At 64.9% G+C, this 110,921-nt stretch carries 113 protein-coding genes (1 of these 113 running past the window's edge); 53 read left to right on the top strand and 60 right to left on the bottom strand.

Features of this window, described 5'->3' with window-relative positions:
- The 3 genes from GM909_RS14020 to GM909_RS14010 all read left to right on the top strand — a co-directional run.
- Positions 1-372 carry the 3' portion of a tRNA (cytidine(34)-2'-O)-methyltransferase gene (locus GM909_RS14020; protein ID WP_157017012.1) on the top strand. The gene continues 87 nt to the left of window position 1, outside the view, so 372 of the gene's 459 nt are visible here — the last part of the coding sequence; its start codon lies beyond the left edge, outside the window; the stop codon is at positions 370-372.
- Between the two features lie 80 nt (positions 373-452).
- Complete coding sequence (locus GM909_RS14015; protein WP_157017011.1) at positions 453-1,916, top strand: NfeD family protein; 1,464 nt, start codon at positions 453-455, stop codon at positions 1,914-1,916.
- 67 nt (positions 1,917-1,983) lie between these two features.
- Positions 1,984-2,766 carry a slipin family protein gene (locus GM909_RS14010; protein WP_157017010.1) on the top strand — a complete coding sequence of 261 codons (783 nt, stop codon included), beginning with the start codon at positions 1,984-1,986 and terminating at the stop codon, positions 2,764-2,766.
- Between the two features lie 36 nt (positions 2,767-2,802).
- Here GM909_RS14010 and GM909_RS14005 read toward each other — a convergent pair whose 3' ends face one another.
- Positions 2,803-3,060, bottom strand: a complete 258-nt coding sequence (locus GM909_RS14005) for a hypothetical protein (protein ID WP_157017009.1) — start codon at positions 3,058-3,060, stop codon at positions 2,803-2,805.
- Between the two features lie 176 nt (positions 3,061-3,236).
- Between GM909_RS14005 and hemF the strand changes: the two genes are divergently transcribed.
- Positions 3,237-4,151 (top strand): oxygen-dependent coproporphyrinogen oxidase, encoded by a 915-nt coding sequence (hemF, locus tag GM909_RS14000; RefSeq protein WP_157017008.1) that lies wholly within the window; start codon positions 3,237-3,239, stop codon positions 4,149-4,151.
- Between the two features lie 114 nt (positions 4,152-4,265).
- Here the strand turns inward: hemF and GM909_RS13995 are convergent, their stop codons facing one another.
- From GM909_RS13995 to GM909_RS13985, 3 genes are all read right to left on the bottom strand, one after another.
- On the bottom strand, positions 4,266-4,508 hold the full coding sequence (locus GM909_RS13995) for a hypothetical protein (RefSeq protein ID WP_157017007.1): 243 nt from the start codon (positions 4,506-4,508) through the stop codon (positions 4,266-4,268).
- 216 nt (positions 4,509-4,724) lie between these two features.
- Entirely contained in the window at positions 4,725-4,973 is a 249-nt protein-coding gene (locus GM909_RS13990) for a hypothetical protein (protein WP_157017006.1), read from the bottom strand.
- Positions 4,974-5,089: 116 nt separating this feature from the next.
- Positions 5,090-5,299 (bottom strand): cold-shock protein, encoded by a 210-nt coding sequence (locus GM909_RS13985; RefSeq protein ID WP_157017005.1) that lies wholly within the window; start codon positions 5,297-5,299, stop codon positions 5,090-5,092.
- Positions 5,300-5,765: 466 nt separating this feature from the next.
- Here GM909_RS13985 and GM909_RS13980 point away from each other — a divergent pair, with 466 nt between their 5' ends.
- A complete protein-coding gene (locus GM909_RS13980) occupies positions 5,766-5,951 on the top strand; it encodes a DUF1059 domain-containing protein (RefSeq protein WP_157017004.1) in 186 nt (61 codons plus the stop codon).
- A 42-nt stretch (positions 5,952-5,993) separates the two neighbouring features.
- Here the strand turns inward: GM909_RS13980 and GM909_RS13975 are convergent, their stop codons facing one another.
- From GM909_RS13975 to GM909_RS13965, 3 genes are read right to left on the bottom strand one after another with little or no spacing between them, the layout of a single operon-like run.
- Positions 5,994-7,265: a CCA tRNA nucleotidyltransferase gene (locus GM909_RS13975; RefSeq protein ID WP_157017003.1), complete on the bottom strand. Its 1,272-nt coding sequence runs from the start codon at positions 7,263-7,265 to the stop codon at positions 5,994-5,996.
- Entirely contained in the window at positions 7,262-7,897 is a 636-nt protein-coding gene (locus GM909_RS13970; RefSeq protein ID WP_407941298.1) for a CoA pyrophosphatase, read from the bottom strand. Before GM909_RS13970 ends, GM909_RS13975 begins: the two co-directional genes overlap by 4 nt.
- Positions 7,894-8,523 (bottom strand): DUF1285 domain-containing protein, encoded by a 630-nt coding sequence (locus tag GM909_RS13965; protein WP_157017078.1) that lies wholly within the window; start codon positions 8,521-8,523, stop codon positions 7,894-7,896. The genes GM909_RS13970 and GM909_RS13965 overlap by 4 nt, the downstream gene beginning before the upstream one ends.
- Before the next feature lie 140 nt (positions 8,524-8,663).
- Between GM909_RS13965 and GM909_RS13960 the strand changes: the two genes are divergently transcribed.
- The 4 genes from GM909_RS13960 to GM909_RS13945 are packed head-to-tail and all read left to right on the top strand — an operon-like array spanning position 8,664 to position 15,486.
- Positions 8,664-9,677, top strand: coding sequence for an AAA family ATPase (locus tag GM909_RS13960; RefSeq protein ID WP_157017001.1), 1,014 nt, complete (start codon positions 8,664-8,666; stop codon positions 9,675-9,677).
- The gene (locus tag GM909_RS13955; RefSeq protein WP_157017000.1) at positions 9,677-10,594 is read left to right on the top strand and encodes a DUF58 domain-containing protein; all 918 of its coding nucleotides are present in this window, start codon (positions 9,677-9,679) and stop codon (positions 10,592-10,594) included. The genes GM909_RS13960 and GM909_RS13955 overlap by 1 nt, the downstream gene beginning before the upstream one ends.
- Positions 10,594-13,407 carry a DUF4159 domain-containing protein gene (locus GM909_RS13950; protein WP_157016999.1) on the top strand — a complete coding sequence of 938 codons (2,814 nt, stop codon included), beginning with the start codon at positions 10,594-10,596 and terminating at the stop codon, positions 13,405-13,407. Before GM909_RS13955 ends, GM909_RS13950 begins: the two co-directional genes overlap by 1 nt.
- Positions 13,408-13,416: 9 nt before the next feature.
- Positions 13,417-15,486, top strand: a complete 2,070-nt coding sequence (locus GM909_RS13945; protein ID WP_157016998.1) for a glutamine amidotransferase — start codon at positions 13,417-13,419, stop codon at positions 15,484-15,486.
- Here the strand turns inward: GM909_RS13945 and GM909_RS13940 are convergent.
- Positions 15,412-16,002, bottom strand: a complete 591-nt coding sequence (locus GM909_RS13940) for a GNAT family N-acetyltransferase (protein ID WP_157016997.1) — start codon at positions 16,000-16,002, stop codon at positions 15,412-15,414. The two genes, GM909_RS13945 and GM909_RS13940, sit on opposite strands and share 75 nt — an antisense overlap.
- A gap of 291 nt (positions 16,003-16,293) precedes the next feature.
- On the opposite strand from GM909_RS13940, the gene GM909_RS13935 reads away from it, so the two are divergent.
- A complete protein-coding gene (locus GM909_RS13935) occupies positions 16,294-17,289 on the top strand; it encodes a glutathione S-transferase family protein (protein ID WP_157016996.1) in 996 nt (331 codons plus the stop codon).
- On the opposite strand, the gene GM909_RS13930 is transcribed toward GM909_RS13935, so the two are convergent.
- On the bottom strand, positions 17,275-17,775 hold the full coding sequence (locus GM909_RS13930; RefSeq protein WP_157016995.1) for an NUDIX domain-containing protein: 501 nt from the start codon (positions 17,773-17,775) through the stop codon (positions 17,275-17,277). The two genes, GM909_RS13935 and GM909_RS13930, sit on opposite strands and share 15 nt — an antisense overlap.
- A gap of 34 nt (positions 17,776-17,809) precedes the next feature.
- Positions 17,810-18,064: a hypothetical protein gene (locus tag GM909_RS13925; RefSeq protein ID WP_157016994.1), complete on the bottom strand. Its 255-nt coding sequence runs from the start codon at positions 18,062-18,064 to the stop codon at positions 17,810-17,812.
- Here GM909_RS13925 and GM909_RS13920 point away from each other — a divergent pair.
- Complete coding sequence (locus GM909_RS13920; RefSeq protein ID WP_157016993.1) at positions 18,047-18,970, top strand: metallophosphoesterase family protein; 924 nt, start codon at positions 18,047-18,049, stop codon at positions 18,968-18,970. The genes GM909_RS13925 and GM909_RS13920 overlap by 18 nt on opposite strands.
- Positions 18,971-18,979: 9 nt before the next feature.
- Here GM909_RS13920 and GM909_RS13915 read toward each other — a convergent pair whose 3' ends face one another.
- Positions 18,980-19,582 carry a hypothetical protein gene (locus GM909_RS13915; protein ID WP_235911895.1) on the bottom strand — a complete coding sequence of 201 codons (603 nt, stop codon included), beginning with the start codon at positions 19,580-19,582 and terminating at the stop codon, positions 18,980-18,982.
- A gap of 198 nt (positions 19,583-19,780) precedes the next feature.
- Here GM909_RS13915 and GM909_RS13910 point away from each other — a divergent pair, with 198 nt between their 5' ends.
- Positions 19,781-21,220, top strand: a complete 1,440-nt coding sequence (locus tag GM909_RS13910) for an adenylate/guanylate cyclase domain-containing protein (RefSeq protein WP_157016992.1) — start codon at positions 19,781-19,783, stop codon at positions 21,218-21,220.
- Between the two features lie 9 nt (positions 21,221-21,229).
- On the opposite strand, the gene GM909_RS13905 is transcribed toward GM909_RS13910, so the two are convergent.
- Positions 21,230-21,994: an alpha/beta fold hydrolase gene (locus GM909_RS13905; RefSeq protein WP_157016991.1), complete on the bottom strand. Its 765-nt coding sequence runs from the start codon at positions 21,992-21,994 to the stop codon at positions 21,230-21,232.
- Positions 21,991-23,718, bottom strand: a complete 1,728-nt coding sequence (gene leuA / locus GM909_RS13900; RefSeq protein ID WP_157016990.1) for a 2-isopropylmalate synthase — start codon at positions 23,716-23,718, stop codon at positions 21,991-21,993. Before leuA ends, GM909_RS13905 begins: the two co-directional genes overlap by 4 nt.
- A gap of 720 nt (positions 23,719-24,438) precedes the next feature.
- On the opposite strand from leuA, the gene pcaD reads away from it, so the two are divergent.
- The 6 genes from pcaD to GM909_RS13870 all read left to right on the top strand — a co-directional run bounded on the left by pcaD (position 24,439) and on the right by GM909_RS13870 (position 32,889).
- Positions 24,439-25,233, top strand: coding sequence for a 3-oxoadipate enol-lactonase (pcaD, locus tag GM909_RS13895; protein ID WP_157016989.1), 795 nt, complete (start codon positions 24,439-24,441; stop codon positions 25,231-25,233).
- A gap of 48 nt (positions 25,234-25,281) precedes the next feature.
- Positions 25,282-27,384 (top strand): 3-hydroxyacyl-CoA dehydrogenase NAD-binding domain-containing protein, encoded by a 2,103-nt coding sequence (locus GM909_RS13890; protein WP_157016988.1) that lies wholly within the window; start codon positions 25,282-25,284, stop codon positions 27,382-27,384.
- 2 nt (positions 27,385-27,386) lie between these two features.
- Entirely contained in the window at positions 27,387-29,060 is a 1,674-nt protein-coding gene (locus GM909_RS13885; RefSeq protein WP_157016987.1) for an AMP-binding protein, read from the top strand.
- A 12-nt stretch (positions 29,061-29,072) separates the two neighbouring features.
- Positions 29,073-30,254, top strand: a complete 1,182-nt coding sequence (locus tag GM909_RS13880; RefSeq protein ID WP_157016986.1) for an acetyl-CoA C-acyltransferase — start codon at positions 29,073-29,075, stop codon at positions 30,252-30,254.
- A gap of 133 nt (positions 30,255-30,387) precedes the next feature.
- The gene (pimC, locus tag GM909_RS13875; protein WP_157016985.1) at positions 30,388-31,590 is read left to right on the top strand and encodes a pimeloyl-CoA dehydrogenase large subunit; all 1,203 of its coding nucleotides are present in this window, start codon (positions 30,388-30,390) and stop codon (positions 31,588-31,590) included.
- Between the two features lie 141 nt (positions 31,591-31,731).
- Complete coding sequence (locus tag GM909_RS13870) at positions 31,732-32,889, top strand: acyl-CoA dehydrogenase family protein (RefSeq protein WP_157016984.1); 1,158 nt, start codon at positions 31,732-31,734, stop codon at positions 32,887-32,889.
- A gap of 28 nt (positions 32,890-32,917) precedes the next feature.
- Here GM909_RS13870 and GM909_RS13865 read toward each other — a convergent pair whose 3' ends face one another.
- Entirely contained in the window at positions 32,918-33,265 is a 348-nt protein-coding gene (locus GM909_RS13865) for an ArsR/SmtB family transcription factor (protein ID WP_235911894.1), read from the bottom strand.
- An 80-nt stretch (positions 33,266-33,345) separates the two neighbouring features.
- Here GM909_RS13865 and GM909_RS13860 point away from each other — a divergent pair, with 80 nt between their 5' ends.
- Genes GM909_RS13860 through GM909_RS13845 form a run of 4 tightly spaced genes read left to right on the top strand, consistent with a single transcriptional unit; the run spans position 33,346 to position 35,529 of the window.
- A complete protein-coding gene (locus GM909_RS13860) occupies positions 33,346-33,768 on the top strand; it encodes a YeeE/YedE family protein (protein ID WP_157016982.1) in 423 nt (140 codons plus the stop codon).
- Between the two features lie 4 nt (positions 33,769-33,772).
- Positions 33,773-34,210, top strand: a complete 438-nt coding sequence (locus tag GM909_RS13855) for a DUF6691 family protein (protein WP_157016981.1) — start codon at positions 33,773-33,775, stop codon at positions 34,208-34,210.
- Between the two features lie 36 nt (positions 34,211-34,246).
- Complete coding sequence (locus GM909_RS13850) at positions 34,247-35,143, top strand: MBL fold metallo-hydrolase (RefSeq protein ID WP_157016980.1); 897 nt, start codon at positions 34,247-34,249, stop codon at positions 35,141-35,143.
- 50 nt (positions 35,144-35,193) lie between these two features.
- Positions 35,194-35,529, top strand: coding sequence for a TIGR01244 family sulfur transferase (locus GM909_RS13845; RefSeq protein ID WP_157016979.1), 336 nt, complete (start codon positions 35,194-35,196; stop codon positions 35,527-35,529).
- 224 nt (positions 35,530-35,753) lie between these two features.
- On the opposite strand, the gene GM909_RS13840 is transcribed toward GM909_RS13845, so the two are convergent.
- The 4 genes from GM909_RS13840 to GM909_RS13825 form a co-directional block, all read right to left on the bottom strand.
- Entirely contained in the window at positions 35,754-37,076 is a 1,323-nt protein-coding gene (locus GM909_RS13840; RefSeq protein ID WP_157016978.1) for a TRAP transporter large permease, read from the bottom strand.
- Complete coding sequence (locus GM909_RS13835) at positions 37,073-37,603, bottom strand: TRAP transporter small permease (RefSeq protein ID WP_157016977.1); 531 nt, start codon at positions 37,601-37,603, stop codon at positions 37,073-37,075. The genes GM909_RS13840 and GM909_RS13835 overlap by 4 nt, the downstream gene beginning before the upstream one ends.
- A gap of 247 nt (positions 37,604-37,850) precedes the next feature.
- The gene (locus tag GM909_RS13830) at positions 37,851-38,900 is read right to left on the bottom strand and encodes a TRAP transporter substrate-binding protein (protein ID WP_198174247.1); all 1,050 of its coding nucleotides are present in this window, start codon (positions 38,898-38,900) and stop codon (positions 37,851-37,853) included.
- A 203-nt stretch (positions 38,901-39,103) separates the two neighbouring features.
- The gene (locus tag GM909_RS13825) at positions 39,104-39,556 is read right to left on the bottom strand and encodes an Lrp/AsnC family transcriptional regulator (RefSeq protein ID WP_157016976.1); all 453 of its coding nucleotides are present in this window, start codon (positions 39,554-39,556) and stop codon (positions 39,104-39,106) included.
- 140 nt (positions 39,557-39,696) lie between these two features.
- Between GM909_RS13825 and hppD the strand changes: the two genes are divergently transcribed.
- Positions 39,697-40,809: a 4-hydroxyphenylpyruvate dioxygenase gene (hppD, locus tag GM909_RS13820; protein ID WP_157016975.1), complete on the top strand. Its 1,113-nt coding sequence runs from the start codon at positions 39,697-39,699 to the stop codon at positions 40,807-40,809.
- A 290-nt stretch (positions 40,810-41,099) separates the two neighbouring features.
- Positions 41,100-41,591 (top strand): RidA family protein, encoded by a 492-nt coding sequence (locus GM909_RS13815; RefSeq protein WP_157016974.1) that lies wholly within the window; start codon positions 41,100-41,102, stop codon positions 41,589-41,591.
- Between the two features lie 55 nt (positions 41,592-41,646).
- Here GM909_RS13815 and GM909_RS13810 read toward each other — a convergent pair whose 3' ends face one another.
- Positions 41,647-42,660, bottom strand: coding sequence for a fumarylacetoacetate hydrolase family protein (locus tag GM909_RS13810; RefSeq protein ID WP_157016973.1), 1,014 nt, complete (start codon positions 42,658-42,660; stop codon positions 41,647-41,649).
- The gene (locus tag GM909_RS13805) at positions 42,657-43,541 is read right to left on the bottom strand and encodes an MBL fold metallo-hydrolase (RefSeq protein WP_157016972.1); all 885 of its coding nucleotides are present in this window, start codon (positions 43,539-43,541) and stop codon (positions 42,657-42,659) included. Before GM909_RS13805 ends, GM909_RS13810 begins: the two co-directional genes overlap by 4 nt.
- Before the next feature lie 91 nt (positions 43,542-43,632).
- Here GM909_RS13805 and GM909_RS13800 point away from each other — a divergent pair, with 91 nt between their 5' ends.
- From GM909_RS13800 to GM909_RS13790, 3 genes are read left to right on the top strand one after another with little or no spacing between them, the layout of a single operon-like run.
- On the top strand, positions 43,633-44,103 hold the full coding sequence (locus tag GM909_RS13800; protein WP_157016971.1) for a MarR family winged helix-turn-helix transcriptional regulator: 471 nt from the start codon (positions 43,633-43,635) through the stop codon (positions 44,101-44,103).
- Between the two features lie 53 nt (positions 44,104-44,156).
- Positions 44,157-44,411 carry a type II toxin-antitoxin system Phd/YefM family antitoxin gene (locus GM909_RS13795; protein WP_157016970.1) on the top strand — a complete coding sequence of 85 codons (255 nt, stop codon included), beginning with the start codon at positions 44,157-44,159 and terminating at the stop codon, positions 44,409-44,411.
- Positions 44,412-44,825, top strand: a complete 414-nt coding sequence (locus GM909_RS13790; protein WP_157016969.1) for a type II toxin-antitoxin system VapC family toxin — start codon at positions 44,412-44,414, stop codon at positions 44,823-44,825. It abuts the gene before it with no gap.
- 58 nt (positions 44,826-44,883) lie between these two features.
- On the opposite strand, the gene tdh is transcribed toward GM909_RS13790, so the two are convergent.
- Both tdh and GM909_RS13780 read right to left on the bottom strand, forming a co-directional pair.
- Positions 44,884-45,918 carry an L-threonine 3-dehydrogenase gene (tdh, locus tag GM909_RS13785; RefSeq protein WP_157016968.1) on the bottom strand — a complete coding sequence of 345 codons (1,035 nt, stop codon included), beginning with the start codon at positions 45,916-45,918 and terminating at the stop codon, positions 44,884-44,886.
- 73 nt (positions 45,919-45,991) lie between these two features.
- A complete protein-coding gene (locus tag GM909_RS13780) occupies positions 45,992-47,182 on the bottom strand; it encodes a glycine C-acetyltransferase (RefSeq protein WP_157016967.1) in 1,191 nt (396 codons plus the stop codon).
- Between the two features lie 162 nt (positions 47,183-47,344).
- Here GM909_RS13780 and queF point away from each other — a divergent pair, with 162 nt between their 5' ends.
- The 3 genes from queF to GM909_RS13765 all read left to right on the top strand — a co-directional run bounded on the left by queF (position 47,345) and on the right by GM909_RS13765 (position 50,021).
- Positions 47,345-47,806, top strand: coding sequence for a preQ(1) synthase (gene queF, locus GM909_RS13775; protein ID WP_157016966.1), 462 nt, complete (start codon positions 47,345-47,347; stop codon positions 47,804-47,806).
- An 80-nt stretch (positions 47,807-47,886) separates the two neighbouring features.
- A complete protein-coding gene (gene mutL, locus GM909_RS13770; protein ID WP_157017075.1) occupies positions 47,887-49,716 on the top strand; it encodes a DNA mismatch repair endonuclease MutL in 1,830 nt (609 codons plus the stop codon).
- A gap of 74 nt (positions 49,717-49,790) precedes the next feature.
- The gene (locus GM909_RS13765) at positions 49,791-50,021 is read left to right on the top strand and encodes a DUF2093 domain-containing protein (RefSeq protein ID WP_157016965.1); all 231 of its coding nucleotides are present in this window, start codon (positions 49,791-49,793) and stop codon (positions 50,019-50,021) included.
- 8 nt (positions 50,022-50,029) lie between these two features.
- Here GM909_RS13765 and lpxK read toward each other — a convergent pair whose 3' ends face one another.
- The 6 genes from lpxK to GM909_RS13735 form a co-directional block, all read right to left on the bottom strand.
- Positions 50,030-51,073, bottom strand: coding sequence for a tetraacyldisaccharide 4'-kinase (gene lpxK, locus GM909_RS13760; protein ID WP_157016964.1), 1,044 nt, complete (start codon positions 51,071-51,073; stop codon positions 50,030-50,032).
- A complete protein-coding gene (gene waaA / locus GM909_RS13755; protein WP_157016963.1) occupies positions 51,070-52,401 on the bottom strand; it encodes a lipid IV(A) 3-deoxy-D-manno-octulosonic acid transferase in 1,332 nt (443 codons plus the stop codon). The genes lpxK and waaA overlap by 4 nt, the downstream gene beginning before the upstream one ends.
- Positions 52,398-53,189, bottom strand: coding sequence for a lysophospholipid acyltransferase family protein (locus tag GM909_RS13750; RefSeq protein ID WP_407941296.1), 792 nt, complete (start codon positions 53,187-53,189; stop codon positions 52,398-52,400). Before GM909_RS13750 ends, waaA begins: the two co-directional genes overlap by 4 nt.
- A 16-nt stretch (positions 53,190-53,205) precedes the next feature.
- Positions 53,206-53,457 carry a DUF4170 domain-containing protein gene (locus tag GM909_RS13745; RefSeq protein WP_157016962.1) on the bottom strand — a complete coding sequence of 84 codons (252 nt, stop codon included), beginning with the start codon at positions 53,455-53,457 and terminating at the stop codon, positions 53,206-53,208.
- 78 nt (positions 53,458-53,535) lie between these two features.
- Complete coding sequence (locus GM909_RS13740; RefSeq protein WP_157016961.1) at positions 53,536-54,330, bottom strand: 3'(2'),5'-bisphosphate nucleotidase CysQ; 795 nt, start codon at positions 54,328-54,330, stop codon at positions 53,536-53,538.
- Positions 54,317-55,660 (bottom strand): TldD/PmbA family protein, encoded by a 1,344-nt coding sequence (locus GM909_RS13735; protein WP_157016960.1) that lies wholly within the window; start codon positions 55,658-55,660, stop codon positions 54,317-54,319. The genes GM909_RS13740 and GM909_RS13735 overlap by 14 nt, the downstream gene beginning before the upstream one ends.
- A 154-nt stretch (positions 55,661-55,814) precedes the next feature.
- On the opposite strand from GM909_RS13735, the gene GM909_RS13730 reads away from it, so the two are divergent.
- The 3 genes from GM909_RS13730 (at position 55,815) to GM909_RS13720 (ending at position 59,565) form a co-directional block, all read left to right on the top strand.
- Positions 55,815-57,626, top strand: coding sequence for a monovalent cation:proton antiporter-2 (CPA2) family protein (locus GM909_RS13730; protein ID WP_157016959.1), 1,812 nt, complete (start codon positions 55,815-55,817; stop codon positions 57,624-57,626).
- A 22-nt stretch (positions 57,627-57,648) separates the two neighbouring features.
- Entirely contained in the window at positions 57,649-58,065 is a 417-nt protein-coding gene (locus GM909_RS13725; RefSeq protein ID WP_157017073.1) for a VOC family protein, read from the top strand.
- 72 nt (positions 58,066-58,137) lie between these two features.
- Positions 58,138-59,565 (top strand): MATE family efflux transporter, encoded by a 1,428-nt coding sequence (locus tag GM909_RS13720; protein ID WP_235911893.1) that lies wholly within the window; start codon positions 58,138-58,140, stop codon positions 59,563-59,565.
- 28 nt (positions 59,566-59,593) lie between these two features.
- On the opposite strand, the gene GM909_RS13715 is transcribed toward GM909_RS13720, so the two are convergent.
- The 5 genes from GM909_RS13715 to GM909_RS13695 all read right to left on the bottom strand — a co-directional run bounded on the left by GM909_RS13715 (position 59,594) and on the right by GM909_RS13695 (position 65,568).
- A complete protein-coding gene (locus GM909_RS13715; protein ID WP_157016958.1) occupies positions 59,594-60,475 on the bottom strand; it encodes a patatin-like phospholipase family protein in 882 nt (293 codons plus the stop codon).
- A 17-nt stretch (positions 60,476-60,492) separates the two neighbouring features.
- On the bottom strand, positions 60,493-61,827 hold the full coding sequence (locus tag GM909_RS13710; RefSeq protein WP_157016957.1) for a M16 family metallopeptidase: 1,335 nt from the start codon (positions 61,825-61,827) through the stop codon (positions 60,493-60,495).
- Positions 61,824-63,212 (bottom strand): M16 family metallopeptidase, encoded by a 1,389-nt coding sequence (locus tag GM909_RS13705; protein WP_157016956.1) that lies wholly within the window; start codon positions 63,210-63,212, stop codon positions 61,824-61,826. Before GM909_RS13705 ends, GM909_RS13710 begins: the two co-directional genes overlap by 4 nt.
- Positions 63,213-63,335: 123 nt before the next feature.
- Positions 63,336-63,890 carry a 16S rRNA (guanine(966)-N(2))-methyltransferase RsmD gene (gene rsmD / locus GM909_RS13700; RefSeq protein WP_157016955.1) on the bottom strand — a complete coding sequence of 185 codons (555 nt, stop codon included), beginning with the start codon at positions 63,888-63,890 and terminating at the stop codon, positions 63,336-63,338.
- On the bottom strand, positions 63,871-65,568 hold the full coding sequence (locus GM909_RS13695) for a pseudouridine synthase (protein ID WP_157016954.1): 1,698 nt from the start codon (positions 65,566-65,568) through the stop codon (positions 63,871-63,873). The genes rsmD and GM909_RS13695 overlap by 20 nt, the downstream gene beginning before the upstream one ends.
- A 69-nt stretch (positions 65,569-65,637) precedes the next feature.
- Here GM909_RS13695 and GM909_RS13690 point away from each other — a divergent pair, with 69 nt between their 5' ends.
- The gene (locus tag GM909_RS13690; RefSeq protein ID WP_235911892.1) at positions 65,638-66,096 is read left to right on the top strand and encodes a nucleoside deaminase; all 459 of its coding nucleotides are present in this window, start codon (positions 65,638-65,640) and stop codon (positions 66,094-66,096) included.
- A 24-nt stretch (positions 66,097-66,120) separates the two neighbouring features.
- Here the strand turns inward: GM909_RS13690 and GM909_RS13685 are convergent, their stop codons facing one another.
- The 3 genes from GM909_RS13685 to GM909_RS13675 all read right to left on the bottom strand — a co-directional run bounded on the left by GM909_RS13685 (position 66,121) and on the right by GM909_RS13675 (position 70,588).
- A complete protein-coding gene (locus GM909_RS13685) occupies positions 66,121-66,813 on the bottom strand; it encodes a hypothetical protein (RefSeq protein WP_235911891.1) in 693 nt (230 codons plus the stop codon).
- 345 nt (positions 66,814-67,158) lie between these two features.
- Entirely contained in the window at positions 67,159-70,155 is a 2,997-nt protein-coding gene (gene ileS, locus GM909_RS13680) for an isoleucine--tRNA ligase (RefSeq protein WP_157016953.1), read from the bottom strand.
- Between the two features lie 193 nt (positions 70,156-70,348).
- The gene (locus GM909_RS13675) at positions 70,349-70,588 is read right to left on the bottom strand and encodes a hypothetical protein (protein ID WP_157016952.1); all 240 of its coding nucleotides are present in this window, start codon (positions 70,586-70,588) and stop codon (positions 70,349-70,351) included.
- A 129-nt stretch (positions 70,589-70,717) separates the two neighbouring features.
- Between GM909_RS13675 and GM909_RS13670 the strand changes: the two genes are divergently transcribed.
- Complete coding sequence (locus tag GM909_RS13670; RefSeq protein WP_157016951.1) at positions 70,718-71,284, top strand: HdeD family acid-resistance protein; 567 nt, start codon at positions 70,718-70,720, stop codon at positions 71,282-71,284.
- Between the two features lie 79 nt (positions 71,285-71,363).
- On the opposite strand, the gene GM909_RS13665 is transcribed toward GM909_RS13670, so the two are convergent.
- The 3 genes from GM909_RS13665 to GM909_RS13655 all read right to left on the bottom strand — a co-directional run bounded on the left by GM909_RS13665 (position 71,364) and on the right by GM909_RS13655 (position 73,813).
- On the bottom strand, positions 71,364-71,831 hold the full coding sequence (locus tag GM909_RS13665) for a hypothetical protein (RefSeq protein WP_235911890.1): 468 nt from the start codon (positions 71,829-71,831) through the stop codon (positions 71,364-71,366).
- Positions 71,832-71,927: 96 nt separating this feature from the next.
- Positions 71,928-72,923 carry a bifunctional riboflavin kinase/FAD synthetase gene (locus GM909_RS13660; RefSeq protein WP_157016950.1) on the bottom strand — a complete coding sequence of 332 codons (996 nt, stop codon included), beginning with the start codon at positions 72,921-72,923 and terminating at the stop codon, positions 71,928-71,930.
- Positions 72,924-72,952: 29 nt separating this feature from the next.
- Positions 72,953-73,813 carry a TIGR01459 family HAD-type hydrolase gene (locus tag GM909_RS13655; protein WP_157016949.1) on the bottom strand — a complete coding sequence of 287 codons (861 nt, stop codon included), beginning with the start codon at positions 73,811-73,813 and terminating at the stop codon, positions 72,953-72,955.
- 416 nt (positions 73,814-74,229) lie between these two features.
- Here GM909_RS13655 and groES point away from each other — a divergent pair, with 416 nt between their 5' ends.
- Both groES and groL read left to right on the top strand, forming a co-directional pair.
- The gene (gene groES, locus GM909_RS13650; protein ID WP_157016948.1) at positions 74,230-74,526 is read left to right on the top strand and encodes a co-chaperone GroES; all 297 of its coding nucleotides are present in this window, start codon (positions 74,230-74,232) and stop codon (positions 74,524-74,526) included.
- Positions 74,527-74,602: 76 nt separating this feature from the next.
- Positions 74,603-76,252: a chaperonin GroEL gene (gene groL / locus GM909_RS13645; protein ID WP_157016947.1), complete on the top strand. Its 1,650-nt coding sequence runs from the start codon at positions 74,603-74,605 to the stop codon at positions 76,250-76,252.
- A gap of 177 nt (positions 76,253-76,429) precedes the next feature.
- Here the strand turns inward: groL and GM909_RS13640 are convergent, their stop codons facing one another.
- Positions 76,430-77,707, bottom strand: a complete 1,278-nt coding sequence (locus GM909_RS13640; RefSeq protein WP_157016946.1) for a hemolysin family protein — start codon at positions 77,705-77,707, stop codon at positions 76,430-76,432.
- Positions 77,708-77,893: 186 nt separating this feature from the next.
- On the opposite strand from GM909_RS13640, the gene fumC reads away from it, so the two are divergent.
- Both fumC and GM909_RS13630 read left to right on the top strand, forming a co-directional pair.
- Positions 77,894-79,285, top strand: a complete 1,392-nt coding sequence (gene fumC, locus GM909_RS13635; RefSeq protein WP_157016945.1) for a class II fumarate hydratase — start codon at positions 77,894-77,896, stop codon at positions 79,283-79,285.
- 227 nt (positions 79,286-79,512) lie between these two features.
- The gene (locus GM909_RS13630; RefSeq protein WP_157016944.1) at positions 79,513-79,932 is read left to right on the top strand and encodes a DoxX family protein; all 420 of its coding nucleotides are present in this window, start codon (positions 79,513-79,515) and stop codon (positions 79,930-79,932) included.
- A 66-nt stretch (positions 79,933-79,998) separates the two neighbouring features.
- Here GM909_RS13630 and hisG read toward each other — a convergent pair whose 3' ends face one another.
- The 5 genes from hisG to GM909_RS13605 form a co-directional block, all read right to left on the bottom strand.
- Complete coding sequence (gene hisG, locus GM909_RS13625; RefSeq protein ID WP_157016943.1) at positions 79,999-80,706, bottom strand: ATP phosphoribosyltransferase; 708 nt, start codon at positions 80,704-80,706, stop codon at positions 79,999-80,001.
- Complete coding sequence (locus tag GM909_RS13620; RefSeq protein WP_157016942.1) at positions 80,703-81,824, bottom strand: ATP phosphoribosyltransferase regulatory subunit; 1,122 nt, start codon at positions 81,822-81,824, stop codon at positions 80,703-80,705. Before GM909_RS13620 ends, hisG begins: the two co-directional genes overlap by 4 nt.
- Before the next feature lie 196 nt (positions 81,825-82,020).
- Complete coding sequence (hisS, locus tag GM909_RS13615) at positions 82,021-83,646, bottom strand: histidine--tRNA ligase (RefSeq protein ID WP_157016941.1); 1,626 nt, start codon at positions 83,644-83,646, stop codon at positions 82,021-82,023.
- Between the two features lie 125 nt (positions 83,647-83,771).
- Complete coding sequence (locus GM909_RS13610) at positions 83,772-84,194, bottom strand: DUF1801 domain-containing protein (RefSeq protein WP_235911889.1); 423 nt, start codon at positions 84,192-84,194, stop codon at positions 83,772-83,774.
- Positions 84,175-84,810 (bottom strand): DNA-3-methyladenine glycosylase I, encoded by a 636-nt coding sequence (locus tag GM909_RS13605; protein WP_157016940.1) that lies wholly within the window; start codon positions 84,808-84,810, stop codon positions 84,175-84,177. The genes GM909_RS13610 and GM909_RS13605 overlap by 20 nt, the downstream gene beginning before the upstream one ends.
- 211 nt (positions 84,811-85,021) lie before the next feature.
- Here GM909_RS13605 and GM909_RS13600 point away from each other — a divergent pair, with 211 nt between their 5' ends.
- The 3 genes from GM909_RS13600 to GM909_RS13590 all read left to right on the top strand — a co-directional run bounded on the left by GM909_RS13600 (position 85,022) and on the right by GM909_RS13590 (position 86,659).
- A complete protein-coding gene (locus tag GM909_RS13600) occupies positions 85,022-85,828 on the top strand; it encodes a L,D-transpeptidase (protein WP_157016939.1) in 807 nt (268 codons plus the stop codon).
- Between the two features lie 182 nt (positions 85,829-86,010).
- The gene (locus tag GM909_RS13595) at positions 86,011-86,322 is read left to right on the top strand and encodes a toxin-antitoxin system TumE family protein (RefSeq protein ID WP_157016938.1); all 312 of its coding nucleotides are present in this window, start codon (positions 86,011-86,013) and stop codon (positions 86,320-86,322) included.
- Positions 86,297-86,659: an HVO_A0114 family putative DNA-binding protein gene (locus GM909_RS13590; RefSeq protein WP_157016937.1), complete on the top strand. Its 363-nt coding sequence runs from the start codon at positions 86,297-86,299 to the stop codon at positions 86,657-86,659. The genes GM909_RS13595 and GM909_RS13590 overlap by 26 nt, the downstream gene beginning before the upstream one ends.
- 21 nt (positions 86,660-86,680) lie before the next feature.
- On the opposite strand, the gene glcF is transcribed toward GM909_RS13590, so the two are convergent.
- From glcF to GM909_RS13550, 8 genes are all read right to left on the bottom strand, one after another.
- Positions 86,681-88,006, bottom strand: a complete 1,326-nt coding sequence (glcF, locus tag GM909_RS13585) for a glycolate oxidase subunit GlcF (RefSeq protein ID WP_157016936.1) — start codon at positions 88,004-88,006, stop codon at positions 86,681-86,683.
- Positions 88,007-88,023: 17 nt separating this feature from the next.
- Positions 88,024-88,368, bottom strand: coding sequence for a hypothetical protein (locus GM909_RS13580; RefSeq protein ID WP_157016935.1), 345 nt, complete (start codon positions 88,366-88,368; stop codon positions 88,024-88,026).
- Positions 88,365-88,592, bottom strand: a complete 228-nt coding sequence (locus tag GM909_RS13575; protein WP_157016934.1) for a DUF433 domain-containing protein — start codon at positions 88,590-88,592, stop codon at positions 88,365-88,367. Before GM909_RS13575 ends, GM909_RS13580 begins: the two co-directional genes overlap by 4 nt.
- A 78-nt stretch (positions 88,593-88,670) precedes the next feature.
- Positions 88,671-89,051 carry a DUF4870 family protein gene (locus tag GM909_RS13570; RefSeq protein WP_157016933.1) on the bottom strand — a complete coding sequence of 127 codons (381 nt, stop codon included), beginning with the start codon at positions 89,049-89,051 and terminating at the stop codon, positions 88,671-88,673.
- A complete protein-coding gene (gene glcE / locus GM909_RS13565; protein WP_157016932.1) occupies positions 89,048-90,295 on the bottom strand; it encodes a glycolate oxidase subunit GlcE in 1,248 nt (415 codons plus the stop codon). Before glcE ends, GM909_RS13570 begins: the two co-directional genes overlap by 4 nt.
- Complete coding sequence (locus GM909_RS13560; RefSeq protein WP_157016931.1) at positions 90,295-90,699, bottom strand: type II toxin-antitoxin system VapC family toxin; 405 nt, start codon at positions 90,697-90,699, stop codon at positions 90,295-90,297. Before GM909_RS13560 ends, glcE begins: the two co-directional genes overlap by 1 nt.
- Positions 90,696-90,947: an AbrB/MazE/SpoVT family DNA-binding domain-containing protein gene (locus tag GM909_RS13555; RefSeq protein WP_157016930.1), complete on the bottom strand. Its 252-nt coding sequence runs from the start codon at positions 90,945-90,947 to the stop codon at positions 90,696-90,698. The genes GM909_RS13560 and GM909_RS13555 overlap by 4 nt, the downstream gene beginning before the upstream one ends.
- A 66-nt stretch (positions 90,948-91,013) precedes the next feature.
- Entirely contained in the window at positions 91,014-92,510 is a 1,497-nt protein-coding gene (locus GM909_RS13550) for an FAD-linked oxidase C-terminal domain-containing protein (RefSeq protein WP_157016929.1), read from the bottom strand.
- 144 nt (positions 92,511-92,654) lie between these two features.
- On the opposite strand from GM909_RS13550, the gene GM909_RS13545 reads away from it, so the two are divergent.
- Entirely contained in the window at positions 92,655-93,554 is a 900-nt protein-coding gene (locus tag GM909_RS13545; RefSeq protein ID WP_157017068.1) for a LysR family transcriptional regulator, read from the top strand.
- Positions 93,555-93,578: 24 nt separating this feature from the next.
- Here GM909_RS13545 and GM909_RS13540 read toward each other — a convergent pair whose 3' ends face one another.
- Positions 93,579-94,907 (bottom strand): DUF3422 family protein, encoded by a 1,329-nt coding sequence (locus GM909_RS13540; protein ID WP_235911887.1) that lies wholly within the window; start codon positions 94,905-94,907, stop codon positions 93,579-93,581.
- Positions 94,908-95,070: 163 nt separating this feature from the next.
- On the opposite strand from GM909_RS13540, the gene GM909_RS13535 reads away from it, so the two are divergent.
- The 5 genes from GM909_RS13535 to GM909_RS13515 all read left to right on the top strand — a co-directional run bounded on the left by GM909_RS13535 (position 95,071) and on the right by GM909_RS13515 (position 99,696).
- Positions 95,071-95,886, top strand: coding sequence for an FCD domain-containing protein (locus GM909_RS13535; protein WP_157016928.1), 816 nt, complete (start codon positions 95,071-95,073; stop codon positions 95,884-95,886).
- A complete protein-coding gene (locus GM909_RS13530) occupies positions 95,883-96,662 on the top strand; it encodes a (Fe-S)-binding protein (protein ID WP_157016927.1) in 780 nt (259 codons plus the stop codon). Before GM909_RS13535 ends, GM909_RS13530 begins: the two co-directional genes overlap by 4 nt.
- Positions 96,663-96,738: 76 nt before the next feature.
- The gene (locus GM909_RS13525; RefSeq protein ID WP_157016926.1) at positions 96,739-97,980 is read left to right on the top strand and encodes an alpha-hydroxy acid oxidase; all 1,242 of its coding nucleotides are present in this window, start codon (positions 96,739-96,741) and stop codon (positions 97,978-97,980) included.
- A gap of 93 nt (positions 97,981-98,073) precedes the next feature.
- Entirely contained in the window at positions 98,074-98,820 is a 747-nt protein-coding gene (locus GM909_RS13520; RefSeq protein ID WP_157016925.1) for a metallophosphoesterase, read from the top strand.
- A 255-nt stretch (positions 98,821-99,075) separates the two neighbouring features.
- A complete protein-coding gene (locus tag GM909_RS13515) occupies positions 99,076-99,696 on the top strand; it encodes a class I SAM-dependent DNA methyltransferase (protein ID WP_198174246.1) in 621 nt (206 codons plus the stop codon).
- Positions 99,697-99,912: 216 nt separating this feature from the next.
- Here GM909_RS13515 and GM909_RS25785 read toward each other — a convergent pair whose 3' ends face one another.
- Complete coding sequence (locus GM909_RS25785) at positions 99,913-100,053, bottom strand: hypothetical protein (RefSeq protein WP_198174245.1); 141 nt, start codon at positions 100,051-100,053, stop codon at positions 99,913-99,915.
- A 279-nt stretch (positions 100,054-100,332) separates the two neighbouring features.
- On the opposite strand from GM909_RS25785, the gene GM909_RS13510 reads away from it, so the two are divergent.
- From GM909_RS13510 to GM909_RS13495, 4 genes are all read left to right on the top strand, one after another.
- Positions 100,333-100,980, top strand: coding sequence for a hypothetical protein (locus tag GM909_RS13510; RefSeq protein ID WP_157016923.1), 648 nt, complete (start codon positions 100,333-100,335; stop codon positions 100,978-100,980).
- Positions 100,981-101,012: 32 nt separating this feature from the next.
- Positions 101,013-101,750, top strand: coding sequence for a 16S rRNA (uracil(1498)-N(3))-methyltransferase (locus GM909_RS13505; RefSeq protein WP_157016922.1), 738 nt, complete (start codon positions 101,013-101,015; stop codon positions 101,748-101,750).
- Positions 101,751-101,857: 107 nt separating this feature from the next.
- The gene (locus tag GM909_RS13500; protein WP_157016921.1) at positions 101,858-103,231 is read left to right on the top strand and encodes a glutamate--cysteine ligase; all 1,374 of its coding nucleotides are present in this window, start codon (positions 101,858-101,860) and stop codon (positions 103,229-103,231) included.
- Between the two features lie 98 nt (positions 103,232-103,329).
- On the top strand, positions 103,330-104,229 hold the full coding sequence (locus tag GM909_RS13495; RefSeq protein WP_157016920.1) for a DUF937 domain-containing protein: 900 nt from the start codon (positions 103,330-103,332) through the stop codon (positions 104,227-104,229).
- An 82-nt stretch (positions 104,230-104,311) separates the two neighbouring features.
- On the opposite strand, the gene GM909_RS13490 is transcribed toward GM909_RS13495, so the two are convergent.
- The 4 genes from GM909_RS13490 to GM909_RS13475 all read right to left on the bottom strand — a co-directional run bounded on the left by GM909_RS13490 (position 104,312) and on the right by GM909_RS13475 (position 108,076).
- Positions 104,312-104,791: an SRPBCC family protein gene (locus tag GM909_RS13490; protein ID WP_157016919.1), complete on the bottom strand. Its 480-nt coding sequence runs from the start codon at positions 104,789-104,791 to the stop codon at positions 104,312-104,314.
- A gap of 124 nt (positions 104,792-104,915) precedes the next feature.
- A complete protein-coding gene (locus GM909_RS13485) occupies positions 104,916-105,764 on the bottom strand; it encodes a universal stress protein (RefSeq protein WP_157016918.1) in 849 nt (282 codons plus the stop codon).
- Positions 105,765-105,775: 11 nt separating this feature from the next.
- On the bottom strand, positions 105,776-107,257 hold the full coding sequence (locus GM909_RS13480) for a SulP family inorganic anion transporter (protein WP_157016917.1): 1,482 nt from the start codon (positions 107,255-107,257) through the stop codon (positions 105,776-105,778).
- A gap of 528 nt (positions 107,258-107,785) precedes the next feature.
- Complete coding sequence (locus tag GM909_RS13475; protein WP_157016916.1) at positions 107,786-108,076, bottom strand: DUF1127 domain-containing protein; 291 nt, start codon at positions 108,074-108,076, stop codon at positions 107,786-107,788.
- Between the two features lie 174 nt (positions 108,077-108,250).
- On the opposite strand from GM909_RS13475, the gene GM909_RS13470 reads away from it, so the two are divergent.
- Positions 108,251-109,204, top strand: a complete 954-nt coding sequence (locus tag GM909_RS13470; RefSeq protein WP_157016915.1) for a LysR substrate-binding domain-containing protein — start codon at positions 108,251-108,253, stop codon at positions 109,202-109,204.
- A gap of 18 nt (positions 109,205-109,222) precedes the next feature.
- On the opposite strand, the gene GM909_RS13465 is transcribed toward GM909_RS13470, so the two are convergent.
- Positions 109,223-110,641 carry an amidase family protein gene (locus tag GM909_RS13465; RefSeq protein WP_157016914.1) on the bottom strand — a complete coding sequence of 473 codons (1,419 nt, stop codon included), beginning with the start codon at positions 110,639-110,641 and terminating at the stop codon, positions 109,223-109,225.
- Positions 110,642-110,921: the final 280 nt, after the last annotated feature.

Raw genomic sequence — 110,921 nt, 5'->3', positions numbered from 1 at the left:
CTGGCCGTCGACGTGATCGAGCCGGCGGGCTTCGACCTGTCCGACCGGGCGCTCAAGCGCGCCGGGATGGACTATCTGGCAATGGCCGCCCTTTCCCGGCATGCCGACTGGACCGCCTTCGAAGCCTGGCGCAAATCCGAGGGCCGACGCCTCTTGCTCTTCTCCACCAGGGCCGCCCTGCCCTATACCGCCTTCGCATTCGAGCCGGGCGACATCCTCCTGTTCGGACGCGAATCCGCCGGGGCTCCGGAGGTCGTCCATAGCGCGGCGGATGCGCGTCTTGTCATCCCGATGCCCGGCGGCGGACGCAGTCTCAACCTGGCGATGTCGGCCGCGATGGCGGCGGGAGAGGCGGTGCGACAACTGGGCTGAACGAGCGTGCCGGCAGCAAAACCGGCCCCTCGACTTTTGCCTGACTTACAAAAACCGAGCTTTTTCCTATATTTTCAGGCATGACCCTGTGGCAGCGCATCACGCGCGCCGGAGGTGTTGTCCGGCGCGTGACGGGAATCCTGGCCTCGGTGCTGACCGTGATCGCCGGCGCTGTCGCCCTCGCCGCGCCGCAGGACGCCGCAACCGCGGTCATCCTCAAGCTCGAAGGCGCGGTCAGTCCGGCGACCGCCGATTATGTGTCACGCGGCATCGAGACGGCGGCTGAACGCAACGCACCGCTCGTCATCCTGCAGATGGACACGCCGGGCGGTCTCGACACCTCGATGCGCGAGATCATCCGCGCCATTCTCGCCTCCCCCGTGCCGGTTGCGAGCTATGTCGCGCCGAGCGGCGCGCGCGCGGCGAGCGCCGGCACCTACATCATGTATGCAAGCCATGTCGCGGCCATGGCGCCGGGAACCAATCTCGGCGCGGCGACGCCGATCCAGATCGGCGGCGGCGGTCTGCCTTTCGGCGGCGACGAGGAACAGCAGCCGGATGGTGACGGCGATGCCGAGAAGAAGGAGGAGCCCGCCGCCCCGAGCAATGCGGCCGAGGCCAAGGCGGTCAACGACGCCGTTGCCTTCATACGCGGTCTGGCGGAGCTGCGCGGGCGCAACATCGACTGGGCCGAAAGCGCCGTGCGCCAGGCCGCCAGCATGACCGCCACCGACGCGGCGCGGGAAAACGTCATCGACTTCACCGCCGCGACCATCGATCAATTGCTGCAAAAGGCCGATGGCATGACCGTCAAGGTCGGCCAGGAGGACCGCACGCTCAAGACGGCCGATCTGGCGACGCAGGAGATCACCCCGGATTGGCGCAACCGGCTTCTGGCCACCATCACCAACCCGAACGTCGCGCTCATCCTGATGATGATCGGCATCTACGGGCTGATCTTCGAGTTCATCAATCCAGGCGCGCTCGTTCCGGGCACGGTCGGCGGCATCAGCCTCCTGCTGGCGCTCTATGCACTGGCGGTGCTGCCGGTCAGTTATGCCGGGGCCGGACTGATATTGCTGGGCAGCGCGCTGATCGTCGCCGAGATATTCGCGCCGTCCTTCGGCATCATGGGCATCGGCGGCGCGGTGTCGTTCCTGTTGGGGGCGACCATCCTGCTCGACACGGACGTTCCCGGCTTCGAGATTTCCTGGGTGATCATCGCCGGTGTCGGCGTCACAAGCCTGACGCTGTCGCTTCTGGTTGCCGGTCTCGCCGTCACCTCGCACCGCCGCGGCGTCGCCACGGGGCGCGAAGAGATGATCGGCGCCGAGGCCGTGGTGCTGAACTGGTCGGGCGGCGCCGGACAGGTGCGTACGCATGGCGAGCAATGGAAGGCCGTCGGCGCGCAGACCTTTGCCGAAGGCGAGACGGTGCGCGTGGCGGGTCTGGACGGGCTCACGCTTCAGGTCACGGGCGAGGACGGCGCGCCCGAAGACAAGACGGCCGACGACGCCTCCAATGGAACGGCAGGCAAAGATTGAACGCCGACGGGCCCATCGCGCGGCCGCGGCGGCGGCCGGCCTTCGGCACCCATGACAGGAGTGACCAATGACCATTCCCTTCGATCTGATATTCTATGCCATTGTCATCGCCCTTCTGGCCCTCATTCTGTCCTGGGCCATCAAGATCCTGCGCGAATACGAGCGCGGCGTCATCTTCACCCTCGGCCGCTTCACCTCCGTCAGGGGCCCCGGCCTGATCATCATCATCCCGTTCGTCCAGCAGATGGTGCGTGTCGATCTGCGCGTGCGGGTCATGGACGTGCCCAGCCAGGACGTGATCAGCCGGGACAACGTCTCCGTCCGGGTCAACGCGGTCATCTATTTCCGCGTCATCGACCCCGAAAATGCGACGATCCAGGTCGAGGATTTCATGATGGCGACGAGCCAGCTCGCACAGACCACCTTGCGCTCGGTGCTCGGCAAGCACGATCTCGACGAGATGCTGTCGGAGCGCGACCGGCTCAACAGCGACATTCGCCAGATCCTCGACGAGCAGACCGACGCCTGGGGCATCAAGGTCGCAAATGTCGAGATCAAGCATGTCGACATCAACGAATCGATGATCCGCGCCATTGCCCGCCAGGCCGAGGCCGAGCGCGAGCGGCGCGCCAAGATCATCAATGCCGAAGGCGAGCAGCAGGCGGCGCAGAAACTTGTCGAGGCGGCCGAGATCCTGGCGCGCGAACCGCAGGCCATGCAGCTGCGCTATCTGAGTTCTCTGAATTTCATCGCCGGCGAGAAGAATTCCACCATCATCTTCCCCTTCCCGCTCGAATTCGCCTCGATGATGCCGAAGGCGGCGCAGGACAAGGACAAGGACAAGGCTTGAGACGATATACGATGTATAGATGCCCCGAAAACGGTGCTAATCCGCCGTCGGCAGGCGGCGCATGGTGAACTCGATCACGTCCTCGGGGCGCTCGCACCAGCTTTCGATCTCGGTCCAGTAGGCCTGTTTGGGCCAGCGCTCGAACCATTCGCGCGCCTTGGCGCGGGCGTCCAGGCGCGGCAACTGATAGGTTTCGCGGATGAACCCGTCGCGCGGCATGCGAGCGTTCTGCGACCGCTTCCGGTCGAGCGTCCGTTTCAGTCCATCGAGCGGCGGTCGACGTGGCGTACGCACTGACTTAACTCCCAAACTGCCCCGAAAGATTAGGCATGGCGGGGTGCAATTGCGAGTCTTTTCCCTGCGCCGGCGGGTCGCGGCGGCGGCGCCTTGCGGGGGCCCGGTTCCTGCGCTACTTGGCCGGTGTCCCTTGGCCATCGACCGCGGCGGGGCGACTGGCGCAAGGAGAAGAAATGCAACGCCCGGACATCCCCGCAGACATGCCAGCCGATCTGGAGACCAGGAAGGCGGAGGCGAAAGCCTGGTTCGAAACGCTGCGCGACACCATCTGCACCGGGTTCGAGCAGTTGGAGGACGCGCTTGCCGGTCCGCAGGCGGGCTGGGCCGCCGGCCGTTTCGAGCGCAAGGAATGGCTGCGCGAGGACGGCAAGGGCGGCGGCGGCGTCATGTCGATGATGCACGGCCGCGTCTTCGAAAAGGCCGGCGTCCACACCTCGACCGTTCATGGCCAGTTCTCCCCGGAATTCGCCAGGCAGATACCGGGCAGCGAGGACGATCCGCGCTTCTGGGCGTCCGGCATCTCGCTCATCGCGCATCCCTGGAACCCGAACGTTCCGGCCGTGCACATGAACACGCGCATGGTCGTCACCGCGCGCCAATGGTTCGGCGGCGGAGCCGACCTCACGCCGGTGCTGGATCGCCGCCGCACGCAGGACGATCCAGACTCGATCGCGTTTCACAAGGCGATGAAGCTCGTTTGCGACCGGCACGCCGGGGTCGCCGATCACGAACGGTTCAAGGCCTGGTGCGACGACTATTTCTACCTGCCGCACCGCAGCGAGCCGCGCGGCATCGGCGGCATCTTCTACGACTGGCTGCATTCGCCGGCCGAGAGCGGCGGCTTCGACGCCGACTTCGCCTTCACCCGGGATGTCGGACGGGCCTTCCTGATCGTCTACCAGCACATCGTGCGGCGCAACATGAACGCCAACTGGACCGAGGCCGACCGCGAGGAACAACTGCTGCGCCGCGGGCGCTATGTCGAGTTCAACCTTCTCTACGACCGCGGCACCACGTTCGGGCTGAAGACGGGCGGTAATGTCGAATCGATCCTGTCGAGCATGCCCCCGGCGGTGAGATGGCCCTGATGCGCGCGATCTGAGCGCGCTGTGGCCTATTGGGCGCGCAAGGGACGCTCCATCTATGGCCCACCCGTTACACTTCTGAAGCGCAGTATCGCATCTCCGGTCGTTGCGGCATTTTCACCGCAGGCGCTCCTGACTGAGCGCCTTTGCAACGCTATTCTGCTCCTCGCCACCATCATGGCGGTTCAGCGTTAGGGTGCACCGGATCAGCAGGTTCCAGTCCGGCCCATGCTCGACGATGAGGTGGAGATCCGAAATTTCTTCGAAATAATGCTCGACGCTCTTCGGGCCATCATCGCTTCGATACTCGATCACGGCCTTCCAACGCTTGCCTCCATGAAGGGAGACGACATTGGTCATTCGCTCGTCCTTGGAATCCAATACCGCAGGATCAGAAGGTAATGCTCGTCAGGGCGACATAGACGAACGTGGCGATGATGCCTCCGACCATGAGGATGAGCAGCCATGCTATCGGATCGACATTCAGTCTTGCAGGGGGTCTCATCTGAGCATCCTTGTTGATAGGCGGGCCACATCCCGCGCAAAGATTTTCTACCAGGAACGTGCTGCCCTGCGTTACGACGATGATCGGGCGCGCCTTGGCTGCGCGGGCTTCGCGCGGCGTTGCCCGGCGGATGTTTGAGCAACAGCCTGTTTTGCTTCGGCCTCCAGCCGCATTTGACGGAGTCTCGCGGTTTTTGCCTCACGGCGCTCGGCTTCAGCGCCGACGATGCTGCGCGCGGCAAGGTCGGTTATGTCGGCCTTCGTCTTGGCCTTGGAGGGCTTTGACTTGAATAGATTGTACTCGGAGATGATGCTGTTCATGCGGCCCACGTCCTCTGGTTCCGAAAAAGAAAAAGGCCGGGCGAACCCGACCTTCCTATGCGCCTCGATGATCAGTGCCAGTACATCCGTGGTCAAAGACCAGAGGCGCAATCCGGTTACGCAGCCTGAATGTTCTCGGCCGCGCTCTTGCCGCTACGATCGTCCTTGACGACGTCGAAGCTGATCTTCTGGCCCTCTACGAGCGAACGCATGCCTGCCCGTTCCACAGCGGAAATGTGAACAAAGACATCCGCCTGGCCCTCGCCCTGCTCGATGAAGCCGAAGCCCTTGGTGGCATTAAAGAACTTCACTGTTCCAATTGTCATGACGATTTCCTTTCAATCGGTCATTGAGAATTCCTTGCCGTGCAGGTGCACGACAAGCGGTCGAATCGATTTTGTGAGAGGAATATCGTCGAGGACGCGATGCGTCGGAAACAAAGTTCGACAAGCAAGATCGATAGATCCAATGTAGTCACAAACAGAAGCCGAAACAAGGCATATTTCAAATTATATTTTATTCTCAATAATATCAATCACTTAAGCGAAGCAAAGCCATATACAATATAAAATATGTAATACTGTATCAATTTAAGTATTACAATCTAGAATATAGTAATAATTGGATTTATTTTCCACATATTCATGATTTTCGGCACCGTTCACCGATGACGCTTGCGTTTGCAAGCCCCGACAGTCGACGTTTCCGGACACGGTGAAACCGTACGCAACTTCGTCGTCGCTTTTGTGTTATCCTTGAAGTCCATCCACGAAGGACACAGGAGGAAGAGCCATGAAGGAATATAATTGCGGTTCGCTCGTTCCCGGCTGTGAGTGGCACACCCGGCACGAGGACGAGGCCGAGATCATGCGCCGCGCGGTCGAGCACATGCGCGAGGTTCATGGCGAGACGATCATGCGCGAAACGATGATCGAGGCGATCCGCTCGCGTATCGAGAAGGCGCGCGACGCCGCCTGAGACCGATGGCCGGCGCGCCCTCCGTGCCACGTCGACCCGTATTTACAAGATCTGCAGTTTCATCCGTTCGGCGTGTTCCATCAGCGCCGAGCGGTCCATCGCAAAAGCCGAATCCACCCACATCTCCTCCAGATCGCGCAGCGCATTGCCCATTTTCGGCCCTGGCGGGATGCCGATCGCAATGAGGTCCGCGCCGGTCAGGGGAAATTGCGGCGCCTCCCAGTTTTCCAGGAACCGGTTGAGGCGATAGTAGCCGCCGGCCTCGACCATCGCCTGATCGTCGGCGGCAGCGCGTGCCCGCGCGCCGGCGAGCGCCAGGCGCAGCTTGTCCGAAAACCCCGACTGCCCGGCCCTGTAGGCGAGCTTGGCCAGTTCCGTTTCGCTCGTCGCCGGCTCGACCGCCGGCGTCGACGCCCAGGCGACCAGCCGGTCGCGATCGGCATTCGACATTTTGAGCCTCTGCGCCATGGCGGCGATGCGCACAGCGTCGGGCGGAATGATCGCGGCAAGCCGCATCAGGGGATCCGCCGGCCAGCCGAGATCGCGCTCGGCCTCGGCAAGCCCATGGATGGCGTCGATGCCCCATTTCTCGCTTTCCGGGAGAACCTGCGTCAGAACGCCGGACTGGCGCATCCACAACAGCGCGCGCGACGGATCGGGGGCTGAAAGCAGCTTTTTCAGTTCGCTCCACATCCGCTCCGCCGACAGGTCATCCAGCCCCTGCTTGAGCCGGGCGCAGGCCTTCAGCCCCTCGGCATCGGGCCGGCCCGAACCGTACCAGGCGAAGAAGCGGAAGAAGCGCAGGATGCGCAGATAGTCCTCGCGCACCCGCGCCTCAGCATCGCCGATGAAGCGGATGGTGCGGCTTTCGACGTCGGCCAGCCCGCCGACCAGGTCGATGACGGCACCATCGGCCTGCGCATAAAGCCCGTTGACGGTGAAGTCGCGCCGATCGGCATCCGCCTGCCAGTCGCGGCCGAACCTGACCCTGGCGCGCCGGCCGTCGGTCTCGATGTCGGCGCGCAACGTCGTCACCTCGTAGGGCACGCCGTCGGCGATGACGGTCACCGTGCCGTGCTCGACGCCGGTCGGCACCGTCTTGAAACCGGCCTTGCGGGCGCGTTCCACGGTCTCCTCCGGCAAGCAAGTCGTGGCGATGTCGACATCGCCGGCCGGCTCGCCCAGCAGCGTATTGCGCACCGCGCCGCCGGCAATGCGCGCTTCCTCGCCATCGGTTGATAGCGCGGCGAGCAGCTTTTGCAGGTCAGGTCTGGCGAGCCAGTCCGCCCTTTCGGCAATCGAGATTGCACTCACGCGTAAAGCCTCTCGTAAAGCATGTGTATCATTCCGGCCGTGATGCCCCAGATATAGCGCTCGCCATAGGGCATGGTGTGGAAAAAGCGCTCGCGGTCCTGCCAGATGCGGCTGTCGCGGCGATGATTGGCCGGATCCATCAGAAATTCGAGCGGCACCTCGAAGGCCTCGTCGACCTCGTCCGGATTGATGGTCAGCGAAAAGCCCGGCCGCACCGTGGCTAGGACCGGCGCGATGCGGTAGCCGCTGCCGGTTACATAGTCGGGCATGCGCCCGGCAAGGTTAATGAAACCGCGCTTTAGCCCGATTTCTTCATCCGTTTCGCGAAGTGCGGCATCTTCCGGACTGCCGTCGTCAGGATCGATCCGCCCGCCCGGAAAGGCGATCTGGCCGGAATGGTTGCGCATCGTGTCCGTGCGCCGGGTCAAAAGAAGCGTCGCGCCCTGTGGCCGGTCGACCACCGGCACGAGCACCGCCGCATCGCGCAGTTTCTGGCCCAGGATCAGATCCTTCAGGCCCGGATTGAGCGTGTGGTCGCCGAGTTCGACGCCATGCGGCGCCTGCTCGTGAACCGCACGCCGGCGAAAATCCTCCGCCGTGAAATTTTCAACGGGGCGCGTGTCCATCGTCAGGCGCTCAGCTTCTTCAGATCGCCCGCCGGCATGACGGGAAACACCGTGCCGTGCGAGCGCACGGCGAACATCATCCTGCCGTCGATCCCGATCTCCTCGCCATGCTCGACCAACTCGTACATCACCGGCCGGCCCAGCAAGGCTTCGAGACGGCCGCGCACCAGGAGATAGGGCTTCAGCCCGCCGGTTTCGGGCTCGACGACAAAGCGCAGCGGGTGGTCCGGCCCCGCCTCCACCACGTCGCCGACATTGGTGCGGAAGGTCATCACCTGGTCCTCGCCGTGGCCCGAGACATTCATCTCCACGGCGACGAAGGGCGCGTCCTCGACCCTGATGCCGACGCGTTCCACCGGCGTGACCAGATAGGTCCGGCCGTCCTCGTCCTTACGCAGCACCGAGGAAAAGAGCTGCACCAGCGCCGGCCGGCCGATCGGCGTGCCGAGATAGTACCACGTGCCGTCGGCCCGGATTTCCATGTCGAGATCGCCGCAGAATTGCGGATTCCAGCGCTCGACAGGCGCCGGCCCCTTGTCGGCCCGCGCCGCGCGGCCGATCAGTGCCGCCAGTCCGGCCGCGTCCGCGCTCTGTCGCAATACGGCTTTGCCTTCGCTTCGCGATTCGGTCATGGTCACGAAATAGTCACTGTGCGTCCGCTTGTCAGCCATTTTGGGTGATTTAAGTTGGGTCCGAGAGATACCACCAAGGTACGAATCGGGGGATCATGACGCCAGGGGCATGAGTTTGGGCCAACAGAGGATCGAGCGGCATGAGCGTGATGATCAAGGAAAAGGCGATCAGCGAAAAGGAGATGATCGCCGCGGCCGAAAAAGCCCTGGCTGACATATCCGAAGTCCGCGACGGCGTCGGCAAGGTCATCTTCGGCCAGGAAGACGTGGTCGAGCGCACGCTGGTGGCCATACTGGCAGGTGGCCACGCACTTCTTGTCGGCGTGCCGGGGCTTGCCAAGACCAAGCTCGTGGAGACGCTCGGCACCGTGCTCGGTCTCGATTCGCAACGCATCCAGTTCACGCCCGACCTGATGCCCTCCGACATTCTGGGCTCGGAGGTGATGGAGCAGGATCAGGACAATGCCGGAAAGCGCTTCTTCCGCTTCATTCCGGGCCCGATCTTCGCCCAGCTCCTGATGGCCGACGAGATCAACCGGGCAAGCCCCCGCACCCAGTCGGCGCTGTTGCAGTCGATGCAGGAATATCACGTGACGGTCGCCGGCGCCCGGCACGACCTGCCCGCACCGTTTCACGTTCTGGCCACACAGAATCCGCTGGAGCAGGAGGGCACCTACCCGCTGCCCGAAGCCCAGCTCGACCGCTTCCTGATGCAGATCGACATTTCCTACCCGGAAATCGAGGCCGAGCGGCGCATTCTTCTGGAGACCACGGGCGTCGAGGACGCCAAGGCCAGGAACGTGCTGACACCGGAGCGCCTGCGCGACATCCAGGCCTTGATCCGGCGCATGCCGGTGCCCGAAAGCGTCGTCGAGGCGATCCTGCAGCTCGTGCGTTCGGCGCGCCCCGGCAACGGCAATGCCGACACCGACAAGCATGTCTCCTGGGGACCCGGCCCGCGGGCCAGCCAGGCCCTGACGCTGTGCGCGCGGGCGCGCGCCCTTTATGACGGCCGTCTGGCGCCCTCGGTCGACGACGTCCATGCGTTGGCCGAGCCGGTGCTGCAGCATCGCATGGCGCTTACCTTCGCCGCGCGCGCCGAAGGCATGAATGTGCGCGATGTCATCGCGCAACTGGTGAAAGCGGCGGGCTGATGAGCCCGATCGGTTCGGTTTCACCTCCCGTCGCAACCAACGACGCGCTGGCGCGGGGGCGCGTTCGCGCCTCCTACATCCCCGATCTGCTGATCGACGCGCGGCGCATCGCCAACAATGTGATCGCCGGCTGGCACGGCCGGCGCAAGCGCGGCATCGGCGAGAATTTCTGGCAGTTCCGGCCCTATGTCGAAGGCGAGGCGATGTCGCGCATCGACTGGCGCCGCTCGGCCCGTGACGACCACCAGCTCTATGTCCGCGACCGCGAATGGGAGGCGGCGCACACGGTGTGGCTGTGGGCCGACCCCTCGCCTTCCATGCTCTATCAGTCGACGCTCGCCGGCGTGTCGAAGGAATCGCGCGCCCTGGTGCTGATCCTGGCGGTCGCCGAGCTTCTGTCGCGCGGCGGCGAGCGCATCGCCTGGCCCGGCCTGACCGACCCCTTCACGGCGCGCAACGGCGCCGAACGCATCGCCGCCATCCTGACGCACGCAGCCGAGATCCCCGCCCGGCCGGATCTTGCCACGATCCGCCGGTTTTCCGATATCGTCATCGTCAGCGATTTCCTCGATCCTGTGGACGAAATGATAACCCGCCTCGACGTTCTGGCGCGCCACGGGGTGCGTGCGCATCTGATCGAAGTGGCCGATCCGGCCGAAGAGCGCTTCCCCTTCAGCGGCCGCACCGAATTCCGCGACCCGGAAAGCGACGCCAAGTATACCGCCGGTCGGGCCGAGCAGTTCGGCGAGGACTATCGCAATCTCTACCTCGCCCGCCGCGAGGAACTGGCCGGCTGGTGTCGGCGCATCGGTTGGAGCTACACTGTCAGCCATACCGACCGGCCTGCCTCCGAAGCGCTCGTCAAGGTGCATATGGCGATGACCATGGGGAGCGGCCGGGGTGCCGGAGTCCGCTGATGAGCCTGCTTTCCTTCGCACAGCCGCTGGTCCTGTTCGGGCTCCTGGCCCTGCCGGTGATCTGGTGGCTGCTGCGCCTCACCCCGCCGAAGCCGCAGACGGAGGTCTTTCCGCCCCTGCGCATCCTGCAGCGGGTGCTGAAGAAGGAGGAAACGCCGCACCAGAGCCCCTGGTGGCTGACGCTGCTGCGTCTCCTCATGGCTGCGTTCATCGTGCTCGCCCTGGCCGAGCCCGTGTTCAATCCGCGCGAGCGGCTGGCTGACGGCGGCGATCTCGTGGCGATCGTCATCGATAATGGCTGGGGGAGTGCGTCCGATTGGGACGAACGCGTGCAGGCGGCCGAGCAGCTGATCGACGATGCATCGGCGAACGGCGCACCGGTCGTGCTGGCGCTGACCGCCGAGAAGTCGAACTCCGAGATCGGTCCGTTCGACGCCGAACAGGCGCGCGACAGGCTGCGCGCCGCCGGCCCGCGGCCGCTGCCCGTCCAGCGCACGGCAGTCCATGCCCGGGTCGCCGACGTGGTGGCCGCCTCGCCCGGCGCCACCGTCGCCGTTCTGGGCGACGGGCTGGCCGCCGAAGGCGACGACCAGGCCTTTGCGACGCTCTTGGAGAATGCCGACCGCCTGATCTGGTTCGCCCCGGAGCGATTGCGGGCGACCGGCATCACCGCCGTGGACAACCGGCCCGACCACTTTAGGGCAACTGTGGCGCGTTCCACCGGCGATGCGGCGCCGCGCCAGGTGACGGCCGGCGCCTTCGATGACCAGGGACGACGCATCGCCGATGCCGTCGCCACGTTCGCGCCCGGCAATGCGACGGCGGCGGCCGAATTCCGCGTGCCGTTCGAGTTGCGCAACGATTTCGCCGCCATCCGCGTCGACGGCGAGAACCAGGCGGCGGCGGTGCGCCTGCTCGACGAGAACTCGCGCCGGCGCCGGGTCGGGCTCCTGTCGCAGGCCGAGGCCGACCGGGCGCAACCGCTCCTGTCGCCGCTCTACTACATACGACGTGCGCTGCAGCCCTTCGCCGACATCGTGGAGCCGGACACGCCGGACCTCGCCGAAGCCATCCCGCAGCTTCTCGAACAGCGCCCCGCCATCATCGTCATGGCCGATGTCGGCACCTTGCCCGACAGCGTGCGCGGTCCGCTGATCGAATGGCTGCACGGCGGCGGCACGCTGGTGCGCTTCGCCGGCTCGCGCCTGGCCGCCGCAGGCAATGACGAGGAATTGCTGCCGGTGGCGTTGCGCATCGGCGAGCGTTCGCTGGGCGGCACGCTTTCCTGGACCGAGCCGCAGCCGGTGGCCGAATTCCCCTCGACGGGCCCGTTCTCCGACCTGGCGCCGCCACGCGACGTTTCCGTCACCAGGCAGGTGCTGGCCGAGCCGACCAGCGACCTTTTCACCAAGACCTGGGCCGTGCTGGCCGACGGTACGCCACTGGTGACGGGCGACGATCGCGGCGACGGCACGTTGGTGCTCTTTCACGTCACGCCCGAAGCGACCTGGTCGAGCCTGCCGATCTCCGGCAGTTTCGTCGAAATGCTGCGCCGGATCGTGCAATTGTCGCGCAATCAGGGCAGCCTGGACAATCAGGCCGTGGAAAACGGCGGCTCGCTCGCGCCATACACCATGATCGCAGCCGACGGCACGCTCGTTCCGCCGGGCTCGGATGCCAGGCCCCTCGACACGGAAAACCGGGCCGTGACGATCGAGAACCCGCCGGGCCTTTACGGCACGGAGGAAGGCTATGTGGCCCACAACCTGCTTGATGGCGATGCCGTGCTCCAGCCATTGGCGCGCCCGCAGGTCGATCTGCCGGTCACCAATGCAAGCTATGCCGTCGAGCAATCGCGCAATCTCAAGGGCCCCCTCCTCGCTGCGGCCCTGACGCTGATGATCCTCGACACGCTCGCCGTCTTCTGGATGGGCGGCATGTTCGTCCGCCGGCGGGCACAGCGCCGCCCCGTCGCCCCGGTCTGGCTGGCCGCCGCGCTCTCGGGCGGGCTGCTGTTTGGCATCTCCGGCGATGCGCGGGCGCAGGACGCCCAGGTGGACGACGCCCAGGCGATCGCCGCCATCTCGACGACACGCATCGCCTATGTGTTGACCGGGGACGCATCGATCGACGCGGTGAGCCGCGCCGGCATGGCGGGGCTGAGCCGGTTCCTGACCGAAAAGACGGCCCTCGAACCGGGCGCGCCGGCCGGCGTCGACATCGCGCGCGACGAACTGGCCTTCTACCCGATCATCTATTGGCCGGTCGACGAGGCCGCGCCGATGCCCTCGGAGGCCGCGATCGCGCGCATCGACGCCTATATGCGCCAGGGCGGCACCGTGCTGTTCGACACCCGCGACCAGTTCTCGACCGATCTCAGCCTTTCGGGCTCGACCAGCGCCTCGACACGGCGCCTGCGCGATATTCTGGACAATCTCAACGTGCCGCCGCTCGAACCGGTCCCCGAGGATCACGTGCTGACCAAGGCGTTCTATATCCTGCAGACCTTTCCTGGCCGCTATTCCGGCAGCCCGCTATGGGTGGAGGCTTCGCTGGGTGCGGCCAACGAGCAGAACCGGCCGGTGCGCACCGGCGACGGCGTATCGCCAATCATGATCACCGCCAATGATTTCGCCGGTGCCTGGGCAATCGACGCCAACGGCGATCCGCTGCTGCCGACCGTCCCGTCGGATCCCATGCAGCGCGTCTATGCCTACCGGGCCGGCGTCAACATCATGATGTACATGCTGACCGGCAACTACAAATCCGACCAGGTGCATGTGCCGATCCTGCTCGAACGGCTGGGCCAATAGGAGCGGGCAATGAACTGGTCCATCGCATTCGAACCGCTTCTGTCCTGGCCGCTCATCGCCGCGATCCTCGTCCCGTTGGCGCTGTTGAGCGCGGTCGGCCTGTGGTTCGGCCAGCGCGGCTCGGTCCTTCGCAGCGCGGCGCTCGCCGCCCTGGCACTGGCGCTTATCAACCCAGTGTTCCTGGAAGAAGAGCGCGAGCCGCTCAAGAGCGTCGTCGCGCTGGTCGTCGACCGCAGCCAGAGCCAGGAGATCGGCGAGCGCGGGCAGACGACGGACGAGGCGGTGGAGGAACTGAAAGCCCAGCTCGGCCGTTTCGGGCAGTTTGACCTGCGCGAGGTGGAGGCCGGACAGGCCGGGGGCAGCGATGACGGCACCCAGACGCGCCTGTTCGGCGCGCTGGAAAATGCGCTGCGCGACGTGCCGCCCTCGCGCGTTGCCGGAGCCATTATGGTGACGGACGGCCAGGTGCACGACGTGCCGGCCAACATGAGCGGGTTGAACGCGCCGCTGCACGCGCTGATCACCGGCGAAGAGGGCGAGCGCGACCGGCGCATCCGCTTCCTCAACGCGCCGCGCTTCGGGATTGTCGACAAGCCGCTGTCGATGACCTACCAGGTGCTGAGCGCCGGCGAGGACATCGACAGCGTCGATGTGCGCGTCAGCGTCAATGGCGAGCAGGTGGCGCTCGAGCGCGCCACGGTCGGGGCGGAAATGCCGCTCGACATCATTATACCCTCGGCCGGACGCAACATCGTCGAACTGGCCATCGAGCGCGCCGACGGCGAGATCACCGATACCAACAACCGCGCCATCGCACTGGTCGACGGCATCCGCGAAAACCTGCGCGTGCTGCTGGTCTCGGGCGAGCCGCATGCCGGCGAGCGCACCTGGCGCAACCTCCTGAAATCGGACGCTTCGGTCGATCTCGTCCATTTCACCATCCTGCGTCCGCCGGAAAAGCAGGACGGGACGCCGATCAACGACCTGTCGCTCATCGCCTTTCCGACGCGCGAACTGTTCGTCGAGAAGATCGACGATTTCGATCTCATCATCTTCGATCGCTACCAGCACCGCGACGTGCTGCCGATCCTGTATTACGACTACATCGCCGAATATGTGGAAAATGGCGGCGCGCTGCTGATTGCCGCCGGGCCGGAATATGCCGGCCTGCAATCGATCTCGCGCACCCCCTTGATGTCGGCGTTGCCCGCGCTTCCGACCGGCGACGTCATCGAGGAAGGGTTCTATCCGCGCCTGACCGAGACCGGTGAGCGCCACCCGGTGACGCGCGGCTTGGAAGGGTCGGACGCCGAGCCGCCGGCCTGGAGCCGCTGGTTCCGCCTTGTCGGCATCCGTCCGCCGGAAGGGTCCGTGGTGATGCACGGCCCGCGCGACGAGCCGCTGCTGGTCCTCAATCGCAGGGGCGAAGGCCGTGTCGGCATGTTCCTGTCGGATCAGGGCTGGCTGTGGGCGCGCGGCTTCGAGGGCGGCGGTCCGCATGTCGCGCTCTACCGGCGCATCGCCCATTGGCTGATGAAGGAGCCGGAGCTCGAGGAAGAGCGCCTGACCGCCAACGGCCGCGGCATGACGCTCGAGATCCGCCGCCAGACGATGAAGGACGATCCGGGAACGGCGACCGTGATTACCCCGAACGGCGAGACGCGCGACGTCACGCTTGCCGCGGACACCCCCGGCATCTTTGCCGCCGAATTCCCGGTTGACCAGATCGGTCTTTACCAGATCGCCAATGGGGAACTGACCACGCTGGCCCATGTCGGACCGGTCAATGCGCCGGAATTCGCCGACACGGTGTCGACCGAGGAGGTGCTGCGCCCGGCGGTCGAGGCCACCGAGGGCAGCGTGCGTCGCCTCAACGGTTCTGCCGGCGCGATGAGCCTGCCCGGTCTCGTGCCCGTGCGCGCGACCAGCGAGGCGTCCGGCCGCGACTGGATCGGCCTGCGCACCACAAGCGACAGCATCTTGAAGTCGGTCGACCGGGTCCCGCTATTTGGCGGGTTCCTGGGCCTCGGCCTGCTCCTGCTGGCGCTCGGCTCCATGTGGTATCGCGAGGGCCGGTGAGGCCGGCTCGATGGATGGGACCAGGTCCGCATGGACCATGTCGCCGTTGAGATCGGCGAGCGCGCCGTCTTTTATTTCGTGGATGAGCAGGCGGTCATAGTCGACCGGACGCGGCATGACGATCTGCTTGTAGGGGATGCGGCGAAAGCCGAGCGGCCCGTAATAGGGTTCGTCGCCGACCAGGATGACCGAGTGCGCGCCGTCGGCCGCCGCCGCCTCCAGCGCCATCCTGACCAGCTTGCGCCCGATGCCGCGCTCCTTGTGGGAGGGCCGCACGGCCAGCGGGCCAAGCAGCAGGGAGCGCCCCTGCCCCACCGCCACGCGCGTCAGCCGGACGGTCGCCACGACCCTGTCGCCGTCCAAGGCGACGAAGGACAGGTGGCGCTCATGCGGCCCGCCCTCACGGATTTTGTAGGCCGCGCGGGTATGGCGGCCAGGCCCGAAGGCCTCTTCGTTGATCAGTTCGATTTCGGGGTCGTGGGCCGGACTCTCGGCCTGGTAGGCGATTGCGTTCATCTCGCGGGGCACCGTCTCGTAGCGATGGAATGATGCCGCACCAATGCGGCAGGCACAAAATGCGCGCCGGTTCAGGCGCGTGCGTTCATTCGTCGTCGTACGATGCGGTTGACAGTCATGACAAAATCCCTGCGGGTCCGCTCCGCTAGCACCAATTCCCGCCGCCGTCCATCAGATTGTTGCGATTATCGCAACGCCTTGCCGGCCGTTGACGATGCGTTCAGGCAGCCGCCTGTTGGGTTTTTGCCGCCGATCGCTTAAATGCGAGGCTTCGAAGCACGGAGAACTGCAATGGGCTTGCTCGTCGACGGAAAATGGCAGGACCGCTGGTATGACACGAAGTCCTCGGGCGGCCGTTTCGAACGCGCGCAATCGCAATGGCGCGATTTCGTGACCACCGACGGCGCCCCGGCGCCCGGACGCGAACGCGGCTTCAAGGCCGAGCCCGACCGCTACCATCTCTATGTTTCGCTTGCCTGCCCCTGGGCGCACCGCACGCTGATCCTGCGCAAGCTGAAGAAGCTCGACGACGTGATCTCGCTTTCCGTGGTCGACCATTTCATGGGTTCTGACGGCTGGACGTTCGTCAAGCGCGACGGCGCCACTGGCGACACGCTCTACGGGCTCGACTATCTGCACCAGATCTACACCCGCGCCGACCCGCACTATTCCGGCCGCGTCACCGTGCCGGTTCTGTGGGACAAGCGCGAGGAAACGATCGTCAGCAACGAATCGTCCGAGATCATCCGCATGTTCAACAGTGCCTTCGACGCCTTCGGCGACGCATCGCTGGACTTCTATCCCGAAGCGCTGCGCAAGGAGATCGACGCCTGGAACGCGCGCATCTATCCCTCGATCAACAACGGCGTCTACCGCTGCGGCTTCGCCACCACGCAGGATGCCTATGAGGAAGCGTTCCGGGATCTCTTCGCCGCGCTCGACGAGGTGGAGGCGCATCTCGGCACCCAGCGCTATCTCGCCGGCGGGCGGCTGACCGAGGCCGACTGGCGGCTGTTCACGACGCTGGTGCGCTTCGACCCGGTCTACGTCGGCCATTTCAAATGCAATCTGCGCCGCATCGCCGACTATCCGAACCTGTCGAACTATCTGCGCGAGCTCTACCAGGTGCCCGGCGTGGCCGAGACGGTCGATCTCTTTCACATCAAGCATCACTATTACGGCAGCCACAAGACGATCAATCCGACGGGCATCGTGCCCGCGGGACCGGAACTGGACTACGCCGCCCCGTACGACCGGGAAAGGCTTGCGGCCCTACCAGTAGGGTGACGGATCGGCACCGTTCAGCGTTTCATCGATCCGCCGCAACGTCGCACTCGTCGTTCCTTCGGGCAGATCCGCAAGACTGAAGAAGCCCGCCTCGGCGATTTCCCGGTCCGGCAGGCGCGGTTCAAACTGGCGGAACTGGGTCACGTGGTAGAACGCAACGTGATCGCGCCGGCTCGCCGCCCGGTTGTGATGCACGGACTTGAGCACTGGCGGCCCGGTCAGCTCGATGTTGCCCTCTTCAAGCAGCTCGTGGACCAGCGCTTCTTCCATCGTCTCGCCGGTCTCCACGCCGCCGCCGGGCATCTGCCAGCCGGGCACATAGGTATGGCGCACCAGGAAGATGGTCCCTGCTTCCACATCGTGGACGATCGCACGCACGCCGAGCGTCATCGGCCGGCGCAAGAGGAAATAGCTGTGGAAGATGCGCGAGCGCAGCCGCGCCCAGAGACTGCCCCGGCCCGGATCGCGCCCGTCTGCCGCACTCATTGCGAAACCGGTTCCCACCTTCGGGTCCGATGTTCTAGAACATGTCCCGCTCAAACGGAATCGTTTGAGCGAAAGGTACATGTTCCGGCATATTGATCTGGCGCGCATATCTTTGCTTCAAACGTTTCCGTTTGAAGCGAACGCGCCAGAACATGTCCCGCTCAAACGGAATCGTTTGAGCGAAAGGTACATGTTCCGGCATATTGATCTGGCGCGCATATCTTTGCTTCAAACGTTTCCGTTTGAAGCGAACGCGCGCTAGAAGGATGCAATGTTTCGCCTCGCGCATATTTCCGACGTCCATCTCGGGCCCCTGCCCGATGTAACCTATCGCGAACTCGCCTCCAAGCGCATCACCGGTTATGTGAACTGGCACCGGAACCGCCGCCGGCTGCTGACGGCCGGCGTCACCGAGGCGATCCTTGACGGCATCAAGGCGGACGGCGCCGACCACCTCGCCATCACCGGCGATCTGGTCAATCTGGCCCTCGACGCCGAGATCGAACTGGCCCGCATCTGGCTGGAAACACTGGGCGAGCCGCAAGACGTGTCCGTGGTGCCGGGCAACCACGATGCCTATGTGCCGGGCGCACTGGCCAAGGCCTGCCGCGCCTGGCAGCCCTGGATGACAGGCGACGAGGCCACCGGCCAGGCCAACAGGAACGGCTTTCCCTATCTGCGCATCCGCGGCGACGTGGCGCTCATCGGCGTGTCGTCGGCCCGGGCGACCGCCCCCTTCATGGCCATCGGCCAATTCAGCTCCGAACAGGCGCGGCGCCTTGCCGTTCTGCTTGATATGACGCGCCGGCGCGGCCTCTATCGCGTCATCATGATCCATCATCCGCCGGTTCGCGGGGCGACGGCCGCACATAAGCGGCTCTACGGCATATCGCTTTTTCAAAAGACAGTGCGCCGGCACGGCGCCGAACTGGTGCTGCACGGCCACACCCACCTGCCGACGCTGTTCTGGATCGACGGCATGCAGGGCAAGATTCCCGTCGTCGGCGTCACCGCGGCGGGGCAAAGCCCGGGCGGGCAAAGACCGGCGGCCCAGTACAATCTCATCGATATCGCCGGGACAGCCGGCAACTGGTCGGTCGAACTCACCCGGCGCGGCGTCACCGGCCAGTCGCTCTCCGTAGCGACGATCTCGAAATCCGATCTGACACGGGGACAGGCTGCCAGCACGGCGTAGCGGGCAGGACTAACCAGGCACCGAGAAATAGGCGGCGACGTGCTCCCAGAAGATCGCGGCGACGACGAGCGCGCCGACGGCCGCGCCGAACAGGATGACGGCAAACCCGGACAGGACCGCGCGCCATCGCCCCCCCTTCGGGGCCGCTTCGGCAATGCCTTCGCCCGGCGCATCGTGCATGACGGGGAATACCGGACCGTCGAGCTGGCGCTCGCGTTCGACCATGCGCTCGGCGATGTAGCGGGTGACGGCGTCTGCGACCTGCTTCAAGTCGCCCGATTCGGCCAGCACGACCCGGCCGTTGCGCGTGTCGCGCACGAAGCGGTAGAGACGACGGTCGCGCCCCATGGCGACATGGGCGACCGCATCGATCCACAGCCGCGGCTGCATACCCGACGAGATTGCGAAATCGAACTGCGTCACCTCCGCCGGCACGTCGGCGAAGACCGGTTCGAGCTCCTGCGCCAGGAGCTCCAGGCGCATGCGGCTCGCCTCGCGCATTTCGACGACGACGTCGTCGCGGTCGGCGGACATGTTCTTGACGTCGCGGATCGCATCGGAAAGACGGCGCTGCTGATCGACCGCTGCCGCACTCATGTCTTCACTGGTCATGGCCGCACTCCCACGCGCACCGAACTAAGAAAGTGTTAACACAGAGCATTGCGCGAACAAAAGGCGAATTTGCGTCGGCATTCGCACGTGCAAAGGCAACGGTGGATAAGCGCGGCCCGCAACACACTTTGCAATCGCCGATATGCAGCCTATGTAGCCGCGGGGGTGGCCGATTCATATCGCTGGGATATTGGCACGATGGCACTTGCGGAACGGTTCGGAACGGCACTCTCTGGCCTTTCCGGAATGCGTCAACCCCGGTTCTCGGCCCTGCTGGACGAAACATTCGAAAAGCATGAGCGCGAAAGCCGCAGGATGTATCTGCGCGGACGCACCTTGTCGCTTCTCGCCGTCATGGCGCTGGTGCTCCTCGTCGTCCCCTACCCGGCCTTTCTCTACTATCACCTGCTGATTGTGATCTTCATCGCCGACGGGTTCGTGCCCGTTGTGCTGGAGCGCTTCGGACTGCTGCGTCCCTGGCACTCCTACCTGTTCGTCACGATCGACTTCGCCTTGATCACCTTCGTCCTGTTGTCGCCCAACCCATGGTCGCCGGAACCGCTGCCGCCGCAAATGGCACTGAGCTTTCAGACTTCGGTCTATCTCTACCTGCTGCTTGCCGGAATGGCGTTCGCGGACCGACCGAAGCTGGTCATCTGGGGCGGGATCGTCGGCGCCTTGAGCTGGACGGTCGGCGTCCTGTGGCTGGCTTCGCTGCCCGACAGCGTCGTCATCATGCCGCGTATCGAGGTGCTTTCGCCAGGCGATGCTTCACGATATGTCGACCAGATCTCCGGCCCGACCACCGTCGACCTGTCGGTGCTCATTCAGACCGTCGTTATCCTCCTGATCATGTCCGCCATCCTCGCCGCGGGCGTCTCGCGCTCGCGCAGGCTGGTCTGGCGCCATGCGCAGATCGAACGCCAGCGAATGAACCTGGCGCGCTATTTTGCCCCGGCAACGGCCGATGTGCTGGCCAAGCAGGACGAACCACTGGCGCGCATCAAGGAATTCAACGCCGCCATCATGTTTGCCGATCTCGTCGGCTTCACCCGCTGGTCGGAGCGCCACAGCCCGGCCGAAGCGATCGGCCTTCTCAGGGAGGTCCATGCGATCCTGGAGGAAGCCGTCTTCCGTCACGGCGGCACCCTGGACAAGTTCATCGGCGACGGGGTCATGGCGACATTCGGCATGCCGACGCCCCTGCCGCGCGATTCGCTCAACGCACTTACCTGCACCCGGGCAATCATTGCCGATATCGCCGCCCTCAACCGGCGGCGCACGGCACGCGGCGACGAGCCGGTGCAGGTGGCGGTGGGACTTCACTATGGTCCGGTCGTCGTCGGCAATATCGGCACGGAACGGCGGCTCGAGCTGGGCGTGATCGGCGACACGGTCAATGTGGCGAGCCGGCTGGAGGAACTGACGCGGACGATCGGCCGCACGGCCGTGGTCAGCGACGGCCTTATCGCCGATATCCGCGCCCGCTATCCCGACACCGTGGAGGGAATGACCGAAGGGTTCGAGTTTCTCGGTCCCAACCAGCTCGAGGGCCGACGCCAGGGCATCGCGGTGTGGGCAAGCCACGCGACGATCGACGCCACCGAGAGCCGCGCCCTGCCGCGCCGGCGGCAATGAGCGGGCATTTCAGCGCATCATCTGACGGACGATGAACAAGACCTCGTCCGGCTGTTCCTCCGCCAGCATATGGCCGTCGCCATCAAATGTGTGGAGCGCGAAACGCGGCGGCAGGCCCCGTGTCTGCTTATACGGCAGGACGCTGTCCGCCGTGCCCCACAGAACGGCGACCGGCATGTCGAGCCCGGCCAGGCTTTCGCGCGGGATCGCCCCCTGCTTGCCGTCACGTGTGATCAGCCCGGCAATATGCGCAAGCATCTCCGTCTGGCCGGCAGCGGCGCGCGCTGCGGCAAGCTTGTTCACCACGTCGTCCGGAACGTCGTGCTGCGGGCCCGACATCGCGGCCAGGCACACACGGATGCTCGCATCGTCGGTCGCGCCCGCATAGCGCTTGAGCAGCGGCGCGTTGATTTCCTCGCCGAAACCGCCCGGCGCGATCAGGCTCAGCGAGGCAACGCGCTGCGGCTGCGACAGCGCCGTCAAAGTCGCAATCGCCCCGCCCATCGAGTGGCCGACCAGGTGCGCCCGCTCGATCCCGCGCGCGGCCAGATCGGCGAGCACCGCCTTGACGGCGATCTTGACCGGCCCGGCCTCGGGAAAGGAAAGCGATTGCCCATGGCCCGGCAGGTCATAGGCAAGTATGAAACGGTCGGATGCGACAGCCTCCTGAAGAGGCGCCCAGACGCCGCCGACACCGCCAAAGCCGTGCAGGAAGACGGCGGGCGTGCCGCCGCTTCCCATCTCCCGCGCAAACAGACGATCCACCCCGGTCATGCGGATTTGACGCCGATGATGCGGTTGGCCGCCGCCACCACGGCTTCCAGCGAGGCGGCGACGATGTTGGTGTTGATGCCGGCGCCGAAGGCGCGCCCGCCGGGATGCTCCATATCCATGTAGCAGATGGCGGCCGCATTGGAGCCGCGCTGGATGGAATGTTCGGAATAGTCGAGCACGGTCATCTCCACGCCGATATGGCGCGACAAGGCGTCGACGAACCCGTCGATCGGGCCATTGCCGGTGCCGGTGATCTTCACCTCCTTGCCGCTCTCGAGGATGGTCGCCTCGACCATGCGCCGCCCTTTGGCCTGCGTGTCGGGATATGTGTGGTGGTCAACGAATTGCAGCCGCGCGCCCGGCTGGTCCACATAAAGCTCGACAAAGCGCTCATGGATACGCTTCGACGACACCTCCTTGCCCTCGGCATCAGTGATCGCCTGGATGTCCTCGCGCAGCTCGATCTGCATGTCGCGCGGCAGGTTGAGGCCGTAATCGGCCTGCAGCACATAGGCGATGCCGCCCTTGCCGGATTGCGAGTTGATGCGGATGATGGCCTCGTAGCTGCGCCCCACGTCGCGCGGGTCGATCGGCAGGTAGGGCACCTCCCACACTTGCTTGTTCGACTTGGCGATCGCCTTCATGCCCTTGTTGATGGCGTCCTGGTGCGAGCCCGAAAAGGCCGTGTAGACCAGTTCGCCGACATAGGGATGCCGCTCGGGAATGACGAGCTGGTTGCAGTATTCGTAGACATCCTTCATGCGGCCGATGTCGGAACAGTCGAGTTGCGGGTCGGTGCCCTGCGTGAACATGTTGAGCGCCAGCGTGACGATGTCGACATTGCCCGTGCGCTCGCCATTGCCGAACAGCGTGCCTTCCACCCGGTCGGCGCCCGCCATCAGGCCGAGCTCGGTGGCGGCAATGCCGGTGCCGCGGTCATTGTGCGGATGCAGCGAGACGATCAGGCTCTCGCGATTGTCGAGGTTGCGGCACATCCATTCGATCTGGTCGGCATAGATGTTGGGCGTCGACATCTCGACCGTCGACGGCAGGTTGACGATCAGCTTGTTGTCGGGCGTCGGCTGCATGATCTCGATGACGGCGTTGCAGATATCCAGCGCCACCTCGAGCTCGGTGCCCGTGAAGCTTTCCGGCGAATACTGGAACCGGTAACCGCCGCCGGCCCTGGCTGCCATGTCCGTGATCATCTTGGCCGCGTCGGTGGCGATCCGCTTGATGCCGGCGACGTCCTTCTCGAAGACGACCCGGCGCTGCAGCTCGCTGGTCGAATTGTAGAAATGCACGATCGGGGTTTTGGCGCCCTCGAGCGCCTCGAAGGTCCGCGTGATCAGTTCCGGGCGGCACTGCACCAGCACCTGGAGATCGACGTCGTCCGGTACACCCGCCTCCTCGATGCACCAGCGCGCGAAATCGAAATCGGTCTGCGAGGCGGACGGAAAGCCGATCTCAATCTCCCTGAAACCCATCTCCATGAGCAGCGCGAACATGCGCGCCTTGCGCTCATGCCCCATCGGATCGATGAGCGCCTGGTTGCCGTCGCGCAGGTCGACCGAGCACCAGATCGGCGCCTGCTCGATGCGTTTCGACGGCCAGGTGCGGTCCTTGAGGTCGATGAGCGGATAGGGCTGGTATTTCCGCGCGGCGTCGGGCATGCCCTTGGCGGCAGAGGCACCCACGGGCTTGATCGGGGTCTGTTCGTTCATCTCGTCTTCTCCGGCGCGCGTGCCGTTCAATGCCACGACAGGCTGCGCACTTCCATCAGTTTCTGGCAAAGGGTTTGCGAGGAGCAGGCGCCAGACGGCATTTCGACCGCCGGGTGCTCCTTCAGCGGGCCCGACGATCGCCGATAAGGCCGAGCAGAAGAAGGGTCGAGGAGAAGGCGCGCAGCGTCTCGCCCGTCAGCGACGGACGCGAGGCATTCCTGCGATGGGCGCGCGAATTCGACATGGCGTGAGGTATAACGGTCCGATGCGAGGCTGGCAAGCCTTGTGGTCATCGATACCAGGGCAATCGTTTGCACGGCCTGAGCACTACGACGCCCCCCTCTGGCCTGCCGGCCATCTCCCCCACGAGGGGGGAGATTACGCCGGCCGCTTGCTTCAGCACCTCTTCTGGAACGCTGGAGATTGGCGAAAGCAGAGGCGATGGCCGATCTCCCCCCGTGTGGGGGAGATGGCCGGCAGGCCAGAGGGGGGCGCTAAGGAGCGAAACCCTAATGTGTAAGAACAATACAAAATAACTCATTTCCCAGGCGCACTGCAAAAAGGACCAGATACTGCGCCATTTTCCCTATGTGACCGACACGGCTCCCAAAACCGTTGACCGCTGCGCAGCCGCCCTTCAAAACATCGTCCGAGACCGATTGACCTGAACCAAGGTTTCCAACATACTCGGTAGTATGTTGGCCTAATGGGAGGAAGCATATGGCGTTCGTGCGCGCAAACGGAGTGGTCGTGCACTACGAGGATACGGGCGGCGGGGACAGGCCGACCCTCGTCTTTTCCAACTCGCTCGGCACCGATTTCCGCATCTGGGACGCTCTCATCGGGCAGCTTGGCGGAGACTATCGCATCGTCCGCTACGACAAGCGCGGCCACGGCCTGTCAGAGGCGACACCCGCCCCTTACCGCATGGACGACCATATCGGCGACATTGAATCGCTTCTTTCGCATCTCGGCGTAAGCTCTTGCGCTATAGTCGGTCTTTCGGTCGGCGGCGTGATCGCACAGGGCCTTGCCGCCAGGCGACCGGACCTCGTCAAGGCGCTCGTCCTGATGGACACCGCACACAGAATAGGCACGGCTGCGATGTGGAACCAGCGCATCGACGCCGTGATGACGAACGGCATCGCGCCGATTGCCGATGCAATCATGGAACGCTGGTTCACGCCCGCCTATCGCACGCCCGACAATCCCGACTATGTCGGCTATCTGGCCATGCTGACGCGCACCACGGCGGATGGCTATGCCGGCACCTGCGCCGCGCTGCGCGACGCCGACTTCACCGAGAGCACGCGCGCGCTCAAGCTGCCGGCGCTGTGCATTGCCGGCGACCAGGACGGCTCCACGCCGCCCGATCTCGTGCGTTCCACGAGCGAACTCATTGAGGGATCGCGGTTCGAGGTGATCGCGGATGCCGGGCACCTGCCCTGCATCGAGCAGCCGCGTGCCACCGCCGCTCTTGTCGCGGGTTTCCTCAAGGACGCGCGCAATTTCTGACACAACGACGCCGGTCGACCAAGACAGCCGGCGCAAGGGAGGTCATTCATGTCTGATTACGTCACCGTCGCCCGCGATGGCGAGATCGCGATCGTCACCATCGACAATCCGCCGGTCAATGCGCTGAGCTTTCATCTGCGCCAGCCGCTGCACGCGGCACTGGAGGAACTGCGCGATGACCCGTCCGTCGCCGGGCTGGTTCTCGCCTGCGCCGGACGCTCCTTCGTTTCGGGCGCCGACATCACCGAGTTCGGCACGCCGAAGGCGCTTGAGCGCCCGAGCCTGCCCGATCTGATCGCGACACTTGAAAGCTTCGAAAAACCGACCGTCGCCGCGATCCACGGCACTGCGCTCGGCGGCGGTCTGGAACTCTCGATGGGCTGCCATTACCGGGTTGCGGACGCCTCCGCCAGGTTCGGCCTGCCGGAGGTCAAGCTCGGCCTGCTGCCTGGCGCCGGCGGAACACAGCGGCTGCCGCGCCTAATCGGCCCGGCCAAGGCGCTGAAGATCATCGTTTCGGGCAATCCGGTGGGAACCAAGGAAGCCCTGGCCGACGGACTGCTGGATGCCGTCTTCGAAAGCGATCTCGTGGCCAATGCAACCGCATTTGTCCGCGCCAAGGCCAAGGCCGGCGAAAAGCCGCTTCCCATCAGCCAGCGCGAGGACAGGATCGAGGCCGCGCGCAACGATCTGAAACGTTTCGATGCCGAAGCCGCAACGCTCCTGAAGAAGAGCCGCGGCCTCGATGCGCCGGCGCGCTGCGTGCAGTCGGTGCGCAACGGCCTGACCATGCCGTTTGCCGAGGCGCTGGCCACGGAACGCGAATATTTCATTGAGCTCCTGCAGGGCGACCAGTCGAAGGCGCAGCGCCACCTCTTCTTCGCCCAGCGCGAGGCGGCCAAGGTCGAAGGCGTCGACAAGTCGGTCAAGCCGCGCCAGGTCAAGCGCGCCGGCATCATCGGCGCCGGGACGATGGGCGGCGGCATCGCCATGTCCTTCCTCAATGGCGGCATTCCGGTCACCATACTGGAGATGAGCCAGGAGGCGCTCGACCGCGGCATTGCCAGGATCGGCACGACCTATGACATCTCCGTCAAGCGCGGCTCGCTGAGCGAGGAGGCCAAACAAGAGCGCATGGCGCTTCTGGCGGGCACCACGGACTATGCCGATCTCGCCGATTGCGACATCGTCATCGAGGCGGTGTTCGAGGAAATGGCGGTGAAGAAGGACGTGTTCGGCACGCTCGACGGGATCGTCAAAAAGGGCGCGGTGCTTGCCTCCAACACGTCCTATCTCGACGTCAACGAGATCGCCGGCTTCACAGACCGGCCGCAGGATGTGGTCGGCATGCATTTCTTCTCGCCGGCCAATGTGATGAAGCTTTTGGAGATCGTGCGCGGCGAAAAGACCGCCCCCGACGTGCTGGCCACCGCGCTCGACGTTGCCCGGCGCATCGCCAAGGTGCCGGTCGTCGTTGGCGTGTGCCACGGCTTCGTCGGCAACCGCATGCTGGCGGCGCGCTCGGCCGAACTCGAGGACCTGCTTCTGGAAGGCGCCACGCCCGAGCAGGTCGACAAGGTCTTTACCGATTTCGGCTGGCCGATGGGTCCCTTTGCCATGGGCGACCTGGCCGGTCTCGACATCGGCTGGCGCACCCGCAAGTCGCTCGGCAAGACGGCGGCGATCGCCGATGCGCTGTGCGAACAGGGCCGCTTCGGCCAGAAGACGGGCAAGGGCTACTACATCTATGAAAGCGGCGCGCGCAAACCGGTGCCCGATCCGGAGGTCGCCGCCTTGATCGAGGAGAAGGCGCGCGAGCGCGGCATCAACCGGCGCGAAATCTCGGCCGAGGAGATCACCGAGCGCACGCTCTATCCGATGATCAACGAGGGCGCCAAGATCCTCCAGGAAGGCATTGCCGCACGCGCCGGCGACGTCGACATCGTCTGGGTCAACGGCTATGGCTTCCCCGTCGGCAAGGGCGGTCCGATGTTCTGGGCCGAGCAGGAAGGCCTGGCCGGAATCGTCGAGCGGCTCGAGCATTGGCACGGCAAGACCGGCAAGGATGTCTTCGAACCGGCGGCCCTGCTGCGCCAGGCTGCCTCGGGAGGGGGCAGGCTGAGCGGCGTAAAAACGTCCCGGGCGGCCTGACGATGAAGCTGGCCGAGGCACCCTGGAAAGCGGCTTACCCGCCGGGCCTTTCTCCAGACGTGTCCCTCGAGGCATTTCCGGTTCACGACATCGTCGACCGGGCGGCGGCTGCATATGGCGACAAGGAGGCGGTCGTTTTCCGCGACAGCCGGCTGAGCTTTGCCGAACTCAAGGCCGGGGTCGACCAGGCGGCACGCGGCTTTGCGGCGGCCGGTGTCGCCAAGGGCGTGCGCGTCGCGCTCCTGCTTCCCAACACGGTCTATCACCTGCTTGCCTTTTTCGGCGTGCTGAAGGCCGGCGGCACGGTGGTGCATCTCAGCCCGCTCGACAGCCCGCGCGTGTTGATGCACAAGCTCACAGACAGCGGCGCGCGCATTGTCGTGACGACCAATATCGGCGAGTTCGCCGTCAAATCCGCCGCACTCGTCGAAAACGGCGCCATCGACCGCCTGATCGTCGGCGAGGACGAGGCATTCGGCCCCTCCCCGCTCACCGGCGAAATGCCGAAAGGCATTGAATTCAACACCTTCGCCGGGCTCGTTGAATCGACGCGCGATGGAATTGAATCTCTGCCCGAGGTCGATGTCGACGACCTGGCGCTCTTGCAATATACCGGCGGCACGACCGGCCTGCCCAAGGGCGCCATGCTGACGCACCGCAACCTGTCGACCGCCGTGTCGAGCTACGATCTGTGGTTCACGGCATGGGAACTGATGCGCCCCGGCCGCGAACGCGTTCTGCTCTTCCTGCCGCTCTTCCACATCTACGCGCTCACCGCGGTGATGCTGCGCTGCTTGCGCAACGGCAACACGCTGCTCGTCCATACGCGTTTCGACGCCCAGACCGCACTCGACGAAATCGAGAACGGCGCCACCAGCCTTCCCGCCGTGCCGACCATGTGGATCGCGATCTGTGCCGTACCCGGCTTCGAAAAGCGCGATTTCTCGTCGCTGCATTACTGCGCTTCCGGCGGCGCGCCGCTGCCGGTGGAAATCGCCCGGCGGCTGAAGGCGTCGACCGGCCACGACATTCTCGGCGGCTGGGGCATGACGGAGACCTCGCCCGCCGGCACGAACATCCCGCTTACCCGGCCCGACAAGATCGGCACGATCGGCGTGCCGCTGCCCGGCATCCGGCTCGACGTGGTCGCCCTCGACGATCCCACGCGCGTCCTGCCGGCCGGCGAGACAGGCGAGTTGCGCGTCTTCGGACCCAACGTGACGGCCGGCTATCTCAATCGCGAGGCCGAGAACAGCGGCTTCTACTCGCAAGGCGGCTTTCTGAGCGGCGATATCGGCTTCATGGACGAGGAAGGCTTCTTCACTATCGTCGACCGCAAGAAGGACATGATCATTTCCGGCGGCTTCAACGTCTATCCGCAGCTCATCGAGCAAATGATCTACGAGCATCCGGATGTCGAGGAGGTGCTGGTGATCGGCGTGCCCGACGACTATCGCGGCGAGGCGGCGAAGGCTTTCGTCAAGCTGCGCGCGAGCGCACGGGAACTCACGCTTGATGCTCTGCGCACCTTTCTCAAGGGCCGCCTCGGACCGCACGAAATGCCCACGGCGCTGGAAATCCGCGAGGCCCTGCCGCGCACGCCGGTGGGCAAGTTGTCGAAACTCGAACTGAAACAGGAAGAACGCGTCAGGCGGCACGCCGCCGAAGCAACGTGAGGAGGAAAGAAAATGGCCGAAGCCGTCATCGTATCAACCGCCCGCACGCCGATTGGCAAGGCCTATCGCGGCGCGCTCAACGACACCACGGGTGCGACGCTCGGCGCCCATGCGATTGCCCATGCGCTCAAGCGTTCCGGGCTGGAGGGCGGCGAGATCGAGGATGTCGTCATGGGCTGTGCGATGGAGGAAGGCACGACCGGGCTCAATGTCGCGCGCCGGGCCCTGCTTGCCGCCGGTCTGCCGGTGACGACAGCCGGCACGACCATCGACCGGCAATGCTCCTCGGGCCTGCAGTCCATGGCGCTGCTCGCCAACGCCATCCGCAACGACGGGGTGAAGGCGGGCATTGCCGGCGGCATGGAATCGATCAGCCTGGTGCAGAACGACCACCGCAACACGTTCCGGCTGAAGGACGAGCAGTTGATGGAGATCAAGCCGGAGGTCTACATGCCGATGATCGACACGGCGGAAGTGGTGGCCAAGCGCTACGGCATCTCGCGCGAGGCGCAGGACGAATACGGCCTTTCCTCGCAAATACGCGTCGCCGCCGCCCGCGAGGCCGGCCGCTTCGACGCCGAGATCGTGCCGATCGACGTGCGCATGGCCGTCGTCGACAAGGAGACCAAGGAGGTCAACCATAAAGACGTGACGCTTGCCCATGACGAGGGCCCGCGGCCCGAATCCACCGCCGAGGGCCTGGCCGGACTGAAACCCGTGCGCGAGAACGGCGTGATCACCGCCGGCAACGCCAGCCAGCTTTCCGACGGCGCCTCGGCCTGCGTCATGATGGAGGCTAAGGAGGCGGAGCGGCGCGGGCTCACGCCGCTCGGCATCTTCCGCGGCTTCAACGTCGCCGGCTGCGAGCCCGACGAGATGGGCATCGGCCCGGTCTTCGCCGTGCCCAGGCTCCTGGAGCGCCACGGCCTGACGGTCGACGACATCGGGCTGTGGGAGTTAAACGAGGCCTTCGCCGTGCAGGTCATCTATTGCCGCGACAAGCTCGGCATCGACCCGGAAAAACTCAATGTCGATGGCGGCGCCATCGCGCTCGGCCACCCCTACGGCATGAGCGGCGCGCGGCTTGCCGGTCACGCGCTGATCGAGGGCAAGCGCCGCGGCGTCAAATATGCCGTCGTCACCATGTGCGTCGGCGGCGGCATGGGTGCTGCCGGGCTGTTGGAGATCGCTTGAGGACAGAGATGTAGAGAGGACGCCCCCTCCACCGCTTCCGGCGGTCCCCCTCCCCCGCGAACGGGGGAGGATCTAGCGGCGCCGACCATGCGAAGCATGGTGGAGGAGGCTCAGAAATCCTGGAGAACAACAAATGGATCTTCGCTTTACCGACGACGAAATCGCCTTTCGCGACGGGGTCCGCGCCTTCCTGCGCGAGAACCTGCCCGAGGAAATCCGCAAGCGGCTGGTCGACGGCGAGTATATGGTCAAGGACGACCTGGTTCGCTGGAGCCGCATTCTTAACGAGAAGGGCTGGGCGGTGCCGCACTGGCCCGCCGAATACGGCGGCACCGGATGGGATCCGATGCGCCAGTACATCTATCTGGAGGAAACGCAGAAATTCCCGGCCCCGCAGCCGCTCGCCTTCGGCGTCAACATGGTCGGCCCGGTGATCTACACCTTCGGCAATGACGAGCAGAAGAAGACGTTCCTGCCGCGCATCGCCAATCTGGACGACTGGTGGTGCCAGGGCTTTTCCGAGCCTGGCGCGGGTTCCGACCTCGCCTCGCTGAAGACGCGTGCGGTGCGTGACGGCGACCACTATATCGTCAACGGCCAGAAGACCTGGACGACGCTGGCACAATATGCCGACTGGATCTTCTGCCTTGTGCGCACGGACCCGGACGCCAAGAAGCAGGAGGGCATTTCCTTCCTCCTGATCGACATGAAGACGCCGGGCATCGAGGTGCGCCCGATCGTCACCATCGACGGCGGCCGCGAGGTCAACGAGGTCTTTTTCACCGACGTCAAGGTGCCGGCGGAAAACCTGGTCGGCCAGGAGAACAAGGGCTGGGACTATGCAAAGTTCCTGCTCGGCAATGAGCGCACCAACATTGCCCGCATCGGCATTTCCAAGCAGCGCGTGGCGCGCATCCGCGAGCTTGCGGCGAAGGAAATGTCGGGCGGCCGACCGCTGATCGAGGACGAGCGTTTTCGCGAGAAACTCGCCTCCATCGAGATCGAGCTGAAGGCGCTGGAACTCACCCAGCTGCGCGTCGTCGCCGCCGACGCCAAGCGCGGCAACACCGGCAAGCCTGACCCGGCCTCCTCGATCCTCAAGATCAAGGGGTCCGAAATCCAGCAGGCCACGACGCACCTGCTTATGGAGGTGATGGGACCCTACGCCCTGCCCTACCGAGCCGAAAACGGCGAAGGCTGGAACGAGCCGCCGGACGGCCCCGATTACGCCGCCTTTGCCGCACCCGGCTATTTCAACAACCGCAAGGTCTCGATCTATGGCGGATCGAACGAGATCCAGAAGAACATCATCGCCAAGGCGGTGCTGGGGCTTTGATTGCGATGGGTTTGCAGACCCCCTCCACCATGCTTCGCATGGAGGACCCGGCTCCGCAGCTTGATCCTCCCCCGTTCACGGGGGAGGGGGACCGCCGGAGGCGGTGGAGGGGGCAACCGAAACAACAGGTGGGAACACAGCATGGACTTTGACCTGACCGAAGAACAATCGATCCTCAAGGACTCGCTCGACCGGCTGCTGGCCGACAAGTACGGCTTCGAGGACCGCAACCGCTACGCCAAGGCTGCCGAGGGCTGGAGCGGCGAGATGTGGCAGCATTTCGCCGAAATGGGGCTGATGGCCCTGCCCTTCGCGGAAGAGGATGGCGGCATCGGCGGCGGGCCGGTGGAGACCATGATCGTCATGGAATCGCTCGGCAAGGCGCTGGCGCTGGAACCATACTTCGCGACCGTCGTGCTCGGCGGCGGCTTTTTGCGCCTCGGCGGCTCGCCCGCGCAAAAGGCCGACCTCGTGCCGCAGGTGGCCGAAGGCGCCCTGAAGCTCGCTTTCGCCCATCAGGAGCGCAACGCACGCTTCGACCTTGCCCATGTCGAGACGAGCGCGACGAAGGACGGCGACGGCTATGTGCTGAACGGCGCCAAGAGCGTGGTCACGCACGGCGACTGCGCCGACAAGCTCTTCGTCACCGCGCGGCTTTCGGGCGACAGCCGCGACGAGACAGGCGTCGGCGTCTTTCTCGTCGATGCCGGCGCCGACGGGCTCACCCGGCGCGGCTACCCGACACAGGACGGGCTGCGCGCCGCCGAGATCACGCTGGACAATGTCAAGGTCGGTGCCGACGCGCTCTTCGGCAAGCCCGGTAAGGGCATGACGCTGGTGCGCGCCGTCGTCGACCAGGCGATCGCCGCTCTTTCGGCCGAATCCCTCGGCGTCATGTCGGCCATGCACGAGCTGACCGTCGACTACATGAAGGTGCGCAAGCAGTTCGGCTTGCCGATCGGCGCCTTCCAGGCACTGCAGCACAAGGCGGTCGACATGTTCGTGGCGCTCGAGCAGGCGCGTTCCATCACCATGTTCGCCACCATGATGGCCGACAGCGCAAATGCCGACGAACGCGCCCGCGCCGTGCATGCGGCCAAGGCCGAGATCGGCCGCGGTGGGAGGCTGGTCGGCGAGAACGCCATCCAGATCCATGGCGGCGTCGGCATGACGATGGAATATGCCGTCGGGCACTATTTCAAGCGCATGACGATGATCGACGTCGCCTTCGGCAATGCGGACCATCACCTGCGCGCGCTGGCGGGCGCCGGTGGCCTGTTCGAGGAAAAGGCGGCCTGAGAGGGCGCTGCGAGGGGCAGGCTTCCTCTCAGGCAGCGGCGACCGCCGCTCGGACGTCGCCCGCCTCTTCTGCCGGTGCGCAGTAAATGGCGTAGAGCGTCTCCAGGATGGTACGCGTCTCCTGCGAGGCGACGCTGTAATAGATTTCGCGACCGTCCCGGCGTGTCGTCACGATGCGCAGCGCCCGCAACTTCGCCAGCTGCTGCGACAGCGCCGACTGGCTCATGCCAACCGCTTCGGCGAGCGGCTGCACCGCCATTTCACCCTCAAGAAGATTGCACAGCACCAGAAGCCGGTTCTTGTTGGCGAGAACCGAGAGCAGTTCTGCGGCCCGCTCGGCCGATTCCGCCATGCGAGAAATTTCAATCGCCGCCATTCGAATAACCCTTGCACACATTCATATGTTTTCATATGTAGACGTTACCGCAATTTTTGCAACACCGTATGAGTTCAGACATGACGGAATTCACCCCACTTGCCTCACTTGCCGGCGGCGCCCTCATCGGGCTGGCTGCGGTACTGCTCATGGCCCTGCATGGCCGCATCGCCGGCATGACCGGCATTTTGACAGGCGTGCTGCCACCCCTCGCCTCGGATTGGCGGTGGCGGGCCGCGTTTCTCGCCGGCGCGATCCTCGCGCCGCTCGCGCTGCTGCTCTCCGGTGTATCGGTTCCCTTCAGCGTGCCGTCGAGCGCGGGCATGTTGATCATCGGCGGTTTCCTGGTCGGCGTCGGCGTGCACTACGGCAGCGGCTGCCCGAGCGGCCACGGGATTTGCGGCATGTCACGTTTGTCGCTTCGCTCGATCAGCGCTGTCGCAACCTTCATGCTGACTGCGTTCGTGACCGTCTTTGTCGTACGTCACGTCATCGGAGGATGAGGTCATGCCGAGATTGTTTTCAGCCTTCCTGATCGGTGGCCTGTTCGGCCTCGGAATAGCCATTTCCGGCATGATCAATCCGGCCAAGGTGCTCAACTTCTTCGACATCGCCGGAACCTGGGATCCAAGCCTGGCCTTCGTGATGGGTGGCGGCCTGGCGGTCGCCGCGATTGGCTATCGCATCGTTTTCGCCCGGTCAGCGCGACCAGTGTTCGAAAGTGGCTTCGCCCTGCCGCAACGCAAGGAGATCGATCGCGAACTTGTCGCCGGCGCGGCCGTGTTCGGTATCGGCTGGGGTATTGCCGGCTTCTGCCCCGGCGGTGCGATCCCTGCCTTGGGTCTCGGCCATCCCGAAACGCTGCTCTTTCTCACGGCCATGATTGCGGGCATCATAGCGGCGCGTTGGATGCGCACACGTATCGCTCGCGCTGCGGCGGCCTGACAGGGCCGCACCATTCAACAACAAGGAGGCACCCCCATGCCGTCGCCCCTGCCCTTTACGCCTGACACCTCCGTCAAGCCGGAGGTCATCGGCTTCTTCGACGAGGCCACCAACACGGTTTCCTATATCGTCAAGGACCCGGCCTCCGACGCCTGCGCCGTCATCGATTCGGTGATGGACATCGACTATGCCGCGGGCCGTATCGCCTACGATCACGCCGACGAGATCATCAAGCATATCCGGGACAATGGCTGGACGCTGGAATGGGTCATCGAGACCCATGTCCATGCCGACCATCTCTCCGCCGCGCCCTACATCCAGAAAGAGCTCGGCGGCAGGATGGGCATCGGCAAGAACATCACCATCGTCCAGGACGTCTTCGGCAAGATCTTCAACGAAGGCACCGAGTTCCAGCGTGACGGCTCGCAGTTCGACCGCCTGTTCGACGATGGCGACAGCTACGAGATCGGCACCATGACCGCCTACGCCATGCTCACGCCCGGCCACACGCCGGCCTGCATGACGCATGTCGTCGGCGATGCCGCCTTCGTCGGCGACACGCTTTTCATGCCCGACGGCGGCTCGGCGCGCGCCGATTTTCCCGGCGGCGACGCGCGCACGCTCTACCGCTCGATCCGCCGCGTCCTGTCACTGCCCGACGAGACGCGGCTGTTCATCTGCCACGACTACGGGCCCAACGGGCGCGACATCAGATGGGAAACGACGGTGGCCGAGGAACGGGCGCACAATGTCCATGTCCGCGACGGCGTCACGGAGGACGAGTTCGTCGACATGCGCGAGACGCGCGACAAGACGCTTGCCATGCCGAAGCTCATCATCCCGTCGCTGCAGGTCAACATGCGCGGCGGCCAGTTGCCCCCGAAGGATCAAGATGGCAAGACGTTCCTGAAAGTGCCGGTCAACGGCCTGTAATCCGAAAGGGCCGTGTGCCGGCCGCATATTGCGAGAAGAGGTGAGGCGCGATGGAGATCTGCCAGATCAATGACGAATTCGCCGTGGCCGGGCAGATCTCGGCCGATCATGTGCAGGCGATCGCCGATGCCGGCTTCAAAAGCCTGGTCTGCAACCGTCCCGACAGCGAGGACGGGGCCGTGCCGCATGACGGCATCGAGGCGGCGGCGCAATCGGCCGGACTGGAGTTCCGCTTCATTCCCGTCGTCAGCGGCGCCATCACCGAAGAGGACGTACGCGAGATGGGCGCGGCGCTGAAAACCTTGCCCGGGCCGGTGCTCGCCTATTGCCGCACCGGCGGCCGCTGCACCAATCTCTACGGCCTCGTCCAGCAGATGGGCGTGTAGCGCGCACGCCGCTTACCGGCATTTGCAACACGTCATCCCGGAAGCCCGAAGGGCTGTCCGGGACCTAGAACATGTACCTTTCGCTCAAACGAATTCGTTTGAGCGAAAGGTACATGTTCCAGCATATCGATCTGGCGCGCATATCTTTGCTTCAAACGTTTCCGTTGAAGCAAACGCGCGCTAGCGCCGCTTCGCCGGGATGACGCTGGTCGCAAAAATGCGCCTCAATACAATATGCGCAACAAGAACAGCGTGATCGGCGGAAACAGGACGAGCAGCACGGTGCGTGTCAGATCCGCCAGCACGAAGGGCGTGACGCCGCGATAGGTCGCGACGATCGGCGTATCCTTGGCCATGGAATTGATGACGAAGAGGTTCATCCCCACCGGCGGCGTGATCAGACCGACCTCCACCACGATCAGAACCAATATGCCGAACCAGATGGCAAACTCTTCCGCCGGAAGTCCGAAGTCGAGCGCCGTCACGATCGGGAAGAAGATCGGGATGGTCAAAAGGATCATCGACAGCGAATCCATCACGCAGCCGAGCAGCAGATAGAGCACCAGAATGGCGACCAGCACGATCCACGGGTTGAAACCCTGCCCCGATATATAGGCGGCTGCTTCCTGCGGCACCTGCGACAGGGCCAGGAAGCCGTTATAGATCGAGGCTCCGAAGACGATGAAGAAGATCATGCCGGTGGCCACGGCCGTCGCCAGGATGGAATCGATGAATGTCTTGCGCGTAAGGCCGCCATTGACCAGCGCGATGAGCCCCGTGCCGGCCGCGCCGATCGCCGCGGCTTCCGTCGGCGTGAACCAGCCGAAATAGATGCCCCCGACGACAGCGAAAAAGACCAGAAGCACCGGCCACACGTCGAACAGGGCCCCGAAGCGTTCCCGGTAGGTAGCGCGCGGGCTTGCGCCGGCAGAACCGGGATAGAGCCGGACATAGATCGAGATCGCGAGCATGTAGCCGATCGCCGCCAGAATGCCCGGCACGAAGGCCGAGAGGAACAGCTTGGCGATGTTCTGTTCGGCGAGGATGGCGTAGATCACCAGCACGACCGAAGGCGGGATGAGGATGCCGAGCGTGCCGCCGGCGGCCAGGGTTCCCGTCGCCAGGCCGCCCGAATAGCCGTAGCGGCGCAGTTCGGGCAGCGCGACCTGAGCCATGGTGGCGGCGGTGGCCAGCGACGATCCGCAGATCGCCCCGAAACCGGCGCACGCGCCGATCGCCGCCATCGCAACGCCGCCGCGGCGATGGCCGAGCCAGGTGTTGGCCGCCTTGAACAGGGATTGCGACATCCCGCCGAGCCCGGCGAACTGTCCCATCAGCAGAAAGAGCGGGATGATCGACAGCGAATGGTTCGAGAAGGTGGAGTAGGTTTCGGCCTTGAGCTTCGCCAGGATCGGATTCCACGTACCCGTCACCAGCCAGGTGCCCACGATGCCGCAAAGCAGCATGGAAAGACCGATCGGTATGCGCAGGAATATGAGAAGAAGAAGGACCGGGAACGACCAGATGCCGAGTTCGAAATTGGTCAAAGCATGCCCCCATGCGTCGGCGCGAATTCCGAACGGCCCCTGCGCACCTCACGCAGGCGCACGCCGGTCATGTATATCGAAACGATCACACAGACGACCGCGCCGACCATTGCAGCGGCAAAGCCCCACCACACCGGAAACTGCAGGATGAAGGTCGTCTCGCCGTAGCGGACCTTGTCCATCATGCCGACCCAAAGCCGCCAGGCGATGACGATGAGGGCGATGGTCATCAGGATTTCCGCGACGAGGTCGATCCATCTGTTGACCGAATCGGGCAGATAGCTGGTGAACAGGTCGACACTGGCGTGGCCGCGATTGAGCTGGCACCAGGGCAGGAAGGCGAAGACGGCAAAGGCCGTTCCCACCTCGACCAGTTCGAAATCCCCCGGCACCGGCGCCAGGCCGAGAAAGATCAGCGAACGGCCGGTGATGCTGACCACCGTCATGACGATCAGGACGGCAAGCACCACCCCGCCGAGGATCGCCATGATGCGCGCCAATCCATATATGACCGCCGATAAGGCCATGCGGTACCTCCCACCTGATTGCGTCCCGTTGCGGTCCCACCCACCGGTCGCAGTGCAACTCGCCTCCGGAATTGTTATGGCAAATAACAGTCTAGCGATCAACGTCCGACTTGATGCCACGAGAACGTCCGACGGGCAATGACCTAGCGCGCGTTCGCTTCAAACGGAAACGTTTGGGCGGGACATGCTCTGTCGACCGGCGCCATGGAGGCGGGACGGCGCCCGCCTCCATGATCCGGCATCCGCCTCACATGTCGGTGTATTTGTCGATCAGCGCGTTTGCCTCGTCGATCAGGGCCTGGCCATCGATGCCCTCTGCCTCCATTTCCTGAACCCATTTGTCGTAGACGGGCTGCGCGGCCTCTTTCCAGCGTTCGACCTCGGCTTCATCGAGCGTGATGATGTTGTTGCCCATGTCGACGGCGATCTGCCGGCTCGGCACGTCGGCGCCCGCCTGGGTCTTGCCGGCGAATGCCGAGAACTCCTGCCCCGAATTGTCGTCGATGACCTTTTTGAGATCGTCCGGCAGGCTCTCATAGCGGTCCTTGTTCATCGCCAGCACGAAGGCGGTGGTGTAGAGCGCGTGGTCGCCGCCGAATTCGGTGTGGTTCTCGACCAGTTCGGGCACCTTGAGGGCCGGCGTGACCTCCCAGGGGATGACGCAGGCGTCGATGACGCCCTTCGACAGCGCCTCCGTGATCGCCGGCACCGGCATGCCGACGGGCGTGGCGCCAAGTTCGCCGAACAGCCCGGTGATGATGCGGGTGGGTGCGCGCACCTTCAGCCCTTTCAAGTCCTCGAGCTTGCTGATCGGCCTGTTCGAATGGATCATGCCCGGGCCGTGCACCCAGGTGCCGAGGATATGGACGTCCTTGAAGTCCGTGTCCTTCATCTCCTTCTCGAACAAATCCCAGTAAGCCCGAGATGTCGCTTCGGCATTGGTCATCATGAAGGGAAGTTCGAAGACTTCGGCGCGCGGAAACCGACCCGGCGTGTAACCGACAACCGTCCAGATGATGTCGACCGTGCCGTCGATGGCCTGATCCATCAGTTGCGGCGGCGTGCCGCCGAGCTGCATGGCCGGATAGCGCTCGACCTTTATGCGCCCGTCCGAATCCTCCTCGACCTTGTCGGCCCACGGATCGAGCACCAGCTTCGGCACATTGGCCTGCGGCGGCAGGAACTGGTGCAGGCGCAGCGTCACTTCCTGCGCGAGCCCAGCGGCGCTGCCTGCCAGCAGCCCCGCGCAGGCGACCGCGCCGGCCAAAAGCATTGATCTGAATGAATAATGTCGCATTCGTCTCCTCCCGTTTGATCTCCACCATTCACGGCGATTATCAACCATCGCCGACGAACGGTCGAGCGCCAACCATAACCATTTTTATGTGACAAGGAAGACAGGGCTGGCCACTATTTTGTAACATATCCATGAATTCCGGCCGCGAAGCGCAATGGGTCCCGGCGCGCAATCTTGAACGACCTGAGCACTATGACGCCCCCTCACACGGGAAGGCTCGGCGTCTCCTTCAGCGTCTCCAGCACGATCGCCGTCTTTACGTGCTGCACCGATTCATGCGGCAACAGCACGCCGTTGACGAATTCCGACAGCGATTTCAGGTCAGGCGTGACGACCTTGACCACATAGTCCATCTCGCCGGTCAGCGCATAGGCCTCCTGCACCTCGGGCAGATCGGACAAAAGCTCGGCGAAGCGGCGTGCATTGTCGCGATTGTGCGTCGCCAGCGTCACCGTGATGATGTTGACCAGCGAAAAGCCCATCTTTTCGCGGTCGAGCATGGCGCGATAGCCGCGGATATAGCCCTCCTCCTCGAGCCGCTGGCGCCGCCGCGAGCATTGCGACGGAGACAGGTTCACCCGCTCGCCGAGATCGTTGTTGGTCAGCCGCGCGTCCTCCTGCAGAAGCGCCAACATCTTGCGGTCATACTGATCCATTTCTCTAACTCCGTGCACCTTTGGTCATAATGATGCACGAACCGTGCAAAAATCAAGGCGCCAAGGCGCGACATTGCACGCCCCGTGCATGGCTCTCTTGCTACAATGGAGCAACAATCCAGCCATGAGAGGAGGACGACATGGGTCCGTTTCCGCACGACGCGCCGCCGCCTGAAATTTCCGAGCAGAACCCCGCCGGCACCGACGGGTTCGAATTCGTCGAGTTCGCCCATGAGGACGCCTCGAAGCTCTCCGAGCTTTTCACGCGCATGGGCTACACGCCGGTCGCGCGCCACAAGACCAGGGACATCACGGTCTGGCGCCAGGGCGACATCAACTACATCCTGAATGCCGAGCCGGGCTCCTTCGCCGCCGGTTTCGTGGAAAAGCACGGCCCCTGCGCGCCATCCATGGCCTGGCGCGTGGTCGACGCCAAGCACGCCTTCGACCACGCGGTCTCGAAGGGTGCCCAGCCCTATGAAGGCAACGACAAGACGCTCGACGTGCCGGCCATCGTCGGCATCGGCGGCTCGCTGCTCTACTTCGTCGACACATATGGCGAGAAGGGCTCGGCCTATGACGAGGCGTTCGAATGGCTGGGCGAGCGCGATCCGAAGCCCGAGGGCGTCGGTTTCTATTATCTCGACCACCTGACCCACAACGTCTATCGCGGCAACATGGACAAGTGGTGGGGCTTCTACCGCGAGCTCTTCGGCTTCAAGCAGATCCACTATTTCGACATCGACGGCCGGATCACCGGGCTGGTCAGCCGCGCCATCACCAGCCCCTGCGGCAAGATCCGCATTCCGCTCAATGAATCGAAGGACGAGACGAGCCAGATCGTCGAGTATCTGAAGAAGTACAAGGGCGAAGGCATCCAGCACATCGCCGTCGGCACGGAAGGCATCTACGACGCGACCGACAGGCTGGCCGCCAACGGGCTGAAATTCATGCCCGGACCACCGGCAACCTATTACGACATGTCGTATGACCGGGTCAAAGGCCATGACGAGCCGATCGAGCGGATGAAGACGCACGGCATCCTGATCGACGGCGAAGGCGTCGTCGACGGCGGCATGACGAAGATCCTGCTGCAGATCTTCTCGAAAACGGTGATCGGCCCGATCTTCTTCGAATTCATCCAGCGCAAGGGCGACGAAGGCTTCGGCGAAGGCAATTTCCGCGCTCTCTTCGAATCGATCGAGGAGGACCAGATCCGCCGCGGCGTGCTCAAATCCGACGCCGCCGGCTGAACGCCTCCGAGGTCGAAACTGCACCGTCACCGGAGGGGGCAACGCGGCGCCCCTTTTGCCGCCGACCGATCGCCTTCAGCACCCGTGATCGCGCCATTGCACCGGCACGCGCCACGGGTGTGTCATGCCGGCTGAATGGGAGTCGGAAAAGCGGCCACAACACGGCCATGAATGCTGATTTCACTGTCCCCGCCTCGCGCGAATCCAGGTATCAGGGTGTCTTGGCGCGTGCGCATGGACGCACGGCACCCCGGTGCGCTTCCTCCCAACGATCGACGAAGGAGATATCCATGATCCGTTTCGCAAGCCTTTTGACCGGCGCGCTTCTCGCGGCGGGCGCGGCACAGGCCGATGAGGTCATTCGCCACAAGATCCCGAACTCGGACTTTCCCATCGCCCGCGCCGTCGAGGTGCCGGACGATGCCGACACCGTTTACCTGAGCGGCGCCGTGCCAGCCGTCATCGACGAAGATGCCGATTCGGCGTCGGTCGAGGCCTATGGCGACATGACCGAGCAGACGCGCAGCGTCTTCCAGGCCATCGACAAGACACTGAAGGACATCGGTCTCGACATGGGCGACGTCGTCAAGCTGCAGGTCTTCCTGGTCGGCCAGGACGGCCAGCCGATGGATTTCGCCGGCTTCATGGAGGGCTATACGGAATTCTTCGGCACCGACGCCCAGCCCAACCTTCCCGCGCGCTCGGTGTTCGAGGTGGCGGGTCTGGCCAATCCCGGTTGGCTAATCGAGGTCGAGGCCATCGCCGTGCGCGACGACAACTGAGCCAGCCTTGCCAGGAAGCCGCCGCCCAGCGCTGCAGAGGCGGCGGCTCCCGCGCTCAACGCTGGTCTTTCTCCACCGTCTGCTCGATGGCGCCAAAGATCGAATGGCCGGCCTCGTCCTTCATCTCGATCCTGACCGTGTCGCCGAAGCGCATGAAGGGGGTTTTGGGCGCACCGTCGTCGATCGTCTCGATCATGCGGATCTCGGCAATGCAGGAATAGCCCGCCCCATCCTCCGACACCGCTTTGCCGGGGCCGCCGTCGAGCTTGTTCGACACCGTGCCCGAGCCGACGATCGAGCCGGCGCACAGGGGCCGCGTCTTGGCCGCATGCGCGATGAGGGTCGGGAAATCGAAGGTCATGTCGATGCCGGCATTGGCGCGGCCGAAGGGCTGGCCGTTCAGGTCGACGATCAGCGGCAGGTTGAGCCTGCCGCCGTCCCAGGCGTCGCCGAACTCGTCCGGCGTGACGGCCACCGGCGAGAAGGCCGATGACGGCTTCGACTGGAAGAAGCCGAACCCCTTGCCGAGCTCCGCCGGGATCAGGCCGCGCAGCGACACGTCATTGACCAGCATGACAAGTCGGATCGCCGCCCGCGCCTCGTCGATGCTGGCGCCCATCGCCACGTCGTCGACGATGACGGCGATTTCGCCTTCCATGTCGATGCCGAACGCCTCGTCGGCCATCACGATCGGATCGCGCGGGCCGAGAAAGGAATCCGAGCCGCCCTGATACATCAGCGGGTCGGACCAGAAGCTCTCCGGCATCTGCGCGCCGCGCGCCTTGCGCACCAGTTCGACATGATTGACGTAGGCCGAACCGTCGGCCCACTGGTAAGCGCGCGGCAGCGGCGACAGCGCGTCGTGCTCGTGGAAACGCTGCGACGGCACCGAGCCGTGCTCGAGGCTCTCGGCCAGGGCTTCGAGATGCGGCGCAATACGCGTCCAGTCGTCGAGCGCCGCCTGCAGCCTCGGCGCCAGGAAGGACGCATCCGCATAGCGTGTCAGATCTCTCGACACCAATACGAGTTGACCGTCGCGCGTGCCGTTCCTCAATGTCGCCAGTTTCAAAGCCGTCGCTCCCTTGTTCTTGTCTGTTCGTCGAGCGGCACGACGAGCCCGTCGCTGCCGACCGTCAGGGGTCCGTCCCAAGCCGGCCGCACCGCATCGATCCAATCGTCAACGCCGATTTCGGGATCGTCGGCCGGGATGAGGTGGTTGAGCACCAGATGCCCGACCGCCGCATCCTTGGCGATCCGCCCGACATCGGCGGCCAGGCTGTGGCTGGCCATGAGATGCTCCTTGAGCCGGGCGCCATTGGCCGTGCGGCTGACGAGCCGGTCAATCCCCTGCTCCAGCATGGCCTCGTGCACGAGAATGTCGGCGCCTTGCGCAAAGGCGCAGAGCGGCGGGTGCGGCGCGGTGTCCGAGGAGATCACGATGCTCCGCTCGCCGCTGTCGAAGCGCAATGCGTAGCACTGTGTGACGGGCGGATGGTCGACACGCAGCGCCGTCACCTTCAATCCGTTCTCCTCCAGAACCGCGCCTTCGCCGAATTCCTCGACACTGACAAGTTCGCGCAGGTCGGGCCGTCCTTCGTCTTCGATGCGGATGTCGATGTCGAACGCCATCGACTTGAGAAATTGCGCCCAGTAGTGGCCGGTTCCCGCCGGGCCGAAGATGCGCACAGGACTTGCCAGTCCGGCCGTCCAGGCCGTGTGCACAAGCGGCCCCAGTTCCAGCACGTGGTCTGAGTGGAGATGGGTGACGAAGATGAGGTCGAGGCCGTTCAGATGCATGCCCGCATCGACGAGACCGCGCGTCACGCCGAGCCCGCAATCGACGACGATGCGGCGGCCGCCGATTTCGATCAGCGATGATGTCGGCGACGGTCCGCCGGGCCGGATCGCCGGCCCGCCCTTCGAACCCAGGATGACAAGTCTGTCGGCCAAGATCGCTCCTCGCAGCGCGGCAGGTTTGACGCCCCCGCGATTTTGTTGCAGTCGTAACCATCAAGATTGCAACTATCAATGGGCGTACGCCATGAATGTTGAAGTGGACCAGACGGCGGAGACGGCGGCAAGCCTGGAACTGGAGAATTTTCTGCCCTATCGGCTCAACAGGCTGGCCGACGCCGTCAGCCGCGAGTTCGCCCGCATCTACAAGGACCGCCACGGCCTGACCCGTCCCGAATGGCGGCTGCTGGCCACGCTCGGCCAGTACGGCACGATGACGGCCACCGCCGTCGGTGCGCATTCCTCGATGCACAAGACGAAGGTCAGCCGTGCCGTGACGGCGCTGGAGCAGCGCAAGTGGCTGGTCCGCGAAACGAGCGAGACCGACCGGCGGGTCGAGCATCTGCGCCTGACGAAATCCGGCGCCACCGCCTATCGCGAACTGGTCCCGATCGCCAGGCAATTCGAAACGCGCATACTTCAGGAAATGCAGGAAAGCGACCGCCGAGCGGTGCTGGCGGGATTGACCGCACTCGAAAAATCAACCCTTGGCGATTGACCCGAAAGGAAGCGGCGCCTATATTTGACTGGTCAATTTGACTGGTCAATGTCATGAAAACCGTAGCCGCAACTGAAGCCAAGTCGAAATTCTCCGAACTTTTGAGCGACGTCGAGCGCGGTGAAACCGTGCGCATTACGCGTCATGGGAAGACGGTGGCACGACTGGAACCTGGACGCGACGAAGATGAAAGGCAGTTCCGAGCCAAGGAAGCCGTTGAACGTTTTCAGGCTTGGAGGAAGACGCTTCCCAAGACCGATGTCACAGTAGAAGAGATTCTGGAATGGCGTGACGAAGGGCGCAAATAATTGCCGATTGTTATCGACAGTTCAGTAGCGGCCTGTTGGTGCCTTCCGGATGAAAGCTCGGCGGTTGCCGATGCGGCGTTGCATATGCTCTCTGAGACTGATCTGATCATGCCAAGCCTTTTCTGGTTTGAGCTTCGCAACGTCCTGTTGATAGGCGAACGGCGTAAACGCATCGCCATGCTGGATGTTCAACACAGTTTGGCTTTTGTCGACTCCCTACCTGCCATCGTTGACAATGCCTGTGTCGAACAATCGCTTATGATGCTGGCGCGAAGGCATGAATTGACGGCCTATGACGCGGCTTACCTCGAAGTCGCAATTCGAACGAATGCATTATTGGCCACTCTCGACAAGAAGCTCGTCCGAGCAGCGGAAGCAGAGGCGGTCCCTGTCCTCAAGGCCGAAAACCACTGAGGCATCAGGCGAGATCACCCGCCGTCGCGTCTTTTGGAGAAGCCAACACAAGGCTTCCTCACCAATCCATCACGACCTTTCCCGAATTGCCGCTCTTCATCGCCTCGAAACCCTCGAGATAGTCGTCGACGCCGATGCGATGGGTTATCAGCCCGCTGACGTCGAGCGGGCCCTGCACCAGCGCGATCATCTTGTACCAGGTCTCGAACATCTCGCGACCGTAGATGCCCTTGAGATGCAGCATCTTGAAGATGACCTTGTTCCAGTCGATCTCGAAGCCGGTCGGGGCGATGCCCAGAATGGCGATCTTGCCGCCATTGTTCATCGTGTCGATCATGTCGCGGAAGGCCGCCGCCGAGCCGGACATTTCGAGCCCCACATCGAAGCCTTCCGTCATGTGCTCCTCGCGCATGACGTCGGCCAGCTTTTCCTTCGACGCATCGACCACGTGATGCACGCCCATCTTGCGGGCGAGATCGAGCCGCACCGGATTGATGTCGGTGATCACCACCTTGCGCGCGCCGACGCATTGCGCCACCAGCGCGCCCATGATGCCGATCGGCCCGGCACCGGTAACCAGCACGTCCTCGCCGACGAGATCGAAGGACAGTGCGGTGTGGACCGCATTGCCGAGCGGATCGAAGATGGCGGCTATCTCGTCGGGCACATCGTCGGGGATCGCCACCACATTGTGCTGCGGGATGGCCAGATATTCGGCGAAGGCGCCCGGCCTGTTGACGCCGACGCCGAGCGTGTTGCGGCACAGATGCCCGCGCCCGGCGCGGCAATTGCGGCAGTGGCCGCACACGATGTGGCCTTCGCCCGAGACGCGCTGACCGACCGCGTACTCCGTTACGGCCTGGCCGAAATCGACCACCGTGCCGACGAATTCATGTCCCGTCACCATCGGCACCGGCACGGTCTTTTTAGCCCACTCGTCCCAATTGTAGATGTGGACGTCGGTGCCGCAGATCGCAGTCTTCTTCACCTTGATCAGAACGTCGTTGGGGCCGATCTCGGGGATGGGCACGCTTTCCATCCAGATGCCCGGCTCGGGGCGGGCTTTGACGAGTGCGTGCATCATGTTGGACATTCTCGGCGCTCCCTGAACTGAAACCTGCGGGGTCGGCGGTTCACCATGCGCGAGGGCACCAACACAGCCAACCTCACGAAATCACCCCCAACTCTCTTCCGACCTCCCCGAACGCCTCGACCGCGCGGTCGATATCGTCGAAGGAATGCGCCGCCGACATCTGGGTGCGGATGCGTGCCTGTCCCTTCGGCACGACGGGGAAGGAAAAGCCGATGACGTAGACGCCGCGCGCAAGCATCTTTTCCGCCATTTGCTGCGCCAGCGCCGCGTCGCCCAGCATGACCGGGATGATCGGATGATCCGCACCGGCAAGCGTGAAGCCGAGCCCGGTCATCTTTTCGCGAAACCGCGCCGCATTGGCATAGAGCTTTTCGCGCAAGCGCCCGCCGTCCTCGATCATGTCGAGCACCTTCAGCGATGCCGCCGCAATCGCCGGCATCAGCGTATTGGAGAAAAGATAGGGCCGCGAGCGCTGGCGCAGCCAGTCGACCACCTCGCGCCGGCCCGCCGTATAGCCGCCCGACGCGCCGCCCAGCGCCTTGCCGAGCGTGCCTGTGACGATATCGACCCGGCCTTCCACGCCGCAATATTCGGGCGAGCCTCGGCCATGCCGGCCGACAAAACCGACCGCATGGCTGTCGTCCACCATCACCATCGCGTCGTGCTTGTCCGCCAGGTCGCAGATGCCTTCCAGGTTGGCGACGATGCCGTCCATGGAAAACACGCCATCGGTGGCGATCAGCCGGAAGCGGCAGTCGGCCGCCTCCTTGAGCCTGGCCTCCAGGTCGGCCATGTCGTTGTTGGCGTAGCGATAACGCCGCGCCTTGGAAAGGCGCACCCCGTCGATGATCGAAGCGTGGTTGAGGGCATCGGAAATGATCGCGTCGTCCTCGCCGAGCAGCGTTTCGAAAAGCCCCGCATTGGCGTCGAAGCAGGAGGAGTAGAGGATCGTGTCCTCGAAGCCGAGGAAACGCGAAATCCGCGCCTCGAGCTGCTTGTGCTCCTCCTGCGTGCCGCAGATGAAGCGCACCGACGCCATGCCGTAGCCGTAGCAGTCGAGCGCCGCCTTGGCGGCATTGCGCAATTCCTCGCTGTCGGCGAGGCCCAGATAATTGTTGGCGCAGAAATTGAGCACCTTTTCGCCGCCGGCCACTTCGATGACCGCCGACTGCATGGACGTGATGACGCGCTCCGGCTTGTAAAGTCCCGCAGACTTCAGCCCCTCGAGCTCGCCGGCCAAATGGGCGATGAAACGCTCGCTCATCCGCTGTGGTCTCCTTTCACATTTCCCTGCAATTTGCCTTCGAAGCGAGGCTATCACAATTATCACCCGATGCGGTCCCCTCGCCCGGGCAGAACATTCGCCGGCCATGCCTTTATGTTGCAATGATGGGCGACTATTGCGACAGGCAAAGGAGCCCCCGAAATGGCCAAGACCGACAGCCTCTCCCAACTCGGCGCCAAGGCTGAAACGCCCGCCTCGCCCGACGAAGCGCTGCTGGAGACCGTACCCTATGCGCGCGGCGAAGGCCCGCCGGCGATCGTGCGTTTCACCTGCCCGGAATTCACCTCGCTCTGCCCGGTGACCGGCCAGCCCGACTTCGCCCATATCGTCATCGACTATGCGCCGGACGCCGCGCTTGTGGAATCGAAATCGCTGAAACTCTTCCTCACCTCCTTCCGCAACCACGGCGCCTTTCATGAGGATTGCACGGTGATGATCGCGCGCCGCGTCATCGAGGCGACGACGCCGCTGTGGCTCAGGATCGCCGGCTACTGGTACCCGCGCGGCGGCATCCCGATCGACGTCTTCTGGCAGACCGGCGCGCCGCCCGAAGGCGCCTGGCTGCCCGACCAGGGCGTGGCGCCCTATCGCGGACGGGGGTGAGACCGGCCGGGCTCTTCGCGCATGCCGCCATGCTCTCCGCGCCCCCTCCCCTCGCCGCCGAATCCGGCTATAACCTACCCATGTCGATCCGCCAGCTTTCCGAAACCATGATCAACCAGATCGCCGCCGGCGAGGTTATCGAGCGGCCGGCGAGCGTGGTCAAGGAACTCATCGAAAACGCACTCGACGCCCGCGCGTCCCGCGTCGAGGTCGTCACCGCCGGCGGCGGCCTCAACCTGATCCGCGTCATCGACGACGGGGGAGGCATTGCGGAGAACGAATTGCCTCTGGCGGTATCGCGCCATTGCACCTCCAAACTGTCCGACGACATCCACGACATCCGCTCGCTCGGCTTTCGCGGCGAGGCACTGCCCTCGATCGGCTCGGTGGCGCGGCTGACCATCCGTTCGCGCACCGCCGACGCCCCGCACGCCGCCGAAATTCTTGTCGAGGGCGGGCGCGTCGAGGGTCCGCGTCCGGCGGCGGCCAATCCGGGCACGCTGGTCGAGGTGCGCGACCTCTTCTTCGCCACCCCGGCACGTCTCAAATTCATGAAGGGCGAGCGCGCCGAAACGAGCGCCGTCACCGATGTGGTGCGCCGCATGGCGGTCGCCTTCCCGCAGGTGCGCTTCACGCTTTCGGGCACCGACCGTACGCGGCTCGACCTGCCGGGCGAAACGGGTGAGAACGGTGCGCTCAACCGTCTGGCGAAGGTGCTGGGCGCGGAATTTCCGAAGAACGCCATCGCCATCGACGCCGAGCGCGAAGGCGTGCGGCTGTCCGCCCAGGTGTCGACGCCCGCCTACACGCGCGCCAACTCGCTGCAGCAATATGCCTTCGTCAACGGGCGCCCGGTGCGCGACAAGCAGATCTCCGCCGCCTTGCGCGCCGCCTATGCCGATGTCCTGCCGCGCGACCGCTTCCCCGTCGCCGCGCTCTTCCTCACGCTCGATCCCGCGCTCGTCGACGTCAACGTTCATCCGGCAAAGGCCGATGTGCGCTTTCGCGATCCGGGACTGGTGCGCGGGCTCATCATCGGTGCCATCCGCCAGGCGCTGAGCGAGGCCGGCATCCGGCCATCGAGCGAGGGGGCGGCGGGCATGCTGTCGGCTTTCCGGCCGGGCGGTCCGGGCAACGCCGCGTCCTATCAGGCTGCCGCCCCCTATGCAGGGCGCGCCGCTCCGCCCGCATATGCAGGTCCGGAACATTCGCCCTACCGCCCCTTGTCATCCGGCTTCGGCGAGGGGGCGCAGGCCACGCTCGACCCCGTCGCCGCCCCGGCCGCCGATGCCCGCGCCGGCGAGATCGAGGCGGCCGCAGAGCTTACCCGTGCGCCGCTCGGCGCGGCGCGGGCGCAGGTGCACGAAAACTACATCGTCGCCCAGACGGACGATTCGCTCGTCATTGTCGACCAGCACGCCGCCCATGAGCGCCTCGTCTACGAGGCCCTGAAGCGGGCACTGCATTCGCGGCCCCTGCCGGCCCAGATGCTGCTTCTGCCCGAAATCGTCGACCTGCCGGAGGACGACGCCGAACGCCTGGCCTCGCACGCCGAGACGCTCAAGCGCTTCGGCCTCGGCCTCGAGCGCTTCGGGCCGGGCGCGGTCGCGGTGCGCGAGACGCCGGCCATGCTGGGCGAGACCGACGTGCAGAGCCTGGTGCGCGACCTGGCCGACGAGATCGCCGACACCGACAGCACCGACATGCTGAAGGAACGCATCGACCACATCGCCGCCACCATGGCCTGCCACGGCTCGGTGCGTTCGGGACGCCGGCTGCGCGCCGAGGAGATGAACGCGCTGTTGCGGCAGATGGAGGCCACGCCTGGCTCGGGCACATGCAATCATGGCCGGCCGACCTATATCGAGCTCAAGCTTGCCGACATCGAACGCCTGTTCGGCCGGCGATGAGGCACCAGCCGCCAACCTCTCTGCTTGACCTCGCAGGCGTTTTGTGGCGCTTAGCCATGCGGAGTGATTGAAAGATGAACCGGTTTGAAGGTCCCGGCGCGCGCGAGGCGCGCCTTCGTTATCTCGATGGCGACTTCCAGGTTGCCAGCCCCGGATCATTCGTGCGTTGCGCGGTGACCGGCGAGGCGATCCCGCTCGACGAGTTGAAATATTGGAGCGTAGCGCGCCAGGAGCCCTATGTCAGCGCCGACGTCTCGCTGGCGCGCGAGATCGAGATCAATCCCGACATGCGCAAGCGCGCCTGATCAGCCGGTCACGACCCGGGCCGTGAAACGCCGAATCGTCGCTTCTCGAAGGCGGCCAGCGTGGCGGAAATGATGGCATCGGGGGCATCGTCCCGCTCGAATGCCACGGCAATCTTCAAGACGGCAACAGTCTCGGCGAAAGCGCGCAGACCGGCCGATCCCGAAGCCAGCCGCACCGCATCCTTTTCGGTCGTGAGCAAATCCGCTCCGGCACGTTTGGCGGCATCCGCCAGCTCGCCGATATCGTCCTGCGAATAAAGATGGTGATCGCCGAAGGCACGCATACCTTCCAGCTGTGCTCCGGCCCGCCGGGCGCTGTCGAAGAATTTCTCCGGATCGCCGATGCCGGCAAAGGCAAGGAATGTGCCTCCGGCAATCTCGTCGGCATTCTCGGGGCGCATCACGGCGCTGTAGACCGGCTTTCCCGCCCGAGCGGTCGCCCGGATCACCCTGTCGGCGCCGTCGCCCTCGCCGATCGCCAGGACCGCATCGGCAAAGCGCATCTGCTGAATGAGCGGGGCGCGCATCGGTCCGCCGGGAATGACATGCGCATTGCCGATGCCGCGCCGGGCATCGATGACGATCAGGGCATAGTCGTAACGGATACGCGCGCTCTGGAAACCGTCATCCATGATCAGGAAGTCGCAGCCCTCTTCGATCAGGAGACGCGCCCCGGCCGCGCGATCCGGCGTCACCGCCACCGGCGCGTGGCGGGCCAGAAGCAGCGGCTCGTCGCCGACTTGGCGAGCGCCGTCGACCTGCAAGTCGACCACATGCGGATGGTGCATCGATCCGCCATGACCGCGCGACAAAACGCCGGGCCTCAGCCCGCGCGCAACCGCCGCCCGGCACAGCGCTATCACCGTTGGCGTCTTGCCCGTGCCGCCGACCGTCAGATTGCCCACGCACAGGACCGGTGCTGCCACCGGCTCGCGCTTCGCCCGCGCCATGCGGCGTGCACCGACGAGGCCGTAGATCGCCGAGAAAGGCCACAGCGCCCAGGCGCGCCAGTCCGCGCTTGCCCACCAGAAGGGAGGCGCCTCGCTCGTCATGTCCACCCGTTGTTGCGCTTGCCGCCGTCTTCCAGCCTGGCCTTGACGATGAGTGGCTGAATATAGGGCTCCAGCGCCTTGAGCGTAGAGGCCAGCGCACCACGCATGTCTTCGACCACCTGGCGCCCTGCTTTCATCATCTGCAGGCGCTTGTCGTCGTTCTTCAAAAGAAAATTGACGGCACCGGCCAGCATGTCCTGATCCTGCACGAGCCGCGCCCCGCCCTTGGTGACGAGTTGGCGATAGGCGTCGCGAAAATTCTGCACATTGCGGCCCGACAGCACCGCCGTGTCGAGCATGGCCGGTTCGAGCGGGTTCTGCCCGCCATCCGCCGTCAGCGAGCGTCCCAGAAACGCGATCTCGGTCAGCCGCAGATAAAGCCCCATCTCGCCGATCGTGTCACCCAGCAGAATGTCCGTATCGGACGCGATTGCGTCGCCGCGGCTGCGCCGAGCCACCCGCAGACCCTTTTCCATCATGGCCTCCTCAATCGCATCGGCGCGATCGGGATGCCTTGGCACGACGATTGTGAGAATGTCGGTATGACGCGAACGCAGCAACCGGTGCACATGGGCCGCGATCATCTCCTCCCCATCGTGGGTCGAGACGGCGGCCCAGGTCTTGCGGCGCCCGATCTCGGCCTCGACACGCGCCAGTTCAGCCCGGTCGACGGGCGGCGGATCCGTGTCCACTTTCAGATTTCCCGAGACGATGACGGGGCGCGCGCCAAGCGCGCGGTAGCGCTCGCCGTCAAGCTCGGATTGCGCCAGCACCAGCGAAAGCTTTTCCAGCAGCGCTTCGGCAAGATAGGTCCGTTTGCTCCACGAAGCGAAGGAACGGTCCGACAGGCGCCCGTTGACCATGACCTGCGGTATGCGCCTGGCGCCCAGTTCCAGGATCGTGACCGGCCAGAGCTCCGACTCGGCAATGATGGCGAGATCCGGAACCCAGTGGTCGAGAAAACGGCTCACCGCCGGCTTCAGGTCGAGCGGCACGTATTGGTGGATGATGCGCTCGCCGAAACGGTCCTGGACCAATTTGGCCGACGTCACCGTTCCGGTGGTCAGGACGACATGGATACCGAAGCCCGCGATGCGTTCGACCAGCGGCGCCACGGCCAGCGTTTCACCGACGCTCGCCGCGTGCACCCATACGAGCGGGCCGGTGGGCCGTGGCAGTTTGGACAACCCATAGCGCTCGCGCCTGCGGCCCCGGTCCTCCTTGCCGCGCGACGTGCGCCAGGCGAGATAGCCGCCGATCAGCGGATAGGCACCGGCACCCGCCCAGCGATAAGCCGCCAATGCTGCCCGGGCCCACCGCTCGCTCATGGCTTGCCGTCGACCAGCCGGTAGGCCTGTGCGGTGGCCGCGTCGAGGCTTTGCGTCACCGCGACGCGCTTGCGCTCCATTTCCGCGTCGTCGGCATCGGCGTTCACGTAGATCGGCTCTCCGGCGACAAGCGCACGACGGCCGAAAGGCAGGTTGATGGTCGTCTTGTCCCAGCTCTTTTCGAGCACCTTGCGGCGGCTGGTCGCGCAGGCGACCGGAACGATCGGGCGTCCGGAGATGCGGGCCAGCGTGACGATGCCCAGTCCGGCCTCGCGCGGCTTGCCATGCGGTATGTCTGCGATCATGGCGACGCTCCTTCCATGCCCAAGCGCCTTTTTCAGGGCAATCAGGGCACGTGCACCGCCTTTTTGCGCCGCCCGGCCGCTTTCACGTCCGCCCGAGCCGCGCACAGGCGTGATGCCGAAACGTTCGGCCACGGCCGCGTTCAGCTCGGCATCGCGGCTGCGTGAGAACATTGCCACCGCCTTGAGATAACGCGGCACGATGCAGGGTATCAGCAGATGTTGCCCGTGCCACATGGCGAAGATCGACGGCGCCTCCAGTGCGGCAACGGCATGCGGATCGTGCGAGCCCGGCACGACGCGATTGGTCAGATAGACGAAGCGCAGCACGCCCGACAAAAGCCGCACAAGAAGGCCCTTGACGAGGCGCGATTGAGCCAGCGGACGGCGTATGCGAAGCCAGAATGCCTTCATCGGTGCGTCCTTGCCGGCGGACCGGCGACGCGATGCGACAGCCGGCATGTCGGCCGTCCGGCGATCGTTCATCAATTCGCCCAACGGCTCAGCCTTCATGCGTTGTCTTGGCTTCCGGGTCGAGGAGGCGGTGCAGGTGAACGATGAAATAGCGCATATGCGCGTTGTCGACCGTCTCCTGGGCCTTGGCCTTCCAGGCCTGTTCGGCCGATTTGTAGTCGGGATAGATGCCCACGATGTCGAGGTCCTCGAGATCGCGGAATTCGATGCTTTCAAGCGACGTCAGTTCGCCGCCGAAGACAAGGTGCAAAAGCTGTTTGCCGGCAGTCCCTTCAGCCATGATCGGCCTCGCTCGTAGTTTAGGAATTCGTCGTCCTGATTAGTGCAATTCGCGCGATTTGCAAACCGGCGCAAGCCTTTATGTGGCAAGCGTCTGCGCCAGTTCGTCGAGCAGCGGGCCGCTGCCGGCGACCAGCGCGCCGTGGCGCACGTTGCGGCCGCCATAGTCCGGCCGTTCAAGACTGGCGTCCAGGATGCCGCCGCCGGCCTCGTGCAAAATGAGGTCGGCCGCCGCCAGATCCCAGTCATGCGCATTGGGTTTGACGAACGTGCCGTCGATCTCGCCACGCGCGATCGTCGCGACGCGGTAGGCTAGCGAAGGGATATAGCCGGTCGTCTGCAGCCGCGCGCGCAGGTTCGCCGGCACCGCCTCGATCATCGCTTTCGGACCGCCGATCACCGGATGCCAGCCGGCCTTGCGCACGGCTATCTCCTTGCCGTCGAGAAAGGCGCCGCGGCCGGCCTGCGCATGAAAATGCTCCTTCCTGGCCGGGCATTCCAGCACGCCCGCAATCGCGCGTCCCGCTTCGACCACCGCGATGGAAACGCACCAGCTGTCGCGCCCGTCGATGAAGGCGCGCGTGCCGTCGATCGGATCGACGACAAACACACGCCGAGCCGACAAGCGCTCGGGAGAATCCGCGGTCTCTTCCGACAGCCAGCCATAGTCCGGACGCGCCGCGGTCAGGCTCTCGCACAGGAAACGATCGATCGCGATATCCGCCTCGCTCACCGGCGAGCTGCCGTCCTTCAGCCAGACTTCGGGGCTGTTTCCGAAATAGCGCAGCGCAATATGTCCGGCTTCCTCCGCCGCTTCGCGGATGAGAGCCAGGTCGGAATCGAGCCGATCGACGTTGGTGTCAATTGCCGGCAAGCGTCATGCCCTCGATCAACAGGGTCGGCGCGGCGCTCGAGAAATTGCGGTCGACATCGTTGGCCGGCGTCATGCGCATGAACATGTCCTTCAGGTTCGACGCGATCGTCACTTCCGAGACCGGATAGGCGATCTCGCCGTTCTCGATCCAGAAGCCCGAGGCGCCGCGGCTGTATTCGCCCGTCACCATGTTGACCCCCTGGCCGATCAACTCCGTGACGTAGAAGCCGCTCTTGATCGACCGGATCAGATCGTCCGGCGAAGCGTCGCCGGGCTCGATGGCGAGGTTGGTCGAGGACGGTGTGACCGACGAGCCCGAGCGCACGCCGCGGCCATTCGTGCTCAGGCCCAATTCGCGCGCGGCGGATGTCGACAGGAACCAGTGGCCGAGCACGCCCTTGTCGACCATGACGAGACGCTCGCCCGCCACGCCCTCGCCGTCGAAGGGATGCGAGGCCTGGCCGCGCACGCGCAGCGGATCGTCGGTGACCGTGATTGCCGCCGCGGCGATCTGCTTGCCCATCATGTCGCGCAGAAAGCTGGTCTTGCGCGCCACCGCCGCGCCGTTGATGGCCGACGCCAGATGACCGGCAATGCCGCGCGCCGCACGCGGGTCGTAGACGACCGTCACCGGGCCGCTCTTGACCTTGCGCGCGCCGAGCCGGCGCACTGCGCGCTCGCCGGCGCTGCGCCCGATATCCTGCGGCGCGTCGAGTTCGTCGAAATGCAGGCGCGAGGAGAAATCATAGTCGCGCTCCATCGCCGTGCCCTCGCCGGCCACCGCGCTCACCGAGCGCGAAAACCGGGTGCCGGTGTAGCTTCCCATAAATCCCTCCGAGGTCGCCAGCACGATGCCGCCGAGACCCGCGGCAGCGCTGCTGCCCCCGGAATTTGTCACGCCGTCGACAGCCAGGGCGGCTTCCTCGGCAGCAAGCGCGTCGTCGCGCAGCCGGTCGGCGGAAACCTCCGTTGCGTCGTAGAGATCGAGATCGGCGATTGCCTTGACCAGCCGGTCTGCGTCGGCAAGTCCCTGATAGGGGTCCTCCGGCGACAGCTTGGCCATCGACACGGCCCGCTCGGCGAGTTGGCCGATATCGGCCCCGACCGTCGCCGAAACGCTGGCCACCCGCTTGCCGCAAAAGACCCGCAGCGACACGCCGTCGCCTTCCGAGGCCTCGGTCGATTCGACCTTGCCCAGGCGAACCGTGACATGGGTCGAACGGCCGCGCATGACAACGGCGTCGGCCGCATCCGCGCCGGCCTTGCGCGCCGCCTCGACGAGCGCGGTCACGCTATCGGCAAGCTTTTCGGTGTTCAGCGGCTGGGACATGCGATATTTCCGTTGAGTGAGCGGGCCGGCCGCCATTCCGGGCAGCTCGACAGCAATTCGGACAGGCTCCATCTATTGCGCCAGGCCGGCATGTGCAATGGGTGGGTTGGCAATCCGGTCAGACCGAAACGACCTTGATCCGGGGAATCAGAAGATGGCTGCAGAAGCTCCGACCTATTTCACCGAGGCCCTGCTGCTGCTCGGCGGCGCGGTCTTTGCCGCGCCGCTCTTCAAGAGCGTGGGACTTGCAACCGTACTCGGCTATCTTGCCGCCGGCGTGGCGATCGGCCCGGTGTCGCGGCTGATTTCGGGCGGTGACGACCTGCTGCACGTTGCCGAGCTCGGTATCGTGTTCCTGCTCTTCATCATCGGCCTTGAATTGAAGTTGTCGCGGCTTTGGGCTCTCAGGCACGCCATTTTCGGTCTCGGTTTCGCCCAGGTTCTGGTCTGCGGAGCCGTGCTGACATTTCTCGCGGCCGAGCTGACCGGGCTCGATTGGCCCGCGGCGATCATCATCGGCTTCGCCCTGGCGCTCTCCTCGACCGCGTTCGCCATGCAATTGCTCGACGAGCAGGGCGACACCAATCGCCGCTACGGCCAGACGGCCTTCTCGATCCTGCTGTTCCAGGATCTGGCCATCGTGCCGCTTTTGGCGCTGGTGCCGCTGTTTGCGCCGGGCGGCGAGGAGGCGACCGGCTCGCCGCTGCAGGAATTCGCCATGGCCATGCTCGCCATCGGCATCCTGGTCGTGGCCGGGCGCTACCTGCTCAACCCGCTGTTCAGGATCATCGCCAATACGGGCGCCAAGGAAGCGATGATTGCCGCCGCGCTGCTGGTCGTGCTGGGGTCGGCCACGCTGATGCAGCAGGCCGGCCTGTCGATGGCCATGGGCGCCTTCATCGCCGGCGTGCTCTTGGCCGAATCCTCCTACCGCCACGAGCTGGAAGCCGACATCGAGCCGTTTCGCGGCATTCTGCTGGCGCTGTTCTTCATGGCCGTCGGACTGTCGCTGCGCCTGACGGTCATCATGGAGAACTGGGTCATCATCCTTGTCGCCGTCCTCGTTGTCATGGTCGTCAAGGCCGTCATCATCTACGGGCTTTGCCGCCTGTTTCTGCGCTCCCACGACGATGCCGTGCGCGTTGCGCTCATCCTGCCCCAGGGCGGTGAATTCGGCTTCGTCATCTTCTCGGCCGCCGCATCGGCCGCGATCTTTCCGCCGACGACGGCCTCGATCCTCGTTGCCATCGTGACCATTTCCATGGCGCTGACGCCGCTTTCCGTCATGCTCGGGCGCTACCTCATCAGGCAGGAGGAAGAGGAGCAGATGGAGGAGAATTTCGACGGAGCCGGTTCCGACGTGCTGATGGTCGGCTTTTCGCGCTTCGGCCAGATCGCCGCCCAGATTCTGCTGTCGGGCGGCAGCAACGTGACGATCATCGACAATTCCGCCAACCGGGTGCGCGCGGCCGAAAAGTTCGGCTTTCGCATCTATTTCGGCGACGGCTTGCGCAAGGACGTCCTGGAGGCCGCCGGCATCCGCCGCTCGAAGATCGTCGCCGTGTGCACGCGGGAAAGGGATACGACCGACCGGATCGTCGAGCTGATCCAGGCCGAATACCCGCATGCCAGGCTCTATGTGCGCTCCTACGACCGCGGCCATACGCTTGAGCTGCGCGCCAAGGGCGTCGATTACGAGCTGCGCGAAACCTTCGAATCCGGGCTCATGTTCGGCCGCAAGACGCTCGAGGGGCTGGGCTTCGACGAGGACACCGCGCGCGAGATCACACAAGACGTTCGCCGGCGTGACGAGGAACGCCTGGAAATCCAGGCGGTGGAAGGCATCTATGCCGGCGGCGACAAGGTGAAGACGCAGCCGACGCCGGAACCGCTGATCAAGCCGAGCCGGGAATCGCGGCGGCTCGACCCGCAATCGGCCGAGCCGGCCGAAACCGCAATCGAATGAACACATGATTGGAGCATCGATGGTGACACCTTTTCACTTGGCCTTTCCCGTGCGCGACCTCGAAGAGACGCGCGCCTTCTATCGCGACGTGCTGGGCTGCGAAATCGGCCGCTCGTCGGAAAGCTGGGTCGACTTCTCACTCTTCGGCCACCAGCTTTCCGCCCATCTCAGACCCGGCGCCAATGATGCCGACCGCGACGGCGCCGTCGACGGAAAGCTGGTGCCGATCCCGCATTTCGGCGTGGTTCTGTCGATGGAAGACTGGCAGGCGCTCGCCGGGCGGCTGGAAGCCAGCCCCGGTGTCGACTGGCTGGAGCGCCCGATGGTGCGATTTGAGGGAGAGCCGGGCGAGCAGGCCACGCTCTTCATTTGCGATCCGTCCGGAAACGCGCTCGAATTCAAGGGGTTCCGGTCGATGGAGCAGGTCTTCGCGCATTGACGGCCGCCATTGGTCGAGCCCACGAAATCGAGTGAGAGGAAAGAGAGCCTTGACGCTGAAGCTTCAAGAGCGATGAGCGAACCGGTCGGCCGCGCCGCGCAGGCCAAGTTCACCGAGGGCTCGACCATGCGCCATGTCGTGGTGATGACCGCGACCGGCTCGGTCGGTCTCGTGGCGATCTTCATCGTCGACGCGCTGAACCTGTTCTACATCTCGCTGCTCGGCGTGCAGGAACTGGCCGCGGCCATCGGCTTCGCCTCCACGCTCCTGTTCTTCACCGTCTCCGTGTCGATCGGCTTCACGATCGCCGGCACGGCGCTCGTTTCGCGGGCGCTCGGCCGCGGAGATCGTGAGCAGGCCGCGCAATTGGGCGGCGCCTCGCTGGTCTTCATGGGGCTCGCCCAGCTCGTCCTGGCGCTGGCCGTCTGGCCGTTCTTGCGCCCCCTGACGGAGGCGCTTGGCGCGCGCGGCGAAACGCTCGACCTGGCGGTCGGCTTCCTGCGCATCGTCCTGCCCTCCTCGCCCATCATCGCGCTGGGCATGGCGACAACCGGCATCCTGCGCGGCGTCGGCGACGCGAAGCGCGCCATGTTCGTCACGCTGAGCGGCGGGCTGGCCGCGGCGGTTCTCGACCCGATCCTCATTCTCTGGCTGGGCCTCGGGCTCGACGGAGCGGCGATCTCCACCGTCCTGTCACGCTCGGTCCTGCTGGCCGTCGGCCTTTACGGGGCGCACAATGTCCACAGACTGGTGCGTCTTCCCGACCGGGCGCGGCTTGTGGCGGCCGCAAGGCCGTTCTTCGCCATCGGCATCCCGGCTGTCCTCACCCAGATCGCCACGCCCGTCGGCAACGCCTACGTGACATTTGCCATCGCCCGTTTCGGCGACGATGCGGTGGCCGGCTGGGCGATCATAGGCCGCCTGGTGCCCGTCGCCTTCGGGTTCGTCTTCGCCCTGTCGGGCGCGGTCGGGCCGATCATCGGGCAGAATTACGGCGCCCGTCGCTTCGAACGCCTCGCCAGAGCCATGCGCGACAGCCTCATCGTCACCGTCGTCTACGTGCTCGCGGCATGGGCGCTTCTCGCCATCTTTCATCGTCAGATCGCGGCTCTGTTCGCCGCCGAGGCGGACGCGCAGGACCTGGTGATCTTCTTCTGCCTGTTTGCCGCCGGCAGCTTCCTGTTCAACGGCGCGCTCTTCGTCGCCAACGCCGCCTTCAACAATCTCGGCTTCGCCACCTACGCGACCGTCTTCAACTGGGGCCGGGCAACGCTCGGCATCATTCCGTTCGTCTGGATCGGCGCGCGCTTCTACGGCGCGGAAGGCGTGATTGCCGGCTGGGCCCTCGGCGCAGTGTTCTTCGGCCTTGCGGCGGCCGTCACCAGCGCGCGCGTGATCGGGAAGATCGCCTCCATGCCGCCGCCCCAGGAACCCTTGCCCGGCCCGCCGCCATCGGCCCAATCGCCGTTTTCCACCAGCAAGGCGGCGACGGCGAACTGAAACCGGGGCACTGAGATTGACTGGCGGCCTACCCCTCCGCCGCCTCTTCATATCTGGCCACGGCATCGGCCACGGCGAGCTTCAGTTCGTCCTTCAGCGACGCCGTTTCGGCCATCACGGCACTGATCTTGAGAAAATCGAGCGCCCTGAAGCGTGAAACGGGTGGCCGGAGGAATATTTCCGGCCGCTGCGACCGGAGCTTCAGGGCATTGATGGACTGCATCATCAACTGCGTCGCCCCGAACAGGAGCTCGATCGTGGTCGGCGTCTTCTTGCCGTCGGGCGTCGGCGCGCCGACCACGTCGATGGCGATGACGATGTCGGCAACATTGTCCAGCAGTTCGAACGGCACGGGGCTGTAGATGCCGCCGTCGATGAGGGTCCGCCCGTCGCGCCGAACCGGGCGAAACACGGCCGGTATGGCGGCCGATGCAGCCATGGCCGATCTCAGTTCGCCGCTGTCGAAGACGGCAAGCTCATGCTGGAAATAGTCGGTCGCTGTCACCTTGAGCGGGATTTTCAAGTCCTCGAAGCGCTCGGGGATCTGTTCGGGCAGGAACACGTCGAGCAGGCGCTCGATGTTGAACTGGCCGATACGCAGGCCGCCCGACACGAATTCGGCAAAGGTGCCCGGCCGCGCCCGCCACATGCGCGAGGCCACCTCGGCGCGCCGGCCGAGGATGGAATGCGCATATTCGTTGATCTCGCGCCCCGACATGCCCGAGGCCATGGCCCCGCCCATGATGGCGCCGATCGAGGAGCCCGCGATCATTACGGGCTCGACGCCGAGCTCGTTCATCACCTCGATGGCGTGGATATGTGCCAGGCCGCGCGCCCCACCGCCGCCGAACGCGACGGCGAATGTCGGCGAACCGGATCGGCTGCCCTTGCGCGCCGCACTCTGCTTCATCCGCCTGGCCCTTCCGTTCACTCCTCGGCCGCCGGCCCCACGACCATCACGGCCGGCCGCGCCTGAAGCAGACGGCGTGCCTGCTCGCGGACCTCCTCGAGGGTCACCGCCTCGATCAGCGCCTCGCGCCGTGCGATGTAATCGATGCCCAGATCGTCAGTCTGCAACTGCACGAGCGTGCGCGCAATGGCGGCCGAGGAATCGAGATTGTTGATCGCATAGGCGCCGAGGACAAAGTCCTTCGCCTGCCGCAACTCCTCCGCGCTCGGTCCCTCCTCGGCCATGCGCCGCACCTCGTCCAGGATCACGTTCAGCGTTTCCTCCGCCCGGTCGGCGCGTGTCGACGTTTCGATGGCGAGCATGGAGGAATGATCGCGATTAACGAGCATGGAATTGATGCCGTAGGAGAGGCCGCGCTTTTCCCTCACCTCGCTGAACAGGCGCGACGAGAAGGTGCCTCCGCCCAGTATATGGTTCATCAGATAGGCTGCGAAGAACCCCGGATCGGACCGCTCGACCCCTGGATAGGCCAGCCGGATGGTCGCCTGCGGCAGCGCATGGTCGACATGCAGGTCCTGGTCGAGACGCGGCGCGGCGGGCCCGATCTCGTCAAGCCGGGCATGCGCGGGCAGATCGCCGAACACCCGGTCGAGTTCGCTCTTCAGCGTCTCCGCGTCGATCGCGCCGACGACGCCGATGACGAGATTGTCGCGGGCGAACAAATGCTCGTGCGCCGCGACGAGATCATCACGCGTGATCGTGGCCAGGGACTCCTTCGTGCCCTCGTCGCGGCGCGAATAGGGATGGTCGCCATAGATGGCGCGCGCCCATGCCCGGCTGGCCTCGGTTTGCGGATCGCGCGACCGCGCATCGATGGACGATACGATCTGTGCCTTGATGCGCGCCACCGGCGCGTCGTCGAAACGCGGCTCGGTGACCGCCAGGCGCAAGACGTCGAACGCCTCCTTCCTGGTCTCGGCCAGCATCCGCATCGACCCGCCGATGGAGTCATAACCGGCGCGAATGCCCATTTCGGCGCCCGCCTCGTCGAGCCGGTCCTGGAACTGCGTCCGGTCGAGGTCGCCCGCGCCCTCGTCGAACAGGCCGCTCATCAGGTTCGCCAGCCCTTCCTTGCCGGCCGGATCCTGTGTGCTGCCGCCGCGAAATGCAAACCGTACTGCGATCAGCGGAACCGTGTAATCCTCGACCAGCCAGGCGGTTATGCCTTTTTCCGACACCACTTTCTGAATGTCGACGGCGGCGCGCGCCGGCTGGACGGCCATCACGAACAGAAGAAGAAACCCGGCAACCCCGGCGAAGCCGTGGCGCAAATTGGTGCTGATCGGCCTCATCGTGCGTCATCCTCCTGGCTCTGCGCCGGCAGCAGGTAGCCGACGACCGCCCTGCCCTGATCGAGCGCCTGCGCCGCCTGCTTCACCTGCTCGGCGCTCACCGCCTTGATCCTGGCCGGCCATTCATTGATATCCTCGATGCTGCCGCCCGTGGTCAGCGTCGTGCCGTAGATGCGCGCCATGCCCGACTGGCTGTCGCGGGCAAATACGTAGCCGCGCTGATAGCGCCGCTTGGCCCTGGCCAGTTCCTTCTCCGTCACGCCCTCGGCGGCGATCTTCGCGATCTCGGCGACAATCGCGTCCTCGACCTCTTCAAGCGCCGCTTGTCCGCGCGGCGCGCCGTAGAGTTCGAAGCTCGTATCGTCGACCGCGTCGCCCTGATAGTAGGCGCCGACAGACGAGGCGACGCCCTGGCGCACCACGAGCTCTTCATAAAGGCGCGTGCGCGGACCCCCGCCAAGGATCTCCGAAAGCAGATCGAGCGCTTCGGCCTCGCCGGGCGCTCCTGTCTCGTAGGACGGAACGACCCAGGCCATGCGCAGGCTGGGGCGGCTGACGCGATCGTCGCTCAGCGTCACGGTCCGGCGCGTGTTCTGTTCCGGCTCCTGGGGCCGCAGGCGCGCCGAAAGGTCGGGCCCGCGCGCGATCTTGCCGTAGGTGGCTTCGGCCAGCGCGCGCACCTGCTCCGCCTCAACGTCGCCGGCGACGACCAGCACCGCATTGTTCGGCACATAGAAGCGATTGTAGAAGGCGACCGCATCGTCGCGGTTCAATGCCTCGATCTCGTGCATCCAGCCAATCACCGGGATGCGATAGGGATGGTTCTGGTAGAGCGTGGCGTCCAGTTCTTCGCCCAGCAGCGCGCCCGGCGAGCTTTCCACGCGCTGGCGGCGCTCTTCCAGCACCACGTTGCGCTCAACATCGATCACCTCGTCCGTCAGCACCAGGTTGCGCATCCGGTCGGCCTCGTAGGACATCATCGTCTTGAGCGCCTCGGGCCGCACCTGCTGGAAATAGGCCGTGTGGTCATAGGAGGTGAAGGCGTTTTCCTGGCCGCCGATCTCGGCCACCCGCGTCGCGAATTCGCCGGGCGGATGGTTCTTCGTGCCCTTGAACATCAGATGTTCGAAGAAATGCGCGATGCCGGACTTGCCGGCCTGCTCGTCGGCGCTGCCCACCTTGTACCACAGCATGTGGGTGACGACCGGCGCCCGGTGGTCTGGGATGACGACCACCTGCAGGCCGTTGTCGAGTTCGAAGCTCGCCACGGCATTTTCCGCCGGTGCCTTGGTCCCGGCCTCATCGGCAAGCAGGTCGCCCGGTCCCGCCAGCGCCAGCATGATGGCGATCAACAGGGCATGAACCGGTCTGGCAGATGCGATCATGATGGATCTCGGCTCCCGCTTTTCGGACCTTTGAGACTACGGTCGCTTCCCGACCGGGTCGGCAGTGTAGCGCGGCAGCCGATGTTGGCGAGGCGAAAAGCCCTCGCCCGGCATCCCCGCCGATCACGTCACCGCGAGAAAGCGGATGATCGTGTCACCATAGTGACGCTCGTCGATGAGCGCGAAGCCATCCGGCGTTTGAAAACCGGCATCCGCCGCCTCCTCGACGACGCACAGCGCATCCGGCCGCAGCCAGCCGCCCGCACGCGCCGAAGACAGCGCCCGCTCGCCCATCCCCTTGCCATAGGGCGGGTCGGCAAAGACCAGTCCGAACGGCTGAATGGTTCCGGCATCGCCGAGCCGGGTCGCGTCGCGGCGAAAGATCTTCGTGCGCCCCTGCAGGCCGAACGTCTCGACATTGGTCCGGATCAGGCCGCGCCCCTCGGCCGACTCTTCGATGAACAGGCAATGCACCGCCCCGCGCGACAGAGCCTCCAGGCCGAGCGCACCGGTGCCGGCGAACAGATCGAGCACGCGGGCGCCGGCGAGACGGCCTTCGAAACGGTGCTCCAGCACGTTGAAAACCGCCTCGCGGGTCCGGTCGGTCGTCGGTCTGATGGCGCTGCTGCGCGGCACGGCGAGCGGCCGGCCGCGAAACTCACCGCCGACGATCCGCATGCCCGCGTCCCTTGCCCGGCCGTTTCGCGCCACCGCCGGACGGTTTGCCGCCGGTCGGTTTGCTGCCGGTCGGCTTTCCGCCGCCGCGGCCGCCGGCCGGCCCATCCTGCCCGCCTTCGACCTTGGCCTTGCCGCGTGGCCTCGCCCCCGGCGCCATCCACACATTGGCGCTGCGCGTGCGGCTCGGCCGGTCCTCACGCTTCGCAGGCGGTCCGCCTTTCGGCTTCGATGTCTGCAGCCGGTCGAGCGCGTCCTCGCGCCGGCCTTCACGCACGCGCCGCCGGTTCTTGATCAGGCCGCCCTCGCCCGGTTCGTCAAGACGCGGCGGCCGCGTTGGCGCATGCGGCCGTTCTGCCGGACGTGCGGACGATCCGGAGACGGGCTTGTTGGAAAACGGCCTGACCACCGGCGCGTCGAAATTGGCCCCGGCCTCCTCGATCAGCGTGTCGCCGAGCTGGTCGCGCAATGTGCGCCCCTTGAGCTCCTGCACCGTGCCCTCGGCCAGTTCGCCGAGTTGGAAGGGACCGTAGGAGACGCGGATGAGCCGCGTCACGTTGAGCCCGAGCGAGGCGAGGATGTTCTTGACTTCGCGGTTCTTGCCCTCGCGCAGACCGATGGTGAGCCAGGCATTGGAGCCCTGCTCGCGGTCGAGCGTGGCCTCGATCGCGCCATAAAACACACCGTCGACCGCAACGCCGTCCTTGAGCTGCGCCAGCCGCGCCTCGTCGACCTTGCCGTGCACGCGCACCCGGTAGCGTCTCAGCCAGCCGGTCGACGGCAGTTCCAGCACGCGCGCCAGCCCGCCGTCATTGGTCAAGAGCAACAGGCCCTCGGTGTTGATGTCGAGCCGGCCGATCGTCATCAGCCGCGGCAGTTCCGCCGGCAGGGTGTCGAAAACGGTCTTTCGGCCCTCGGGATCGCGATTGGTCGTCACCACGCCGGCCGGCTTGTGAAACAGGAAGAGCCGCGTGCGCTCGATCGCCGGGATCGGCGTGCCGTCGATCAGGATGACGTCGTGGGGGCCGACATTGCGCGCCGGCGTATCGAGCACCGCGCCATTGACGCTGACCCGCCCGGCCTCGATCAGCGCCTCGGCCTCGCGCCGCGAGGAAACGCCGGCGCGCGCCAGGCGCTTGGCGATGCGCTCGCTCTGCGCCGTCGATTGCGTCTCGTCGGCGCGACGTGCCGGGCGCTTCGCCCTGTCGCGCTCGGAGGGGGCCGAGGCAAAGGACTTCTGCGGCCGATCACCCGGCTTGCCGCGCCGCTCGCCCGGCTTGCCGGGCCTGTCGGAAAATTTGCGTTCGGGCCGCTTTCCGGGGCGTTCTGCGGCGCGATCATCACCTTTTGCCCAGCGTGGCTTGCGCGAAGCGGCCTCGCCGCCCTCCTCGCCAGGGCCGCTGCGGCGCGGCCGATCGGCCGCCGCGCCCTTGGGCTTGGCGTATCGCTTGTCACCTTCGGCGCGTTTGCCGCCAAAACTGTCCTTTGCCCGCGCACCGGCGCCGGCCCATTTCGGCTTGCTCGGGCGCTCGGCATTGTCATCTGCCTTGCCGGCTGCACCGAATTTGCGCTTGCCGAAGCCGCGCGCCTGCGCCGGCTTGCCGCCGTCGGCATGGGGGCGGCCGGCGCCCTTGCGCTGCGGCCTGCCGTCGCGCTGTGGTCTGTCTGGTTTGTCGTTCATCTGGCCTTTGCCTTTCACGGCGGGTAACTATCAGCATCCCCGGACGCATGCGAGGAAATTGTAATCGAAATGAACCGAAACAGACGGCCCGATTTCATGGCGGCGGCGCTCGAGGAAGCACGGGCCGCAGCTGGCCGCGGCGAAGTGCCGGTCGGCGCGGTGGTGGCGCTCGACAACCGCATCATCGCGCGCGCCGGCAACCGCACGCGCGAACTCGGCGACCCGACCGCCCATGCGGAGATCCTGGCGATCCGCGAGGCCTGCCAGCATCTCGGTTCCGAGCGCATCGACAGGGCCGATCTCTATGTTTCGCTTGAGCCTTGCGCCATGTGTGCCGCGGCAATCTCATTTGCCCGCATTCGCCGGCTGTACTTCGCCGCCTCCGACGAAAAAGGCGGCGCCGTCGTCAACGGCCCGCGCTTCTTCGCCTCACCGACCTGCCATCACGCGCCCGAGGTCTATTCCGGCTTCGCCGAGACGGAGGCGGCCGAGATACTCAAGGATTTCTTCCGTTCCAGGCGGACCTGAAGGCCATTGCGGCAGGGGCTGTTGTTACAGGCCCGGGATCCAATCGCGCCAACTCGTCTGGCCGCTCTGCTTGCGCGCGGCCGCCTTGCGGTCACGCTCCTTTTTCCATTCGTCCTCGCCCAGCTCGTTGGCCGGTGCCGTCGAGGACGGGAGGCGATAGTCGAGCGGCGGCTCGCTCAGGAAGCGGCGCTGAGTGGGCGACCCCTGCTTGCCTTCCTGGAGGCGCTTTTCGAATTCGGCCCGCTGGGCGCTTTCGCCGGCGCCAAGGCCGCTGGGCGCCATATAGGCAACGTCGTCGCGCCGCCCGCGCTCGCTCGCCGCCACACTGGCCGCACCGCCGCCCGTGACCACGGGACGGTAGTCGATATTGTCGCTGTTGGCGTCGGCATAGGCGCGCACGCGTTCGCGCCGTTCTTCGGGCGATTCCGGCCAGGCGCCGGCCGAGGCCGTGCGGATGTCGTTCTGCGGTTTCGGCAGCGTCTTCTTGTCCGCCGGCTCCACCAATTTCGGACGCGGATTATAGGCGATGTTCTGCTTCTCGTCGGGACCGAGCGAAATCATGCCGGTGACATCCTCGAGCAGCTGCACGTCGGCGCGCGTGCCGGTGCCGTAGGTCGGCGTGCCGACACAGGCCGTCAGGCCGCCCGTCACCAGCGCCAGCGCAGCGCCTGTCGCGAACAATCGCGCCAATGCGTTGGGAACGCCTTCGTTCTTCACGGGTGATCCCCTTTCGAATTGCCGCCCCACTCCGGCGGATCAGATATCTGCGTCGTTTGAGCCGCAATTCCGGCAACAACATGACACATCGCTTCACGGAACCGATGCGCCGATCCAGTTTTCATCCTGTTGCAATCCCGCATGGAGAACCGGCTTGCGTCTCCCGGAATTGCACTCGCTTACGGCCCGCCTTGTAGCGCAAGCCGCGCTCAGCCGCAACGCGTCCCGACAATCGGAATCGGATCGCGGAAAATGCGACGCATCATGGACGGAAAGTGTTAAGGCGCCCTTGTCATCCCAAAGAACTACGGCGCTCCAACGTCGCAGTCGGCTCCACCTTTATGCTCAAATTCGCCCGAGCGCCTGAAGCTCGCGCAACGCGGCTGCATCGCGCGCCGAAACGTCCGGAAAGGCCGGATCCGACCCGACATCGTCCGTATAGCGCCAGGAGCGGGCGCATTTGACGCCTTGCGCCTTGTCGAACGCGACGCCGACGCCGGAGACGTCGTCGAGCCTGAACGCACCGTCCGGCGCCTTGCCGGCGACGATGGTGATGGCGCTGGTGATGCAGACTTCCGCCATGTCGACGCGGTTGACCGCCGCCAGCAGCGCTTCATCGGCGATATAGACGACCGGCGCCGCCTCGAGCGACGAGCCGATCGTCTTGTTCGCCCGTTCCAGTTCCAGCGCCCCGGTGACCACGCGGCGCACCTGGCGCACCTGGCGCCATTTGGCAGCGAGCTCTTCGTCGAGCCATTCGGCCGGAATGTCGGAAAACTGTTCCAGGTGCACCGAGACCGCATCGGGATGACGCTCCAGCCACGCCTCCTCCATGGTGAAGGGCAGCATCGGCGCCATCCATTTGACGATGGCGTCGAACAGGCGCCGCACCACGACGATGGCCGACTTGCGGCGCAGGCTCGACGGCGCGTCGCAGTAGAGCGCGTCCTTGCGCACGTCGAAATAGAAGGCCGACAACTCGACCACCATGAAGTCGATCAGGGCGCGCGTGATGCGCTTGAAGTCGAAATTGTCGTAGCCCTTGCGCACGACCCGGTCGAACTCGGCCAGCCGGTGCAGCATCAGCCGCTCCAGTTCCGGCATCTCGGCGACATCGACGTCCTCGCCCTCGTCATGGGCCAGCGTGCCGAGCATCCAGCGTGTCGTGTTCCTGAGCTTGCGGTAGGCGTCGATATTGGTCTGCAGGACGTTCTTGCCGAGGCGCTGGTCCTCCCAATAGTCGGTGGTCATCACCCACAGCCTGAGGATGTCGGCGCCCGACTGCTTCATCACATCCTGCGGCACGACCGTATTGCCGAGCGACTTCGACATCTTGCGTCCGTGCTCGTCCATGGTGAAGCCATGCGTGATGACGGCGTCGTAGGGCGCGCGGCCGCGCGTTCCGCAGCTTTCCAAGAGCGAGGAATGGAACCAGCCGCGATGCTGGTCGGATCCTTCCAGGTAGACGTCGGCCGGCCATTTGAGGTCCGGCCGGTCTTCCAGCGTGAAGGTGTGGGTGGAGCCGGAATCGAACCAGACATCGAGAATGTCGGTGACCTGATGCCAATGGTCCGGGTCATGGTCGGCGCCGAGGAAACGTTCCTTGGCACCCTTTGCGAACCAGGCGTCGGCGCCCTCCTTCTCGAAGGCATCCAGGATGCGCGCATTGACCGCCTCGTCCTTCAGCACCTCGCCATGATGATCGGCGAAGACGCAGATCGGCACGCCCCACGCCCTTTGCCGGGACAGCACCCAGTCGGGCCGATCCTCGATCATGGCGCGCAGCCGCGCCTGGCCGGCAGCGGGAACGAAACGGGTCTGGTCGATAGCCGTGAGCGAGCGGCTGCGCAGCGTCGTGCCGTCACCCAGTTCCTTGTCCATATAGACGAACCACTGCGGCGTGTTGCGGAAGATCACCGGCTTCTTGGAGCGCCAGGAATGCGGATAGGAATGCTTCAGCCGCCCGCGCGCGAACAGCATGTCCCTTGCGATCAGCGCCTCGATGACGGCCTTGTTGGCGTCGCCCTTCTTGCCGTTGTCGTCGATGACGCGGGCCGCCCCGCCTTCCCGCTCGGGACCGAAGCCGGGCGCATCCTCGGTGAAGCGACCGTCGTCGCCGACGGTGAAGGGGATCGCCGTGTCGATGCCGCGCGCCTGCAGTTCCTTCTGATGGTCCATCCAGGCTTCGAAGTCCTCGCGGCCATGGCCCGGCGCGGTATGCACGAAGCCCGTGCCGGCATCGTCGGTGACGTGATCGCCGGCCAGCATCGGGACGGCAAACTCGTAGCCGCCGCCGAGACCCTTGAGGGGATGGGCGCAGGTGATGCGACTCAGTTCATCAGCTGAGACTTCGCGCAGGCGCTTGTATTCGAGCTTCGCCTTGGCGAAGGATTCCTCGGCCAGCGCGTCGGCGAAGATCGGCTTCTCGCCCGCCTGCGGGCCGAAATCGTTTTCCGCCGCCGTCACCTCGTAGAGGCCGTAGGCGATGCGCGGCGAATAGGAGACGGCGCGGTTGCCGGGGATCGTCCACGGCGTCGTGGTCCAGATAACGACAAACGCCCCGAGTAGTTCATCTTGCTGCTCAGCAAGTTGGAGATCACGTGCTGTTGGCCCTCCCGTATATGTGGCAGGGTCAACCCCTTGAAGATCAGCCATATTAGATCGCTGGACCGGAAACTTCACCCACACCGTGTCCGACTCGTAGTCCTGGTACTCGACCTCGGCCTCGGCGAGCGCGGTGCGCTCGACAACCGACCACATGACCGGCTTTGAGCCGCGATAGAGCTGGCCGGACATGGCGAACTTCAACAGTTCGCCCGCAATGCGCGCTTCAGCGTGGAAGTTCATGGTCGTATAGGGATTTTCGAAGTCGCCCTCGACGCCAAGACGCTTGAACTCGGCCGTCTGCACATTGATCCAGTGCTGCGCGAACTCGCGGCATTCCTGACGGAACTCGTTGACCGGCACCTCGTCCTTGTCGAGCCCCTTGGCGCGGTATTGCTCCTCGATCTTCCATTCGATCGGCAGGCCGTGGCAGTCCCAGCCCGGCACGTAGTTGGAATCGCGGCCGCGCATCTGGAAGGAGCGCGTGATGACGTCCTTCAGGATCTTGTTCAGCGCATGGCCGATATGGATGTTGCCGTTGGCGTAGGGTGGGCCGTCATGGAGAACATATTTCGGCCGCCCGGCCGCGTCCTCGCGCATGCGCTTGTAGAGGTTCATCTCCTGCCAGCGTTCGACCAGCTTCGGCTCCTTGTCGGGCAGGCCGGCGCGCATCGGAAAGTCCGTTTTCGGCAGGTAAAGGGTCTTCGAGTAGTCGAGTTTTTCAGCAGTGTCGGTCATCGTCTCGCCGTGTCGGGCCGCGAAGTGAAACAGTCGGGCGGGCCCATATCATGAATGGATCTTTGAAGTCGGTGCAGCGCCAGAGCGCGCGGTAGTCCCGGACCGTCAGGCGCCTCAGGCCGCCCGGAGGGCCGGGCCGGTAATTCGTATCACGGTCACGTTGAAGCGGGCGAGCATCATCATGGCGGCGCTTTTAGCCGAGCCCGGCCCAAGAATAAAGCCACAATTGATCTTCCTGCCCGCCCTCCTTCGCGCGACATGCGCCGAGCTGCCCGATTTCATGGTCGTTATGCGGCAAAATCGCTGGCCGCAGGCCCGGCGCCATGGCAGAATCCGATTCGCGGCGGACCTGATCGGGCAACCGCAGGGCCGATACTCGGGCAACGCCCTCCCTTCGCGGGAGGGCGTCGGCCTTTTCCCCTTTTTCAGCCATCGGTAACGCCGCCCCCCGGCGCATGCGAACGTGCACGGCACCATAAGTTGCCGTAGCGTAAGTACGGTATTGAGTTTGCAACCCGTCGGGCGCAGAATCACCTGGCTGTTTCAACCAGGAGTGCCGTCAATGGCCAACGCAAATGCACATGAGGGAAACACGCTCGGTGACGCGATCACCGAGGTGAGATCGAAATGGGGCTGGTTCGTCGCCCTCGGAATAGCCTTTCTGGTTCTAGGCCTCATTGCCTTCTTCAACGTCGTCCTCGCGACGGTGGTTTCAGTCTATTATGTCGGTATCTTGATGCTGATCGCCGGCGTCGCGCAGTTCATCCACGCATTCGGCGTCAAGGGATGGGGTCAGTTCATCCTGTGGCTTCTGGCCGGCCTGCTCTACGCGGCGGCGGGCGTCATCGCCTTCACCAATCCACTTCTGGCATCGGCGGTGCTGACCTTCATCCTGGCAATCACCCTGGTCGCCGACGGTCTGGTACGCATCTGGATCAGCATCAAGGAGCGCTCGAACTCGGGCTGGGGATGGGTGCTGCTCGCGGGCATCGTGACCTTGCTCGCCGGCCTTGTCATCGCTGCCGGCTGGCCGGTCAACAGCCTCTGGATCCTTGGACTTTTCCTCTCCATCGACCTGATCTTCCAGGGCTGGTCCTTCATCGCCTTCGGCCTCGGCCTCAGGCGCTAGCGCGCATTCGCTTCAAACGGAAACGTTCGAAGCAATGATATGCGCGCCAGATCAATATGCTGGAACATGTCCCTTTCGCTCAAACGATCCGTTTGAGCGGGACATGTTCGAGCGCGCGTTGCGTCTCGCGCATCCCTACGCGGGCGTGACGCGTGTTCAATGCGCCCTTTTCCTTGGCGCCGGCCTGCTTCAGCGCCAATGCCTTCTGCGCGCTTTCGGCCAACGATATGCTTGCCGCCATGCGCCGGCGGCGCTCCGCCTCGTTGTTGAGACGGCGCATCACGGACGCCAGCACCTCCGCCTTGACCTTCGAGCCCGCATCGGCAGTAGATGCGGATGCGCCTTTCGGCTTGGCCTTGCCACGCATTTCGCGCCGTCGGCGATGCGCTTGCGAATGTGCCTTGTCGCGGCGTTCGCGCATCAACCGGACCAGCTTGGACAATTCCTCGTCCGACAGTTCCTGCACCGCCGGATGATGCGATTTTTCGACCAATTTTTGCTCGTCGGCGCTCAATGCGCGTGCTTCTTCCTTCCGCGTCATGCCCATGGGCCGTCTCCTTGTCGCTGCCCCGGGGTCACCCGCAAAGATGATACAATGCCCAAGGCAACCAGGCCACCGCCTGCCGACGGCGGCAACGCAACGTCAGTCCCGGTCGAAGGCAGTGTGACGGTCGATTGCGGAAAGCGGCTGTACGCCTGCCAGAAGCGCGCGGGCCTCGGCCTCGTCGCGCTTCATCTGGACCACCAGGGCGTCCAGCGAGGGAAATTTCCGCTCCCCGCGCAGGAAGCCGAAGATCGACACCCGGCAGGTCTCGCCATAAAGGTCGTCGGCGAAGTCGAAGACGAACGTCTCCAGGAGCGGCGCGCCGTCCGGGTCGACGGTCGGACGGCGCCCGAAACTCGCCACGCCGTCATGCAGCGTGCCGTCCTGGCGTCGCAGGCGGACCGCATAGATGCCGTGACGAAGTCCGGTTTGCGGCGGCAAGGCCATGTTGGCGGTGGGAAAGCCGAGCGTGCGGCCAAGCTGCTGGCCACCTGTCACGGTCGCCTCGACCGTATAACGATAGCCAAGGAGCCCGGCCGCCTCGGCCACAGCGCCTCTTGACAGGAGATCGCGGATACGGCTCGAGGAGACGACTTCCGCCCCCTCGTCGCGAAAGGCGTCGACCAGCGTGACGCCGAAACCGTTTTTCTTGCCCGCCGCCATGAGATAGGCCGGGTCGCCCTGGCGGTCCTTGCCGAAATGAAAGTCGAAGCCGGTCACGGCATGGCAGATGCCGAGCTGGCCGACGAGAATGCCCGACACGAAATCCTCTGCCGACCGGCTGGCGAACTGGCGCGTGAAGTCCTGCTCCACCACAGCGTCGAAACCCATGAAGCGGACGATGTCGGCTTTCAAGGCGGCGGGGGTGACGCGGTCGACGGGATGGTCGGGCCGGAAGACGCTGCGCGGATGCGGCTCGAACGTCAGCACCAGCGACGGCATTGTCCGACGTTGCGCTTCTTCCAGGGCCCGTTCCAGCACTGCCTGGTGCCCACGATGCACCCCGTCGAAATTGCCGATCGCGACGACGCCGCCGCGCAATTGCCCGGGAAGGCTCGTGCCGTCCTTGATGCGAAGGAAAGTCTTGCTGCCCATGGCGCTCTGCTTCCTCCTGCCCGGCGTCGTTACGTCAGATGGGGGATCGCGGCGACCGGATGATGGCCATGCCTGGCCAGAAAATCCGCCAGCTTGCCGGGATCCGGATTGTCCGGCTCGCCATAGTCGCGCGCATGGATGCCGCCCGAGACGTAAAGAACGTCGATCCCGTTCAATTCTGCGCCCTTCACGTCAGTCAGGATGCCGTCGCCGATCGCCAGCGCATCGTCCGGCCCGACCGGTGCGCCGAGCGCCCCTCCTGCCGCCGCCAGCGTTGCCTCGTAGATCGGCCTGTGCGGCTTGCCGGCAATCAATGTGCGCCCGCCGAGCTGGCCGTAGTCGCGGGCGAGCGCGCCGGCGCACCACACCATCCTGTCGCCGCGCTCGACCACGATGTCTGGGTTGGCGCAGATGAGAGGAAGGTCGCGCATGCGCAGGCGCTGCAGCATCTCGGCATAGTCGGCCGGCGTTTCGCTCTCGTCGTCGAAGAGCCCGGTGCACACGACGCCGGCCGCCTCGAACTCCTCGACGAGGTCCACGTCCAGACCGTCATAGATCGACATGTCGCGCTCGGGCCCCAAATGGAAGATGCGGCGCGGCCCCTCCGCGATGAGCCCGCGGGTCACGTCGCCCGACGTGACCACAGCATCGAAGGCATCGTCAGGCACGCCGAGTGCCGCGAGCTGCCGCTCGACCTCGCCATGCGGACGCGGCGCATTGGTGATGAGGACGACCGCCCTGCCCGCCGCGCGGGCCCGCCTGAGCGCCTCCACCGCCGCCGGAAAAGCGCGCACGCCATTGTGAACCACGCCCCACACGTCGCACAGGATGGCCTTGTAGCCACCGGAAATCTCATCCAGCGAACCGATCATCTGCAGTGCTTGCGGCATATCTGCTCCCGTGCGGCAGTGGCGGTGTCATGCGCCCTCGCTCGGGCAGCTTCGGCTTGCCGAATTATCCGAACTGTCGTGACCTGTCACCCGCTTTCGCGATTGAGATGAGCCGGCGCCACCCTTCCGGCCGGAGTTGCGAACCCGGACCAACGCGCGCCGAATTGCCGTCTGTCCGCCGATCGCCGTGCAATCCACGCTTCGGCGCCGGCCCGATATGCCACGTCATTGCCCGGCATCGTCCGCAAGCATCAGGGACATTGCAGTCAAATGGCGGCTTCACGCTTCTTGACTCGTGAAATCCAAGCGCCTATTTCAGCCGCCGTTAGCACTCATCAGGGCGAGTGCTAATACCTGTCCGGCTCTCCGGACGGAGGAAATTTGTTTCTCAAACATCCGCATCGAGGATAGTCAACATGGCAAAATCGAATTTCCGCCCGCTTCATGACCGTGTGGTCGTACGCCGGGTCGAATCCGAAGACAAGACGAAGGGTGGCATTATCATCCCCGACACGGCCAAGGAGAAGCCGCAGGAAGGCGAGATCATCGCCGTCGGCTCAGGCGCGCGCGACGAGACCGGCAAGCTCGTTCCGCTCGACGTCAAGGCTGGCGACCGCATCCTGTTCGGCAAGTGGTCCGGTACGGAAGTCAAGCTCGATGGCGAGGACCTTCTCATCATGAAGGAAGCCGACATCATGGGCGTGATCGGCTGAGCCGGCCGCGCTTCACCATTACACAATCGAATGTCAGGCCGTCTCCCCCGAGCGGCTTTGAACACAGGAGCTGAATATGGCTGCCAAGGAAGTAAAATTTGCCCGTGACGCGCGCGAGAAGATGCTGCGCGGCGTCGATATCCTGGCCGATGCGGTCAAGGTGACGCTGGGCCCGAAAGGCCGCAACGTCGTCATCGACAAGTCCTTCGGCGCACCGCGCATCACCAAGGACGGCGTGACGGTCGCCAAGGAGATCGAACTCGAGGACAAGTTCGAGAACATGGGCGCCCAGATGGTGCGCGAAGTCGCCTCCAAGACCAACGACGTTGCCGGCGACGGCACCACGACGGCCACGGTTCTCGCCCAGTCCATCGTCAAGGAAGGCGCCAAGGCGGTTGCCGCCGGCATGAACCCGATGGACCTGAAGCGCGGCATCGACCTCGCGGTCACGGAAGTCGTTGCCGATCTGGTCAAGAGCGCCAAGAAGATCAACACCTCGGCAGAAGTCGCCCAGGTCGGCACGATCTCGGCCAATGGCGAAAAGGAAATCGGCGACATGATCGCCGAGGCAATGCAGAAGGTCGGCAATGACGGCGTGATCACGGTCGAAGAGGCCAAGACGGCCGAGACCGAGCTCGAGGTCGTCGAGGGCATGCAGTTCGACCGCGGCTATCTCTCGCCCTACTTCGTCACCAACCCCGACAAGATGGTTGCCGAGCTGGAAGACGCCTACATCCTTCTCCACGAGAAGAAGCTGTCCAACCTGCAGGCCATGCTGCCGGTTCTGGAATCGGTCGTCCAGTCGTCCAAGCCGCTCCTCATCATCGCCGAGGACGTCGAGGGCGAGGCACTGGCAACCCTCGTCGTCAACAAGCTGCGCGGTGGCCTGAAGATCGCCGCCGTCAAGGCTCCGGGCTTCGGCGACCGCCGCAAGGCCATGCTCGAGGACATCGCCATCCTGACTGGCGGTCAGGTGATCTCCGAGGATCTCGGCATCAAGCTCGAGAACGTCTCGCTCGACATGCTCGGCCGCGCCAAGAAGGTGCGCATCGAGAAGGAGAACACCACGATCGTCGACGGTGCCGGCCAGAAGGCCGAGATCGAGGGCCGCGTCGCCCAGATCAGGCAGCAGATCGAGGAGACGACCTCCGATTATGACCGCGAGAAGCTCCAGGAGCGCCTGGCCAAGCTCGCCGGTGGCGTTGCCGTGATCCGCGTCGGCGGCTCGACCGAGGTCGAGGTGAAGGAGAAGAAGGACCGCGTCGACGACGCCCTCAACGCGACCCGCGCGGCCGTCGAGGAAGGCATCGTGTCGGGCGGCGGTACCGCTCTCCTGCGCGCCTCCGCAGCCATCAAGGCCAAGGGCGTCAATCCCGATCAGGATGCCGGCGTCAACATCGTGCGCCGCGCGCTGCAGGCTCCGGCCCGTCAGATCGCATCCAATGCGGGCGCCGAGGCCTCGATCATCGTCGGCAAGATCCTCGAGAACAACAGCCAGACCTACGGCTACAACGCCCAGACCGGCGAATATGGCGATATGATCCAGATGGGCATCGTCGACCCGGTCAAGGTCGTGCGCAGCGCTCTCCAGGACGCGGCATCGGTCGCCGGCCTGCTGGTCACCACCGAGGCCATGATCGCCGAGACGCCGAAGAAGGACGCTGGGGCTCCGGCCATGCCCGGCGGCATGGGTGGCATGGGCGGCATGGGCGGCATGGACTTCTAAGGAAGTCCATAAAGCTCGCCCATCAACCAAAGTGCTCAAGCCCGCATGCGGGCTTGAACCCAACCGAAACGGAAAGGGTGGTCTTCGGGCCGCCCTTTTCTTTTGGCCGAAAGCCTATCTATTCGTTGAGGAGACGTCCGTATCGCGGGGCGTCGGTCATGTCGTAGCGTGGCCGCCTCAGCCCAGCCGACTGGCCAGCACCTTATCGATGCGCCTTCCGTCCAGATCGACCACCTCGAACCGCCAGCCCTCGGCTTCGACCGTGTCGCCGACCTCGGGTATGCGCTTCAAGAGGTCAATGATGAATCCAGCCACCGTGTCGTAGCTGCGGCGACGCTGCAGTCGGATATGGATGAGGTCTGCCATCTCGTCGGCCGGCATCCAGCCGCTGATCAGCCAAGAGCCGTCCTGGCGCTGTGTGGCCTGGCTGCCGCTGCCCACCTCGTCGGAGCGGAATGCCCCGGCGATCGCATCGAGCACGTCGGCAGGCGTGATGAGCCCTTCGAAATGGCCGAACTCGTCGTGAACGAGCGCCACGGGCACGTTCGCACGCTGCAGCGCGTCGAGGGCGCTGAGCGCATCGACCGTGTCGGGCACGACAGGTGCCTGAACGGCATGCTTCTTCAGGTCGAACTTCCGCTTCGACAGGAGCGGCTTCAACAGGTCGCGCACGATGACGACGCCGATCATGGCGTCCGGATCCCCCTCGTAAACCGGTATGCGCGAGTGCGAGGTGGCAATGAGTGCCTTGCGCAGCGCCGCCTCGCTCAACCCGACATCGAGCATCTCGACTTCGGTGCGCGGCGTCATCAATGCCCGCACACCGCGATCGCCCAGCCGCATCACCCCGGCGATCATCGTTTGCTCCGCCGTCTCGATGACGCCGGCATTCTCCGCCTCCGCGATCATGGCGCGGATGTCCTCGTCGGTCGGCGCATCGCGGCCTCTGCCGCCCATGCCGAGCAGGACGAGCAGGCCTTTCGTCGTTGTGTCGAGCAGCCAGACGACCGGGATCGCTGCGCGCGACAGGAACAGCATCGCCGGCGCCAGCGCGCAGGCGAAGCGCTCCGGGTTGCGCAGTGCCAGATGCTTGGGCACCAGTTCACCGATGACCACCGAAAAAAACGTGATCGCACCGATCACAAGCGCGTAGCCGGCGATGCCGGCCGTCCGCGGCGACAGGCCCAGTTCGGCCAGCAACAGTCCCAACCGGCCGCCGAGCGCCGCGCCCGAAAATGCGCCGGCCAGGATCGCCACCAGCGTGATGCCGATTTGGACCGTGGAAAGGAACCGGCCGGGATCCTGCGCCAGTTGCAGGGCAGCCTTCGCCCCGGCCCGGTGCTGCTCGGCCATCAGCTTCAGCCGCGGCAACCGCGATGACACCACCGACAATTCCGACAAGGCAAAGACGCCGTTGAGCAGGATGAGTCCGGCCGCGATGAAGAGTTCGAGCATGGTGTGTACCGGCCTATATGCGGATCACCTTACGGTCAATCGACGTGATGAATGGGCGCAAACCTTTCGGATGACCACTCCGCGGCGAAGCAGCCGCGAATAAAGCTTCCATCACAACTCATGTTTTTGCTATCTGGCGCTGACATTTGCACCGATGCACACTAATGCCAGACAAGGAGCAGGACCATGAGCGCAACCCGCACCGAAACAGACACGTTCGGCCCGATCGAGGTGCCGGCGGATCGCTACTGGGGCGCGCAGGCGCAACGCTCGCTCGGCAATTTCAAGATCGGCTGGGAAAAGCAGCCTCTGTCGATCGTGCGCGCGCTCGGCATCGTCAAGCGCGCCGCCGCCGAGGCAAACATGGCGCTCGGAAAGCTCGATCCGCAAATCGGCAAGGCGATCGTGGAAGCCGCGCAGGAGGTGATCGATGGCAAGCTCGACGATCATTTTCCGCTCGTCGTCTGGCAGACCGGCTCGGGCACGCAGTCCAACATGAACGCCAATGAGGTGATCTCCAACCGGGCGATCGAAATGCTTGGCGGCGAGATGGGCACGAAAAAACCCGTCCACCCCAACGACCATGTCAATATGAGCCAGTCGTCGAACGACACCTATCCGACAGCCATGCATGTCGCTGCCGCCGAACGCATCGTCCACGACCTCGTGCCGGCGCTGAAACATCTGCACGCCGCTCTCGAGGAAAAGACAAAGGCCTTCGACCACATCGTCAAGATCGGCCGCACCCACACCCAGGATGCCACGCCGCTGACGCTCGGCCAGGAGTTTTCCGGCTATGCCGCGCAGGTCGCCTCCTCCATCAGGCGCCTCGAACTCACCCTGCCCGGCCTGTGCGAGCTTGCCCAGGGCGGTACGGCGGTCGGCACCGGGCTCAACGCGCCCGTCGGCTTTGCCGAAAAGGTCGCCGAGCGCATCGCAGCCATCACCGGCATCGACTTCGTCACCGCGCCCAACAAGTTCGAGGCGCTGGCGGCGCATGATTCCATGGTCTTCGCCCATGGCGCGATCAACGCGGCCGCGGCCGCGCTGTTCAAGATCGCCAACGACATCCGCTTTCTCGGCTCCGGCCCGCGCTCGGGCCTCGGCGAATTGGCGCTGCCGGAAAACGAGCCCGGCTCGTCGATCATGCCCGGCAAGGTCAATCCGACCCAGTGCGAGGCGCTGACCCAGGTCTGCGTGCAGGTCTTCGGCAACAACGCCGCGCTCACCTTCGCCGGCAGCCAGGGCCATTTCGAGCTTAACGTCTACAATCCGCTGCTGGCCTATAATTTCCTGCAGTCGGTGCAGCTTCTCTCGGACGCTTCCGTTTCCTTCACCGACAATTGCGTTACGGGGATCGAGGCACGCGAGGACAACATCAAGGCGGCGCTGGAGCGCTCCTTGATGCTGGTCACCGCGCTTGCCCCGACGATCGGCTACGACAACGCGGCCAAGATCGCCAAGACCGCGCACAGGAACGGCACCACCCTGCGTGAGGAGGCGCTCGCCACCGGGCTGGTGAGCGCAGAGGATTACGACCGCATCGTGCGGCCCGAGGAGATGACGCGACCGGGGTGAAGCGTACGGTTTGCGGATTTCGTGAAGGTTGCGGTATCCTTGCCCCGTCGGATTCGTGCTCTGCCTTGTCCTCCAGGCAAGATGAGCACGGCCGGCGAGGGCTGCGGTCGGCTTTGCCGCGATCCCTCGATAATGCAATTGTGAACGATGTGTCGTACACATACCCACTACTGTGAACGACGCTACTGGGCTATCCCGCAGCCGGAACAAAACCTTCGGAGATCCCCATGTCGACCAATGATTCCGCTACCGCACAGACCGGTTCCGCCGCTTCGGCCGTGCTTGTGCTCGGCCGCATCCTGCTTTCCGTGATGTTCATCCTCGCCGGTTTCTCCAAGCTCACGGCGATCGGCGGCACCGCCGGCTATTTCACCAGCCTCGGACTGCCGATGCCGACGGTGACGACCATTGTCGTCGGCCTCATCGAACTGCTGGGCGGACTGGCCGTTCTCGTCGGCTTCCAGACCCGGATCGCCGCGGTGCTGCTCGCGCTCCTCTGCGTCGGCTCGGCGCTGGTCGCCCACACCGACTTCGCCGACCAGGGCCAGATGATCAATTTCCAGAAGAACCTGGCGATTGCCGGCGGCTTCCTGGTCCTCGCCGTCTTCGGCCCCGGCGCGCTGTCGATCGACGCCAAACGCGGCTGAACCATCATCTTCGAAAGAACATGCGGCCCGGAGCGATCCGGGCCGTTTTGCGTTGCAGAGAGCCGTTCAGCCTGCCTCGATTGCTGCTCTCACCTGCTGGGCGAGTTCATCCAGCAGCGCCGCCTCGCCCTCGTCCCGCGCCTTGCGCGATGAGACGAGACAGGCCTGCGATTCCAGGATCACGCCATCCTCCAATATCCGCAGATGGTTCGCCTTGAGCGTCGAGCCGGTCGTGGTGATGTCGACGATGACGTCAGCCGAGCCGGCCGCCGGCGCGCCTTCGGTCGCGCCCAGGCTCTCGACGATGCGGTAGACCTGGATGCCGTGCAGTTGCGAGAAGAACTGCTGGGTAAGCCGCCAGTATTTGGTCGCGATCCTGAGCCGGCGGCCGTGGCGCTGGCGGAAATCGGCCGCCACGTCGTCGAGATCGGCCATGGTGGTCACGTCCAGCCAAATGTCGGGCACGGCGACGACGACATCCGCCCGGCCGAAACCGAGACGCGCCTCGATTGCCGCGCGCGCCTCCCAGTCGAGCACCGTCTCGCGCATCAGGTCTTCGCCGGTCACGCCGAGATCGACATTGCCCTGGCCGATTTCGCCGGCAATCTCGGAGGCCGACAGGAAGGCGATCTCGATATCGTCGCGCCCCGCGACATGCGCCCGGTAGCGGCGCTGGTCCTCCGGCTCGACGACCGGCAGGCCGGCCTTTGCCAGAGCGTCGAGCGCCTTGTCGCGCAACCGCCCCTTGGAGGGCAGAGCGAGCGTCAGTGTCATCGCGTGCCCTCCCGCAAGGCGCCGATCCGGTCGAGCCAGGCCGAAAAGCCGACGCCCGGAATGGGCTGTCTTGCGCCCAGCAGCGTCAGCAGCCGGTCGTAGCGTCCGCCGCCGATGAGCGGCCGCGCGCCGCCTTTTTCCGAGATCTCGAAGACAAGCCCGGTGTAATAGTCGAGCGGCCGGCCGAAGGCGGCGTCATAGGTGACCGCGTCCATCGGCAGGCCGAGCGCGCGCAAGGCCTCGGCCCGCGCGGCAAACGCGTCCAGCGCGCCGCCGAGCGAGATGCCCGCCGCCTGGGCGAAGTCGTTCAAGACAACCGGCGCATCGCCGAGCGGCGCACGGATCGCCAAAAAGCCCTTCAGCGCCTCGAAGGCCTCGGCCGACAGCCGCACGCTTCTCAGTTGCGTCTTCTCGATCAGCCGGCGGGCGATCTCGTCCGGTGCGCGGCCGAGCGTTGGCGACAGCCCCGCCTCTTCCATGCCCTGCGCGACGAAGCCCGCCAATGCGGACTGATCGCCATCGGCCACGAGCGGTGCCACCTCATCCGGCAGGGCGGTGTTTTTCGGCGGATTGGCCAGGTCGGAAAGGGCGGCCTCGAGCTGGTCGGCCGAACCGAAGGCGCGGGCAAGGCGCATGCGCCAGCCGCGCGGAAGACCGAGCGCGGCCAGCACCGCCTCGAACACCGTCTGGTCGCCGAGCGTGACGGCAAAGGACGCGCCGGGCGCAGCACATTGGAGCAGCGCATGGGCATCGGCGATCGAGCGCGCATCGGCTTTCGCGATATCGGGCTCGCCCAGATCCTCGATGCCGGCCTGGAAGAACTCGTTGCCGCCCTCGCGATGCTGGCGGAAGACCTCGCCCAGATAGCCGTAGCGGCGGGGCGTGCCGGCGCGGCTTTCGATGTGGTCAAGGCAGACGGGGATGGTGAATTCCGGCCTGAGACACAGGCTCTTTCCCGTCTCGCTCTCGGTGAGGAAGATGCGCCGGCGCAGATCCTCGCCCGCCATGTCGAGAAACGGATCGGCCGGCTGGATCACCGGCACGTCGGCAAGCGCGGCGCCGCGCTCTTCGAAAAGGCGCAATATGTCGGGGGCGAAGGCGGGATAGCGCAGGGTCATGGGGCGGCGGCCCGAATGAAAGCACCCCCCTCTGGCCTGCCGGCCATCTCTCTCTCAAGGTGGGAGATTGGCAGCAGTTCGGCGTTCGCCAATCGCCAGCGTTGCAGGACGGGCGAGGCGTGGATGAGGGCTAATCTCCCCCCTTGCGGGGGAGATGGCCGGCAGGCCAGAGGGGGGTACGAAGAAATGCTACCGGTCACGCCCGCTCCGCTCTCTGCGCGTCGAGGATCTTTTGCACCTCGACGACCAGATCGGACTGAGGCACGGTAATCTGACCGGGACGGCTTTCCTTGTACTGCTCGTGGTCGGCAATGTTCTGGGCAAGTCTTGCCCCGACGACCAGATCCTTGATCTGCACCTCGCCCTTTTCGCGCTCGTCGCCGCCCTGGATGACGACGCAGGGGCTGCCGCGCCGGTCGGCATATTTGAGTTGATTGCCGAAATTCTTCGGATTGCCCAGATACATCTCGACGGGAATTGGCGGACCGAGCGGCCTACCGTTTTCGTCGACTGGGTTGAGCCCATCGCGCAGAATCTTCGTCAGCCGCATGTAGTCCGCCTTGCGGTCTCTATCCATGACGGTGACGATGACCGGCCCCGTAGCAGAACGCTTCTCCAGCTTGCCGAGGTTCTTCAGCGCCGTCACCAGCCGCGACACGCCGATGGAAAAACCTGTTGCCGGCACCGGCTCGCCGCGGAAGCGCGAGACCAGCCCGTCATAGCGCCCGCCGCCGCCGACCGAGCCGAAGCGCACGATCTCGCCCTTCTCGTTGGGGATTTCGGCCAGAAGCTCGGCCTCGTAGACCGGACCGGTGTAATATTCGAGACCGCGGACGACGGAGCCGTCGATTCTTATCCTGTCGGGCCCGTACCCTGCCGCATCCACAAGCGCTGCAATTGTGCCGAGTTCATCAATTCCACTTTGCTCCATGCCGTTCTCTTCAGCCGCCTCTGCCATATCTTTGCAGAGTTGCCGGTTCGATAAATATTGAGTACTGCCTGGAAAGGGCCCAGCGGACAATTCGGCCTCAGATGCCCTCGCTTCGTCGACAAGAATTCCGGCGTTGCCCGATTGAAGCATCAAAGCGTGCAGCTTATCGATTTGTTCTTGCGACAGACCAGCCCCCTTCGTGAAATCACCCTCGCCCTTCTTGCCGCCATCCCAGCGACCGGGACCTAGTAACTTGTTGACCTCTTCACGGGGGAACTTATCCGCCTTGTCGATGGCTCTGAGCACCGTCAGCCGGCGTCCGGCGTTTTCCTCGCCGCCAAGCCCGATCGCCTCCAGCACCCCATCGAGCACCTTGCGGCTGTTGACGCGGATGACGTACTGGCCATTGAGACCCAGCGCTTCCATAACGTCGGCCATCATCATCGCCATCTCGGCGTCGGCGGCGACCCCCGGCGTGCCGACCGTGTCGGCGTCGAACTGCATGAACTGGCGGAAGCGCCCCGGCCCCGGCTTCTCGTTACGAAAGACCCAGCCGGCGCGATAGGAGCGGTAGGGCTTGGGCAGGCGCTCGAAATTCTCCGCCACGTAACGCGCCAGCGGTGCGGTCAGGTCGTAGCGCAGCGACAGCCACTGCTCGTCGTCGTCCTGGAAGGAAAAGACGCCCTCGTTCGGCCGGTCCTGGTCGGGCAGGAACTTGCCCAGCGCATCTGTATATTCGATCAGCGGCGTTTCGACCGGCTCGAAGCCGTAGCGCTCATAGACGGCGCGGATCTTCGCGCACATCTCGTCGACGGCGCGGATATCGTCCGCGCTGCGGTCGACGAAGCCGCGCGGCAGCCGCGCTTTCATCTTCTCGGATTTGCCGGTCATTCTTGTCGTTCTTTGTCGGTTCTGTTGGTTCTTGTCGGTCGCGAAAACATACAGCCGCGCGTGTAGCCGATGCGTGCCCGTGCGGCAAGCGCCGGCGCGGCTTGCCACACGCCGCGGCCGGGCGCTCAACGGCTGCGTCTTGCCAGATGATAGGTCAGTGCCGTGGCGATGCAGTGGCGCAGCGCTGCCTCATCGAAGGCGCTGCCGGCGGCAAGCAGGATCGAGCGGTTGCCCTTGTAGTCGAAGCTGTCGGGGTAAAGTTCGCGAAAGCGCTCGACGAGCCCGGTGTGGCAGATGAAATGGACCGCGACGGTATCCTCGCCAATCGCCGTCAGGCGGACCGAGCTTCCCACGCGCGGCTTTTTCGGCCCATAGGACGGCTCGCCCCATTTCGTGGTTTCGGCAATCGCGCCCACGCCCGGCGTGCCGGCCGCGACATCGAAGACCATGCCGCGCAGGCGAAAAAGCATTTTCGCCACCTTCGCCGGCCGGGCGGCGAAATAGGCAGCGACATCCGCATCGGCAATTTCAGGGACGTTTGAAGGCACGGCGCGCGGCCTCCACTTCGGCCCGGCAGGCGCAACCCTCGATATGGTCGTTGACCAGCCCCATCGCCTGCATGAAGGCATAGACCGTGGTCGGTCCGACAAAACTCCAGCCGCGCTTCTTCAGCTCCTTGGAAATCCGCGTCGAGACCTCCGTCTTCGGATTGGCGGCAAGCGTCGCAAAGTCGATCCGCGCCGGGCGCGCATCCTCTCCCGGCTCGAAGGACCAGAACCAGGCTGCGAGCGAGCCCGCCTCCTTCCTCAGGTCCAGCGCCTTGCGGGCATTGTTGATCGTGGAGACGATCTTGCCGCGATGGCGCACGATGCCGGCATTCGACATGAGGCGCTCGACATCGTCGTCGCCGAACAGCGCCACCTTCTCGAAATCGAAGCCGGCGAAAGCCTCGCGGAAATTCTCCCGCTTGCGCAAGATGGTGAGCCAGGAAAGGCCCGACTGGAACCCTTCAAGGCAGATCTTTTCGAACAGCCGGACATCGTCGTCGACCGGCCGGCCCCATTCGCGGTCGTGATAGGCGCGGTAGAACGGGTCGTTGCCGTGCCAGAAGCAGGTCTGCTCGCCGTCCGCCCCCTCGATCAACCCGGTCCTGACATCGTCCATCGGCCTTCGCCTCCCTTGTCGCGATTAAGGCCGCATTTACCAGATTCATGAACCGCCCGGTAACCATCGGGAAATCTTTCCTGACAAATCGGGCCCTGAATCCCATCCGTTCACCTTTCCGACGCCCCTTTTGTCCACAATCGCCACCGCTACGGCAGCTTCGTGCAAGCCGGCCGGACTATCGTACGACGGTATGTGGAGTGTACGTCGGATGAAATCGTCTCCTTGCAAGGCGGGGCTCGCGGTCGCGCTGGCGCTCGCGGCATCGCAGGCCCTTGCCGATGACCGCTACGCAGAGCGTCCGCCGCTCGTTGTCAGCCCAGACTTGACGGCGCCCTGGGTGACGCAGCTCAGGCGAGCCACGGTCGGCGGACCGATCGTGAACGAACGGCGATACGATATTCCCGGCACCTCGGAGCGCGGCTTGCGCGTAATGATGCGCCCACGCGACGCCAGGCCCGTGCAGCGCCAGGCACCGCCACCTGCCGCCCGGTCGCCAAAGACGGTTCATGTCGTGCGCCCTGCCCCGCAGCCCAATGCAGGCAACGTCAAGGCAGGACTCGACCCGAAATACCTGCCGCAACAGGTCGCCTATGACGGCCCGGAAAGGCCCGGCACCATCATCATCGATACGAACGAGAACTTTCTCTATCATGTCCAGCCCGGCGGCACGGCGCGCCGCTATGGCGTCGGCACCGGCAAGCCGGGCTTCGAATGGGCCGGCACCCACAAGGTGACGCAGAAGCGCGAATGGCCCGACTGGCGTCCGCCGGCCGAAATGATCGCGCGAGAGAGGAAGAAGGGGCGCATCCTGCCCGTCCACATGGCCGGTGGCCCGGACAATCCGCTTGGCGCACGCGCCCTTTATCTGGGCTCCACGCTGTACCGCGTTCACGGCACCAACCAGCCTTCGACGATCGGCCGCGCCGTCTCGTCGGGCTGCATCCGCATGCGCAACCAGGACGTCATCGAGCTTTACGAGCGTGTCGATGTCGGCACGAAGGTGGTCGTCATGTGACCTTCCGCGGGGCCGGCCGGGTTGAGGGGATGATGACCCGGCCGACATGATCCTTGCGCGCCTACCCGGCAGGACAAGGATCGCGGGCCAGAGGGCGGCACGCACCGGCGTGCCGCCCTTTGCATTTGTGGACGGCAGGTGGCTGCGTTGCGACAGCAACTCCCCTATGGTATTGCTTACATATGCAACGAAAAGCATCACCCGTTCTTGGATGGAAGCATATCCTGGACAATGGTGCCATCGTCGAGGTGAAGGTTTGGCGACTGCCGCAGACAACGCCCGACCGCCCACACGGGCTCAAATATTCGCTCTTCTACGGAAGGCCGGGCGAGCGCATCATCGGCTACGACAACGAAACCGGCAAAGGCGACCACAGGCATTATCGCGAACGTGAAGAGCCCTATATATTCAGGTCGCTGGAGCAATTGATCGGCGATTTCGAAACGGACGTCGAAAGGGAGATACGGGATGAGCGAAATCCGCATCAGGGTTGAAGGCGCCCAGTCCTTTTTCCGTCGTGCGCGCGAGGAGGCACGAAGGATAGACGCAGGGCAGTCTGCGCAAAGCCCCAACGAGCTCTCCTTCGAATCGATGGAAACACTCGCAGCGCTTCTCAGCACGAACCGCTGGAAGCTGCTCATCAAGCTGCGCGAGATCGGCCCTGCATCGATCCGCTCTCTCGCCAGGGCACTCGGCCGCGATTACCACGGCGTTCATTCCGATGTTGCGAAATTGCTCGATGCCGGACTGGTCAGTCGCGATGCGCAGCAGAAGATCTACGTCCCCTGGGCCAAGATTACCGCCGAGGTAACGTTGGACGCAGCCGCGTAAAAGAGAGCGCGCCCACGCGCCCTACTCGGCCGCTTCCAGCACCGGCGGCAGTGCGGCGAGGCGTTGCGGCCGTGGCCCGCCATAGGCCCAGTCGAGCAGTTCGACCGTGTGCACGACCGGCAGGGCCGAGCCGGACGCGATCTGCGTCATGCAGCCGATATTGCCGGTGGCGACGAGCTTGGCGCCCGTTGCCTCGATATTCTTGACCTTGCGGTTGCGCAGCCGCCGGGCAATCTGGGGCTGCAGGATGTTGTATGTGCCGGCCGAGCCGCAGCACAGATGCCCCTCGCGCGGCTCGCGCACGACAAAGCCGGCCTTGTGCAGAAGCTCCTTCGGCTGGCGGGTGATCTTCTGGCCGTGCTGCATCGAACAGGCCGAATGATAGGCGAGCGTCAGTCCGGGCTCCACGACCGGCGCGGGCAGGTTGAACCCTGCCAGATATTCCGTCACGTCCTTCGCCAGGGCCGAAACGCGCGCCGCCTTTTCCGCATAGTCGGGGTCGAGGCGCAGCATGAAACCGTAATCCTTGATCGTCGTGCCGCAGCCCGACGCCGTGATTATGATCGCGTCGAGCCCGCCCTTCTCGATTTCCGCCGTCCATGCATCGACATTGCGCCGGGCGCGTTCCAGCGCGGCCTCCTCCTTGCCCATATGGTGCACGAGCGCACCGCAGCAGCCCTCGCCGGAAGGCTGGACGACCTCCACCCCCAACCGGGTCAAAAGCCGGATCGCCGCGGCATTGATGCCCGGATCGAGCACCGACTGCGCACAGCCCGAAAGCAACGCCACGCGTCCCCTTCGTTCGCCTTGCGCGGCATGTTCGCCCGCCACGGCCGGCGCCGGCGGAATGGAGGCCGGGGCAAGCTTGAGCATGGCCGAAAGCGGATTCAGGCCGGGCACGCGCTCGATGAGCCCGGTCAGCGGACGAGCGAGCCCGGCAAGCCGCAAGGCGGCGCGAAAGCGCGCCGGATGGGGCAGCACGGCGGCCAGCAGCGCACGGATCGCCCGGTCGGCGAGCGGCCGGCGATAGGTCTTTTCGATATGGGCGCGCGCATGATCGACCAGATGCATGTAGTTGACGCCCGAGGGACAGGTGGTCATGCAGGCGAGGCACGACAGGCAGCGGTCGATATGGGTGACGATCTCCTTGTCGGCCGGCCGCCCGTTTTCCAGCATGTCCTTGATCAGGTAGATGCGCCCGCGCGGACTGTCGAGCTCGTTGCCAAGCGTTACATAGGTCGGGCAGGTCGCCGTGCAGAAGCCGCAATGGACGCATTTGCGCAGGATCTGCTCGGATTCGGCGACATGCGGATCGGCAAGCTGTTCGGCGGTGAAGGTTGTTTGCATGGATTATGGTGCTCGACTTAGGAACGAAGATCAAACCCGCCATCTGTTTCTATGCTGGCCACTTGCCCGATCTCGATTTCACGAATTGCCCGGGCGATACCATGTGCGATGGGCAGCAACAGGTGGAAGCGTTGAGCCGGCAGAACGATGACCGCAAGGCCCCAACGATCCAGCGTCTGTTGAAAGGCCAGGCTCTTGTCGCAGGTAATGAGGCATTGAAAGCCGTTTGAACCGAGTTCCGCGAGAAGCTTGCCGTTTTTGAGCCCCTTCCATGTTCGCGGAAATGCGGCGACATCGCAGTTCAAATCTCTCAGCGCACCGACAAGTCGGCGCGGCACATTTTCATCGACGACCGTTCTCAAGCCGCTTTCTTTCCGAAGTCACGCTTCAGATCGTCGACGGCCATTCGAAGCGCGGCTTCGGCTTGCGACCGTTCAACCGTCGGGAAGTCATCGAGGAATTCCTCTAGCGATACACCCGCTGCCAGATTCTCGAAAAGCGCATCGACCGGCACGCGGGTGCCCTTGAACACGACGGCTCCCGAGACGATGTCCGGGTCAGAACTTAGAATGTCCGAGATACGCATCTCATTCCTCCAACTGATAACATCATAACACGACACCAACCGGCTCGACTCGAACGGCTGCCGGACCCGGCATTCCCATCAAACCATCCAGCTTTGCGGATTGTCGATCGGCTCCTCGCGTGCGGCTTTCTGCAGGCCGAGGACGACGCGCACCACCACCCACACGACCACGGCGATCATCAGCAGGAACCCGATGGCGACGAAGGCGAGCAGCGCACAGATGAACGCATAGAGCAGGCCGATCCAGAAGGTGCGGATCGCCCAGGTGTAGTGGGTTTCCACCCAGCCGCCGGTCTTGCCGCGATTCATATAGGCCAGGACGATGCCGACGAGGGCCGAAATGCCGATGACGAAGCCGACGAGGTAGAGGACGTAGATGACCTGGACGTTCACCTTGCCCGGTTCCAGCCAGCGGTCGGTCTGGCGTTGCCGGTCGGACGGCGTGTTCGGATCGCTCATCGGGTCCTCCTCAAGCTTGCAAGGCTAACAGATTGCGCGGCGGGCGTCATACGGCCGGGATTGAGTATGGCCTTGGGGTCGAACTCGGCCCTGAGCCGTTCGGCAAGGGCAGCCAGCGCCGGCGGCTGCGGCTCGAAGACCGGCAGCGCCGCGCGCGCAGCCAGCGGCGCACGCACCAGCGTGGCATGCCCCCCGCCGTGGCGGCGGATCAGCGCGCGCAAAAGCTCGGCTTCCGGATCGGCCTCCATGCGCAGCCAGATCAGCCCGCCCTGCCAGTCGTAAAGGGCGTCGACCGCCGCCTCCATCCTGAGCGCCATGACCATCAGATGGCCTTCCGAGGGCGGCATGGAAATACGCCAGACCGGCCGCTCGGTCCCGTCGGCGAACGGCTCCACGTCACGGATCTGCCGCCAGACCTCGCGCGAGCGTTCTTCATGCGCGGTCTCCATGTCCGCCAGCGGCGCCATCAATTCCTTCAGCATCTTGATGCGATAGGCGACGGAGGGACCGAAGCCCTCGACCCTGAGAAGCGTCGAGGCGGGACCGGCCAGCGTGCCGTGCGCGACGCGTCCCGTAACGCTTTCGGGCAGATGCGCGGCCGCCGAGACCTCTGCGCTCGACCCCATTGCGCGCGCCATGGCGGCAGCCGCGCCGTCTTCGGTCAAACCGCGCAGGATCAGCGTTTCCTCGGTCTCGGCCCTCGGCAGAACCTTGAACGTCACGTCGGTGGCCACCGCCAGCGTGCCCCAGGAGCCGGCCAAGCCCTTCGAGAGGTCGTAGCCGGTCACGTTCTTGACAACCCGGCCGCCCGATTTGAACGCCTCGCCGCGCCCGCTCACCGCGTGGATGCCCAGGACATGGTCGCGCGCAGCACCCGCCTTCAGCCGCCGCGGTCCCGACAGATTGGCCGCCAGGAGGCCGCCGATCGTGCCGCGCCCGGGCCGTCCACCAAGCAATGGCCCGTAATCCATCGGCTCGAAGGCGAGTTCCTGATTGTTCTCGGCAAGCAGCGCCGCGATCTCGGCGAGCGGCGTCCCGGCCTTCGCCGACAGCACCAGTTCCTCCGGCTCGTAGAGCGTCACGCCCGAAAGGCCCGACAGGTCGAGCGTATGCCCGGCCTGCACAGGCCGCCCGATGGCGCGCTTGGAGCCATGACCGAGAATTTCCAGCGGCGCCTCCTCGGCGGCCGCCCACCGGACCGTTTCCAGGACCTCGTCGGCAGTTGTTGGAGTGAAGGTGGTCATCAAGACGTATCCGCAAGTCGGGCGCTGAACCCCATCTTGTCGACGACCGCTACGGCCTTGCGGTCGAACGAAACGAATGTTTCGCCGCCCATCGCCGCCCCCGCGCTGGCGATGACACCGTCGGCAAAGTCGCCGCCAGCGGCCAATACCGCCAGCCCGAACTCGACCGACACGACGTCGGCCACGACATTTCCGGGTTCGACCACCGAACGCACCGCGTCGGCAATATCGTCTGCCCTGTAGTTGTACACACTGCCGAGAACCCAAACGAGTTCGCAAAGGCATGGCAATGAAATTGCAACACGTCCCGCCGTGGAAAGCAGCCTGAAGGCGGCTTTCGCCTGAGCCTCGTCGTCCTCGACTACAAGCCGGACCAGCAGGTTGGTGTCCGCGGTCAGCCTCATTTCAGGCCGGCCCAACCCTTGGCGATCGCCTCATTCATCTCCTCGATAGTCGCAACCTTGTCGGTCTTGCCGGCCAGAATACCGAAGGCTTTCTCCCAGCCGCCCTTTCGCCGTGCGGCCCTCATCGCCAACTGACCGTCGGGCAAAGGATTGACCTCGATCTTCTGTCCCGGCTCGACGCCGAGATGCGCCAGCAGTTCCTTCTTGAGGGTCACCTGACCCTTGGCCGTCACGGTAAGAGTGGTCATCGTCGATCTCCCACATATCCGAAGGATCAAAAGTAAGGCAATATTGCCTTACTTTCAAGATGCATGTCAGAACCGCGGAATGTCCGGAAACGGCATTTCGCCGCGATGGATGTGCATGCGGCCGAGCTCGGCACAGCGGCGCAGTTGCGGGAAGACCTTGCCCGGATTGAGCAGATGGCCGGGATCGAAGGCGCATTTGACGCGCATCTGCTGGTCGAGATCGGCTTGGCTGAACATTTCCGGCATCAGGTCGCGCTTTTCCACGCCCACGCCGTGCTCGCCGGTCAGTACGCCGCCCACCGCCACGCACAGCCGCAGAATGTCGGCGCCGAACGCTTCCGCCTTGTCGAGCTCGCCGGGATTGTTGGCGTCATAGAGGATCAGCGGGTGCAGATTGCCGTCGCCGGCGTGAAAGACATTGGCGACGCCGAGCCCGTACTTCTCCGACAGCGCACGCATTCCGGCGAGCACTTTCGGCAACTCCTTGCGCGGGATGGTGCCGTCCATGCAGTAGTAATCGGGCGAGATGCGGCCGACCGCCGGGAAAGCCGCCTTGCGGCCGGCCCAGAACGACAGGCGCTCTTCCTCCGAAGCGGAAATCCGGCAGGTCGTCGAGCCGTTTTCTTGGGCGATCGCCTCCACCCGTTCGATGAGATGGTCGATCTCGGCCACCGGCCCGTCGAGTTCGACGATCAGCAGCGCCTCGACGTCGAGCGGATAGCCGGCATGGACGAAATCCTCCGCCGCGTGGATCGCCGGCCTGTCCATCATCTCCATGCCGCCCGGCACGATGCCGGCGCCGATGATGTCGGCGACGCACTGGCCCGCCTCTTCGCTCGTCGGAAATCCGATCAGCAGCGCCCGCGCGGCCTCCGGCTTCTTCAGGATGCGCACCGTCACCTCGGTGACGACGCCCAAAAGCCCTTCCGAGCCGGTCATGATGGCCAGAAGGTCATAGCCTTCGGCATCCAGGTGCTTGCCGCCGAGATACACGACCTCGCCGCTCATCAGCACCATTTCGAGCCCCAGCACGTTGTTCGTCGTCAGGCCGTATTTGAGGCAGTGCACGCCGCCGGAATTCTCCGCCACATTGCCGCCGATCGAGCAGGCGATCTGCGAGGACGGGTCGGGCGCGTAGTAAAAACCGTCCTGTTCGACGGCCTGGGTGATGCCGAGATTGGTCACGCCCGGCTGCGCGGTCACGCTGCGGTTGGCATAGTCGATGTCGAGAATGCGGTTGAAGCGGCTCATGACCAGAAGCACCGCGTCCTGAAGCGGCAGTGCGCCGCCCGACAGCGAGGTGCCCGAACCGCGCGGCACGACACGGATGTTGCGCTCGGCGCAATATTTGAGGATGCGCGCGACCTGCGCCGTCGTCTCCGGCAGAACGACGACCAGCGGCACTTGCCGATAGGCCGACAGGCCGTCGGACTCGAAGGCGCGCATCTCGTTGAGCGTATCGACCACGCCCTCGCCGGGCACGATGATGCGCATGTCGGCCACGATTTCCTCGCGCCGCGAAAGCGTAGCCCTGTCGGGTTCTGGCATGGCTGGGCCGCTCAACCGAATTCCTCCACCAACTGGTCAATTCTGTTTACCAGTAATTCGCAGCAAGGCAAACCGCGATCGCATCCCGGCCCGCGCGTCGTTGAAAAATCGACAGCCTCAGCTTTCGAAACACGTCAATACATGCATAAAGCCCCTGTCATGTTGAGCATCGGCGAACTGGAGATCTTTGCCCGCGTCGTTTCCGCCGGCAGTCTGTCTGCGGCGGGCCGCGAGCTTGGCCTGTCGCCGGCCGTCATCTCCAAGCGGCTGAGCAAGCTGGAGACCCGGCTGGGCACCCGGCTCTTGCAGCGCACCACGCGCCAGATCGCGCTGACGGAGGCCGGCCAGGGGCTCTACGAGCGGGCGCTGGCCATCCTCGCCGGCGTCGAGGAAGCGGAAGCCTTCGTCATGCGGCGCTCCAAGCAGCCGCGCGGCACGCTCAAGATCTCCGCGCCGACCTCCTTCGGGCGCATGCACATCGCGCCGCATCTGGGCGCCTTCATGCGCGACAACCCCGGACTGTCGATCCAGATCGTCCTGAGCGACGATTTCGTCGACATTGTCGGCGAGGGATTCGACCTCGCCATCCGCATCGCCGAGCTTTCCGATTCCAGCCTGATCGCGCGGCGCCTGGCGCCGGTCGAACGCTTCCTCGTCGCCGCCCCCTCCTATCTCGCGGCGCACGGCATTCCGCAAACGATCGACGATCTGGGAAACCATGTCTGCCTCGCCGCCCACAACAACGAGCCGTGGCGGCTCGAGGGACCGCAAGGCCCGATCGTCCATCGGGCGGAGGGACCGCTGCAGACCAATTCCAGCGAGATCGTGCGCGAGGCGGTGATTTCCGGCATGGGCATCGCCCTGCGCTCGACCTGGGATGTCGGGCCGGAACTCGCCGCCGGAAAGCTGGAGCGCGTCCTGCCGGACTATGCAGCCTCGAGCAAGCTGGCCGTCCACGCCGTCTATCCCTCGCGCCGCTTCCTGCCGTCGAAGGTGCGGCTGTTCATCGATTATCTGGCCGATCTCTACGCACCGGTTCCCTATTGGGAGGGCGGATAAGAGACCGGCGATCCTCGGTCGTCATCAATGCCCTGCCTCATCATCCGAATGCGAGCGCCGGATGCGCCGCACCAGCCACCACACGCCGGCCAGCACGAACGGCACCGACAGCGCCGTGACGAACTCCGGCTTGACCGCGGCCGCCACCACCGGCGAGCCCTTGGCGACATAGCCTATGAGCCCGACGACATAATAGGACACGGCCGCTACGGAGAGCCCCTCGACCGTCTGCTGCAGGCGCAATTGCAGCTTGGCGCGGCGGTTCATCGAACCCAGCAGATCGCGGTTCTGCTTTTCCACCTCCACGTCGACCCAGGTTCGAAGCAGCGTCGCCGCCCGTGCCAGCTTGCGCGACAGGTTCGCCTGGCGCTCCTCCACCGAGCGGCAGGTGCGCATGGCGGGCGCCACACGCCGCTGCAAGAACCCGCCCCATGTATCGTAGCCCGGCATGGCCTGCTCGCCGAGCGCGGCCAGCCGCTCCTCGACAATGCCGTGATAGGCCCGGCTGGCACCAAAGCGGTAGAGGCTTGCCGCCGCGTCGGCTTCCAGTTCGGCGGCCAGGTCGGTCAACTCGTCGAGCAGCGCATGGCTGTCGCGTTCGGCAAGGCGCATTTCGCCCGTCAGCAGGGCAAGCCGGTCCTCGATGCGGCGGATGCGCGGCGACAGCGACTGCGCCAACGGCAGGCCAAGCATGGCGAGCGTGCGATAGGTCTCGATCTCGATCAGGCGCTGTGACAGCGCCCCGACACGGGCCGGGCTCAGACCGCCATCGAGCAGAAGCATGCGCGTCAGGCCGTCGCCGTCCTGGCGGAAGTCGGTGATCGCGGCGGCCTTGCCGCCCTCCACCGCCGAATAGCACAGGCTGCCGGCATCGAATTCGGCAACGAGCCGTTCGGCCTGCGGCGTCCATTTGCGGATGTCGAGCCTGACACCGCAGATCGCCGTGCCGGGCGGATTGAAGCCGTCGCCGAAAGGCGAATCCGCTTTGTCGGGTTGACCGCGGCCGGTGAGCGGCCCCTCCCACAGATAGGTGGAAAATTCCGTGTGGCGTTCCCAGTAGAGCGTTCCCCTGCCCCAGTTCATCGCATGATGGCGCGCCTGGCGGTCGGGCGGAGACATGCCGAGGCGCCGGGACAGCTCGGCCAGAACGGCGTGATCGACTGTCGAGCCGCCCTCCGTCATGAAGGAAAGCTGGATCAGCCGGCGCGGCGCAGAAATCAGCGGATGCGGGCGCGCATGCACCTCGCCGGTCGCGCCCGCGCGCGCCTCGTGGGCGGCAAAGCCCATGACGCTGCCGGTCAGGCGCGCGCCATCGTCTCGTTGCGGCTTGTCCTGCTTCATCACACGCGCCATCCGCCTCGTCCACCATTGAGCCCTGCAAGCTTAACCGAGACATGGCCGCTTGTCCGCAGCGGCGCCGTGTCCCTTGCACGGCTGCGCATAACTGGACAAAAGATTTGACCAGTTATGGCGCGCCGCCTAATCTCCGCCCGTTGCATTCTTCCGGGGACGAGCGTTGGACGACATATATTCCCGGGTCGAGCATTCGCGCACGGCGGATGAAGTGATCCAGCAGATAGAGAGCCTGATCCTGGAAGGCGTCTTCCGGGTCGGCGACCGCCTGCCCGGCGAACGCGAACTGGCGCGCCGCTTCGAGGTCTCGCGTCCCATCCTGCGCGACGCGCTGAAGCGGCTCGAGACGCGCGGCCTCATCGTGACGCGCCGGGGCGGCGGCACGCAGGTGGCCGATATCATAGGCCAGGTCTTTTCCGATCCGATGCTGGAACTCGTCGCCACCCACCGCAAGCCGGCCTCCGACTATCTGGAATACCGCCGCGAACTGGAGAGCATCGCGGCCGAATTCGCCGCCCGCCGCGCCACGGCGGAAGATCGCGTCATGCTCGACGATATCATGCACCGCATGAAAGACGTCCATGCCGGCGGCGATTTCGACGCCGAGGCCGCGATCGATGTCGAGTTTCACAACGCCGTCGGCGAATGCGCCCACAACGTCATCCTGCTGCACACGCTGCGCTCGTGCTATCGCCTGCTTTCAGACGGGGTGTTCTACAACCGCTCGCTCATCTACAGCCTGCCCGGGGCGCGCGATTGCCTGCTGAGGCAGCATCTGGCCATCGGCGAAGCGATTGCCGCGGGCAGGCCTGAGGCGGCGCGCGAGGCCGCCCGCGAGCACATCGACTTCGTCGAACGCGCCATGGTCGAGGCCGAACGCAGCGACGACTGGAAGCGGGTTTCGCGCCTGCGCATGATGCAGCGCACGGCCGCCGACGGCCGGCCGCAAAAGCCTGCGAAAGACGGAGACGCGACGTGAGCCTTTCGCCCGCCGGACCCCGTGTCGGCCTCTTCGTCACCTGTCTCGTCGACATGTTCCGCCCCGCGGTCGGCCTTGCCGCGGCACGCCTGCTCGAGGAGGCCGGCTGCACGGTCGAGGTGCCTCTGGTGCAGAATTGCTGCGGACAGCCGGCGCACCATGCCGGCGAGTTGGACGAGGTTCGCGACACCGCCCGGCAGACGATCGAAACATTCGAGGCCTATGACTACGTCGTCGCGCCGTCGAGCGCCTGTGCCGGCATGCTGAAATCGAACTATCCGGACCTTTTTGCCGGTGACACCCTTTGGGCGCCGCGCTCCGAGGCTTTCGCTGCCAAGGTCCACGAACTGGTCGCCTTCCTGACCGAGGTGATGAAGGTGGACCGGATCGCCGCCGTCCATGAGGGCACGGTGACCTATCACCTTTCCTGCTGCGATGCCGCCGAGGCCGGCGCAAACCGCGACCCTGAAAGGCTGCTTGCGGCCATGCCGGGCCTCGAATTGAAGGCGATGCGGGGTTCGCGGGGGCCATGCGGCTGCTGCGGCAGCAGCCGGGCCATGCCGCGCGCCATGACGAATGCTTTGGCTGAGCGCAAGGTGGAAGCGATCGAGGCAAGCGGCGCGACTCTCGTTCTCGGCAACGATCTGGGCTGCATGATGGGCCTGGCCGGGCGATTGAAGCGCAAGGGGTCGCATGTGACGGCGCGCCATATCGCCGAGGTTCTGGCCGGCATGACCGATGAGCCGCCCATCGGCCGCGCGCGCAGGGCCGCATGACGAACCGCCCGCCCGAAAACGATGTCCTGTCCGGCCGACAGGCCGGACCGTTTCAACCGAACCCGATGGGGAAAGCATGAGTGCCATTCTGGAAATTGCCGATCTGAAGACGCTGGCGCGCCGGCGCGTTCCCAAGATGTTTTTCGACTATGCCGATTCCGGCGCCTGGACGGAGGGCACATACCGGGCCAACGAAGCCGATTTTGCCGACATCAAGCTGCGCCAGCGCGTGCTGGTCGACATGGCGAACCGCTCGCTGGAAACGACCATGATCGGCGAGAAGGTGGCAATGCCCGTGGCGCTGGCGCCGACCGGGCTGACGGGCATGCAGCATGCCGACGGCGAGATGCTGGCTGCCCGGGCGGCGGAGGAATTCGGCGTTCCCTTCACGCTGTCGACGATGAGCATCTGCTCGATCGAGGACGTCGCCTCGGTGACGGCGAAACCCTTCTGGTTCCAGCTCTACGTCATGCGAGACCGCGATTTCGTCAACGCGCTGATCGACCGCGCCAGGGCGGCCGGCTGTTCCGCGCTCGTGCTGACGCTCGACCTGCAGATCCTCGGCCAGCGCCACAAGGACCTGCGCAACGGGCTGACCGCGCCGCCCAAGTTCACGCCCAAGCACATCTACCAGATGGCGACGCGGCCCCGCTGGTGCATGGGCATGTTCGGCACGAAGCGCCGCACCTTCGGCAACATCGTCGGGCACGCCAAGGGCGTCGGCGACCTCTCCTCGCTTTCGTCGTGGACCAATGAGCAATTCGACCCGCGCCTGTCGTGGAAGGACGTCGAATGGATCAAGAAGCGCTGGGGCGGCAAGCTGATCCTCAAGGGCATCCTCGACAAGGAGGACGCCGTCATGGCGGCCAAGTCCGGCGCCGACGCGATCATCGTTTCCAACCATGGCGGACGCCAGTTGGACGGTGCGTCCTCCTCGATTTCCGTGCTGCCAGAGATCGCCGAAGCCGTCGGCGACAAGATCGAGATCCATCTCGACGGCGGCATCCGCTCGGGCCAGGACGTGCTGAAGGCGCTGTGTCTCGGCGCCAAGGGAACCTATATCGGCCGGCCCTTCCTCTACGGGCTCGGCGCGATGGGCAAACAGGGCGTGACCTTGGCCCTCGACATCATCCGCAAGGAACTCGACACGACGCTGGCATTGTGCGGCAAGCGCGACATCAACGACGCCGGCCCGGATCTGATCTATACTGCACCGGGCGAGGCGGCACCGAAGGCGCGGCCGAAAGCCAGGACCGGCGCCGCGACGGCAAAGGCCAAGCAAGGCGGATCGGCGGCGAAAGCGAAGGCGAAATCATGATCCTGCGACCGAGCGACCGCCCACACCGGGGATCTCGGCATTCCAGATCCCGGCCGGGCGTTCCCGCAGGCGCGCGCGGCTGAGGGGCCGACCATGGCCGGCGTGCATTTCCTCGACGCACGCGGGCCGCAAGGCATGCGCCTTTACGCCATCGGCGACGTGCACGGCCGGCTCGACCTCTTGTCGGCCATGCATGCGCGCATCCACGCAGAGATCATGCGCGACCGGCCGGCCGACTGGCGCATCATCCATCTCGGCGACTATGTCGATCGCGGACCGGATGCACGAGGGGTCATCACGTTCCTGATCGAGCGCATGGCCGAGGACGAGCGCGTCGTCGCGCTCGCCGGAAACCACGATGTCGGCCTCATTGATTTCCTCGCACGGCCCGAGCCGCACGGCCTGTTCGCGCGAAACGGCGGGGCTGCAACCGCGCGCTCCTACGGCGTCGAGATCGACTTCGCATCGCCCGACGGCGTCGCAGACGGCGCCCGCCGGCTGGCCGCGGCAATCCCACCGGCCCATGCGCAATTCCTGCGCGCCCTGCCCCTCTCTGTCGAATTCGGCGACTTCTTCTTCTGCCATGCCGGCATCCGCCCCGGCATTGCGCTCGACGAACAGGACCCGGGCGATCTCGTCTGGATTCGCGAGGATTTCCTGTTTCACCTCGAACTGCACCCGAAGGTCGTCGTCCACGGCCACACGCCGCATGACGTGGCGGAAGTGCTGCCGAACCGCGTCAATGTCGACACGCTCGCCTATGCCAGCGGCCGCCTCACCGCCCTTGTCGTCGACGGTGAGGACAAGCGCCTGCTGGAAGCCACCCACGGATCGGAATAAGGCGCCGGGCCAAGGCTGACGCGATTCAGAAAGCTTTGCTCGAACAAGGCGATAGGCCGGGAAAACGATTCAATACACGAGGGCCCGTTGCTGCGCCTGCAGCCGCCGCTCGATCGATACGACGCTTGCGCTTTCGCAGGCATTGACTTCGCATCGAGACCTGCATGTCGCTTTTCAACCATGGTTGGTCGTTTGTTGAACATGGGCAATGGCGATGATACGACTCCTCCATCCAACGACAACAAGGAGACCGATATGGCCGCCACGAGCGCGTTCCTGGATAATGTTTACAAGACCGATGGCGGCGAGGGCATGCGCCAGTACTACAACGACTGGGCCGACGTCTATGACAAGGATCTGCACGAGAACGATTACCGCACGCCCGGGCGCTGCGCCACCGCCCTTGCAGCACATCTCGGCGACAAGGACGCGCCGATCCTCGATTTCGCCTGCGGCACCGGCATGTCGGGCGAGGCACTGAAAGAAGCGGGCTTCACGACGATCGACGGGACCGACATTTCCGAAGGCATGCTGGACAAGGCGCGCGCCAAGGGAGTCTATCGCGATCTTATCCGTGCGAACTCCGATGCGGTCCTCGACACGGGCGACCGCAAATATATGGCCATTGCGGCGGTAGGCGCGATCGGCGCCGGCGCTGCTCCGGCCGACAATATCGACGCGGCCATCGAAAGCCTGGCGCCGGGCGGCATTTTCGTCGTCTCGCTCAACGACCACACGCTGGAGGATCCACAATTCGAGACGCGGCTGACCCAGGCCATCGCCGACGGCCGGGTCGACAAGATCATGGCCGAAGACGGTCCGCATCTGCCCGCCATCGATCTGGGCGCCCGTGTCTGGGCCGTGCGCCGTCTCTGACTACCGGGGCTTAGCGCGCGTTCGCTTCAAATGGAAACGTTTGAAGCAAAGATATGCGCGCCATCTCGTTTTGTTGGAGCATGTACCTTTCGCTCAAACGTCACCGTTTGAGCGGGGCATGTTCTAGGTTCCTTGCCCCGCGCACCGTAGAACCGAGCACGGGGCAGATGGCACGATTGATGCAATTGGAAACGTGGAAACGAAGCGGCAACGCGTTCAGCGGCTGACCGCGCCAACGCCGTAGCCGTCGATGGCGACGAGGTCGGACGAGGCGTCGGCGGCATAGATGCCGACGCCCCAGACCAGGATGCCCGAAAGCATGAAAAGGGAAAGGAGCGCTGCCTTCACGGGTGTCATCTTTGCTACCTGCATTCCGGCATAGGGCACGACTGTGGTTACCGCCCGGTTACGACGGCGCCGTGCATCCGATTGATATGCGTCGTGTTCTGGTGGCCGCCGCTTCGGACGTCTCTTCTCGGCGTCCGCCCACCCGCGGAAGCGGCGACCTCATAGCCTTGTACGACCGCTTGCGCCATGCTTCTGTGAAACACTCCACACGAATACGGCCGGGTGTGACATGAATGCGACGCAGAGCATCGCGGCACGGGTTGCGCGCCGCGAACCGGGAGACGCGTGATGCCGCTTCAAAACCGCGTCGACCCGTTCGGTGAAATCCATGCCGTCGCGGCACGCGGGCTGTTCACCGGCAATCGCGGCGTCATCCACGACCCTGCCACGAAAACGCTCCTGAAGCGCCGCTGGACGACGAAGGCCTGGATCATCTGCGCCTGTTCCTTCAAGGGGATGCGACGCGATGTGATGGGCCGCAACGCACCGTCGGGCCGGGCGGGCTGGACGGAACTGTTCTTTCTCGACGAGGTAACGGCACTGGCGGCTGGCCACCGGCCATGCTTCTACTGCCGGCGCGATGCGGCGCGAAATTTCGCGCAGGCCTTTGCCGCAGGATTGGACCTGCAGTCGGCAACCGCGCCGCAGATGGACGCGCTGCTCCACCGCCAGCGCCTTGCAGCAACCGGCCATGCGCCCGACGCCGCCCCGTCTCTCGCCACCCTGCCCGATGGCGCCATGATTGCGGTCAACGACGCGCCTTTCGCGATTCGCAGTGGCACGGCCCTGCCCTGGCGATTCTCCGGCTACGGCGCGCCGCTGCCGTTGGCGGAATTGGCCCGCGAGACACCGGTTCTGCTCACGCCGCAGGCAACGATCTGTGCATTGCGGGCAGGCTATTCACCAATGTGGCATTCCAGTGCCGATCTGCCTTGAACCTGCCACAACACTTGCCCATTGCTCGTCACATGCGTGCCAACTACAAAATGCAGAGGCTTTTCGTTCCACACCGGCTGACCGCGGGCGAGCCCGTCGAGGCAGACCCGCAGCAGGCGCATTACCTGCTCAATGTCATGCGCATGAGTTCCGGATCGGAAGTCCTTGTTTTCAATGGACAAGATGGCGAGTGGCTGGCGCGTCTGGCGGAGGCCGGCAAGAAGAAGGCACAGCTCGTTCCCGTCGCGCAGACACGCACCCAGCCGCCGCCGCCGGACCTGTTGTACTGCTTCGCCCCGCTCAAGCAGGGCCGCATCGACTACATGGTGCAAAAGGCGGTGGAGATGGGCGCCGGCCGGCTGCAACCGGTCATCACGCAGCACACGCAGATGTCCACGGTGGGCCTCGACCGCCTGCAGGCAAACGCCATCGAGGCGGCCGAGCAATGCGGCATCCTGGCCATTCCCAAGGTGGCGCAGGTGGTCAAGCTCGACCGGCTGCTATGGGAGTGGGAACCGGGCCGGCGGCTGATTTTCTGCGACGAAAGCGCCGACAGCAACAATCCGACAGAGGCCCTGAAAGCGGTCTCGGAAAGCAAGATCGGTCTGCTCGTCGGCCCCGAGGGCGGCTTTTCGGACGACGAGCGGCGGCAGTTGAAAACCCTGCCCTATGTGACGCCCATTCCGCTCGGGCCGCGCATCCTGCGCGCCGACACGGCAGCCGTTGCCGCGCTCGCCGTCATCCAGGCGACGATCGGCGACTGGCACTGATCCATCAGGATTGAGCCTTCTGTCAGGATTTTTTGCTTGATCGGACGGCGGCAATCCGGTCAACACTCGCGCCGGCCGCAACAGCCACACCAGTGCGAGGATGCTTCATGGCGCGCGACACGACCGACACCAGCCCGCTCGAGAATTTCGACGAGCTCGTCGCCTATCTGGCCGCGGGCTGCAAGCCGAAGGACCAATGGCGCATCGGCACCGAGCACGAGAAATTTCCCTTCTATTATGACGGCAATGCGCCCGTGCCCTATGCCGGCGAGCGCGGCATCAAGGCGTTGCTGGAAGGCATGCAGCGCGTGCTCGGCTGGGAACCGATCCTCGACGCCGACCAGATCATCGGCCTCGTCGAGCCGACCGGGCAAGGCGCCATATCGCTGGAGCCGGGCGGCCAGTTCGAGTTGTCAGGCGCCGCGCTGGAGACGATCCACCAGACCTGCCGCGAGGGCAATGCGCATCTGGCGCAGTTGCGCGAGATCGCCGAGCCGCTCGGCATCCGCTTTCTCGGCCTCGGCGGCAGCCCGAAATGGACGCTGGCGGAAACCCCGCGCATGCCCAAATCGCGCTACGACATCATGACCGCCTATATGCCCAAGGTCGGCACGCACGGGCTCGACATGATGTACCGCACCTGCACCATCCAGGTGAATCTCGACTTCGCCGACGAGGCCGACATGCGCCGCAAGATGCAGGTGTCGCTGCGCCTGCAGCCGCTCGCCACGGCGCTGTTCGCCAATTCGCCCTTCACCGAAGGCAGGCCCAACGGGCTGCAGAGCTGGCGCGGCGAGATCTGGCGCGACACCGACAACCAGCGCTCAGGGCTGCTCGAATTCTGCTTCTCGCCGCAGTTCGGCTTTGCCGACTACGCCGACTGGGCGCTCGACGTGCCGATGTATTTCCTCATCCGCAACGGCCGCTATTACGACTGCACCCATGTCACCTTCCGCCAGTTCATGGACGGAGCCCTGCGCGACAGCGTGCCCGACGGCATGCCGACCATGGGCGACTGGGCGAACCACCTTTCGACGCTGTTTCCCGACGTGCGGCTAAAACGCTTCCTGGAAATGCGCGGCGCCGATGGGGGGCCGTGGCGGCGCATCTGCGCCCTGCCCGCCTTCTGGGTCGGCCTGCTCTATGACGACGAGGCGCTCGACGCCGCCGACACGCTGACGGCCGGCTGGAGCTATGCCGACGTGCATGCCATGCGCGACGCCGTGCCCGCCAAAGGGCTCGACGCGACGCTTGGCAATGCCGGCTTGCGCGACGTGGCGCGCGAAGTGCTGACCATCTCGCGCCTGGGGCTGAAGAACCGTGGCCGCAAGAACCGCGAGGACTTTGACGAGACGCATTTTATCGCGCCGCTCGAGGAGATCGTCGCGCGCGGCACCACCAGCGCCCAGGAGATGGTCACGGCCTTCCATACGCGCTGGGGCGGCTCCATCGAGCCGGTGTTTCTGGAATATGCCTATTGACGACGGCTTGCCTCCTTTCCTCGTAATCCCAAGCGACGTTCCATCTGCAATCGAAAAGCGCTACTCTTTGGCCAACACTTGCCTGAGGAGGACCCGCCATGCTGCCGCTCAATGAAATGCTGGCCAACGCCCAGAACGGTCAAGCCTTCGAACAGATGGCCAGGCAGTTCGGCCTGTCGCAGCAACAGGCGCAGCAAGCCGTAGAGGCGCTGCTGCCCGCCTTCAGCCGCGGCCTGAAACAGAACACGGCCGATCCCTACAATGTCGGCGCCTTTCTGTCGGCCCTGTCGAGCGGCCAGCATGCGAAATATTTCGACGATGCCAGCCAGGCCTTCACGCCGGACGGCATGGCCGAAGGCAACGGCATTCTCGGCCACGTCTTCGGCTCCAAGGAGCTGTCGCGCGCCGTGGCCGACCAGGCCGCGCACGCCACCGGCATCGGCCAGGACGTGATGAAGCAGATGCTGCCGGCGCTGGCGGCGATGATCATGGGCGGCCTGTTCAAGCAGTCGACCGGTCAGCTCGGCGCATCGCCATCGGGCGCCGCGTCGTCGCGCGCGGCCGGCGCCGGCACCAACCCGCTGGGCGAAATCCTCGAGCAGATGATGCGCCAGGGCATGGGCGGCCAGGCGCAACAGCGCCGCGCGCCGCAGCCTGACATGGCGGACAACCCGTTCGGCAAGATCCTGCAGGACATGTTCGGCGGCGCGGCGCAGCATGAGCCGCAAAGCCGGCCGCAGACGCAAAATCCCGGCGACAACCCCTTCGGCCGCATCTACGAGGACATGATGCGCGGCGCCGGGGCGCAATCGAAGCCGGCGCCGGAGCCAGAAACGGCGAGCCCGCGGACCAATCCGAGCGGCCGTGAGCGCACGCCCTATGACGATGTTTTCGGCGACATGTTCGAAACCGGCGCCCGCCAGCGCGACGAATACCAGAAGAACATGGAATCGGTCGTCGACCAGTTCCTGAAGGGCATGGACCGGTTCCGGAGGTAGGCGCTTTTCCCGCGTCCTATCCCGGTCCCTCTCCACCGTCATCCCGGAAGCCATTCGGGCGGCCGGGACGACGTCGGTTGGATCAAATCGTCTTCGCCAGCGCGGCAAGCTGGTCGGCGCATTGGCCCCAGCCCTCGTGAAATCCCATTTCTTCGTGGGTCTTGCGATCCTCGTCGGTCCAGTGCAGGGCACGAGCGGTGTATTTCGTCCTGCCGCCGCCGATGTCCTCGAATGTCACGATCGCCGTCATGAACGGCTTTTCGGACGGCGTCCAGGCATCGACATAGGCATCGGTAAAGACGAGGCGCTCATTCTCCACCACCTCGAGATAGACCCCGCGATTGGGAAATTCCGTGCCGTCCGGCCCGCGCATCACGAACAGGCTGGACCCACCCGGCCGGACGTCGAGCTCGGCATGCGGCGTGGTCCAGGGTCGCGGCGCGAACCACTGCATCAGTAGCGCCGGCTCCGTCCAGCATCGGTAGAGCTTTTCGCGCGGCGCATCGATGACGCGCTCCAGAACGAGCTGACGGCTGTCGGTGCTGTTTGCCTTCGTATCCATCGAACCTCTCCTTTTCTGTATCTGTCAGCCAAAGGAACGAACGAGACCGGCACGCGCCGACAGCCTGGCAATATCTTTTCCGACGCCCTTTCGCTCAAACGATTCCGTTTGAGCGGGATATGTTCTAGCGGAACATCAGCACCGGCACCTTGCAGCGCCGCACCATGGCGGTCGTCGTGGAGCCGATGACAAGGCTGCGGATGCGCGAATGCCCATAGGCGCCCATGACCAGGAGCCCGATTCCCGCTTCTTCCACCCTGGCGCCGATAACCTCGTCGGGCTCGCCTTGCGCCAGTTCGGTCTCGACCTCGAAACCGGCACCTTTCAGGAGGGCCGCCGGCGCTTCGAGCCGCGAGTGGTTTTCGGGCGTATCGGCGCCGACCGAAAGCAGCACGCATTTCATGCCCTTGAGAAGCGGGCTCTGCACGAGATATTCGATCGCCCGGTTGGCGCTTCTGCCGCTGTCATAAGCGATCAGGAAATGGTCGAACGGCGTAAAGGCCCGTGCGGCGACCAGCACCGGCCTTTTCGAGGCGCGCACCACGCGTTCCAGATTGGACCCCAGATGCAGCTTGGCGAAATCGGCCGCCTCGCCGCGCTTGCCGATCACGACCATTTCGGCGTCCGCTTCCAGATCGGCAAGCGTATCGAGTAGATCGCCATGGCGCAGTTTTGCCGCGACCTCGTCCACCCCGGCCTCTTGCAGCAGCGACTTGGCGGCGTTCAGGATGGCGCGGCCCTTCTCCTGGGCGATCCGGCCGTGCTGTTCGTCGAGATCCGCCAGTTCCTTCAGAAGAGTGGCCCGCTGGTCGACGTCGAGGCTGCCGCTCAGGTCGAAACCGGAGGCCATGCGGCGCCCCAGAACGTGGGCAACGTCCACCGGCAGACCGAGACGGTCGGCCGCCCAGGCGGCAAGGCCGGTGACGCTCTTGGCATAGATCGACCCGTCGACCAGCGCGAGAATTTTGGACATATGGCGCTCCCTCAATGGCCCATGAGGCGTTCGAATGCGCCGGGCTTGTCATATATTGCGAGCTTGTCGACCAGCGTCGCGCTCGCCTCGTTCATGCCGATCAGTTCGACCTCGGTGCCTTCGCGGCGGAACTTCAGCACCACCGTGTCGAGCGCTCCGACCCCGGTCAAGTCCCAGATATGCGCGCCGCTGACGTCGATGCGCACCTTTTCCACCGCTTCCTTCAGATCGAACGATTTTATGAAACGTTCGGCGGAGGCGAAGAACACTTGCCCCTGGACGACATAGGTGCGCTGGCTCTGGTCCTGCGAAAGGGTCGAGGTGATGCGGAAGATCTGCGCCACCTTGGAGGCGAAGAACAGGCCCGACAGGAGCACGCCGACCAGCACGCCGATGGCCAGATTGTGGGTGACGACCACCGCGACGACCGTTGCCAGCATGACGGTGGAGGAGCGGCGCGGATGGTCCTTCAGATTGCGGATCGAGGCCCAGGAGAAGGTGCCGATCGACACCATGATCATGATCGCGACAAGGGCGGCCATCGGGATGATCGACACCCAATCGCCGAGCCCGACGCACAGGATGAGCAAAAACACGCCGGCGGCGAAGGCCGACAGGCGGCCGCGCCCGCCGGATTTCACATTGATGACCGACTGGCCGATCATCGCGCAGCCGGCCATGCCGCCCAGAAATCCGGTGACGAAATTGGCCACGCCCTGGCCGACGCATTCACGATTCCTGTTGCTCGTCGTGTCGGTCAGCTCGTCGACGATCGACGCCGTCATCAGCGATTCGAGCAACCCGACGACCGCAACCGCCGCCGAATAGGGCAATACGATCATCAAGGTTTCGAAATTGAGCGGCACGTCCGGCAGCAGGAAGACCGGCAGGGTCGACGGCAGCTCGCCCATATCGCCGACGGTACGGATGTCCATCCCGAAATACATCGCGGCGCCCGTGAGCACCACGATGCAGACGAGCGGCGACGGGATCGCCTTCGTCAGGTGCGGGAAGAGGTAGATGATAGCTAGCCCCGCCGCGAGCATGACATAGGTCAGCCAGGGCACGCCGACGAGTTCGGGGATCTGCGCCATGAAGATCAGGATCGCCAGCGCGTTGACGAAACCGGTGATGACCGAGCGCGAGACGAAGCGCATCAGGTCACCCAGCCGGCAAAGGCCCGCGATCACCTGCAGTATGCCGGCCAGGATCGTGGCGACGAGCAGATACTGCAGCCCGTGCTCCTTGACCAGCGTGACCATGAGCACGGCGGTGGCCGCGGTCGCCGCCGAGATCATGCCCGGCCGTCCGCCTGTAAAGGCGATGATGACGGCGATCGAAAAGGAGGCATAGAGCCCGACCTTGGGATCAACGCCCGCAATGATGGAAAAGGCGATCGCCTCGGGTATGAGCGCAAGCGCCACGACGAGGCCGGAAAGCAGGTCGCCTCTGATATTGCCGAACCATTCCTGGCGGGCTTTTGCAAAATTCATGGTCAAACGGATTCCTTTCCGCGGGCCGGAACGGCAAGGGGGGCGGCGGGCGCCCGACTGATTGGATGATGAAAGCGGCATGCCGGCGCGTCATACGCCACGACAAGGTATGCGGCCGCACCCAGGGGGACGGCGCAACGATCAATACAATGTGGCGCTATGCTTCACATCGGTTGGGGCCAGCTTTCGACACAGGTTCTTGCTGCAGTGCAATAACGGCCTTATGGCCCAGGCGCAGAGCAACTTCAAGTCTTGCGCTGCAATAAGGTGTACATGGCTGCCATGCGTTTCTGCAAACACCAAGTCGCACTGCGCTGCTTGCACAGGCATCAGCATAAAAAAGCCCGGCCTTCAGGGCGTGAAGGCCGGGCAGTTGGCAGGCAAGCCGGGGGGAAGCCGGCGGGAGTTTCAGGCCTGCGGAAACCGGAGCATGATACCGAATGGTCGACGCCGGAATTCAGAAAATATCATGCTCAAACAACAAGATAGATCGCGGTTCTGATTCAACGAAGCAGCATTGCGATCCGGTCAGCAGATGCGCCGCGCTGCGTCCTCGGCTTCGAGAGAGCGCGCCCGTGCCATGGATCCGAGCGTAGCGGTGGGGTCCTCGCCGAAGGGCACCAGCCAGGCGACATGCAGGTCGCTCCGCGTCAGGCCGATATCGGCCAGTTGCGCATCCGTCATCTCGCCGAGCCGGTAGACGGCACGCCGGTTTTTCCAGCTGCGAAGGAATGCCGCCACGCGGCTGAACACACGCGTCGCGAAAGCCGGACGCGCATGGGCTGGCATTGCGATCGTGCTGTGGTCAAGCGCGGACATCGTTCGTCTCCTTCGCTGCTTCGGGCGCAAACGCACTCCTCCCCTCGGCACAAACGGCCGGCGGGCAAAGGCGCGACGCCATCCAATGAACAATCAGAACATGCCATTGGCAGATTGATTAGTCGAACGAATGTTTCTAATCTTTAGCATCAAAACCCGTGATGGATTACGCCCATGGCCACGCCACTCGACCTCGACCAGCTGCAGACCTTCATCGCCATTTCCGATACCGGCAGCTTCACGCGCGCCGCCGGGGAGGTGCACCGCACCCAGTCCGCCGTTTCCATGCAGATGCGGCGCCTGGAGGAGCGCATCGGCAAGCCGCTGTTCGAAAAGAACGGCCGCACCAACCGGCTCTCCGAGGAAGGGGAAAAGCTCCTCTCCTACGCCCGGCGCATCATGCGGCTGAACCGCGAAACCCTTGCCGCATTCGACGACCAGCGTCTGGAGGGCCATATCCGCATCGGCACACCGGACGACTATGCCGACCGGTTCCTGCCAGAGATCATGGCTCGGTTTTCCCGCTCCAACCCGCGGGTGGAACTCACGGTGATCTGCGAGCCGACGGTCAATCTCGTCGACCTCATCCGGCGCAATCAGCTCGACATCGCGCTCATCACCCATGACGAGGACAAGGGCGCCTGCGAAATCGTGCGCCGCGAGCCGCTGCTCTGGGTCGCCTCGCAAGCCCATTGCGTGCACGAAGAGGAGGTCTTGCCGCTGGCGGTCGGCCGGCCGACCTGCCTGTGGCGGCGCGCGGCGATCGACCTGCTCGACCAGATGGAGCGCGAATACAAGATCCTCTGCACGAGCTTCTCGGCCACCGTCATCAATGCCGCCGTTCTTTCGGGTCTCGCCGTGTCGATCCTGCCGGAATGCGCGCTGCGCCCCGGCATGCGGGTGCTCGGCGAAGCCGACGGCTTCGGCGCCCTGCCCGATTGCCGCATCGGGCTGTTGCGCGGCCATACGAGCCAGCCCGACGTCGTCGACGCGCTGGCGCGCCACATCGCCGAAAGCCTCGACAACATCTCGCTGCCGGCGGCCGACGAGCCCGCCGGCTTCGACTTTTCGTCGATGACGGCGATCCGAACGCGCCGCCACAGGCCGAACATGATACCGGGGTGGTGAAGGCGGTCCGTTGCTGCCCTACCCTTCCCGCTCGAACAGCGTGTGCGCCATCACGCCGACACGGGACTCGATCGCCTCGCAGGCGTCGAGGATCATGTCCTCGCGGAAACGCCGGCCGACGATCTGGACGTTTATCGGCAGACCGTCATGCATCCCTGCCGCGATATTGCCGGCCGGCAACCCCATGAAATTCATCGCGAAGCTGTAATGGGCCTGGCCGAGCACGTCGCGCACGCCTTCGACGCCTTCGGCATCGCGGTTCCAGGCATAGACCGGGCCGAACAGGAACGGCGTCAGCACGAGCGGATAGTCCTGCATGAACAGCAGCCATTCGCGCGTGTAATGCGCCCGCTTGGCCATCGCGAGCAACAGGTCCTTGCCCTCGAACGGCTCGAAGATGGCAAAATAGTCGGCAAAGATGCGCTTGATCGTGTCGCTGCCATAAGCCTCGATGTCGGGACCCATGAGTTCGCGCACCTCGCCCATCAGCGCGCGGTAGCCCGTGTCGGCACATTCGCGCACCAGGGGCGGATCGATTTCGATCACCTCGTAGCCGGCGTCGACCAGGCAGTCGCTCGCCTTGTCGAGCGCCGCCTCGACGGCCGGATGAAGCGCGAACTCGAACGTGTTCTTGGTGAAGGCGACGCGCACCGGCCCCTCATGCGCCGGCCCCTCGAACGGCATCGGCACCATCCAGGGGTCGTGCGGATCGTATTCCACCAGCGCCTTCATGGCCTGGCGCACATCGCGCACCTCGCGCGCGATCACGCCCTGGACCGACATGAGCTGCGCCAGAGTGCCCCGCTCGGCCTTGGCCGAGGGATTGTAGGCCGGCACGCGCCCGAGCCCCGGCTTGACCGTCGCCGCGCCGGTGGCCGCGCTCGGAAAGCGCAACGAGCCGCCGATATCGTTGCCATGCGCCAGCGCGCACATGCCCGACATGACGGCGGCCGAGGCCCCGCCCGAGGAGCCGCCGGGCGAAGCCCAGTCCGCCCAGGGGTTGAGGGTGCGCCCGTGTAGCGGGTTGTCGGTCGTGGCACGGAAGGAGAATTCAGGCGTGTTGGTGCGCCCGATGACGATTGCCCCCGCCTTCTTCAGATTGGTCACGACCGGCGCGTCGCCCGGCGCGATGACGTCCTTGAAGGCCTCGACGCCGTTGGGCGTGGCGCGGCCTTTCTGGTCGATATTCTCCTTGATCGTCACCGGCACGCCGTGCAGCGGCCCGACCGGCCCCGAAGCGGCCATGACCGCGTCGAGACGACGCGCCTCGGCGATCGCCTCGTCGCCCAGATCGTCGACTACGGCGTTGAGGGTTGCATTGCGCGCCCGCATGCGCTCGACGCTGGCCCCGACAGCCTCTTCTGCGGAAATCCGCCTGGCTGCGATGCTCTCGGCCAGCTCACAGGCACTCAATTGCCACAAGGCGCGCTCGGTCATTCAAAATCTCCCATATTGCCGCATTCTTCACGGGCCGGCCCCGCCGGCCCATTCTTCTTCCCTGATCTTATGTCTCTTGCTAGCGCGCATTCGCTTCAAACGGAAACGTTTGAAGCAAAGATATGCGCGCCAGCTCAATATGTTGGAGCATGTACCTTTCGCTCAAACGGTTCCGTTTGAGCGGGACATGCTCTAGGAGCCTGTCCAGATAGCTCCGGCATAGGGCTGTTGGCTGAACGATAGTGGGTTCATGCCGCTTGGGCGAGCTTGGTGAGGTTGT

This window comes from Mesorhizobium xinjiangense, from assembly GCF_009749525.1.
GTDB classification, from domain to species: Bacteria; Pseudomonadota; Alphaproteobacteria; order Rhizobiales; family Rhizobiaceae; genus Mangrovimarina; species Mangrovimarina xinjiangensis.
The sequence above is the reverse complement of the archived record's forward strand: the minus strand, read 5'-3'. Positions and strand labels throughout refer to the sequence as shown.

What these genes read in the sequence shown, in the direction of transcription:
- GM909_RS14015 (WP_157017011.1), top strand. Translation starts at nt 453, where the DNA reads ATGACCCTGTGGCAGCGCATCACGCGCGCCGGAGGTGTTGTCCGGCGC.
- GM909_RS14010 (WP_157017010.1), top strand. Translation starts at nt 1,984, where the DNA reads ATGACCATTCCCTTCGATCTGATATTCTATGCCATTGTCATCGCCCTT.
- hemF (WP_157017008.1), top strand. Translation starts at nt 3,237, where the DNA reads ATGCAACGCCCGGACATCCCCGCAGACATGCCAGCCGATCTGGAGACC.
- GM909_RS13995 (WP_157017007.1), bottom strand. Translation starts at nt 4,508, where the DNA reads ATGACCAATGTCGTCTCCCTTCATGGAGGCAAGCGTTGGAAGGCCGTG.
- GM909_RS13990 (WP_157017006.1), bottom strand. Translation starts at nt 4,973, where the DNA reads ATGAACAGCATCATCTCCGAGTACAATCTATTCAAGTCAAAGCCCTCC.
- GM909_RS13985 (WP_157017005.1), bottom strand. Translation starts at nt 5,299, where the DNA reads ATGACAATTGGAACAGTGAAGTTCTTTAATGCCACCAAGGGCTTCGGC.
- GM909_RS13980 (WP_157017004.1), top strand. Translation starts at nt 5,766, where the DNA reads ATGAAGGAATATAATTGCGGTTCGCTCGTTCCCGGCTGTGAGTGGCAC.
- GM909_RS13965 (WP_157017078.1), bottom strand. Translation starts at nt 8,523, where the DNA reads ATGACCGAATCGCGAAGCGAAGGCAAAGCCGTATTGCGACAGAGCGCG.
- GM909_RS13960 (WP_157017001.1), top strand. Translation starts at nt 8,664, where the DNA reads ATGAGCGTGATGATCAAGGAAAAGGCGATCAGCGAAAAGGAGATGATC.
- GM909_RS13955 (WP_157017000.1), top strand. Translation starts at nt 9,677, where the DNA reads ATGAGCCCGATCGGTTCGGTTTCACCTCCCGTCGCAACCAACGACGCG.
- GM909_RS13950 (WP_157016999.1), top strand. Translation starts at nt 10,594, where the DNA reads ATGAGCCTGCTTTCCTTCGCACAGCCGCTGGTCCTGTTCGGGCTCCTG.
- GM909_RS13945 (WP_157016998.1), top strand. Translation starts at nt 13,417, where the DNA reads ATGAACTGGTCCATCGCATTCGAACCGCTTCTGTCCTGGCCGCTCATC.
- GM909_RS13940 (WP_157016997.1), bottom strand. Translation starts at nt 16,002, where the DNA reads ATGAACGCAATCGCCTACCAGGCCGAGAGTCCGGCCCACGACCCCGAA.
- GM909_RS13935 (WP_157016996.1), top strand. Translation starts at nt 16,294, where the DNA reads ATGGGCTTGCTCGTCGACGGAAAATGGCAGGACCGCTGGTATGACACG.
- GM909_RS13930 (WP_157016995.1), bottom strand. Translation starts at nt 17,775, where the DNA reads ATGAGTGCGGCAGACGGGCGCGATCCGGGCCGGGGCAGTCTCTGGGCG.
- GM909_RS13920 (WP_157016993.1), top strand. Translation starts at nt 18,047, where the DNA reads ATGTTTCGCCTCGCGCATATTTCCGACGTCCATCTCGGGCCCCTGCCC.
- GM909_RS13925 (WP_157016994.1), bottom strand. Translation starts at nt 18,064, where the DNA reads ATGCGCGAGGCGAAACATTGCATCCTTCTAGCGCGCGTTCGCTTCAAA.
- GM909_RS13915 (WP_235911895.1), bottom strand. Translation starts at nt 19,582, where the DNA reads ATGACCAGTGAAGACATGAGTGCGGCAGCGGTCGATCAGCAGCGCCGT.
- GM909_RS13910 (WP_157016992.1), top strand. Translation starts at nt 19,781, where the DNA reads ATGGCACTTGCGGAACGGTTCGGAACGGCACTCTCTGGCCTTTCCGGA.
- GM909_RS13905 (WP_157016991.1), bottom strand. Translation starts at nt 21,994, where the DNA reads ATGACCGGGGTGGATCGTCTGTTTGCGCGGGAGATGGGAAGCGGCGGC.
- leuA (WP_157016990.1), bottom strand. Translation starts at nt 23,718, where the DNA reads ATGAACGAACAGACCCCGATCAAGCCCGTGGGTGCCTCTGCCGCCAAG.
- pcaD (WP_157016989.1), top strand. Translation starts at nt 24,439, where the DNA reads ATGGCGTTCGTGCGCGCAAACGGAGTGGTCGTGCACTACGAGGATACG.
- GM909_RS13890 (WP_157016988.1), top strand. Translation starts at nt 25,282, where the DNA reads ATGTCTGATTACGTCACCGTCGCCCGCGATGGCGAGATCGCGATCGTC.
- GM909_RS13885 (WP_157016987.1), top strand. Translation starts at nt 27,387, where the DNA reads ATGAAGCTGGCCGAGGCACCCTGGAAAGCGGCTTACCCGCCGGGCCTT.
- GM909_RS13880 (WP_157016986.1), top strand. Translation starts at nt 29,073, where the DNA reads ATGGCCGAAGCCGTCATCGTATCAACCGCCCGCACGCCGATTGGCAAG.
- pimC (WP_157016985.1), top strand. Translation starts at nt 30,388, where the DNA reads ATGGATCTTCGCTTTACCGACGACGAAATCGCCTTTCGCGACGGGGTC.
- GM909_RS13870 (WP_157016984.1), top strand. Translation starts at nt 31,732, where the DNA reads ATGGACTTTGACCTGACCGAAGAACAATCGATCCTCAAGGACTCGCTC.
- GM909_RS13865 (WP_235911894.1), bottom strand. Translation starts at nt 33,265, where the DNA reads ATGGCGGCGATTGAAATTTCTCGCATGGCGGAATCGGCCGAGCGGGCC.
- GM909_RS13860 (WP_157016982.1), top strand. Translation starts at nt 33,346, where the DNA reads ATGACGGAATTCACCCCACTTGCCTCACTTGCCGGCGGCGCCCTCATC.
- GM909_RS13855 (WP_157016981.1), top strand. Translation starts at nt 33,773, where the DNA reads ATGCCGAGATTGTTTTCAGCCTTCCTGATCGGTGGCCTGTTCGGCCTC.
- GM909_RS13850 (WP_157016980.1), top strand. Translation starts at nt 34,247, where the DNA reads ATGCCGTCGCCCCTGCCCTTTACGCCTGACACCTCCGTCAAGCCGGAG.
- GM909_RS13845 (WP_157016979.1), top strand. Translation starts at nt 35,194, where the DNA reads ATGGAGATCTGCCAGATCAATGACGAATTCGCCGTGGCCGGGCAGATC.
- GM909_RS13835 (WP_157016977.1), bottom strand. Translation starts at nt 37,603, where the DNA reads ATGGCCTTATCGGCGGTCATATATGGATTGGCGCGCATCATGGCGATC.
- GM909_RS13830 (WP_198174247.1), bottom strand. Translation starts at nt 38,900, where the DNA reads ATGCGACATTATTCATTCAGATCAATGCTTTTGGCCGGCGCGGTCGCC.
- GM909_RS13825 (WP_157016976.1), bottom strand. Translation starts at nt 39,556, where the DNA reads ATGGATCAGTATGACCGCAAGATGTTGGCGCTTCTGCAGGAGGACGCG.
- hppD (WP_157016975.1), top strand. Translation starts at nt 39,697, where the DNA reads ATGGGTCCGTTTCCGCACGACGCGCCGCCGCCTGAAATTTCCGAGCAG.
- GM909_RS13815 (WP_157016974.1), top strand. Translation starts at nt 41,100, where the DNA reads ATGATCCGTTTCGCAAGCCTTTTGACCGGCGCGCTTCTCGCGGCGGGC.
- GM909_RS13800 (WP_157016971.1), top strand. Translation starts at nt 43,633, where the DNA reads ATGAATGTTGAAGTGGACCAGACGGCGGAGACGGCGGCAAGCCTGGAA.
- GM909_RS13795 (WP_157016970.1), top strand. Translation starts at nt 44,157, where the DNA reads ATGAAAACCGTAGCCGCAACTGAAGCCAAGTCGAAATTCTCCGAACTT.
- tdh (WP_157016968.1), bottom strand. Translation starts at nt 45,918, where the DNA reads ATGTCCAACATGATGCACGCACTCGTCAAAGCCCGCCCCGAGCCGGGC.
- GM909_RS13780 (WP_157016967.1), bottom strand. Translation starts at nt 47,182, where the DNA reads ATGAGCGAGCGTTTCATCGCCCATTTGGCCGGCGAGCTCGAGGGGCTG.
- queF (WP_157016966.1), top strand. Translation starts at nt 47,345, where the DNA reads ATGGCCAAGACCGACAGCCTCTCCCAACTCGGCGCCAAGGCTGAAACG.
- mutL (WP_157017075.1), top strand. Translation starts at nt 47,887, where the DNA reads ATGTCGATCCGCCAGCTTTCCGAAACCATGATCAACCAGATCGCCGCC.
- GM909_RS13765 (WP_157016965.1), top strand. Translation starts at nt 49,791, where the DNA reads ATGAACCGGTTTGAAGGTCCCGGCGCGCGCGAGGCGCGCCTTCGTTAT.
- lpxK (WP_157016964.1), bottom strand. Translation starts at nt 51,073, where the DNA reads ATGACGAGCGAGGCGCCTCCCTTCTGGTGGGCAAGCGCGGACTGGCGC.
- waaA (WP_157016963.1), bottom strand. Translation starts at nt 52,401, where the DNA reads ATGAGCGAGCGGTGGGCCCGGGCAGCATTGGCGGCTTATCGCTGGGCG.
- GM909_RS13750 (WP_407941296.1), bottom strand. Translation starts at nt 53,189, where the DNA reads ATGAACGATCGCCGGACGGCCGACATGCCGGCTGTCGCATCGCGTCGC.
- GM909_RS13745 (WP_157016962.1), bottom strand. Translation starts at nt 53,457, where the DNA reads ATGGCTGAAGGGACTGCCGGCAAACAGCTTTTGCACCTTGTCTTCGGC.
- GM909_RS13735 (WP_157016960.1), bottom strand. Translation starts at nt 55,660, where the DNA reads ATGTCCCAGCCGCTGAACACCGAAAAGCTTGCCGATAGCGTGACCGCG.
- GM909_RS13730 (WP_157016959.1), top strand. Translation starts at nt 55,815, where the DNA reads ATGGCTGCAGAAGCTCCGACCTATTTCACCGAGGCCCTGCTGCTGCTC.
- GM909_RS13720 (WP_235911893.1), top strand. Translation starts at nt 58,138, where the DNA reads ATGAGCGAACCGGTCGGCCGCGCCGCGCAGGCCAAGTTCACCGAGGGC.
- GM909_RS13715 (WP_157016958.1), bottom strand. Translation starts at nt 60,475, where the DNA reads ATGAAGCAGAGTGCGGCGCGCAAGGGCAGCCGATCCGGTTCGCCGACA.
- GM909_RS13710 (WP_157016957.1), bottom strand. Translation starts at nt 61,827, where the DNA reads ATGAGGCCGATCAGCACCAATTTGCGCCACGGCTTCGCCGGGGTTGCC.
- GM909_RS13705 (WP_157016956.1), bottom strand. Translation starts at nt 63,212, where the DNA reads ATGATCGCATCTGCCAGACCGGTTCATGCCCTGTTGATCGCCATCATG.
- rsmD (WP_157016955.1), bottom strand. Translation starts at nt 63,890, where the DNA reads ATGCGGATCGTCGGCGGTGAGTTTCGCGGCCGGCCGCTCGCCGTGCCG.
- GM909_RS13695 (WP_157016954.1), bottom strand. Translation starts at nt 65,568, where the DNA reads ATGAACGACAAACCAGACAGACCACAGCGCGACGGCAGGCCGCAGCGC.
- GM909_RS13690 (WP_235911892.1), top strand. Translation starts at nt 65,638, where the DNA reads ATGAACCGAAACAGACGGCCCGATTTCATGGCGGCGGCGCTCGAGGAA.
- ileS (WP_157016953.1), bottom strand. Translation starts at nt 70,155, where the DNA reads ATGACCGACACTGCTGAAAAACTCGACTACTCGAAGACCCTTTACCTG.
- GM909_RS13675 (WP_157016952.1), bottom strand. Translation starts at nt 70,588, where the DNA reads ATGGCTGAAAAAGGGGAAAAGGCCGACGCCCTCCCGCGAAGGGAGGGC.
- GM909_RS13670 (WP_157016951.1), top strand. Translation starts at nt 70,718, where the DNA reads ATGGCCAACGCAAATGCACATGAGGGAAACACGCTCGGTGACGCGATC.
- GM909_RS13665 (WP_235911890.1), bottom strand. Translation starts at nt 71,831, where the DNA reads ATGGGCATGACGCGGAAGGAAGAAGCACGCGCATTGAGCGCCGACGAG.
- GM909_RS13660 (WP_157016950.1), bottom strand. Translation starts at nt 72,923, where the DNA reads ATGGGCAGCAAGACTTTCCTTCGCATCAAGGACGGCACGAGCCTTCCC.
- GM909_RS13655 (WP_157016949.1), bottom strand. Translation starts at nt 73,813, where the DNA reads ATGCCGCAAGCACTGCAGATGATCGGTTCGCTGGATGAGATTTCCGGT.
- groES (WP_157016948.1), top strand. Translation starts at nt 74,230, where the DNA reads ATGGCAAAATCGAATTTCCGCCCGCTTCATGACCGTGTGGTCGTACGC.
- groL (WP_157016947.1), top strand. Translation starts at nt 74,603, where the DNA reads ATGGCTGCCAAGGAAGTAAAATTTGCCCGTGACGCGCGCGAGAAGATG.
- GM909_RS13640 (WP_157016946.1), bottom strand. Translation starts at nt 77,707, where the DNA reads ATGCTCGAACTCTTCATCGCGGCCGGACTCATCCTGCTCAACGGCGTC.
- fumC (WP_157016945.1), top strand. Translation starts at nt 77,894, where the DNA reads ATGAGCGCAACCCGCACCGAAACAGACACGTTCGGCCCGATCGAGGTG.
- GM909_RS13630 (WP_157016944.1), top strand. Translation starts at nt 79,513, where the DNA reads ATGTCGACCAATGATTCCGCTACCGCACAGACCGGTTCCGCCGCTTCG.
- hisG (WP_157016943.1), bottom strand. Translation starts at nt 80,706, where the DNA reads ATGACACTGACGCTCGCTCTGCCCTCCAAGGGGCGGTTGCGCGACAAG.
- GM909_RS13620 (WP_157016942.1), bottom strand. Translation starts at nt 81,824, where the DNA reads ATGACCCTGCGCTATCCCGCCTTCGCCCCCGACATATTGCGCCTTTTC.
- hisS (WP_157016941.1), bottom strand. Translation starts at nt 83,646, where the DNA reads ATGACCGGCAAATCCGAGAAGATGAAAGCGCGGCTGCCGCGCGGCTTC.
- GM909_RS13605 (WP_157016940.1), bottom strand. Translation starts at nt 84,810, where the DNA reads ATGGACGATGTCAGGACCGGGTTGATCGAGGGGGCGGACGGCGAGCAG.
- GM909_RS13600 (WP_157016939.1), top strand. Translation starts at nt 85,022, where the DNA reads ATGAAATCGTCTCCTTGCAAGGCGGGGCTCGCGGTCGCGCTGGCGCTC.
- GM909_RS13595 (WP_157016938.1), top strand. Translation starts at nt 86,011, where the DNA reads ATGCAACGAAAAGCATCACCCGTTCTTGGATGGAAGCATATCCTGGAC.
- GM909_RS13590 (WP_157016937.1), top strand. Translation starts at nt 86,297, where the DNA reads ATGAGCGAAATCCGCATCAGGGTTGAAGGCGCCCAGTCCTTTTTCCGT.
- glcF (WP_157016936.1), bottom strand. Translation starts at nt 88,006, where the DNA reads ATGCAAACAACCTTCACCGCCGAACAGCTTGCCGATCCGCATGTCGCC.
- GM909_RS13575 (WP_157016934.1), bottom strand. Translation starts at nt 88,592, where the DNA reads ATGCGTATCTCGGACATTCTAAGTTCTGACCCGGACATCGTCTCGGGA.
- GM909_RS13570 (WP_157016933.1), bottom strand. Translation starts at nt 89,051, where the DNA reads ATGAGCGATCCGAACACGCCGTCCGACCGGCAACGCCAGACCGACCGC.
- glcE (WP_157016932.1), bottom strand. Translation starts at nt 90,295, where the DNA reads ATGACCACCTTCACTCCAACAACTGCCGACGAGGTCCTGGAAACGGTC.
- GM909_RS13560 (WP_157016931.1), bottom strand. Translation starts at nt 90,699, where the DNA reads ATGAGGCTGACCGCGGACACCAACCTGCTGGTCCGGCTTGTAGTCGAG.
- GM909_RS13555 (WP_157016930.1), bottom strand. Translation starts at nt 90,947, where the DNA reads ATGACCACTCTTACCGTGACGGCCAAGGGTCAGGTGACCCTCAAGAAG.
- GM909_RS13545 (WP_157017068.1), top strand. Translation starts at nt 92,655, where the DNA reads ATGTTGAGCATCGGCGAACTGGAGATCTTTGCCCGCGTCGTTTCCGCC.
- GM909_RS13540 (WP_235911887.1), bottom strand. Translation starts at nt 94,907, where the DNA reads ATGGCGCGTGTGATGAAGCAGGACAAGCCGCAACGAGACGATGGCGCG.
- GM909_RS13525 (WP_157016926.1), top strand. Translation starts at nt 96,739, where the DNA reads ATGAGTGCCATTCTGGAAATTGCCGATCTGAAGACGCTGGCGCGCCGG.
- GM909_RS13520 (WP_157016925.1), top strand. Translation starts at nt 98,074, where the DNA reads ATGGCCGGCGTGCATTTCCTCGACGCACGCGGGCCGCAAGGCATGCGC.
- GM909_RS13515 (WP_198174246.1), top strand. Translation starts at nt 99,076, where the DNA reads ATGGCCGCCACGAGCGCGTTCCTGGATAATGTTTACAAGACCGATGGC.
- GM909_RS25785 (WP_198174245.1), bottom strand. Translation starts at nt 100,053, where the DNA reads ATGACACCCGTGAAGGCAGCGCTCCTTTCCCTTTTCATGCTTTCGGGC.
- GM909_RS13510 (WP_157016923.1), top strand. Translation starts at nt 100,333, where the DNA reads ATGCCGCTTCAAAACCGCGTCGACCCGTTCGGTGAAATCCATGCCGTC.
- GM909_RS13505 (WP_157016922.1), top strand. Translation starts at nt 101,013, where the DNA reads ATGCGTGCCAACTACAAAATGCAGAGGCTTTTCGTTCCACACCGGCTG.
- GM909_RS13500 (WP_157016921.1), top strand. Translation starts at nt 101,858, where the DNA reads ATGGCGCGCGACACGACCGACACCAGCCCGCTCGAGAATTTCGACGAG.
- GM909_RS13495 (WP_157016920.1), top strand. Translation starts at nt 103,330, where the DNA reads ATGCTGCCGCTCAATGAAATGCTGGCCAACGCCCAGAACGGTCAAGCC.
- GM909_RS13490 (WP_157016919.1), bottom strand. Translation starts at nt 104,791, where the DNA reads ATGGATACGAAGGCAAACAGCACCGACAGCCGTCAGCTCGTTCTGGAG.
- GM909_RS13485 (WP_157016918.1), bottom strand. Translation starts at nt 105,764, where the DNA reads ATGTCCAAAATTCTCGCGCTGGTCGACGGGTCGATCTATGCCAAGAGC.
- GM909_RS13480 (WP_157016917.1), bottom strand. Translation starts at nt 107,257, where the DNA reads ATGAATTTTGCAAAAGCCCGCCAGGAATGGTTCGGCAATATCAGAGGC.
- GM909_RS13475 (WP_157016916.1), bottom strand. Translation starts at nt 108,076, where the DNA reads ATGTCCGCGCTTGACCACAGCACGATCGCAATGCCAGCCCATGCGCGT.
- GM909_RS13470 (WP_157016915.1), top strand. Translation starts at nt 108,251, where the DNA reads ATGGCCACGCCACTCGACCTCGACCAGCTGCAGACCTTCATCGCCATT.
- GM909_RS13465 (WP_157016914.1), bottom strand. Translation starts at nt 110,641, where the DNA reads ATGACCGAGCGCGCCTTGTGGCAATTGAGTGCCTGTGAGCTGGCCGAG.